Below are 111,725 nucleotides of genomic sequence, written 5' to 3' on the forward strand. Positions count from 1 at the left end.
TGCAGCATTCGAAGCTTGAGGATGCAGGCGTTCTTGCCCTCATTGCGGGCTTCCAGCTCCAGCGTGCCCATGTGCAGGTGGCCTGGTATTCCTGGCTGCTCTTTGCCATCCTCGCACTGTTTCTGTTCGTGACGCTGAAGGCTCCGCTCCGGGAGAAGTTCCGCCCCCTCGGACTCATTGTCCTCGGGCTTTCCTGCGGTGTGGCCATGTCGGCGGCGATCTACCTGCCGGCGTCAGCCTATGCGCCCTTCTCGGTTCGGGGTATGGCAGGCGGAGGAGGGGGGTCGGCCATGGAGTATGCAACCCTCTGGTCGATGCACCCCATCGAGCTGTTGACCTTCATCGTGCCGGGCATGTTCGGGTTCGGGGGTATCACCTACTGGGGCTTCATGCCCTTCACCGACTTCCCGAACTATGCGGGCATCATTGTCCTGCTTTTTGCATTCATCGGTGCATACGCCGGCCGGCGGGAGCCTTTTGTGCGATTTTTCATCATTGCTGCGCTCCTCTCCATGTTCCTCTCTTTCGGAAGTTTCTTTTCCCCGGTGTTCGACCTGTTCTATTATGCAGCACCGCTCTTCAGTCGGTTCAGGGTGCCGTCGATGGCTCTTCTGATGCTCTATCTTTCGATTGCGGGCCTAGCCGCAGCAGGTCTGGGTACGCTCTTAGGGTCCCGTACCGAAAGCCTCCACAGACCCCTGCGCTATGCTTCGCTCGCATTTGCCGCCATGCTCCTCATTGCACTCGCGGCCGGCGGCGCACTTGAGGGATGGCTCCGTTCGCTTTTTCCTGTGCCCGCTGTCTCGAACTTCGATTTAGCCCTGATGGTCAACCGGGTCCGCATTCAGGGGATCGAGAACGGCGCGCTTCTCCTCGGCGCCCTCTTTGGCACCGCGCTGCTTCTTCTCTGGCTCGGACTGAAGCGCTTCATTCCTTTCAGGGCCGCCGTGCTGCTTCTTGGAGCCCTTGCGCTCGGCGATCTCCTCTGGTGCAGCGTGCAGGTGGTGTATCCTTCGCCATCCTCTCTCCGTTCCGCATCCCTCGTGCCAGAGGATGCCGTCCGGCCGGCGTTCGCTCCCGACGAGGTCACGCTCTGGCTTGCACGCCAACCGGGTACCTTCCGCATCTATCCTGCCGGCAGCCTGTTCGGGGAAAACAAGTTTGCGGTGTTCGGCATAGAGTCGGTCGGGGGCTACCACCCGGCAAAGTTCAGTCGGTATGAGGAGCTGCTTGCACAAACAGGCAATCTTGCGAGCCCCGCAGTCCTCAGGATGCTCAATGTCCGCTATGTCCTCAGCCTGCAGCCAGTCCTTCATCCTCTGCTTGAGCCGGCAATGGAAGGGGAGCTGCGGCTTGCGTCCGGTCCGGCACGGGTTCATGTATACCGGCTTCAGGGTTCACTTCCGAGGGCATGGGCAGCATTGAAGGCTGAACGTGCGGACGGCCTGGATGCGGTCATCTCCGGACTGGAGTCTCCTGGCATCACTCCGGGTACGGTATTTGTAAGCCCTTCATCCCCGATCGCCGGACGCACGTTCGCACCTGCTTCGGTGAAGATCCTCGACCGCACTGCCGAGTCTTCCCTCATCGAGGTTTCGTCCGAAGGGGAGGCGCTTCTTGTCCAGAGCGAAATCAACTATCCGCTTCGCTGGAAGGCGGAGGTTGACGGAAAGCCGGCTGTGATCGAAGCCGTGAACGGGCTGCTCCGGGGTGTCGTCCTCCAGGGCGGCACCCGGAGGGTCAGGTTCCATTACGACCGTACCGGCTTCGAGACGGCCCGGAATGTGTCCTACGGGGCATTCGGGCTGGCATTTCTTATGGCGATTTCCGGCCTGCCCTCCCGGTTCGCGAGGCGGTCGTAATGGACGATGTGCTATATTGTATTTGAAGTTACTCTGTAACCGGTGCCTCAGGATTCCTGCCGCAAGTGTACCGCCAACGATGAAAGAGACGTGAAAAAGATCCTGTTCCTTGCTGTAAGCTACCCCCCGTACATGACTGATGGCTCCTCGCGTGCTTTCCGGATGGCGTCGCGCCTTCCCGGTTACGGCTGGCAGCCCGTGGTGGTTGCTCCCCCCCTGTTCGTAAAGACGGGTGGGGAAGATGCCCTGGCGGAGAGCATGAAGGAGCCGGGTCCCGTCCGTGTCTACCGATCGGGTGAGGCTGTTGCGCTCGGAGGTGTAGATGAATGCACCCTCGCGGCGTTTGCCCGTGGAGAGCGGATTGTGCAGGGCGGCCGTCTTTCGGGTATGCTTCCCTCAATCTTCAGGGATGCGCATCCCTGTGCGCTATGGGAAAAACAGGCTGCGGTTGTTGCCGCAGAGGTGATGAAGGAGAATCCCGACATCGAGGCCATCTATGCGCAGGGACCGCCCTCGGCACCCATCCGCCTGGGCCTTGAGCTTTCTCTCCGTCATGGCGTGCCGGTCATATTCGACCTCACTGCCCCCCTCGACGCGCCCCGTCCCTGGTCTCGGCTTGGTGACCTGCGTTCCGATGAGCTGTTTAAGCTTGAGCAGAAAGTGCTCTGCTCTGGCTACGGCGTCATTACCCCGACCAGGGCATTGAAAGAGCATTTCCTGCGGAAGCATTTCGGGAAGGTCTCGCATGACGACATCACCATAATCGCCGATTGCGGTCCTCTCGTCCCGGCTGCGGCTCCGCCATCCCTTTCCGCCCATTCGCGGCCGCTTTTCATCATTGAGCGTGCGGATGAAAAAGGGGCGAAGGCATTTATTCAGGCGCTCGCGGCCGTTATGAAGGAGTGTCCGGGAGGCGCAGCCTTCAGCGGAGCGACAATCGTTGATGCATCCGGCGATATGGTGCCGAAGATGCTCCGCAAGGCCGGCGTCGAGGGCGACCTGACGCTCAGCTGCACGGCCTCGGAAGAGGAGGAGCTCCAGCTCGTCCGCACGGCCTCTGCCGTTGGTGTAGTGAGTGGGAGCCACGAGTCTTTCGGGCTTTGGCTGCCGGATCGGCTCATTGACGCAGTCTTCATCGGAAAGCCGGTTTTCGCTGTTGCCCCGGAGGGCGTCGCAACCCGTTTTGCTGAAGACGCCGGAGGACTCCATGCCTCTCCGGGTAACCCTGCAGCCATCAGGGATATGCTCTGCAGCCTTTCGGGCGTTATTGGCGGCAGTCCTGCACCGACCCCTTCATCCGAGCTGTTCGCCCGCCACTCTGAAAGAGAGGTGCTCTCCGAGATGGTGAAGGCCATTGCCCTTTTGCTGCCGGTCTGAGCATAAAAAGGTCGAGGATTCCGAAGGTCCGCGCCTTTTTTCTGACCTCTCCCTGAATGCATCCCCCGCCCATTTTTCGATGAACTCCTCTCGGCGCCCTGCAGGACAACGACTCGAGCGGTTTTTAGCGGCTGATTGAGTAAATATTTTTCATCATGAAAAATGATCTTTTCAGTTTTGTTTTTTTTTGTAAATCGCTTACATTGGTGGTCCTTATGGATTTTTATGCCAGGCAACAGTATCATTAGCGGTTTTTAAATAGAAAGAGAGTCACAGTATGCCGACGATTCAGCAGCTTATCAGGCACGGAAGAAGTGTGAAAGTGTCAAAAACAGCCTCACCGGCGCTTGAGAAATGCCCGCAGAAGCGGGGTGTGTGCACCCGTGTGTACACGACGACGCCGAAAAAGCCTAACTCGGCGCTGCGCAAGGTTGCCCGTGTAAGGCTCTCGAATAAAATTGAAGTGACAGCCTATATCCCCGGCGAGGGCCATAACCTTCAGGAGCATTCCATTGTCCTGATTCGTGGTGGCAGGGTGAAGGATCTTCCCGGTGTCCGCTATCATATCGTTCGCGGTACGCTCGATACCTCGGGTGTTTCGGATAGGAAGCAGAGTCGTTCGAAGTACGGCGCCAAACAGCCGAAAGCTGTCGCAGCGAAGAAGTAAGGGATACAATCGAATCTAAATCCAGTTAGGAATCATGTCGAAAAAAGGTGGCTATAAAGGTGTGCAGGTCGATCACCGTTACAATGACGAGAGTGTCGCGCGCTTCATCAATGCAGTGATGCTTGATGGCAAGAAGGATGTTGCAACCAAGATCGTCTACGACGCGTTCGCAATCATCGGCGAGAAAATGGTCGACGAGAATCCGCTTGAAGTTTACCGTCGTGCGATGTCCAACATTGCTCCGGTAGTCGAGGTTCGCAGCAAGCGGGTCGGTGGCGCAACATACCAGATCCCGATGGAAGTCAAGCCTTCACGCAGGGGGGCTCTTGCGTTCCGCTGGCTGAAGCAGTATGCAACCAAGCGCGGCGGCCGTTCGATGGCCGAGAAGCTGGCTGCAGAGCTTATGGATGCAGCTTCCGAGCAGGGTGCATCGGTGAAGAAGCGCGATGAGGTCCACCGTATGGCCGACGCCAACAAGGCATTCGCACATTTCAGGTTCTGAGGACAGTTCTTACGACAGGTATCAATAGACTAAATTTTTGTTATGACCAGGCAGGTTGCATTAGACAAGGTTCGCAATATCGGCATCATGGCCCACATCGATGCCGGCAAGACCACGACTACCGAGCGGATCCTTTACTATACGGGGCGTCTGCACCGTATGGGCGAGGTGCATGATGGCGGCGCGACGATGGACTGGATGGATCAGGAGAAAGAGCGCGGCATCACGATCACCTCTGCGGCGACCACCTGTTTCTGGGCTCCCAAGTTCGGCAACTACGAGGGTGAGAAGCACCGCATCAATATTATCGATACCCCGGGCCACGTCGACTTCACGGTTGAGGTTGAGCGCTCGCTCCGCGTTCTTGATGGCGCAGTTGCGCTGTTCTGCGCGGTCGGCGGCGTCGAGCCCCAGTCCGAGACGGTCTGGCGTCAGGCCAACAAGTACGGTGTTCCGAGGGTTGCTTATGTCAATAAGATGGATCGCACCGGCGCCGACTTCTTTGATACCGTAAAATCCATCAAGGAGCGTCTCAGCGCCAACCCTGTACCGATCCAGATCCCGATTGGTGAAGGCGAGATCTTTGCCGGATTCGTCGATCTTATCCGTATGAAGGGCATCATCTACGACAAAGAAGACGGCAGCACCTATGAAGAGGTTGCAATCCCTCATGATCTCGAGAACGAAGCCCGCACCTGGCGCATCAACATGCTCGAAGCAGTGTCCGAGGTTGACGAAAGCCTGCTTGAAAAATATCTGAACGGCGAGGACATCACCGAGATGGAGATCCGCAAGGTGCTCCGCCAGGCGACCCTCAAAGTCTCCATCATTCCGGTCCTCTGCGGCTCGTCCTTCAAAAACAAGGGCGTGCAGTTCATGCTCGATGCCGTGGTCGACTACCTTGCCTCTCCGCTTGATGACGGTGAGGTCGAAGGGCACCACCCCCGTACCGAAGAGCCGGTTGTGCGTCATCCGAACGACGATGAGCCGTTTGCCGGCCTCGCCTTCAAGATCGCAACCGATCCGTTCGTCGGCAAGCTGACCTTCTTCCGTGTCTACTCCGGCACCCTGAAGGCGGGAAGCTATGTCCTGAATTCAATTACAGGAAAGAAGGAGCGCATCGGCCGTGTGCTGCAGATGCACTCCAACAAGCGCGAGGATATTGATTGCGTCTACGCAGGCGACATCGCTGCCGCTGTAGGACTGAAAGAGGTCCGCACCGGCGACACGCTCTGCGACGAAAACAATCCGGTTGTCCTTGAAAAGATGGTTTTCCCTGAGCCGGTTATCCAGATCGCCATTGAGCCGAAGACCAAGGCAGACTCCGACAAGCTTGGCATGTCGCTGGCAAAGCTCGCTGAGGAAGATCCTACCTTCCGCGTGAAGACCGATGATGAAACAGGCCAGACGCTGATTGCAGGAATGGGTGAACTCCACCTTGAGATCCTGGTTGACAGGTTGAAGCGCGAGTTCAAGGTCGAGGCCAACGTCGGACAGCCGCAGGTCGCATACCGCGAGACCATCCGCGCGAAAGTTGATTTTGAAGGTAAATTCGTCCGTCAGTCGGGCGGTAAAGGCCAGTTTGGTCTCGTCAATCTTACCGTAGAGCCTCTTGAGGAGGGTAAGGGTTATGAGTTCGTCGATGCCGTCAAGGGCGGCGTGATTCCCCGCGAGTACATCCCGGCAGTCAACGCCGGTATCCAGCAGGCGATGAAAGACGGCGTCGTTGCCGGTTACCCGATGCAGGATATCAAGGTTACCCTCTACGACGGTAAGTACCATGATGTCGACTCCTCGGAAATGGCGTTCAAGATTGCCGGTTCCATCGGTTTCAAGGGCGGCGCAAGAAAAGCTTCGCCGGTCCTGCTCGAGCCGATCATGAAGGTTGAGGTAGTTACACCTGAAGAGTACCTGGGCGACGTGATGGGTGACCTTTCAAGCCGCCGCGGACATATTGAGGGCATGGGTCAGAGGGCCGGTGCGCAGTTTGTTCATGCAAAGGTTCCGCTCTCTGCAATGTTCGGGTACTCGACCGACCTTCGTTCAATGACTCAGGGACGTGCCAACTACTCGATGGAGTTCGAGAGCTACCGTGAAGTCCCGAAGAACATCGCCGATGCGCTGCAGGACAAGAGGGTTACCAAGGACGATTATTAAGAGCAGGAAATAAGTTTCAACTACTACAATCAACAAATAGAATAAGACCGGAGATACGTTATGGCAAAAGAGTCCTACAAGAGGGATAAACCCCATGTCAATATCGGTACCATTGGCCACGTTGATCATGGAAAGACCACGCTGACCGCAGCAATCACCTCGGTTCTTTCGAAGAAAGGTTTTGCAGAGTCCCGTGCATTCGGCGACATCGACAAAGCTCCTGAAGAGCGCGAGCGCGGTATCACCATTTCCACCGCCCACGTCGAGTACCAGACCGAAAAGCGCCACTATGCGCACATCGACTGTCCCGGCCACGCTGACTATATCAAGAACATGATCACCGGTGCTGCCCAGATGGACGGCGCGATCCTCGTGGTTGCCGGTACTGACGGCCCGATGCCCCAGACCCGCGAGCACATCCTTCTTGCCCGTCAGGTGAACGTGCCTGCGCTTGTCGTGTTCCTCAACAAGGTCGACATCGCTGACCCCGAACTCCTCGAGCTCGTCGAGATGGAGCTTCGTGAGCTCCTCACCGAGTACGGCTTCCCCGGAGATGACATCCCGATCATCAAGGGTTCCGCCCTCAAGGCACTCGAAGGCGATCCGGAAGGCGAGAAAGCTATCCTTGAGCTTATGGACGCAGTCGATAACTACATCCCCGAGCCTGTCCGCGACGTAGACAAACCGTTCCTGATGCCTGTCGAAGATGTGTTCTCTATTTCCGGCCGTGGTACCGTCGGTACCGGCAGGATCGAGCGTGGCCGCATCAAAATCAACGAAGAGGTAGAGATCGTCGGTATCAAGGACACCCGCAAGTCGGTCGTTACCGGCATCGAGATGTTCCAGAAGCTTCTTGACGAAGGTCAGGCTGGTGACAATGCCGGTCTTCTGCTCCGCGGTGTGGACAAAACCGAACTCGAGCGCGGTATGGTTATTGCCAAGCCCGGCACCATCAAGCCGCACACCAAGTTCAAGGCTGAGGTCTACATCCTGAAAAAAGAGGAAGGCGGCCGTCACACCCCGTTCTTCACCAACTACCGCCCGCAGTTCTACTTCCGTACCACAGATGTTACCGGTGCGGTGACTCTTCCTGAGGGTGTTGAGATGGTTATGCCCGGCGACAACCTTTCTGTTGATGTCGAGCTCATCGCTCCTATCGCCATGGACGAAGGCCTCCGCTTCGCTATCCGCGAAGGCGGCCGTACGGTCGGCGCAGGTTCGGTAACCAAGATCAGCGAATAAGGCAGTTTGTATGGCGTCCCGGGGCGGGATGAAAAACCCCCGCCCCTTTTTATTGATAACACGAAACAGGGTTGACAAGTGGCTGTACAGCAAAAGATAAGGATCAAGCTCAAGTCCTACGACCATAGCCTGGTTGACAAATGGGCTTTAAGGATTATTGATGTGGTCAAACAGACTGATGCCATCATCTTTGGTCCCATACCGCTGCCGACGAAATCGCATGTGTATACCGTAAACCGGTCTCCCCATGTCGACAAAAAGTCCAGGGAGCAGTTCTCGTTCGCATCCCACAAGAGGCTGATCGAGATCATCAACCCGACTTCCAGAACCATTGATATGCTTATGAAGCTTGAGCTTCCGAGCGGTGTAGATGTAGAAATCAAGTCTTAAAGAATTAGAAAAGCTATTGATATGGGTGCGATTCTTGGAAAGAAAATCGGCATGACCCGTTTATATAATGATAAACGCGAAGCTGTGCCCTGCACAATCATCCAGGCAGGACCGTGCTTCGTGACGCAGGTCAAGAACGCGGAGAAGGATGGCTACGATGCGGTTCAGATTGGTATCGGAGAGAGGAAAGAGCATAAAGTGACCAAGCCGATGCTCGGCCATTACAAGAAGGCGGGGGTTACCCCCGGCTACATGATGGCAGAGTTTGATGCATCCATGTTCGATGTCGAGCTCGCTGCAGGAAGCCCCGTCAGTGTCGAGTCCTTCAAGGAAGGCGAGATCGTCAACGTTCTCGGCGTTTCGAAGGGCAAGGGATTCGCCGGTGTCGTGAAGCGCCACAACTTTGGCGGCGGCTCACGGACCCACGGCCAGTCCGATAGGCTCCGCGCACCGGGTTCGGTCGGCGGATCAAGCGATCCATCCCGCACCTTCAAGGGTACCAGGATGGGCGGCCGCATGGGCAGCGACAACGTCACCGTCAGGAACCTCCAGGTCGTGAAGATCATGGCTGAGTCGAACCTGATCATGGTGAAGGGTTCTGTCCCCGGACCGAAAAACTCCTATGTCAAGATTGTATCTATAAAAAAGTAAATGCTGAGAGCGCGAAGCTATGGAACTTAAAGTCTTAAATACTGCCGGTGCTGAAACCGGGGAAGTGGTTACGCTCCGTGACGATATATTCGGCGCTGAAGTATCCGAGCATGCGATCTGGCTCGACGTCAAGTCGATCCTCGCGAACAAAAGGCAGGGTACGCATAAGTCGAAGACCCGCGCAGAAGTACGGGGCGGCGGACGCAAGCCCTATCGCCAGAAGGGAACCGGCAACGCCCGTCAGGGATCGACCCGTTCTCCCCTGATGATCGGCGGCGGTACTATTTTCGGCCCTACCCCTCATGGCTATGACCAGAAGGTCAACCGCAAGGTCAAGCAGCTTGCACGCCGTTCAGCCTTCAGCGCCAAGGCGCAGGAAGGCAGGATCCTCATCGTCGAGGACTTCGCTCTCGCAGAGATCAAGACGAAGCCGGTTGCCGACATGCTGAGGAATCTGGGGCTTGATGCAAAGAAGATCCTTATGCTGACCCCGGACTACAACATGGTCATCGCACGTTCGGGCCGCAACATCGAGGCGCTCAACATCATGACTGCCGAGAAGGCTTCGACCTACGACATTCTCAACAGCCATACCGTGCTGTTCCAGAAGACCGCATTGAAGAAATTAGAAGAGACTTTAGGGTAACCGCTGTTTCCAGCAAAAAGGAGTGAAGAGAATGAAAAACCCGTTGTTGCGCCCCTGGCTGACCGAGAAAAGCACCGGGCTCACCGAGCAGAAAGGGCAGTATGTTTTCCAGGTCAAGCTGGATGCCGATAAGATTGATATCAGGATGGCGGTAGAGGAGAAGTTTGGCGTGGAGGTCAAGAGCGTCCGCACGGTGAACTGCCTTGGAAAGTCCCGTCGCCAGTACACCCGCAAAGGGCTCATCGCCGGCAAGAAGAACGACTGGAAAAAGGCGATCGTAACCCTTCGCGAGGGCCAGTCGATTGATTATTACTCCGGAGCGGCTCCGAAGGGCGAAGGATAGAATTTACTTTTAAAGGATAGATCATAATTCACAATGGCTATTAGGAAATTAGCGCCGGTCACGCCTGGGTCACGCTTCATGTCGTACCCGGCATTCGATGAAATCACCAAGAGCGAGCCGGAAAAGAGCCTGCTTGTCCCCCTCAAGAAATCGGGTGGACGCAACGCAGCTGGTCGTAAGACTTCACGCCATCGCGGCGGCGGACATAAGCGCCACTACAGGATCATCGATTTCAAGCGCAACAAGGACGGCATCCCCGCTACCGTTGCATCGATCGAATACGACCCGAACCGCTCATCACGAATTGCATTATTGCATTACAATGACGGAGAAAAGCGTTATATTCTCGCCCCGAAGGGTCTTGGTGTTGGTGATGTAATCGAGAGCGGAGAGAAGGTTGAAATCAGGGCAGGCAATACCATGCCCCTGAAGAACATCCCTCTCGGCACCGACATACACAATATTGAGATGCGTGCGGAAAAGGTGGACAGATCGTCCGTTCGGCTGGCGCTTTGCAGTGCTCGCCGCCCGTGAAGGCGACTATGTCACCCTGAAGCTGCCTTCCGGCGAAATCCGCAAGGTCCGTGTTGAATGTCGTGCTACCATCGGTGTAGTTGGCAATGCTGACCACGAGAATCTTGTTCTCGGCAAGGCAGGCAGAAGCCGCTGGCTCGGCATCCGTCCTCAGACCAGAGGTATGGCCATGAACCCGGTCGACCATCCGATGGGCGGCGGTGAAGGTAGGTCGAAGTCAGGCGGCGGACGCAAGCACCCGAAGTCCCCGTGGGGCCAGCTTGCCAAGGGTCTGAAGACCAGGAACAAGAAGAAAGCATCACAGAAACTGATCGTGCGCGGCAGGAATGCCAAATAAACGATAGAGGAAAAAACTTCAAGCAGAGAAACAATGCCAAGATCACTTAAGAAGGGCCCGTTCATCGATATTAAGCTGGAAAAGCGGATCCTTGACATGAACAGCAGAAGTGAAAAAAAGGTCCTGAAGACCTGGTCGAGGAGCACGATGATCTCCCCTGACTTCGTCGGCCACACGATTGCTGTCCATAACGGCAAAACCCATGTTCCTGTCTATGTCAGTGACAACATGGTCGGTCACAAGCTTGGAGAGTTTGCCCCGACAAGGACCTTTCGCGGCCATGCAGGTGGCAAGGCTGAAAAGGGCGGTTCGGCTCCGAAGAGAAAATAAACAGCATTAACGCGAAAGGGTAAAGACACCATCATGCAAGCTAAAGCAATTTTACGGCATACGCCGACATCGCCAAGGAAAATGCGTCTGGTTGCGGGCCTCGTCCGCGGCAAGGCCGTTGATCAGGCAAAGGCCATCCTGCTGAACTCAACGAAGGCGGCATCGCGCAACGCGCTCCAGACCCTGAAGTCTGCAGTGGCCAACTACGCGCAGCTCAACCCTGACGAACGCGTTGGCGATCAGGAGCTTTTCGTCAAGTCGGTGTTCGTCGATGAAGGCGCCACGCTGAAGAGAATGCTTCCCGCTCCGATGGGACGCGCATATAGGGTCCGCAAGCGGTCAAACCACTTGACCATCATTGTGGACAAGGTCAAGAATCCAGAAACTAAATAACTTAGAAGGAGAGAACATTGGGTCAGAAAGTCAATCCTACTGGATTCAGGCTCGGCATCATCAAGGACTGGACTTCGCGTTGGTATGATGACAGTCCTGTGATCTCAGGGAAGATCAAGGAGGACCATGTCATACGCAATTACGTGCAGACCCGTCTGAAGCGTGAGAAAGCCGGCATTGCCCGCATCATCATCGAGCGTACGACAAAGCATATCAAGATCAATATCTACGCTGCCCGCCCGGGCGCCGTCGTTGGACGCAAGGGTGAGGAGATCAACAACCTTTCACAGGAACTCGGTCGCATCACCGGCAAAGAGGTGAAGATCGATGTCGTGGAGGTTGTGAAGCCTGAAATCGAATCACAGCTGATCGGTGAAAGCATCGCCTACCAGCTTGAGAACCGCGTGTCGTTCCGTCGTGCCATGAAGATGGCGATCCAGCAGGCTATGCGCGCAGGCGCAGAAGGTGTCAGGATCCGTTGTGCAGGCCGTCTCGGCGGTGCTGAAATCGCCCGTGCAGAGCAGTATAAAGAGGGTAAGATTCCGCTCCACACGATCCGTGCCAACGTTGACTATGCAAGCGTCACCGCCCACACCATCGCCGGCACCATCGGCATCAAGGTCTGGGTCTATAAAGGCGAAGTCCTGAACCAGCGCATCGACGCCATTGAAGAGGAAGAGATGAAGAGGATCAAGGAGCGCCGCAGCGATTCAGGTCCGCGTTCACGCAATGATCGCAGCCAGAAGCGCCGTCGCCGTCCCAATGACAGGGGCTGAACGAACCAGTACAACACAATTAGAAAACAGATGGAGTTGCCGGTATGTTAATGCCAAAGAGAGTTAAATACAGAAAGACGCAGCGCGGCCGCATGAAAGGCAATGCCGGACGGGGAACATCCGTTGCTTTCGGTTCGTTTGGCCTGAAAGCCATTGAGCCGGCATGGATCACCAGCCGTCAGATTGAGGCAGCCCGTGTGGCAATGAACCGGTACATGAAGCGAGACGGAAAGATCTGGATCAGGATTTTCCCCGACAAGCCGGTTTCCAAGAAAGCAGCTGAAACCCGCATGGGTTCGGGTAAAGGTTCTCCCGAGTTCTGGGTGGCCGTCGTAAAGCCCGGCAGAATCATGTTCGAGGCAGACGGCGTGCCGATGGAGGTCGCCACCGAGGCGTTCCGCCTTGCCGCCAAGAAGCTTCCGATCAAGACCCGTTTCATCGTCCGTCCTGACTACGAAGCATAAAGAGAATCATCAAGCAAGAGCGTCAATACTATGAAAAAGCACGAAATAGCGGCAATGAACGAGAAAGAGCTTGTGGAGCGGATTGCCGAGCTTGAGGATCGACTCGCCGACATCAATTTCTACAAGGTCATCGAACAGCCGCAGAATCCTATGGTTTTCCGCAACTCCCGCAGGGAGATTGCCCGTATGAAAACCCGTCTTCATCAGCTGCAGGCGGCAGAGCCCCTGAAGGGCTGAGCAGGGCAACATAAAAATAACAGTTTACTTACATGGGAGAGAAGAACATGGCCAGCAGCTCAACAGAAGGGCAGGCAGCAGCAAGAGGCAGGAAAAAGAGCTGGACCGGAAAGGTCGTTAGCGACAGCATGGACAAGGCCATCATCGTTGCCGTAGAGCGCAGGGTGCAGCATCCTGTCTACAAGAAGTATTTCAAGAAGACCACCAGGCTCATGGCACACGACGAAAAGAATGAAGCCGGAATGGGCGATCTTGTCAAAGTCGTAGAGTGCCGCCCGCTGAGCAAGCGCAAGAGCTGCCGTCTGGTTGAAATCGTCGAGAAGGCGAAGTAAGAGACTCTTATCCATACACTTATTAAAGTTTGATACAGGATGATCCAGAAAGAAACCAATCTGGTTGTAGCAGATAACAGCGGGGCGAAAAAAGTACGCTGCATTCATGTGTTCGGCGGAACAGGAAGAAGGTACGCTTCCCTCGGTGACCAGGTCATCGTTTCGGTGAAGGCTGCCGTTCCGGGCGGGGTCGTCAAGAAAAAAGAGGTTTGCAAGGCCGTGGTTGTCCGCTGCGTCAAAGAGCAGCGCCGCAAGGACGGATCCTACATCCGCTTCGACGAGAATGCTGTTGTACTCCTCAACGCACAGGGCGAGCCGAGGGGAACCCGTATTTTCGGACCCGTAGCCAGAGAGCTCCGCGACCGGCGGTATATGAAAATCGTTTCACTTGCGCCCGAAGTACTCTAGAGCGCAGCAGGCGGGAGTAACTCAGTTGGTAGAGTCACAGCCTTCCAAGCTGTTGGTCGCGAGTTCGAGTCTCGTCTCCCGCTCATGATTCATGAATAATTACCATACTAGCATACAATGAAAACAGGTCTGAAAAGAGTCAAGCTGCACGTGAAGAAGAACGACATGGTCGTCGTCCTCAGCGGCAATGACAGGGGCAAAAGCGGAAAGGTACTGCGGGTTTATCCTGTCAAGAACCGTGTGATCATCGAGGGTGTGAACATCCGCAAGCGCCATATGCGCCCGACTCAGAGCAATCCCCAGGGATCGATCATCGAGCGTGAGTTTCCGATCCATGCATCCAATGTGAAGAAGAGCTGAGAATATCAACCAAAGACGGGATGACCAAGACCATCCCGGTAAAACAACATCCGTAAATGGCCCAGAAAACAGAGACGGCAATCCCTTCTAACTCGAAGGCACGCTTCGAAACCCTCTACAGGGAAAAAGTCACCAAAGCGCTCTCCGAGCGTTTCGGCTACAAGAATGTCATGAACATTCCGAGGCTCCAGAAAATCTCCATCAATATCGGCGTCGGTGAGGCCGCTTCCGAGCCGAAGCTTCTTGAGACTGCGATACAGGAACTTGCACAGATCACCGGCCAGAAGCCCCAGATCCGCAAATCGAAGAAGGCAATTTCAAACTTCAAACTGCGCGAGGGACAGGCCATCGGATGCCGCGTCACCCTCCGTCGCAAGGCCATGTACGAATTCTTTGACCGCTTTGTCAGCCTGGCCGTGCCGAGGATCCGCGACTTCCGTGGTCTCAGCGACACCAGCTTTGATGGCCGCGGCAACTACACCATCGGTGTCCGCGAGCAGATAATCTTCCCGGAAATCGACATAGACAAGATTCCGAAGATCTGCGGCATGGATATCAGCTTCGTCACTTCGGCGAAGACCGATGAGGAGGCTTATGTGCTGCTCGCCGAGCTTGGCATGCCGTTTAAAAAGAAGAATTAACCATACAACCAGGGAAGAGAGATGGCCAAGAAAAGCGTAATTGCACGAAACGAGAAGAGGAAGAGGCTGGTGGAACAGTATGCCGCCAAGCGTGAGGAACTGCTGAAAGCAGGCGACTATGAGGCCCTGCGCAAGCTTCCCCGCGACAGCTCAGCCACCAGGGTTCGCAACCGTTGCGTGCTGACCGGCCGTGGCCGCGGCGTCTACGAGAAGTTCGGGCTCTGCCGCCACATGTTCCGCAAGTTAGCGCTTGAGGGGAAAATCCCCGGTGTAAAGAAGGCCAGCTGGTAATACCGGCGGCTTACCATAAAAAAAGGTATTTGTCCATTTTCGAAAGTAACCAACTTTGTCATGCCTGTAACGGACTCCATTGCAGATTATATCACCCGTATCAGAAATGCGGGACGAGCAAAAAACAAAACGACCGATATCCCGTATTCCAAGCTCAGGGAGAACATCTCGCAATTGCTCCAGGATAAAGGGTACATTAAGAACTTCACGGTCATCACCACAGAGAAGTTTCCTTTCATCCGCATCGAGCTGAAGTACACCGCTTCAGGTGAGCCGTCCATCAAGGAGATCACCAGGGTAAGCCGTCCCGGACGGCGTACCTACGAGGGCAAGGATATCAAGAAATATCTCGGCGGTCTCGGTCTCTACATCCTCTCGTCATCGAAGGGTGTGATTACCGACAAAGAGGCCAGAGAGCAGGGCGTCGGTGGCGAGATCCTGTTCCGTATCTATTAATCCACAAGCCGGAAAGCAAGAGAATATCATGTCAAGAATAGGAAAAATGCCCATTGCCATCGGCAACGAGGCGAAGATCGAGGTCAAGGGCGGTATCATTACGGTCACTGGCCCCAAGGGCGTCCTCGACCAGCCGATGGTCGAAGAAGTGAGGATTGTTGAAGAGGATGGCAAGGTGCTGGTCCAGCGCATCAATGACAGCAAACGGGCCCGCGCTATGCATGGTCTTTACCGCATGCTTGTCAGCAACATGATTCAGGGTGTCACCACCGGGTTCACCAGGAAACTGGAGATCGCCGGCGTTGGTTTCCGTGCTGAGATGAAGAGCGACCTGCTCGCCCTCACGCTCGGTTACTCGCACATGATCTATTTCAAGGCTCCGGAAGGCATTAAGATGGAGACCCCCGATCAGGTTACGGTGCTCATCAGCGGCATCGACAAGGCTCTCGTCGGACAGGTTGCCGCCAAGATCCGCTCATTCCGCAAGCCCGAACCTTACCGTGGAAAGGGCATCAAGTACGAAGGCGAGATCATCCGCCGCAAGGAAGGCAAGGCAGCAGGCAAGTAAGTCCTGCCGGCTAAACAGCGAATTAACATATACAACGGTTCAAAAGCATGAGCAAGATCGACAAGGCCTCACGGAGGCAGAAAATCAAGGACAGAAGCAGGTTCTCGGTCGCAGGGACCCAGGAAAAGCCCAGACTTTGCGTTTACAGGAGCCTTTCCCAGATTTACGCCCAGCTTATCGACGACAGCGGAAAGAAGACCATCATGGCCGTCTCCAGCATGTCGAAAGAGAACAAGGAGCTGAAAGGCTCAAAGACGGAAGTCTGCCACAGGGTTGGAAAGCAGATTGCCGAAAAGGCTCTTGCCAATGGAATCACCAACGTAGTATTTGACAGGAACGGGTTCCGCTATCATGGCAGGATCAAGGCATTGGCCGATGGTGCGCGGGAAGCAGGACTGATCTTTTAAACATCTCAATGAGAACGATAAATGGCGAAAACAGCTAAAGGTATCAGGCCGGGCGAATTGAATCTGAAGGAGAAACTTGTCCACATCAACAGGACCGCAAAGGTCGTGAAGGGTGGAAAGCGGTTCGGCTTCAATGCGATTGTCGTTGTCGGCGATAAAGAAGGTCATGTCGGTTACGGCCTCGGCAAAGCTAACGAAGTACAGGACGCGATTGCAAAGGGCGTCGAAGACGGCAAGAAAAATGTCGTGAAGGTGCCGATCATCAAGGGAACCATTCCCCACCAGATCGTCGCAAAATACGGTTCGGCAAAAGTGCTTATGAAGCCGGCGACTCCGGGTACAGGGCTGATCGCAGGCGGCGCCGTCAGGGCAGTGCTGGAAATGGCCGGTGTCCGTGATGTGCTCACCAAGTCACTCGGATCCTCCAATCCCCACAACGTGGTGAAAGCAGCGATCCTTGGACTCAAGAGCATCTCTGATGCCAATGATGTTGCCGAGAGACGGTCCAAGAGCCTCAAAGAGGTATTTGAAAGCTAAAATCTGTGAATGCGATCATGAGCGATAAAAAATTGAAAATCACCCAGGTGCGCAGCATCATCGGTGGAACGAAAAAACAGAAAGCCACCATTCAGGCGCTTGGGCTCGGCAGGCCGCATTACACGGTCGAGCGGAAGGACAATCCCTGCACCAGGGGCCAGATTCGTGTCGTCCAGCACCTCGTGAAGGTCGAGGAAGTCTGAGATTTTTACTAATAGTAAGTCGGGAATTGAAATCATGGATTTAAGTTCACTTCGTCCTGCAAAAGGCGCGGTAAAAAATAAAAAGCGGGTCGGCCGCGGCCAGGGTTCCGGAAACGGCACCACTGCCGGCAAAGGCAACAAGGGCCAGCAGGCAAGAAGCGGCTACAAGAGGCCGATTAACGAGGGTGGTCAGATTCCTGTCTACCGCAGGCTTCCTAAGTTCGGCTTCACCCCTATCGACAGAAAGTCGGTCACAACGGTGAACCTTTCCCAGATCACCCGCTGGATCGAGCAGGGCCTTATTGAAAATGAGCTCGGCGTCATCGAACTCAAGGTGCTCTGCCACGCTTCCAATGCCGATTATTTCAAGGTTCTCGGCAACGGAGAGATCACTGCTGCAGTTAAAATAACTGCTCACGGGTTCAGCAAGTCGGCTGAGGCGAAAATCACTGCTGCCGGCGGCGAGGCTGTCACTGCCGTCCGTACCCTTGAGGAAGCGGCTCGCGTCAGGGATCTTGCGGTTGAAGAGGCCCTCCTGAAACCGAAAACCAAACTGGTCAAGAGAGTCAAGAAAAACCAAAAGCCCTGACAGCATTAAAGGACTCTTATGAAGCTCACTGAAAGCATAAGGAACATCAACAAAATCCCTGAACTCCGTCAGAGGATCCTTTATACGCTTCTCCTGCTGTTCATCTACAGGCTTGGTTCCCATATCACCATACCGGGTGTCGATGCGTCCGCCGTAGCGGGCGCATCGTCGTCCCATGCCAACGACCTTTTCGGCCTGTTCGATCTGTTCGTCGGCGGAGCTTTTGCCAGAGCATCGATTTTCTCGCTCGGCATCATGCCCTACATTTCCGCATCGATCATCATTCAGCTGCTCGGCGCAGTCACCCCTTATTTTCAGAAGCTCCAGCAGGAGGGCGAAGAGGGCCGCCAGAAGATCAACCAGATGACCCGGCTTGGAACCATCTTCATCGCTGCACTCCAGGCATGGGGCGTGAGCGTCAGTCTATCGAGCCCATCCTCGTTCGGCCATTCCGTAGTGCCTGATCCCGGATTTTTCTTTTCCCTCAGTGCCGTCATCATCCTGACCGCCTCCACTGTTTTCGTGATGTGGCTCGGCGAGCGCATTACCGAACAGGGCATCGGCAACGGCATCTCGCTCATCATCATGATCGGCATTCTGGCCGGGTTCCCTGCATCCCTCGTCAACGAGTACCGTTCACTCTCGCTCGGCAGCAAGAACTGGATCATCGAGATCATCATTCTCGCCATGATGGTGGCCATCGTAGCATTTGTCGTCCTTCTGACAGTCGGCACCCGCCGCGTCCCCGTCCAACATGCCAAGAGGGTGGTTGGCCGTAAAGTATATGGTGGAGGCACCCAGTACATCCCGATGCGCATCAATACCGCCGGCGTCATGCCGATCATTTTTGCACAGTCCATCATGTTCCTGCCAAGCACTTTCCTTTCGTTCTTCCCTGACAGTGAGGCCATGCAGTCGGTCGCTTCAATATTTGCCTATGACTCATGGTGGTATGCACTCATGTTCGGCACCATGATCGTTTTCTTTACCTATTTCTATACGGCCATCGCCTTCAACCCGAAGGAGGTCGCAGATACCATGCGCCGCCAGGGCGGCTTTATTCCGGGTGTCCGGCCCGGCAAGAGCACGGCGGACTTCATCGACAATATCCTGACACGCATCACCCTTCCCGGCGCTGTCTCGCTTGCACTCATCGCGGTGCTGCCGACGTTCCTTACGAAGTTTGCCAATGTTACCCCCGGATTTGCTCAGTTCTTCGGCGGAACAAGCCTGCTCATCATCGTCGGTGTCGGTCTGGATACCCTGCAGCAGGTAGAAAGCCATCTGCTCATGCGCCACTATGACGGATTCATGAAAGCCGGCAAGACCCGCGGCCGCCAGGCACGCTAAAGGATGACGCAGGAATGATCACCATAAAAAGCGAACGTGAAATCGAGTTGATGCGGGAGTCCGGCGCTATCGTCGCAAGGACGCTTGATATGCTTGAGACCGAGATTCGGGCTGGAATGACCACCAAGATGCTTGACGAAATGGCCGAGGAGTTCATCCGGAGCCAGGACGCTGTTCCAAGCTTTCTGCACTACGCGCCGAAAGGTGACCCGGACGCCACACCCTACCCGGCAACGCTCTGCGTTTCCATCAATGAAGAGGTGGTGCACGGCATTCCGAGCCCGAAACGTGTCATCAAAGAGGGTGATATTGTCTCAGTCGACTGCGGTGCCCTGAAGGGCGGATATCACGGCGATTCAGCACGCACATTCATTATTGGAGATGTTTCCGACGAGGTACGCCAGCTTGTTGATGAGACAAGGGAGTCGCTCATGTGCGGCATCCGGATGGCTGTTGCGGGCAATCGCCTGCACGACATTTCCTCCGCCGTTGAGCAGCATGCCCGCTCTTTCGGTTACAGCGTTATTGAAAATATGGTCGGTCACGGCATCGGCAGCGAACTGCATGAAGATCCCGCAGTTCCTAATTACGGCCGCCCGAACACCGGTGTCACGCTGCGCGAGGGGATGACGCTCGCCATCGAGCCCATGATCGCACTCGGGCGATCGCGCCGAGCGGTTTCCAGGCGGGGCGGATGGGTTGCAGTCACTGAAGACGGCAGGCCGTCGGCACATTTTGAACACACGATCGTAGTGCGGAAGGGAGCGGCAGAGATTCTGACCGGTTCATTTCTCCCGTAACAGCGCTACGGCAACACACTAGAGCACAAAGGAGCTATTACTGTGGCCAAGGAAGAAGCAATTGAGATTGAAGGCGTGATTCTTGAGGCGCTGCCTAATGCGCAGTTCAAGGTCAAGCTTGAAAACAGCCTTGAAGTGCTCGCGCACGTATCTGGCAAAATCCGGATGCATTACATCAGGATTCTGCCCGGAGACAAGGTAAAGGTGCAGATTTCGCCCTATGACATCAGCAAAGGGCGCATCACTTACAGGTACAAATAAATGCATTATTTGGACCTGGTGTTGTTGATTATTTGATCTTTATTCGTTACATTACATGCCTTTTCAGATTTTGCATTTTCGTTGATTTAATTCTTGCATGTGGGGTCTACTATGAAAGTATATTCGTCTATCAAAAAACGCTGTGAGCACTGCCGCATCATCAAGCGCAAAGGCAAAAGGTTTGTCATCTGCAAAGTGAATCCGAGCCACAAGCAGCGCCAGGGTTGATCTTCTGCGTACAATCAATAGAACTTTACAAGATAATATGAGGATAGCTGGGGTAAATCTGCCGTTAAACAAGCATGCGGTCATTGCACTGACTCATGTCTATGGCATTGGGAACACAACTGCAAAGACCATTCTGAAAAGAGCCGGCATTGCACCTGACAGAAAGATTTCGGACCTGAACGATGCCGAGGCGCATGCGATCAGGGAACTCGTTGCCGAAGAGTACAAGGTCGAGGGTCAGGCCCGTGGTGAGCAGCAGCTCGCCATCAAGCGCCTGATGGATATCGGCTGCTATCGTGGCCTCCGCCATCGCCGTTCACTGCCTGTCCGCGGACAGAACACGCAGACCAACGCCAGAACCAGAAAAGGTAAGCGCAAGACGGTTGCCGGCAAGAAGAAGGCGGCCAGGAAGTAACAGGATACAAGGAACTACAAACTTCGAGATTAAAGCGTTTATAACTCATGGCTACAGTCAGCAGGAAAAAGAAGAAGGTTAAGGTCACTCCAGAGGGCGTCGTGCACATCAAGGCGTCGTTCAACAATATCATGGTGACCATCACCGACGTGCAGGGCAATACCGTCTCCTGGTCGAGCGCCGGCAAGAACGGCTTCAGGGGATCGAAGAAAAACACTCCCTACGCCTCGCAGGTTACCTCCGAGGGTGCCGCCAAGGAAGCTTACGACCTCGGCATGCGCCATGTCGACGTCTTCATCAAGGGGCCCGGTGCCGGACGCGATGCTGCCATCCGTGCACTGCAGGGTGCAGGTCTCGAGGTTCGCTCGATCAAGGACATCACTCCGCTGCCGCACAACGGCTGCCGCCCCCCGAAGCGCAGAAGGGTCTGATATTTCACATTCATAGAATTTCAATGAAGCAATTGATATGGCACGATTCAGAGGTTCAATAACTAAAGTATCCCGCAGGCTTGGCGTCGCGCTTTCGCCGAAAGCCGAGAAATACCTTGAAAGACGCCCGTTCGCTCCCGGCCAGCATGGTCAGGGCCGCAGGGGAAAAATCTCCGAATATGCACTGCAGCTTCGTGAGAAGCAGAAGATGAAGTATCTCTACGGCATCCTCGAAAAGCAGTTCAGGAACTACTATAAGAAGGCAGTATCCCAGAGGGGCGTCACTGGTGACAACCTCGTCAAACTGATTGAGCGCCGTCTTGACAATGTCGTCTTCCGCGCAGGGTTTGCCCCTTCGCGTGCCGGTGCTCGCCAGCTGGTTTCGCACAGCCATCTTCTTGTCAACGGCAGGAAGGTAAACATTCCTTCTTTCCTTGTCTCTCCCGGCGACCTTATCGAGTTCCGCCAGAAGAGCAGAAATATGGATGCTGTGACCGATGCCCTGAACAGGGCTCCAGATGCAAGGATTCCTGCCTGGATCCAGGTCGACAAGGCGAACCAGAAAGCCGTCTTCCTCAGCGTCCCTGAGCGTGTTGATATTCAGGAACCCTATAACGAGCAGTTGGTCGTTGAGTTGTATTCGAAGTGACTTTAATGAATTCTAAGGTATAATGACTATGATATACCAGATGCAGATGCCTGCTAAAATAGAGGTTGACGAGGCTACCCATACTGACCAGTACGGCCGTTTCATTGCCCAGCCGCTCGAGCGCGGTTATGGAGTAACGCTCGGCAACATGATGAGACGTGTGCTTCTTGCCTCCCTTCCCGGGACTGCGATCACCGGAATCAAGGTGGATGGTGTATTCCATGAGTTTTCTTCGATAGAAGGGGTCCGCGAAGATGTTCCGGAAATCGTGCTCAACCTGAAGAAGGTCCGATTCAAGTCAACCTGCAAGAGAAGCTGCAAGACCACGCTCAGCATCGTCGGCCCGAAAGACTTCACCGCCGGTGACATCGTTGCGCAGGAAGGTGAGTTCGAGGTGCTGAACAAGGATCTTTACATCGCTACCGTGAACGAAGGATCCACGCTGAACATCGATGTCTACATCGGACGCGGACGCGGCTACACTCCTGCTGAAGAGAGCCGTCCTGACAGCATGCCGATCGGTTACATCGCAATTGATGCGATCTATACCCCGATCCGCAATGTGAAGTTCGCCGTTGAGAACACCCGTGTGGGACAGCGGACCGATTACGAGAAAATGGTGCTTGATGTCGAGACTGACGGCTCCATCACTCCCGATGACTCCATCAGCCTTGCTGGCCGGATCATCAATGAGCATGTGACCTTCTTCGCCAACTTCTCGCCGACCGAGGAGGAGTTCACCGAGGAGGAGTACAAGCAGCAGGATGACGAGTTCGAGACCATGCGCCGTCTCTTGAACACCAAGATCGAGGATCTCGATCTTTCTGTTCGTTCGCACAACTGCCTCCGCCTTGCAGAGATCGACACCATCGGTGACCTGGTTTCACGGAAGGAGGACGAGCTTCTCAACTACAAGAACTTCGGCAAGAAGTCGCTGACTGAACTGAAGGAACAGCTGGAGAAGTTCGAACTCAAGTTCGGCATGGACATCACCCGCTACCAGATGAAGGGATAATACAGTTAACCGTTTTTAAGAATTTTTGAGATCAGGAACCAGTCATGCGTAAAGTCAAGCCGGCAAGAAAACTCGGAAGAACCGCTGCCCACAGGAGAGCGACGCTCAGCAGCCTGTCGACTCAGCTGATCCTCCACAAGCGCATTGAGACCACGGAGGCGAAGGCCAAGGAGACCCGTAAAGTCGTAGAGAAGATCATCACCAAGGCCCTCAAGGGTACCGTGCACGCACAGCGTGAAATCTTCAAGGACATCCGCGACAAAGAGGCCATCAAGACCCTTTTCGGAGAGGTTGTGGCCAAGGTCGGAGACCGTCCGGGCGGTTATACCCGCATCATCAAGCTCTGCCCCCGTTTCGGCGATGCAGCGAAGATGGCGGTGATCGAGCTTGTTGACTTTGCTGAGGCGCCTGTCGCCGCACCGAAGGCCGCAAAGCAGGATCGTGCCAAGCGTGTAAAGGGATCAAAGAAGGTCACCGGTGACGTCGCACCTGCTGTAGCTCCTGTACCATCAGCTCCGGCTGAGACCCAGGAAGAGGCGAAGGCTCCCGAGTCCGCAGAGTAAGCTGAACGGCAGGGTTCTCCTGCAGCAGTATAGTATTGATGGTCATTGTTGCCCGGCAGATTACTGTCTGGCGGCAATGACTATCTGCTTTTCGGAGAAAAAGGGACTGATGTCGTCTATGGGATGCAGTTCCACGCTCGAAGGGAAGCCATCGGTTTCCGCTCCCTCCCTCAGTGCTTCGGCAATTTCCTTTTTCAGGTTTCCCCCTTTCAGGCATGCCAGCATGCCACCCTTTTTCAGGAGCGGACGCGCGTAGCGTGCAAGGTCTGCGAGCGGCGCTACCTGGCGGCTGAGCACGGTGTCGAATGCAAGCCCTTTGAGTTCCTCGACACGGGAGTGCAGGGCGGTGGCGTTCTTGAGTCCGAGCGCAGTGATCATGCCTTGGCATGCCGTTATCTTTTTACCTGTGGCATCGACCAGAAGAAAATCGGTTTTCGGGAAGGCAATGGCCAGAGGAATGCCTGGCAGTCCGCCGCCGGTTCCAAGGTCAAGCACCTTTTCGCCTTCGGTGAACGGGTGGTGCAGGCTGATGAGGAGCGAATGAAAAACGTGCTTGAGGATAACCGGGGCGTCCTCCTTCCTGCTGATGAGGTTGATTTTCATATTCCACTCTCCGAGCAGTTCTCCGTAGTACACAAGCTTGTCGATCTGCGCAGGGTCCAGCGCGATGCCCTGGGAGGCACACAGTGATTCAAGCATTTGCCTGGCCTCGGAATCGTGATCCATGATCGGGGTATTGATAGGTGAACGGAGTGCATGGGAAGCCTTTGGCTTCATGGTAAAGTAAGGGTTTGTGCTGATTTTTCAACCTGTTTCCGCCCTGCCCTGCTACTCTTTGACCATTCATGCCCGCTCTGACTCCGACATCCAGTATACATCGCGGTAGAAAATCCCGACACAGTAAAGGATAACGGATTTTGATTGCCGTAAGCGAGTAATGCAGTACCTTTCGGTAAAGGGTCGCTCCCCCCGGCCGCAACATGCAACCTTACAAGCACACGGCGGTTCATCATGGGGAAATCGATTGAAAGCGGAGTGTACTCACTCATCATGGCCGGGGGAACTGAACGGGAGCTGTGGCCGATGTCCCGATCAGGCATGCTAAAACCTTTTCTTGACCTGTTCGGTGACGGGCCCATGATACAGAACACCATTCGCCGTGCTGCCCGTATTGCCAGGATGGAGCATGTTCTGGTCGTTACCGATGGGCGGGGCCGTGACATGCTTCTGGCGTCGGGTGTCATCATCGATCCTGAAAACATCATTGTTGAGCCGTATGCGAGGGGTACGGCCACCTGTATCGCTCTTGGTGCTGCCCATGTAAGGAAGCGGGATCCTGACGGAGTGCTGGTCGTCATGCCATCCGATCATGTCATCCTTGATGAAGATGCGTTTCAGGGCATACTGCATGCGGCTATCGGCGAAGCAAGGAGGATGGAATCGCTTGTCACCATCGGTATCAGGCCGAAATCACCTGAGATCGTCTACGGCTACATTCAGGCTGGAGAGGTTCTGGAGCGGCCGGATGCAGGCGATGAAGGAAAGGGGGTCACGCTGTACCGCGTAAGGATATTTGCCGAAAAGCCGGATCTGGCGACCGCCATCCGATTTCTCGAGAGCCGTGATTTCTACTGGAACAGCGGCATTTTCGCCGCCGATGTCGAAACGCTCTTCGAAGCTTATCGCCGCTGTCTCCCCGACCTCTACCGCGACATGCTCAGCGTCCACGATGCCATCGGAACAAGAAAAGAAGAGCTGGTGGTCTCCGCACTGTACTCATGGAGTCATCCGGCATCCATTGATATGGCCATCATGGAAAAAACCGGGGATATTGTGCTTCTGACGGGGGAGTTTGGATGGCATGATCCCGGGAGTTGGGACGAAGTTGCGGCGCTCATCACAGAGCGGACGGTGTTTTCTGGAGAGGTCGGCGTGCCGGGTGTTGTCGCTGTCGGGGCGGAGAACAATTTCGTAATAAAGCCCGGAGGCAAGGTGGTTGCTGTTGTCGGGGCGAGTGAACTCATCATCATCGATACTCCCGACGCTCTTCTGGTATGCGGTCGCGAGGCATCGTACCGGGTCGGAGAGGCGGTGCACCTGCTGCGGCGGGAGGGGTTCGAGGAGCACCTTTAGGGTGCGGGCTTCTCAGTGACGGGTTTTCGACCAGGATGCCCCTTCGCGGGTGTCCTTGATTTCGATGCCGGCCGCAAGCAGGTGATCGCGGATAAGGTCGCTTGTTGCAAAATCCTTATTTTTTCTTGCTTCACTGCGCAGCTCCATGAGGACTCCCATCACCTCGTCAAGAGTTTCCGCACTCCGGCCTCCGTCGTGCATTCCCCCCTCAGCGTCCTCCGTCATGATTCCGAGAACGGTGACAGCTGCTGTGCTGAAGAGTTCCCTGGCTGCTTCGAGCGAGGAGGCATTGAGGCCGTCCGGCCGGTCAAGCGCCGTATTCAGTGCCTTTGAGAAATCGAACAGCGCGGCAATGGCCACCGGAGTGTTGAAATCATCGTCCATCGCTTCGCGGAAGCGCAGGCTGAATGGTGCGGCATCAAGCAATCCTGTGCCGGGAGTTGCCTCAATGAGGCGCTGGCGGGTTTCACGCAGCTTCTGGAGCCCGGCCGTTGAGCCTGCGACCGCCGTATCGGAATAGTCCAGCGGCGAACGGTAGTGCGATTGGAGAATGAAGAACCGGACTGCAAGCGGATCGACGGTTTTGAAGATTTCTTTCAGGTTGACGGCATTCTTCAGTGATTTGCCCATTTTCGTGCCGTTCACTGTCACCATGTTGTTGTGCATCCAGTACCGGACGTAGGGCTTTTCGTTCGCCGCCTCCGACTGGGCGATTTCGCATTCGTGGTGGGGAAAGCGGTTTTCCATGCCGCCGCCGTGGATGTCTATGGTGTCGCCGAGGTACTTCATCGACATCGCCGAGCACTCAAGGTGCCATCCGGGGTAGCCCATGCCCCAGGGGGAATCCCACTGCATGAGGTGTCCCTCCTCTGCCTTTTTCCAGAGTGCGAAGTCAGATGGGTTATGCTTTTCGCTGCGTACTCCGACCCTGGCTCCCGACTGCACTGCATCAAGGTCGGTGCGCCCGGACAGCTTGCCGTATCCCGGGAAACTCTCGACGGAGAAGTAGACATTTCCGTTGACCTCGTATGCATGGCCGCGTTTTACGAGCTTGTCGACGAGTGCAATCTGTTCGGGGATGTGGCCGGTTGCCAGAGGGGAGATGTTCGGGCGGAGCACTCCGAGCCGGTCCATGTCATCCAGGAAGCTTCTTGTATAGAACTGGGCGATCTCCATCGGATCGGTTTTCTCGAGCCTTGCCTGTCGGGCGATCTTGTCTTCTCCCTCGTCCGCATCATCCGACAGATGGCCGACATCGGTGATGTTCTGCACGTACTTCACCCGGTAGCCGCTCTCCCGCAGCCAACGTACGACTACGTCGAAGGAGACGTAGCTCTTGGCATGGCCGAGATGGGCGTGTCCGTAAACCGTGGGGCCGCAGACGTAGATGCCGACAACACCGGGATGCAGGGGTTCGAACAGCTGTTTCTCCCGTCCGAGAGAGTTGAATATGACGAGCGGCATATGGTGTTGTGGTTAAGTGGCTTGCGGGCTCCCTGAAGATGGCAGTGCTAGGGCAAAAACCTCGTGAAAGTTAAACATTTGGGTTTTTATCCCAAGGTTTTTAGCTTCTTTTTTAACTGGGACTTCCCGCCTGTTCCCTGCTTCCCACTTGCTGTATGAAGATTATCAACGCTGCATTCATTCGAAGCGTTTCTGCACTCCAGGACCTTCCTGATGAGCGTGTCCCTGAAATCGTGTTTGCCGGCCGCTCCAATGTCGGCAAATCCTCGCTTCTCAATTCTCTGACGGGGCGCAAGGGGCTTGCCAAAACCAGTTCCACGCCGGGAAAGACCCGGCTGCTCAACTACTTTCTTATCAACGATGACCTCTACTTCGTCGACATTCCCGGCTACGGTTATGCGGCGGTGAGCCATACCGAAAAAGACGCATGGGGCCGTCTGCTTGCAGGCTATGTGGGCGGGCGCCAGGCCATCGCGCTGGTGGTGCTTCTGCTCGATTCACGCCATCCCGCCATGGAGTCGGACCGTGAGATGATGGAGTTCCTTGCCTACCACGACCGTCCTTACGGCATCGTGCTCACCAAGGACGACAAGCTTACCCAGAAAGAACGGGCGAAAGCGAAACGGGTGACGGCAAGCTGCGCCCTCAATGCAGAATTCATTGTGAGTTATTCGTCAATATCCGGCAAGGGGAAAAAGGAGCTTCTGGCTCATTTCGACCACTATCTTTCAGGTGAAAGCTCTGGAGCGGGTTCTGACTCTGCTGTCACAGTAACATAAGCGTGCACTGGAATGAAGGCTTCAAAAAAAAGCAATAATTTTGGTACCTTGACAGGTTGTTGTTCCAGTGAGCCCCTACATCCCGTAAATACCCATCGTTGTGGAATCAAAACCATTCACCCTTCCTTCGCAGTCGGCAACCGTCCTCATCGGCACCCAGTTCGGTGACGAGGGCAAAGGCAAGCTTGTCGATTACCTCTCAGACCAGTATGACATCGTCGTCCGCTACCAGGGCGGCGCCAATGCGGGCCACACCATCTGTTTCGACGGCAAGAGCGTCGTCCTCCACCTTATTCCCTCCGGCATCTTCAATGAAAAGTGTGTCTGCGTCATCGGCAACGGCGTGGTGATCGATCCCGTGGCTCTGCTTGAGGAGATCGCCAAGGTCGAAGAGCTCGGTTACACCGTGAAGGGGCGGCTGTTCATCAGCCACAACGCACACCTCATCATGCCATACCACAAGCGGCTCGATGCGCTGCATGAGAGCGCACAGGGCGGCCAGAAGATCGGCACCACCGGCCGCGGCATCGGCCCGAGCTATGAAGACAAGTTCGCCCGCAAAGGCATCCGGGTTGTCGACCTGCTCAGCCCGGGACTCCTGCAGGAGAAGCTCCGCGAGAACCTGGCTGAAAAGAACAAATTGTTCCGCAACATCTATGAGGGCGATGAGATCGATGTAGAGTCAATGGTCCGCGAGTATGAGGAGTTCGACAAACTCATGGATCCTTACATCACAAATACCCAGCTCTATCTGAACCGCCAGCTCCGCCAGGGTAAGACGGTGCTCCTCGAAGGGGCTCAGGGCTGCCTGCTTGACGTAGACCACGGCACCTACCCCTATGTCACATCCTCCAGTCCGACCTCCGGTGGCGCATGCACCGGTTCGGGCATCGCCCCCAATCATATCGGCAAAGTCATCGGCGTCTGCAAGGCCTACATGACGAGAGTCGGCAACGGCGCTTTCCCGACCGAGCTGAATGACGCTACCGGCGAAATGCTCGGCCGTGTAGGCCATGAGTTTGGCGCCACGACCGGAAGGAAGCGGCGATGCGGCTGGATTGATCTGGTCGCCATGCGCTATTCGGTCGCCGTCAACGGCATCACCGAACTGGCCCTCACCAAGCTCGACGTACTTGACGGGTTCGAGGAGATCAAGGTCTGCAACTCCTATATGCTCAACGGCAAAGAGATCCGCGATTTCCCGACCGACCACCAGACCCTCTCAGCGGTGCAGCCGGTCTATACCACACTCAAAGGATGGATGGCATCGAACGCAGCCGCACGTACCTTTGAGGGCATGTGTCCGGAGGCCCGCGAATACGTGGCGTTCCTCGAGCGCGAACTCGAGGTGCCGGTGACCTTCATTTCCGTAGGCCCCGGTCGTGAAGAGACCGTATTCAGGTAAACCCAGATAACAGGATCGCGCAGCATGGCACTCATGGATATCGCCGTCATCCGGCTCGACCAGAAAGACGGCAGCCACAGCGCATTCGTAGCCGGTCTGCAGGAGCTGCTTGCTGACAGCGGCTGCAGCTACCGGCTGCATGATATGGGTACGACCGTGGAGGGTCCGGCGGCTATGCTGTTCCGTCTGGCCGAACAGCTCCACGAGTACTCCTTCACCCGAGGCGGCAAGCGGGTTTATACTGTCATGAGGATCGACGACCGGCGTGACCGTGCGGTCCGTCTCGGAGAGAAGACCGCCTCCGTCAAGGCGAAAATAGCCCCCCGCGCGGAGTAGGGGGATTGGCTAAAAAATTTTATCTTAAAGTTCATAAGTTCCGCCGCCAAGGGCGTTCCCGGCGGTCATAATCAGGAGGAAAATCCATGCTGCAGGTTCCCGGTGATGTCCAGATACTCAAGGAGGATAATGTAACGCACAGTTTCTGCGGACTGGCTTCGGTCGGCTGGATGTACCAGAAGATCAGGGACAGCTTCTTCCTCATCCTCGGCACCCACACCTGCGCGCACTTCCTTCAGAATGCCCTCGGCATGATGATCTTTGCAAAGCCGCGTTTCGGCATCGCGCTGATTGAAGAGGGTGACCTTTCCAAGAACGAGCCTACCCTTGACGAGGTCATCGCTGAAATCAAGGCCGATCACAATCCCTCGGTCATCTTCCTCCTCTCCTCATGCACCCCCGAGGTCATGAAGGTCGACTTCAAGGGTCTTGCCGACCATCTCAGCACTCAGCAAACCCCGGTGCTGTTCGTGCCCGCAAGCGGCCTTGTCTACAATTTCACCCAGGCCGAAGACTCGGTCCTCCACGCCCTAGTTCCATATTGCCCGGTGGCTCCGGCTGGCGAGAAGAGCGTTGTTTTCCTCGGTTCTGTCAACGACGCCACCGCCGACGACCTCCGTGCGGAAGCCGAAGAGCTTGGCATAAAGGTCGGGGGGTTCCTGCCTGAATCCCGTTTCGACCGGATGCCCGCCATCGGACCCGATACCATACTTGCTCCCATCCAGCCCTACCTCTCGCGTGTTGCCGTGAAGCTTGAGCGCGAGCGCGGTTCGCGGACCCTCCATTCCCTCTTTCCGTTCGGTCCGGACGGCACCCGGGTGTTCTGGGAGGATCTCGCCCGCGAGTTCGGCATAGAGGTTGACCTTCGCGATCGTGAAAAGGCCGCATGGGAAAAAATCAGCCGCCAGACGGCCATGCTGAAAGGCAAAAAAGTCTTTCTGACTGCCGATACCATGATGGAGCTGCCGCTCGGCCGCTTCCTCAGAAGCGCCGGTGCGGAAGTCGTGGAGTGCAGCAGTGCGTACATCAACAAGAAATTTCTTGCCAAGGAGCTCAAGGCGCTTGAGGGTGTACGCGTGGTCGAGCAGCCGAACTTCCACCGCCAGCTCGAGGATATCAAACGGCTCCGCCCCGATCTGGTCGTCACCTCGCTGATGACGGCAAATCCTTTCGTCGGGCACGGTTTCATTGTCAAGTGGAGCATGGAGTTCATGCTGATGCCCATCCACGGCTGGTCCGGGGTCATCACCCTCGCCAACCTCTTCGTTTCACCGCTCGACAGGCGCTCGAAGCTCCCGGCGTTCGACAAGGCAGTCTGGCTGGAAGGAGTCATGCCGGCCGCCGAATAAGTATCCTGCAGGAAATGCAATAACAAAAGTTACCGAGTATGCGCTTAGCTTTCTGGCTCTACGAGGGCACCGCCCTTCATGGTATCAGCCGTGTCACCAACAGCATGAAAGGGGTTCACACAGTCTACCATGCCCCGCAGGGCGACGACTATATTACGGCAACCTACACCATGCTCGAGAGAACCCCTGAATTCCCGGCACTCTCCATCAGCGTGGTCCGCGGCCGCGACCTTGCCCAGGGCGTTTCGCGCCTTCCGGCGACCCTGCAGCAGGTCGAAGAGCACTACCACCCGGAGCTATCCGTTATCGCCCCGAGCTGCAGCACCGCACTGCTTCAGGAGGACCTCCACCAGCTTGCCGCCCAGTCTGGCGTGCCGCAGGATAAGCTCATGGTCTATGCGGTCAACCCGTTCAGGGTGACCGAGAACGAGGCCGCTGACGGCCTGCTTACCGCACTGGTGAAGCGCTATGCCGCAGAAGGACCCAAGACGGCGGCACCGACCGTCAACCTGCTGGGATTCACCTCCCTCGGTTTCCACCTGAAGGCGAACCTCACCAGCATCCGCAGGTTGCTGACGACACTCGGCGTGAAGGTCAATGTGGTCGCCCCATGGGGGGCGGGCATCGCAGACCTGAAAAGGCTTCCCGAGGCATGGCTCACCATCGCTCCTTTCCGTGAAATCGGACAGACGGCTGCCGCATATCTTGAAGAGACGTTCGGCGTTCCGACCGAGTATGGCACTCCGCTCGGCGTCGAACCCACGCTCCGCTGGCTCCGTGCCGTTATTGAAAAACTCAACACCGTCGGCGCCAAAGAGGGGGCAACGCCCATTGCAATGCCCGAACTGCACGCATTCTCTCTGGACGGGATGAGCGCTCCTTCAGGCGTACCGTGGTTTGCCCGGACAGCCGACATGGAGAGCTTCAGCAACAAGAAGGCGTTCGTGTTCGGGGATGCCACCACTACGGTCGCCATGGTCAAGTTCCTGCGCGACGAACTCGGCATGCAGATCATCGGTGCGGGCACCTATCTCGAACGTCATGCGGACTGGGTCCGTAAGGAACTAGATGGCTATCTGCCAGGTGCGCTGATGGTCACCGAGCGGTTCCAGGACGTGGCACAGGTCATCGAAGACGAAATGCCCGACCTCGTCTGCGGCACCCAGATGGAGCGTCACAGCTGCCGCAAGCTGGATGTGCCATGCATGGTCGTCTGTCCCCCGACCCATATCGAAAACCATCTGCTCGGCTACTACCCGTTCCTCGGGTTTGACGGTGCCGATGTCATTGCAGACAGGGTGTATATTTCCTGCAAGCTCGGCCTTGAGAAGCATCTGATCGACTTTTTCGGCGATGCGGGCCTTGAGTATGAGGAGCCCTCAGCGTCTTCGGAAAACGGCAGCGCCCCCTTGTCGGCCGGCACGGCAACTCCCGCTGCGGCACCCGAAGAGGGTGGTATGGCATGGACCGACGAGGCCGAAACCATGTTGAAGAAGGTTCCCTTCTTCGTTCGCAAGAAAGTGCGGAAGAACACCGAGAACTTTGCAGAGGAAAACGGCGAGTCGAGGGTGAGCGTCGAAGTGTTCAGGCGGGCGAAGGAATCGCTTGGCGGATAGAACGGTATTTCATCAATCAATTCCCTGATTTCATTATGAGTCTAGTCCTGGCTGTATACGGCAAAGGTGGCATCGGAAAAAGCACCACCAGCGCCAACATCTCTGCAGCTCTCGCCCTCAAGGGCGCCAAGGTGCTGCAGATCGGATGCGACCCCAAGCACGACAGCACGTTCCCCATTACCGGGAAGCTGCAGAAAACCGTCATCGAGGCTCTTGAAGAGGTCGATTTCCATCATGAGGAACTGACTGCCGAGGATGTCATCGAAACCGGTTTTGCCGGCATCGACGGACTTGAGGCGGGCGGTCCCCCGGCCGGCAGCGGCTGCGGCGGCTACGTGGTCGGTGAATCCGTCACCCTGCTTCAGGAGCTCGGCCTCTACGACAAGTACGATGTCATTCTTTTCGATGTGCTCGGCGACGTTGTCTGCGGAGGCTTCAGCGCTCCGCTGAACTATGCCGATTACGCCATCATCATAGCTACCAACGATTTCGACAGCATTTTCGCCGCCAACCGCCTCTGCATGGCCATCCAGCAGAAGAGCGTCCGCTACAAGGTGAAGCTGGCCGGCATCGTGGCCAACCGTGTCGACTATGCCAAGGGCGGCGGCACCAACATGCTCGACCAGTTCGCAGAGAAAGTCGGCACCAGGCTGCTTGCCAAGGTTCCCTACCACGAACTCATCCGCAGGAGCCGCTTTGCCGGAAAGACCCTGTTTGCCATGGATGACAGCGAGGAGGGAAAGGAGGAGTGCCTGCAGCCTTACCTTCAGATCGCTGAGGACCTTCTGTCCGAGGCGCCTATGTCTTCGGTTCCAGTTCCGATCGGCGACCGCGAGATATTTGAAATCGTCGGCGGCTGGCAGTAAACGCATCGTTTTCAGTATAAGCACAAACCCCGCGCCTGCGGGGTTTGTGCTTTCGGTCCGCTTACGTTCCGTGCGCATGATGTTCCCTCCGCTCTGCTTCGGGACGTTGGTACTGCCGGAGCTCTATTCAGATGCTGCAGGTGTAGCGGCAGGTGATGCTTTCGCCTTCCTGGCGGACGTCGGCCCTGATTTTCACGGCAGGGTTGACGAGCTGCTCGAGCAGGTAGGTGAATGTCCCGAGGTAGAAGCTGCCGACCACCGGTACGGAGGGGTGGGTCACTACTACGGTGATGGTGGGCTTTTTGGCGTTGGTATAGCTGAAGTCTCCGCTGCCGGCAAACGTCCAGGCGTTCTTGCTGATGGCGAAGAGAAAGAGGTTGAACGCCGGCCTTGCGGGGAGCAGCTTCAGGAACTTCTGGAAAAGTCCCGGGATGCGGACCCGGAGGAGGTACTGCGCCGTCCGGCTGCCCGACTCCTCGAGGATCGCACCAGTTTTCTGGGACCCGATTTCCGTGTCAAGGGCGGTGACGAGAGCGTGGAATTTCGATTCCTCGACCATCTCCGAGGGGAGGTTTCCGATGAGGTGACTATGGCCGATTTTCTTCAGCAGCTCTTCGGCCTGTGCTTTGCCGAAGGAGGCTTCAAGTGCGGCAACAGTCTGTATGATGGAATTGGGTCCTATGCGGAAAGATGTGCTCATGGTGTAGGGTTTCGGTCCGTTTTTTCGTTTGTGAACGTGATGTCGATGTTTTCTGCCGTCCACTGGGCCCGGACCCTGACGCTGCCTTCATGGACTGCGGAGGGGTCTGCCGGAGTGAACGGGAAGAGCGTGCCGGGATACGGCTGCTGCATGCAGGCGCCGCCCTTTTTTGCCATGGACGGGATGAAAGCGCTGAGGGCGTAGCTGCCGGGGGGCAGCCCGGGAAATGCATATACATACCGCCCGGTTGCGTCCCTCGTGGCTTCAGTACGCCATGTCGCAGTTCCTCTGGCTTCGACGATGACCGGTCCGCCGGATGCCCTGCAGCTTCCTGTGATGCTTCCCATGTCATCGGGGGAGGCTGCCGTGAAGCGCGAGAATGTAGTTCTCTTGGCGCCTGGCCGGACTTCAATGCCGTTGACGAGCGCCGAATCGACCGATGCCCGGTAGGTCGCTCCCGGACGGAACCCTTCTCTCGGACGGAGGGTAAAGGTCTTTGCATCGATTTTCTTCAAAAGGCAGTCAAGTGTAACGGGGGAGTCATCACCCTCTATGGAAAGGCTTGCCGCGCTTCCGACGATGGTTTCCGGGACCGGCTCGGAGAAGCGCAGGACAACAGCTTCCGGGCTGCATGGAATGTCGGCGCCCTGATATCCGGGTCGGCTTTTGTCGGCAGGACTGAAGGTCACCCGGATGGGTAGCTTTTCGACGGTGTGTCTTGTCGGCCAGAAGCTGATAGCCTGTCCTTCTCTTCCGTGGATGCTGATGAGGGAAGGACCTCCGGTATCGAGCCTGCCGGTGAGGATGGTGATGCGCCGGCTTACGCTGCTGCCGGTGCTGCTGAACCAGTCAAGCACCGGGACGCTTTTGCCGGTACGCGGATTGTTGATGGTGACCGCTCCGGGGTTGAAGGTCGCCACGTCGACCGGACTGGTGAAGGTGAGTTCAAGCCTGTTCCTCTCAAGCGGACGGCATGCCGACATTCCGCTTGTTTCACTGTCGATGCCGCCCATCCTGATGATGTGGCGCGTGGTGTCGGGATGGACGACGGCGGCAGTCGTGATGCCGATTGCTTCGCGGTGCCGGTCCCAGCGCATGTCGCCGTTGCTGTCGTTCACCGCAAGCAGACTGTAGGCGCCTTTCTTGAGGTGCCGGAAGCTGAAGTTCCCCGAGCCGTCAGTCTGTGCAAGATAGTCGGGCTTGGCCTGGCGCATGTCCGGTGCCCTTTTTTCTCCATCCCTCAACCTGTACGCCAGGACGAATGCCGAGGCGGATGGCGTCATGTCTTCATTGAAGACCCTACCGCGTACGAGGGACGTATCGATCTGGGGGCCGGTTGAAAAGGGAAGCGTATAGCTCTCGAAGAGACGCTTGTTGAGGGTTACGATGTAGGTCTGGTTCGGTCTGAGCGGGCTGAAGATGTCGATCTCTCCCTCCATGCCGTTCACCGTGACATGGTAGTTGTCCACCTGCGGCGAGAAATGCAGCGAATAGAGCAGCTCCCTTGCGGTTGTCAGGTGGCTGAAAAGAAACCGGATCTTTCGGGGGGAGATGTTTACGGCACCGGAGTCGGGGTCGGAGAAGAAGACTTGCCTCGGCGTGGGGTCGGGTAGGCCTCCGGTCGGCGGTTTGTCTGATGCGCAACCTGCGGTTCCGACGGCCAGAAGGATCAGGAGGGCTTTAAGGATATGCGTGGTGCCCTTCATGTACGTGATGTTCGGTTGACGCCTCAGCCCGGCTAAATTGTATGTGACGATGAAAATTCGTAAATTAAAAACTAAAGCAGTTCTATGAAAGTTTTTGGTGAAAAAATATAGATCGATTGTCCCTTAGATGTCCAGACGAAACTATAAGGTTCTTTATGTCTCCGGCGAAGTATCCCCATTTGTAAGAACCAGCGCCCTGGCTGATTTCATGGCATCGTTCCCCCAGGCTCTCGAGGAGGAAGGTTTTGAGGCCCGCATCATGATGCCGAAGTATGGAACCATCAACGACCGCAAGTTCCGCTTGCATGATGTCCTGCGGCTGTCCGACATTGAGGTCCCGCTCAGGGAGAAGACCGACATGCTCAATGTCAAGGTGACCGCCCTGCCTTCCAGCAAGATACAGACCTATTTCCTATATAACGAGAAGTACTTCAAGCGCAACGGGCTCTTTACCGATGTTTATCTTGGAAACGACCTGAAAGGCAATACCGAAAAGGTAATCTTTTTCAACGTCGGTGTCCTTGAGACCCTCGTGCGTCTAGGCTGGAAGCCCGACATCATCCATTGCCACGACTGGTACGCATCTCTCATTCCCCTGTTGCTCAAGACGGTCTACCGCGACCATGAGTTTTTCAAGGGCATAAAGACCGTGTTGACCATACATAATGCCTACCGCCAGGGTGTTCTTCCATTCAAGGTATTCGAGAAACTCCTTCCCGAAGAGGTCTCCGGTGCGCTCCACAGGAGCGCAGAGAACGTCAACATGCTCTATACCGGCGTCGAGAATGCCGACATGCTCACGACCACATCGAAACTCCATGCCGATGAAATCCTTCATGACGAGATTCCGGGTTGCGGGCTCCAGCAGATTCTTGCCGGACAGAACGGAATCCTCCACGGCATCGTCAATGGCATCGATACTCGCCAGTGGAACCCCTCGACGGATAAACTGATCAAGAAGCGCTTCGCCACCGACCGCATGGATGGCAAGCTTGACAACCGTGCAGCCCTTTCCGAAGAGGTGCACATGCCGTTTGAAGACGGGAGGCCTGTTGTCGGAGTGATCATGCACTTTGACGACTTCCAGGGTGCGGTGCTCATTGAAAAAAGCCTGAAAAAGCTTGTCGCTCTCGATATCCACCTCCTGATCTGCGGTGCCGGGGACAAGAAATATGAAAAATCATTCAGGGATTTTGCCGACGCGCATCCGGACCGGGTGAGCCTCAGCACTGACTGCCCCGAAAGTTTTCTCCATCTTGCCATTGCCGGACTTGACATGCTCGTGATGGCAGGTAAAATCGAGTCGTGCGGGATGCTCCAGATGTTCGCCATGAGCTACGGCACCATTCCAGTCGCCTATGCCGGCGGCGGCATCGTCGAGACCATTGACGAGGTGAGTGAGGGCGGGGGCTCAGGGTTCATTTTCCGAGAGTACACACCCGATGCGCTTGTTTCGAAGCTGCATGAGGCCATCGGCTTATACCATGACAGCGAACGGTGGCAGGAACTTGTCATGCGGGCGATGACGCGTGATTTCGCATGGAAGGGTGCTGCAGAAGAGTATGCCGGGCTCTACCGCGAACTGTTGGGGAACTGAACGATGACAGAAACAATCAAGGTCCTGTTCCTCGATCGCGACGGCACCATCAATGAAGACACCGGCTCCTACGTTGCAACACGGCCTCAGCTGAAGCTGATTGCACGGGCTGGCGAAGCAGTGGCCCTGGCGAAGGCCGCCGGGTTCCGCATCGTCATCATTTCCAATCAGGCGGGTATCGCCCGCGGCATCGCCACCGTCGAGCAGGTGGAGGATGTCAATTTGTACCTCAACGAACTGCTGACAGAAGCCGGCGCATCCTTCGACCGCTGCTACTATTGCCCGTCGCACCCCCAGCACCCCCATCCGGAATACGACCGGTTCGCCGGCTGCCGCAAACCGGAGACCGGGATGGTCGAGCGTGCAATCGCTGATTTCAAGGCCGAAGGTCTCACTGTTGACCGCGATGCATCGTTTTTCATCGGCGACAAGCTGATTGACGTCGAGTGCGGTCTTCGCGCTTCGCTTCATCCCATACTTGTCCGTACCGGCCATAACGAGGAGGAGATCTGCCGCCGTCTGGGCGTGGTGCCTGAGTTCGTGGCCGACGACCTTTACGAGGCCGTTACCGCCCACATCCTCCGCTGAACCGCTCCGCCGCACTGCTGGCGGATTTCCACCCGATTGCCATGCTGAGCCTGTATGTGCACATCCCTTTCTGCAGGAAACGGTGCCCGTACTGCGACTTCTATCTCGTGTCTGGAACCGGCCTCCTCGAGTCGTTCTTTCTGGCGCTCGAAAAAGAGACGGCGGCGAAGGCCGATCTGTTTAAGGCTCAAAGCATCGGCGCCATCCATTTCGGGGGCGGCACTCCTTCGCTTGCGCCGGCGCGGCTTCTCGGCCGGTGGCTTGAGCAGGTTGCGGGTCTTGCTTCGTTCGAGGAGGGCATCGAGATCGCTCTTGAGGCCAACCCTGAAGATGCGGCCGCCCTTCCGGAACTCAGTCAGGCCGGTGTAACCCGCATCAGTCTCGGCGTGCAGTCCTTCTCAGCCTCAAAACTCCGGGCTCTCGGCCGTGCGCATTCGCCCGTTGAAGGCGCCGAGGCCGTCCGGGCGGCCTCGGCACTGTTCGGATCCCTCAGCGTGGACTTGATCTGCGGTGTGCCGGGCGAAGATCTCCCCGCATGGCAAAGCGATCTTTCGACCGCCATCTCTCTTTCTCCCCATCACGTTTCAGTCTATATGCTTTCAGTCGAGCCGAAAACCATCATGCACCGGGACGTGCAGGCAGGCAGTGTATCGGTGCCCGGGGACGCACTGCAGGCCGACTGCTACCGCCACGCCCAGAATGTGTTGCCCGCTGCGGGGTTCGTACAGTACGAGATCTCCAACTTTGCCCTGCCATCTCACCAGTCACGCTACAACCTCGCGAGCTGGGAGCGGCAGCCATATATCGGGTTCGGTCCCTCTGCGCACAGCTTCATCCGCAGCCCGTCGGGCGAGGTCCGAATGGCAAACACACCGAGCCTCTCGGACTACCTGCTTCGTCCAGGGTCGGCTGAAGGGTTCCGTGAGGAGCTCGGAGGGCGAGAACGCTTCATCGAGGAGGTCTTTCTTACGCTCCGCATAAACCGCGGGCTCGATGTTGGGTTTTTGCGAAAAGCGCATAAATTAGGGCATCGGCTTTCCGAGGCTGTAGCGCAGTTCAATGCAAAAGGGTGGATGCGTGAAGAGGGGGGAAAGCTGTACCTGACAGACGAGGGGTTCCTTTTCGCCGATCTCATGGCCGAAGAGTTCATTCCGTGACCGTTAACCAGCAAGGCATCCATGACACACCGGGCAGTCAACCGCTCCATTGCCGCACTTCTTTTTGTTCTGACGGGCGCCGTCTACCTCCTGACCATGGCCCCGACCCTTTCGTTCTGGGACTGCGGGGAGTTCATCGCCACCGCCAGAACCCTCGGTGTGCCGCATCCTCCCGGGGCGCCGCTCTTCCTGCTCACCGGCCGCCTGTTTTCGATGCTCCCCTTCTTCGGTGACGTCGGAGCCCGGGTCAACCTCATCAGCGTGCTCTCTTCGGCGGCGACGATATCGCTCACCTACCTCATCACCGTCCGTCTCATCATCCTCTACCGGGGTACTGCGCCAACGGACTGGGATGGAGCTGAAAAAACAGCCGCATACGGCGGTGCCGTCATCGGCGCACTCGCACTTGCCTTTTCAGACAGTTTCTGGTTCAATGCTGTCGAAACAGAGGTTTACGCAGCCTCTTCGCTCTTTACGGCCGTGGTGGTCTGGCTGATCCTCCGCTGGTACGAAGAGTACCCCCGGGAGGGTCATGAGCGATGGCTGCTCCTGGCAATGTATATGATCGGCCTCTCCATCGGCGTTCACCTGTTGAGTCTGCTCGCCCTGTTTGCCATTGCGCTGGCCTATTACTTCCGCCGTTTCGAAGTCACGCTGAAGTCGCTTGCCATCCTCGCACTTGCCTCATCCGGGCTGTTTTTCCTTATCTACACCCTGATCATCAAAGGGATCCCTGTGCTTCTCCAGATTGCATCGTGGGGTGGCCTGCTCGTTCTGCTCTCCGCTCTCGGCTGGGCTGCATGGCAGACCCAGAGGGCACGGATGGCGATGGCCAATACGCTTGTGATGTCGGTGCTTCTCATCATCATCGGCTACACCTCCTACGGCCTTATCTACGTCAGGGCGCAGGCAGGCCCGCCGATCAACGAAAACAACCCTTCGACCCCCGATGCGTTCTTCTCCTACCTGAACCGCGAGCAGTACGGCCAGATGCCGCTCTGGCCGAGGCGGTGGTCGCCCGAGCCCCTCCATCAGTATCATTACCAGCAGTACGGCAGCGAGCTTGACTATTTTCTTTCCTACCAGCTTGACCGGATGTATCTGCGCTACCTCGGCTGGCAGTTCATCGGCCGACAGGACCAGATGGAAGGAGCCGGGGTCGACTGGTCGGTGCTCTGGGGTCTGCCGTTCCTGCTCGGCCTCGGCGGTGCGTTCGCCCATTTCCGGCGGCAGTGGAAGATGGGGCTGGTTGTAACGGCGCTTTTCATCCTGACGGGGGCCGCGCTGGTGGTTTATCTCAACCAGACGGAACCGCAGCCGCGTGAGCGGGACTACAGCTATGTCGGCAGCTTTTTCGCCTTTGCGCTCTGGATCGGCATCGGCATCGAAAGCCTGTGGTACGGGACCGTATCGCTCCTGAAGAAGCCAGGTTCCTCCACGCGTCTTCTTGCTGCCCTTGTGACGGTCGGCTTGGCGGTCATGCTGGTCGATGCGCGCATGCTCATGGCCAACTACCACAGCCATGACCGGTCGGGGAATTATGTCCCGTGGGACTGGGGGTGGAATATTCTCGAAAGCTGCCCTCCGAACGCCATCCTCTTCACCAACGGTGATAACGACACCTTTCCCCTCTGGTACCTGCAGGAGGTTGAGGGGATCCGTACGGATGTCCGGGTGGTTAACCTGAGTCTTGCCAATACGGGATGGTATCTCCTGCAGTTGAAAAACACCTCCCCGAGGGGGGCCGAGCGTGTCTCGTTCGGCCTGACGGACGAGGAGCTCCGGAACATCACCTACGTCCCGATCGAGCCGGTCGCAGTATCGCTTCCTTCCAGAGATGCGGCCCGAGCCCTCAAAGCCGATGCCGAGCGCCACAGATACACGCTGCCTTCCGCGCCGCTTGACACCATGCGGTGGGAGCTGAAGCCGGGGCTGGTCTATGGAGGCCAGGGGTATCTCCGCCCGCAGGATCTTGCCGTGTACGACATCGTAACCCAGAACTTCGGGCGCCGTCCGCTCTGTTTCGCTCTGACGGTCGATCCCGACGGCATGATCGGCCTTGAGCGGTTCCTTCGCCTCGACGGCCTCGTCTACCGGGTCGTGCCTCTCCAAAGCCCCGACCCGATGAGTTTTGCCGATCCTGCGCTGCTTTACCGGAACCTGATGCAGACCTACCGGTACCGCAACCTCGGCAATCCTTCGGTCAATATCGAGGAAACCGCAAGGCGGCTGTCGGCCAACTATTCGCCGCTCTTCATCCGTCTGGCGCTTGAACTGGCTGGTTCAGAGGGCGCTGCGCTCCCGGTCCGGGATTCATCGGGTCATGAGTATTTTGTTCAGCGTCGGGTGCTTGCGCTGCGGGTCCTTGACCGGGCGACCTCCATGCTGCCGCCCGGGCGCTATCCGCTCAATCCCGAACTGGCAGGCTCTGTCGTCTCCCTGTATGTCCGGCTTGGTGAAAAAGATCGGGCATCGGCGTATATTTCGTATCTTGAAAAACTGGGCAGCCTGTCATCGCCCGGTTCCGACCCGCGCTTGTTTTTTACTCTTGCCCAGGCCTATCGGGCCCTTGGCAGGATTGACGAGGCGAACCGGGTGATCGACACCCTTTCGCATGTCTTGAACCGGCCCGGGCTTGCTAAAGAGTTTGAACAAATGAAGGAATAATCCCCAATGCAGAAGAGCATCCACCCCACAGCGGTCATCGCCGAGACTGCAGTTCTCGGTGACGGCGTCACGGTCGGCCCCTACACGGTCATTGAAGACGATGTCACAATCGGCGAGGGTACAACCATCGCCCCTCATGTCCAGATTGCTTCCGGAGCACGCATCGGTGCCGGTTGCCGGATCCATGCCGGAGCGGTGCTTGCCACGGAGCCGCAGGATCTCAAGTTCAACGGCGAAAAAACAGAGCTCTTCATCGGCGACCGGACGGTCATCAGGGAGTGCGTCACCATCAACCGCGGCACCATGGCCAGCGGCAAAACCGTGGTCGGTTCCGACAACCTGATCATGTCCTATGTGCACTTCGGCCACGACTGCGTGATCGGCAACCATGTGGTGGTTGCCAATTCGGTGCAGTTCGGCGGGCACTGCGAAGTGGGGGACTATGCCGTTGTCGGCGGGCTTGCCGGCATTCACCAGTTTGTGCGCATCGGGCGCTATGCGATGGTCGGCGGGATTTCGCGCGCTGCCCTTGACGTGCCGCCCTTCGTCATGGCCGGCGGCCACGCCTCATTCCGCTATGAGGGGCTGAACGCCATAGGACTGAAACGCAGGGGGTTCACGCCGGAAAAAATCACCCGCATCAGGGATATCTACCGGGTGCTGTTCCAGTCCGGGCTCCTGCTCTCCAACGGACTTGAAAAAGTGCGTCAGGAGTTTCCCGAAGAGCCTGAAGTCATGGAAATCCTCGATTTCTTCAGTTCCGGCACCCACGGCAGGAAGTTCATCAGGCCTTTTAACAGTTAACAGCAGGAATCGCGGCATATGTCCCAATGGGCCATCGGCATAGATCTCGGGGGCACAGCCGTCAAGGCCGCAGTTGCCGGCCGGACCGCCGGCATCATCACTGAAACCACCGTCCCCACAGAAGCCCTGCAGGGTTCCAGCGGTGTGCTCGACCTTATTGCTGCGACAGCAGCAGACCTCTACCGGAGTGCATCGGTCACGCTCGATCCTGCCGAATTCAGGGGCATCGGCCTCGGTGCCCCGGGTGCAGTGGACTGCCTCCGGGGCACCCTCAGCCATCCGCCCAACCTTCCCGGCTGGGAGGTCATCGAACTGAGGCGTGAACTGCAGCAGCGCCTCCACAGTGGCCCCGGTATCGACTGTGAGGTGTTCCTCGACAACGACGCAAACGCCGCCGCATACGGCGAAGCAGTCTACGGAGCGGGTCGGGCATTTCCAGACTTTCTCATGGTGACGCTTGGCACCGGAGTCGGCGGCGGCATCGTTCTCAACCATAAGCTCTACCGCGGGCCGAATGGAACGGCTGGAGAGGTCGGGTTCATGATTGTCGATTACAATGGCTCCTCACTCCATGCCGGCATCCGCGGTACGCTTGAAGGACTCATCGGCAAGGACCGTCTGGTGGAGATGGCGCGGCGGATGATCGCCGAGCACCCCTCTCCGTCTTCAGTCGGAGCTCTCTGCGGCAATGACTGGGCTTCGCTTTCGCCGCGTCATCTCGAAACTGCAGCGCTTGAAGGGGACCTTGCGGCGAAGGACGTATGGACCCGGGTCGGTTCCATACTCGGCACAGGGCTTGCAAGCGTCACTGCGCTTATGGATATCAGGAAGTTTGTCGTCGGAGGCGGGATTTCGGCGGCCGGAGATCTCCTCCTGAAACCAGCCCTCGCGGCACTGCAGCGATCTACCCTGCCTTCCATGCACGATGGACTTTCAGTCGTCAGGGCCGAGCTCGGCAACCGGGCCGGCATGCATGGAGCGGCTGCTCTCTGCTTCAGCGGTGAATGATGGGCGGCGCCTTCGGCAACGAAATGCTCCATCTGCTTTTTCCCGATGTCTGCGTGGTATGCTCGGCCCTGCTTGGTGAGGGTGAGGAGATGTGCTGCAACACCTGCCGCCAGGAGTTCTCCCCCTTTGCCTCTCCTCTGGAGAGCGAAACGATGCTTCGGGCCTCTATTGCCGGGCGGTTCGGTTCCGGGTTCGTGTTTCGCCAGGGATGGTGCCGCTACCTGTTTCACAAGGGGAGTCCGCTCCAGGAGGCACTGCATATGATGAAGTACGGGGGCGTGCATGCGCTCGGCGGTGTGTTCGGTCGGGAACTCGGGGAGTGGATGCTGGTCGGCAGCGGCGGTGAGGTGGTGGTTGACTGCATCGTGCCGGTTCCTCTCCACCGGATGAAGAAAACGGAAAGAACATATAATCAGGCTGAAAAAATCGCTGAAGGCATCGGCGCCGTTATGGCAACGCCTGTCATGGGAAAGCTGCTTGTCCGTACGCGCCATACTGTATCCCAGACCGGTCTTGCCGCTGTTGACCGGCGAAAAAACCTGGCAGGGGCGTTCCGGGCGTCGGGGGTTACCGGCGGGGCCCGTGTGCTGCTTGTCGACGACGTGGTGACCACCGGCTCCACCATGGCAGCAGCTGCCGAAGCCCTCATCGAGGCGGGCGCCGGATCGGTATCCCTTGCAGCTGTCGCCCTGGCGGCAAAAGAGTGAAAGAAATCGTTATGGAGTTGTTTTACGTTCCAGAAGGCAGCGTCGCTGCATCAGTCCGGTCGCTTATGATCGAGGGCGACGAGTTCCACCACCTCAGCCGGGTGCTCCGCAAAAAAGAGGGAGAGCACATCAGGGTTACCGACGGAAGCGGACTTTCTCTTGAAGTTCTCATCACCTCAGTCGGGAAGCGTTCGCTGGAGGGTGAGATACTCGCTCGCTCGGTCGTCGAGCGACCTGCAACCGGGGTGACGGTGGCGATTTCACTCCTCAAGGCGCCCGCGCGGTTCGACTTTTTCCTTGAGAAGGCCACCGAGCTCGGCGTATCGGGCGTCATTCCGATGATGACGCAGCGTACGGTCAGTCAGCCTCCCAGGGAGAGGTTCAAAGGGCGAATGGAGCGGTGGCGCAACATCATGCTCTCCGCCGCACGCCAGTCGGGGCGGTTCCATCTTCCCGTGCTCCATGAGCCCCTCTCGTTCAGGGAGGCTCTCGGGCTCAAGGGATACGACCTCCGGCTGATTCCCTATGAGGGTTCAGGAGTGGTTCCCGAGCTGGACTTTCCGGGGAAAAAGGTACTTTTCCTGATAGGCGGAGAGGGTGGCTTCACGCCGGGCGAAGTCGAGGCCGCAAGTGAGACGGGCTTCAGGGAGATGTCCTTCGGCCGCTCGATACTCCGGGCGGAAAGTGCAGGGATCTTCGCTGTGGCTCTTGTCCGCACGCGGTTGCTTGCAGGACCACCCAGCGAATGGCTCTAACTCGGGGCGGCGACCGCCTCCAACTGAACGATCGACAATGAACAGCATCAAAGCCAACCGGATCATCCTGCTCCTCATAGTCCTCTTTATTTCGGCGCTCTTTTTCGCAATGATCCGCTATTTCCTGATGGCCATTTTCCTCGCGGCCATTTTTTCAGCGCTGTCGATGCCTGTGCACAACCGCTTCCTGCAGTGGACAGGCGGACGCAAAGGGCTGAGCGCAGGGCTGACCATGCTCGCGCTCATTCTCATCGGTTTTCTCCCGCTTGCCCTCTTGCTCGGGGTGGTCGCACTGCAGGCGGTACACATCAGCAGCCAGGCCGTCCCATGGCTGAAGCAGATCCTTGAACCCGCATTCCTCGCTGACCAGCTCCGCACCCTGCCATACTACCCGGAACTCGTGGCATACCGGGAGGATATTCTGCAGCGGGTCGGGGAGATCGTCTCGAACACGGGATCGCTGCTTTTCAAGAAGCTGTTTTCGTTCACATATTCCGCCGTGAACGAGCTCTTCCTGTTCATGATCTTTCTCTATACGATGTTCTTTTTCCTGCGTGACGGTAAACCTCTACTGGAACGGGTCCTCTACTACCTGCCCATGTCCGACGCCGATCAGCAGCGCCTGCTCGACAAGTTTCTGTCGGTGACACGGGCAACCATTAAGGGCACGATGATCGTCGGAGTTGTGCAGGGCGGGCTTGCCGGCATGGCGCTGCATTTAGGCGGCATAGAGAGTGCGCTCTTCTGGGGGACCATCATGACCGTCCTTTCCGTCGTACCGGTCCTCGGCCCGCCCATTATATGGGTGCCGGCTGTCATATCGCTTGCTGCCTCGGGGCGGTTCCCGCAGGCCATCGGGGTGGCTCTGTTCTGCGCCATTGTCGTCGGCCAGATAGACAACATCCTCCGCCCTATCCTCGTTGGGCGCGATACCCGCCTGCATGAACTGTTCATATTTTTTGGTACGCTCGGCGGCATAGGACTTTTCGGCCTGTTCGGCTTTATCATCGGGCCCATCATTGCGGCGCTCTTCATGACGGTGTGGGAGATGTACGGGGAGGCATTCAGCGATTCGCTCCGCGACATCAAGACGCGCAGTGCAGTGTAAGCTATACTGCACTGCGCCCCGGTAAAAACGAAAATGGCCGCCTCAGTTGTCAGTCAGCTGAGACGGCCTTTTTCTCTGTACGGGCTTGAAGCAGGGGGCTCAGTTGGAGCGGACCACCTCTTCTGCTGCGAAAAAGAATCCTGCTTCGACGGCGGCGTTTTCAGCCGAGTCCGAACCATGGACGATGTTTTCGCCTTTGCTGTCTGCGTAGAGTTTGCGGACGGTGCCTTCGGCGGCCTCGGCCGGGTCGGTGGCGCCGATCAGGGTACGGAAGTCTGCAACGGCATTGGCTTTTTCAAGGATCATCGGAACGCAGGGGCCCGAAGACATGAAGTCGACCAGCTCGCCGTAGAAGGGGCGCTCGCGGTGCACGGCATAGAACTCTCCCGCGGTTTCTTTCGTGAGCCTGGTTTTCTTCATGGCCACGACGCGGAATCCTGCGCGTTCGATCTGGTTGATGACGGCACCGATCAGCTGCTTTTTCACGCAGTCGGGCTTGAGGATGGTGAGGGTTCTTTCCATTGGAGTTGGTCGGTTTGCGTTATGATGTACGAAAAAGAAAATGCCTGCGAAGATACAAAAAAGTCAGGGAATCCGCCACCCCGGAGGCTCAGGCTTCGTCGATTTTCAGCAGCAGATCTTTCATCGGCTGGTAGGTGATGGGCAGGAAGTCGCTGTAGGCAAGCTGTACCGTTCCCTCTTCGTCGATGAGCACATAGGCGCGCTGCGACATGCCGAGAAAGCCGATGGCGCCGTAAGCCGTCGCCACCTCTTTTTCGCTGTCGCTGAGGAGGGTGAAGGGGAGCTGGTGCCGGCCGGCAAAGCTTTTATGGGATTCGGAGCTGTCGGCGCTCAGGCCGAGCACTTCGATGCCGCGCCGGGTGAACTCCGAGACATTGTTGCGGTAGTCGCAGAGCTGCGCGGTGCAGACCGGGGTGTCATCGCCGGGGTAAAACACAAGCAGCACTTTCTTTCCCCTGAAGCTTGATAGGGAGACCATCCTGCCCTCGCTGTCGGGGAGCGTGAAGTCTGGAGCGGGCGTTCCTGTTGCAATCATTGGATTCCTGTTTGTCCTGGTTTTCTGTTGATCTTTTCAGCTGTTTCAGTATCGAATTCTACAAGAATGCGCCCGACGCGCTGTCCGTTCATTTTAATGACCCGGAACTGGATGTTGTGCCAGCGGAGCGTGTCGGACACGGCGGGGACTTCACCGAGGCGGGTCATCATGAATCCGCCCATGGTCTCATAAGGAGCCTCCTTTTCCTCGGAAAAGTCATCAGCCTCAAGGCTGAAGGCTGCGAGGAACTCGTCGACAGGAAGGAGGCCATCGATGATCCATGTCCGGTTGCTCCGGCGCAGGATCCGTTTTTCGTCGCGCTCCAAGTCGTCGGCCGGGACGTCGCCGACGATGCTTTCAAGCACATCGGTCAGGGTGATGGTGCCCTCAACCGATCCGTGTTCGTCGATGACGAGCGCCATATGCACCCTGTTTTTGCGGAACAGCTCAAGTACATGGAAGGCCGGGACCGATTCCGGGACGAAGAGCGGGGGTTTCATGGATGCCCGGATTGCATCCTTCATGCCTCCCCGGCCGCTGAGCTCGAAGCTCACCAGATCGACCGACCGTACAACTCCCATGAGGTGGTCGAGGCTGCCTTCGCCCACAGGGAAGCGTGACCGGCCGCTCGCCATGATGGTTGCCGTCAGTTCGCTGTCGCTTTTTTCAAGGTCGAGCCAGTCGGTTTCCGATCGGGGCGTCATCATGGCGCTGGCCCGTTTGTCGCTCAGCCGGAATATCCTGGAAACCATGTCATACTCGACGGATTCGAAGATGCCTTTTTTTGCGCCCTGCCGGATGAGGAGCATCACGTCTTCATCACTGACCAGGGGTTTCTCGCTGCTCTCTATGCCTATGGCTTTCAGTACGAGGTTGGTCGTGCCGTTGATGAGGGTGATGGCTGGTGCGCTGAAGCGGCAGAGCATATCGATGGCTCCGGCGATCTTGAGCGCTATTCTTTCGGGATGCTGCAGTGCGATTTTCTTTGGCGCAAGCTCTCCGATGACGAGGGTGAAAAATGTGACTCCTATCACCACCGTAGCTACGGCAAGTTCTCCGGCATACGCTGCGAGCGATGGAACGCCGGCAATCATGGCAGCAACCGGGCCAGCGAATGCCAGTCCGCTGAATGCGCCGGCAAATGTGCTGATGAGGGTGATGCCGACCTGGATGGCAGAGAGGAAGCGGCCGGGGTTTTCAAGAAGGCGAAGGGCCGTTCCGGCGGAGAGATTTCCTGCTTCGCGAAGCTCATGGAGACGGGTGGCGTTCGAAGAGATGATGGCGAATTCAGCCATGGAGAAAAACCCGTTCGCGGCAATCAGGCAGGCAAGGATCAGGGCTTCCAGTAATTCGGGCGGCATGGGTTCGGATCTGGTTCATCTGTGCCGGGGGCGCGGCGCTTGCAATGGAGCATATGTTCTTTGTGTCACGATCACTAAAATAACAGTTGACGGGGATTTATTTTATGCGTAAGATTTATGCGAAAAATATATATACCAACCATATACACATCTCAACAGGGAGCTGGAGGCTCCAATCCATGGGCATCCGTAGGAAAGGGTGGCTGTTTCTCCCTATTTTCTTCTTCATTCTCGCCTCCTGCGGTTCCGGCATCGAGGATGCCGGCCTGCCGTCAGAGCTTTACCGCCAGGCTCGTGAACATAGTCACAGGGGAGAGTACCAGCAGGCTCTGGGTTGCTACGCGCGGGGACTGGAGGGAGAGAATCTCTCCGAGCCCTCTTTTGAGGCGGTGCGGGCGCTCAATGAAAAGCGCTCGCTTGAGGGCCTGACCGGTTCGTATGCCGCTGCGTTCGCCACGACTGACCTGCTTGCCGGCCTTCCGAAAGGCTCCCTCACCGATTCCCTCCGGACTTCCATGGCCGTCGACCGTTCCCGCTGGCTTGGTGAGCTCGGCCAGCTCAAAGAGGCGGCCGATGCCCTTGACACCCTCAAGAGTCTTTTGCCGGAGGTGAGGCTGCAGCAGGCATCGTATGCGCTTCGCGGAGGGTTCATTGACCGGGCTGAGGGCATCTACGGCAGTCTTGTTTCGAGCCAAGGTGATCCCATCATACAAATGCATGCATGGTCGGGCCTGCTGCAGTGCGGAGCACGCCGGCCGGGAGTTGTGGAAAATGACCTGTTGGATATGGCCCGGAAGATTGTTGCGCTCTCGGGGCGGGTCATGTCGACGAAAGATCGTACGGTCGAGCGTGTGCAGGCGCTCCGCCATGCAGCTTCGAGCCTGCAGCTCACCCAAAAACACCGCCGTGACGCCAGCTTCCTCCTATTCCGGGCGCTCTCGATTGCAGGAGAATCCGGACGGCCATTTCTTGTGGAGGTCCTGCGGCTTGAGTCGAATGCCGCCATTGTTCGCAAATCAGACCCGTTCAGGGAGTCGGCATCATACTTTGAAATGAAGAACATGCCTTATGCCGAGGCCATGGCAAAGTTCATGCTTTCAGGAAGCGAGGGGGTCGACCCGGAAGAGCGGACGACAGCGCTGCAGGGGGGCTTTGTGGCCGCCCGCGATGCGGCCCCTCCCTGGCCGCGCCCCTGGATGCGCCAGCTTGAAAGAGATGCGCTGTTTCAGCTAAACGGGCAACTTCTTGCGAACTCCAGGATTTTTGAACTCTTTGATGCCTCGCAGCAGTCGTCCATGCTGAGACTTTCCCGTGCTCTCCTGCGGAGGGCAGACCTGTTCCGCCCTAAAGGGGCTGAGCCCGACACCATGATGGCCGAGGTCCGCACGCTTCTCCAGAATATGGGCGGACTCCGTCAGCGCAAAGTGGATATGCTCGTCAACGCAGGCGGCGAAGAACGCCGGAGGGCCGCCGACCGGTCGCTCAACATGCAATATGGCCGTTTGCTTGAACTGCTTTCCAGCCTGCGTATATCTCATCCTGTGGCAGCTGAAGTACTTTCGTTCAATCCTGTGACGCTGCGCACCGTCCAGCATGCCCTCAAAGATGACGAGGTGGTGTTGGCACCGGTTCTTTCTGACAGCCTCGCGGCCCTGTTGGTCATCGGTCGGCGGAACGTGCAGATCGCCTCATCCCGCCTTCCGTTCGACAGTGAGCATCCTGCCGCATCACTTGACCTGAATCTCCGCCGTGAACTTGGCGCATCTTCTTCACCCGAGGCCATGCGTGGCGGGGAGTGGGAGTGGTTTGCACGCAGCATGGAGCAGCCGGCCAGAGAAGCCGTGAAAAATTATCGGCGGGTCATTGTGGTTTCCGATGCATTGCTGCCGCTGCACCTCTTCGATGGTGTTGGCAATCCTTCCTCCGGCCGGCAGGTTTCATTCCTGCATTCCTACAGGGAACTGGTGATTCTTCGCGCAAACGAAGCACTTCCTCCTGCTGCTTCCGAGATCTGTTTCTATGATGCCGACGATCAGGACGGCCCTGCGGCTCACAAGATGTTTTTCCCTCGCGACAGGGTGTTCATTATCTGGAAACCCTATGGGGAAGAGGCTCTTGAGGAGATGAAGAGGGAGATTGGGACGTCCATGCAGGAGACTGTTTCGGGCGCAGCTGCGCTGCAGGCGCTTCGTCGGGACAACCCCCGGAAATGGGCGGCAGTTTCCGCATACGGCGTGCAATAACATCAGTCGCGCCAGAGGATTCCGATTGCGGTTTTGATGTTTTTCTGATGCATTCCTGTCCCTGTGTTTTTTATTGATAAGTTTTCTTTGTGTTTTTGTAAATTCTGTGTAGTGCCTTTGCTTTACCCTCATATCAACGGCAACCCCTGAGCAGCGGTTATGGAGGATCCCCTTATGCAGGAACCCTTATCCGGCAGTTCCATACTGTCCCGTGTTGCTAACGATCTGAAGGCCGCCCGTATGCAGCGGGGCCTCTCGTTGGACGAGACCAGCAGGATACTCTCGATTCAGAAATCGCATCTCGAGAAACTTGAGGCGGGCGATTTCACATTTTTCCCCGGCGCCTACGTTCTGGCTTATATAAAGGAGTATCTCCATGAGATGGGTCTTGGAGATGAAGACCTTCTTGACTCATGCAGAAAAGAGCTTTCGGTCTCCACAGGCCTCAAACGGCATGCCGTTCCGGAAGGTGCTGCCCGAGAGGCCGCTCGGGCTTTCGGAACCTCGAAGCTGCAGCTTGTCTTTGATTTCGTTTTCAGCAGGAGAAAATCGATGGCCCTCGTTGCCGGTGCCCTTCTGCTCGCTGCAGTGTTCGCTATCGTTTTCCGGTTCCTGCCCTCCCGCGAAGCTCGCCTTTCAACTGTACCTGCGGCCCCTGCGGAGTTGCTTCCCGACTCCTCATCGGTTCCATCTGCCGCCGAATCCGTCGAGCCCGCATTGCCGGCAGTGGCGGCCTCTTTGCCTGCACCTGTTGCGCATGCCGCAGTGCCTGCTCACGCCAAGCTCCCCACCCCGCCTCCTCCAGTCCCTGTCGACGCCGCCGCCGAATCCCGCTCAGAAGAGCTGGCCATTCCCCCGGCACCTGCCCAGTAGCCGACAGTCGTTCCCCATGCCCTGCCGCTGCCGTGCAGGCCGGTGCTTATAATTGAGATAAAAAAAGTCTCATTTATCGGAATTAATTGTTATCCTTCTGTATTATGGGCTGTAATGAGTCTTGTTTCAGTGGGAGCTGTTCACAATTGTCAAGTCCCGCAGGGTGGTTTCATAAGCCCGTGTGGCGCGCTTCTACCCTTCAGCGGTGAAGGACGCGTTGTGATTCCATCAGTTAATTCCCTATTATCCATTTTTCCGGGGCGGAACTCCATGTCCGCTTAAGGCCATAGATGTACTGCAGATGAAGATATATGATGACATTACCGCTACCGTAGGGGAAACGCCCCTCGTCAGGCTCGGCAGAATGTCGGAAGGCTGCCGGGCCACGGTCCTCGTCAAGCTCGAGTCGTTCAATCCGATGTCCAGCGTCAAGGACCGCATTGCACTTGCCATGATCGAAGATGCCGAGCAATCGGGCCGGCTTCGCTCCGGGACCACCATTGTCGAGCCGACAAGCGGCAACACCGGCATCGGTCTCGCATTTGCCTGCGCGGCAAAAGGGTATCGGCTCATCATCGTCATGCCCGACACCATGAGCGTCGAGCGGCGCCGGCTGATGGAGATCTTTGGTGCAGAACTGGTGCTGACACCTGGAACCGGCGGGATGAAGCAGGCTATTATGGAGGCGGAGCGGCTGGCGGGGGAGATTCCCGGGAGCCTGATGCTCCAGCAGTTCCAGAATCCGGCCAACCCTGCAATGCACCGCAGGACGACCGGAGAGGAGATCTGGCGCGACACTGACGGCTCCGTGGACGTCTTTGTCGCAGGAGTCGGTACGGGAGGAACCATAACGGGTGTGGGCCAGTTCCTCAAAGAGCACAAGCCGGCCGTCAGGATCATTGCTGTCGAACCTTCCGACTCTGCGGTGCTGTCCGGCGGAGAGCCCGGTCCGCACAAGATCCAGGGCCTCGGGGCGGGTTTCGTTCCTGCGGTGCTTCAACGAGAGGTGATCGACGAGGTTATTACTGTCGGCAGCCAGGAGGCAGGGGCAGCGGCCCGCGAGCTCGCACGGCGGGAAGGTATACTTGCAGGCATCTCTTCGGGTGCGGCGCTTGTTGCAGCCCTGAGGGTTGCAAAACGTCCCGAAATGGACGGGAAGACGCTGGTCGTGCTGCTTCCCGACAGCGGAGAACGGTATCTTTCAACCTGGCTTTTCGACGAGACGGGCGATGGGGTCCGGGCCTAAGGCCAAAGCGGGCCCCTGACCACAGACATTGACAGTCCAACTAGAATTGACGCAGTTCACATGAAGGTTTATTTTGACAACAACGCCACGACTCCCCTGCACCCTGAGGTGAAGAAGGAGATGACGGCTGCCATGGAAATGTACGGCAACCCTTCCAGCATGCACGCTTACGGCCGTGAGGCCAAAGCAAACGTGGAGGATGCACGGCAGCGGGTCGCCAGCTTCATCAATGCCGATGACCGGGAGATCGTCTTTGTCGGCAGCGGTTCGGAAGCCAACAACACGGTGCTCTCACTCTTTGTCTGCGCTTCAGCGCAGTGTATTCCCGGCACCACCGCCCGGGGGACCATCATCACCACCAAGATTGAGCACCCCTGCGTGCTTGAAACCTCGGAGTGCCTTATGCACCGCGGGGTCAATGTCAAGTTCCTCGACGTCGACCGGTACGGCCGGGTCGACCTCGACCAGCTGAAAGATATGCTCAACGATGACATCGGACTGGTGTCGGTGATGATGGCCAACAACGAAATCGGCACCATGCAGGACATTGCGGCCATTACAAACATGGTGCACGAGTGCGGAGCGTTCATGCATACCGATGCGGTCCAGGCGGTCGGCAAGGTTCCTGTGGACGTTCGCGCCCTCGGTGTGGATTTCCTGACCATGTCGGCGCACAAGATCTACGGACCGAAAGGTGTGGGCGCCCTCTACGTGAAGCAGGGCACCCCTTACTGTCCCCTCATCAGGGGCGGTCATCAGGAGCGCGGACGGCGCGCGGGCACGGAAAACACACTCGGCATCCTCGGGCTCGGCAAGGCCGTCGAGATGCGCGCGCTTGAAATGCACGATGAGCACGACCGGCTTCTCGGGCTGAAGGAGTTGCTGCGGAAGGGCATCGAGGACAAGATCGACGACATCCATTTCAACGGCCATCCGACGGAGTCGCTCGCCGGTACCCTCAACGTATCCTTCCCCGGGGCGGAAGGGGAGTCCATCCTGCTCTACCTCGACCTTGAAGGTATTGCCGTATCCACCGGCTCGGCATGTGCTTCCGGATCCCTCGATCCTTCCCATGTGCTGCTTGCAACGGGTGTGGATGCGGAACGGGCGCACGGTTCGATCCGCATAAGTCTCGGCAGGGAGAGCACGACGCAGCACGTCCAGCATATGCTGAACGTGCTGCCGGGGGTCATTGAGAGAATAAGAAACATGTCAACGGCATACATAAAAGGAGGAACACATGCTGCAAGCAGGTGAGTGGGCATACAGCGAGAAACTGAAAGAGCATTTCATGAACCCGAAGAACATCCTGCAGGGTGAGGAAACCGACCAGTTCGACGGCGTCGGCATGGAGGGCAACCTGCAGTGCGGCGACCAGATGATGGTCGTGATCAAGGTCGATCGGGAAAAAGAGATCATCACCGACTGCCAGTGGAAAACATACGGTTGCGCCAGCGCCATAGCCAGCACCTCCATCCTCTCCGAAATGGTCAAGGGCATGACCCTCACCGAGGCATTCAATGTTTCTCCGAAGGATGTGGCCAAGGAACTCGGCGGCCTGCCGGAAAACAAGATCCACTGCTCGGTGCTCGGCGACAAGGCCCTGCGTGCCGCAATCAACAACTACTATGTCCGCAACGGCATGGAAGACAGGGTGCTGGAGGAGAAGGCAAAGATCGTATGCCAGTGCATGAACATCACCGACCACGATATCGAAGAGGCTGTACTTGAGGGTGCGCGCACCTATTTCGAGCTGCAGGAACGCACGAAACTCGGAACCGTCTGCGGCCAGTGCAAAGATGAGGCGGAAAGCCTGCTTGAAAAGTTCAAGCACCTTCATTTCGGGGCATAGGGGAAGTGTCGATGCCGGAAGGGCGCAGGTTTTACATACAGACGTTCGGATGCCAGATGAACGAGGCGGACTCCGGCATCATTGCCAGGGTCCTTCTTGATGCGGGGTTCCGCCGGGCCGACACAGAACAGGATGCCGACGTCGTCCTCCTGAACACCTGTGCCGTCCGTGAGAATGCAGTCGAAAAGATCGCTCACCTGCTCGAACACCTGAAAGGAGCCAAAAAGCGCAGAAAGACCCTTCAGGTCGGGGTTCTTGGCTGCGTTCCCCAGCATCAGCGGGAGGAGATGTTCTCCCGCTTTCCCGCCATTGACTTCATTGCCGGCCCCGACTCATACCGCCGGCTTCCATCCCTGATCGACGATGCAGCTTCGGCCGTCCGGTCCGCCATGCTCGACTTTGATCCCTCCGAGACCTACGTGGGGATCCGGCAGGTCCGCGAGGGCCGGATCAGCGCATTCATCCCCGTCATGCGCGGCTGCAACAACATGTGCGCGTTCTGCGTGGTTCCCTTCACGCGCGGCCGTGAGCGCAGCCAGCCGCTTGCCATGGTCACAGGCGAGGCCCGTGAGCTTGCTGAGGCGGGTTATCGGGAAATCACCCTGCTCGGCCAGAACGTCAACTCCTACAGTGACCCTGCATCAGGAGCCACTTTCTCCGCTCTGCTCGATGCCGTTGCTCTTGCGGCTCCCGACGTACGGATCCGTTTTACTACCTCGCATCCCAAAGACATCTCCGTAGGGCTTATCGACACCATCGCCCGCCGGCCGAACATATGCCGGCACGTGCACCTCCCGGTCCAGTCTGGCTCCGACAGCGTGCTCCGGCGGATGAACCGGGGTCACGGCATCAGCGAGTATCTGGAGAAGATCCGCATCATCCGCGATGCCCTGCCGGGCGTGACCCTTTCAACGGACATCATCGCAGGGTTCTGTGGGGAGAGGGAGGAGGACCATCGGGCCACTCTCGATCTCCTCCGCACGGTGCGCTTCGATGCCGCATTCATGTTTCATTATTCAACCAGAGAGGGAACTCTGGCCGCCCGTACACTCCCGGACGACGTGGCGGAAACGGACAAGAAACGGCGGCTTCAGGAAATCATCGACCTGCAGCAGGAGATTTCCGCGGAGAACAACCGACGTCAGGTAGGCACGGTTGCCGAAGTCCTTGCCGAATCGGAAAGCCGCCGCTCGCCCGGCCGTCTGCTCGGCCGTACCGATGGCAACCGGGCGGTGGTCTTCGACCGTGGGGAGTGCATGCCTGGCGATCTCGTTCGTGTGCGCCTTACCTCGTCCACCTCAGCAACCCTCAGCGGAAGTCGGGAAGGCCTTATTCGGGCTTTTTTATCTTGAGCCGGATTCGTAAATTGAATTTTGATTGCCTCCCAACTAAACCGCCAGTTCAACAGGCCCAGGAGTGAAGTAACGCATGCCATCTACCCCAGGTACCGGTTTCATCAACAAAATCAAGGCGCACCTTGAACTGCTCGACCCCGTCACCTGGATCAGCGTTTTTCCCGGACTCGCCTGCGGTGCTATGGCTTCCGGAGCCATGCAGGCGACGCCGCATGATTATCTGGTGCTGTTCGCCGTGTTTCTCATGTACGGGCCGCTTGGCACCGGGTTCAGCCAGTCGGTGAACGATTATTTCGATCTGGAGCTCGACAGGGTCAACGAACCCACCCGTCCCATTCCTTCAGGCCGCCTGACAAAACAAGAGGCGCTTCTCAACTGCATCATCGTCGTCCTGCTCGCTATGGGGCTCGGCATCTGGCTCGGCATTGACACCGGCGGAATGCGCGGCATGGTCATCACAACCATGATTTTTTCTGCGCTCTTCGTTGCCTACATCTACTCTGCTCCGCCATTCAAGCTGAAAAAGAACATTTTTGCCTCCGCCCCCGGCGTCGGCTTCTCCTATGGGTTCGTCACGTTCCTTTCCGGCAATGCGCTTTTCAGCGATATCCGTCCGGAGGTAGTGTGGCTTGCAGCCCTGAACTTCTTCATGGCCATAGCGCTCATCATCATGAACGACTTCAAGTCTGTCGAGGGTGATCGGGAAGGCGGCATGAAATCCTTGACCGTCATGATCGGTGCGAAGAACACCTTCATTGTCGCATTCGCCATCATCGACATGGTATTTGCCGTGCTGGTCTGGCTTGCCTGGAGCTGGGGCTTCATGGTGCCGATGGCCCTTGTGGTTCTGGGCCTCGTGCTCAATATCGTGATCCAGATCCAGCTGCTCGCCGATCCGAAGGGCGGCGTGTCGTTCCTCAAGGGGACGGTGGAGGACGGATTCGGCAATGCGATCGGCAAGAGCGATGTGCAGGAGCACAACACCTTTCTGCGTTTTCAGGTGGCCAACAACGTCCTTTTTCTCGTCAACAACCTTGTGCTTGCCGCCATGATCGGCATCAGGTACATGCCGTCCTAGGTCTTTTTATGCGGGCCGTCCGGTCCGCTGAAACCTAACCCCTCACAGCCATGGATACACTTCAGCATAATGCGCTCGTCGCACTGTTGACTTTTGTTTATGTCTTCAGTGTTCCGCCGCTCATGGACTTTTTCGTCTCCCGTCACGGCCTGCCCCGCGACATCAGCCGAAAGATCACCCACATCTCTGCAGGCTCCGTCATCATTTTCCTGCCGCTTTTCCAGGACGGTGACTGGACACAGTACCTCAATGTGTCCATCTTTGTCGTCTGGGCCATCCTGCTCGTGCAGAAAGGGCTGTTTGCGGCCGAGGACGACCAGGCAGTGAAAACCATGACCCGCACGGGCGACCGCCGGGAACTGCTCCGCGGCACCCTCTATTTCGTGGTCGTCGCCACACTCTGCGGCACCCTTTACTACAAACAGTTCGAAGGTGTGCTCGCCATGGCGGTGCTTGGATGGGGCGACGGCCTTGCACCCATCATCGGCACGCGATTCGGTAGACTCAAATATCATGTACTGAGCCCCAAGAGTGTCGAGGGAAGCCTTGCCTTTTTTGCTGGCAGCGTGGCAGCCGGTCTCTTCTTCGTCAACCTCATCGTACCCGAGGCCTATGATCCTGCAAAGATCGTGCTCATCTCCTTTATTGCCACGGTGGTCGAGGGGGTATGCCCGAGGGAAGTCGACAACATCGCAATTCCCGTTGCCGTCATCGCCGCTGCGAGCTTCCTGTAGGGCCGGCAATGGAGAATGAGTCAATGCGGGTGCTGTATTTCATCAGCGACATCCATCTCGGACTGCAGGAGGAGCCGGAAGAACGCCGCAAGCTCGAAGCGCTCTCCAGACTTTTTGCTGAAATCCGCAGGACGGGGGGGGCGCTCTACATGCTCGGCGACGTTTTCGACTACTGGATGGAGTACCGGCATGTCGTGCCAAAGGGATTTACCGGTTTTTTTTGTTTATTGTCAGGGCTTGTTCAGGCGGGCGTCGAAGTCACCTATCTTGCGGGGAACCATGATTTCCACCTCGGTACGTTTTTTGACCGTGAGCTCGGGGTGAAGACACGCTACGGCACCTACCAGTTCGATGCCGATGGACGGCACTTCACCGTCGCTCACGGGGACGGTCTAGGAGAGGGGGACCTCGGCTACCGGCTCTTTGCGAAGTTTATCCGAAACCCCTTCAATCTCGGCCTCCTGACCGGATTCCATCCGGATCTAGCGACCGGGCTCATGAAGCGGCTTTCACGGCTCTCGAGGAAACACAAGCCTGGAGACAGGGCCATGGAGACGGACCGGCTTCTGGACTATGCCCACGCGCTCGTCAAAGAACGGAGTATGGATTATTTCCTCTGCGGCCACAACCATGCGGGGGGCGTATACGAGCTCGAGGGCGGTGCCCGCTATGTCAACCTCGGATCGTGGATCGACGGCCGTTTTCCCTATGCGGTCTATATGGACCGCCTCATGCAGCTTAAGGAACTCTAAATTCTAAAACCCAGATCATGACCAATTCGAACAAGGTGTTGAAACTCGGTCTGCCGAAGGGCAGCCTGCAGGACTCGACCCTCGATCTCTTCGCGCACGCCGGATTCCATTTTTCCGTCCAGAGCCGCTCCTATTTCCCCTCGATCGATGACGACGAACTGGAGGCCATCCTCATCCGTGCCCAGGAAATGGCCCACTATGTGCAGCTGGGCGCCTTCGATGTCGGGCTTACCGGGAAGGACTGGATCATCGAGACCGATGCCGATGTGGTAGAGGTTGCCGATCTGGTCTATTCGAAGGCTTCCATGCGCCCCGTCCGCTGGGTGCTGGCCGTTCCGGAGAGCTCGCCGGTGAAGACCGTGAAGGATCTCGAGGGCAAGCACATTGCCACCGAGGTGGTGAACATCACGAAAAAATACCTGGCCGCCAACGGCGTGAACGCTTCGGTCGAATTCAGCTGGGGCGCTACGGAAGTAAAGCCGCCGGATCTTGCCGATGCAATTGTCGAAGTCACCGAAACGGGGTCATCGCTGAGGGCAAACAAACTGCGGATCGTTGAAACCATCCTTGAGTCGAACACCAAGCTCATCGCCAACCGCCAGTCCTGGGAAGATCCCTGGAAGCGGGAGAAGATCGAGAGCATGGCGCTCCTGCTCCAGGGTGCCATCAATGCGCAGGGCAAGGTGGGCTTGAAGATGAACGCACCGAAAAGTGCACTTGAGAAGATCACTTCGATCATCCCCGCCCTCCGTCAGCCGACCGTCTCGCACCTTGCCAACGACCAGTGGGTCGCCCTTGAGGTGATCGTCACGGAGAAGATCGTCCGCAAGCTCATTCCCGAGCTGAAGCGGGCCGGTGCCGAGGGCATCTTCGAGTACGATATCAATAAACTGATCGACTGACCCTGTCCGGATGGAGCCCTCCCCCGTGGGGGGGAGTACCTGGCATTCCCGATGCAACTGCCGGCCGCCCTTCGGGGCGGCCTTTTTTCTGATTCCGCATGCTTCTCTTCTATCAGATACTGGTTCTTCTCGCTCTCATCATCTTTCTCGCCATCCAGCTGGCGAACCTCCTGGAGCTCCGCCCGCTTCCCCCTGGTGGTCCGGGAGGGGGGAAGGTGTCGGTGCTGGTGCCCGCACGCAATGAAGAGCGCTCGATAGCGCGCTGTGTCCAATCGCTACTCATGCAGGATTATCCGGATTTTGAGGTCATTGTCCTTGACGACGCCTCCACCGATGCCACCCTCTCCATCCTTCAGGCGCTCGAGGCGGAATCGTGCGGCCGGCTTCGGGTGCTGAGGGGTGCGGTGCTTCCCGAAGGCTGGCACGGCAAGAGCTGGGCCTGCCGGCAGCTGGCGGAGAAAGCCTCAGGTGAGATGCTCCTTTTCACCGATGCCGATACCTTCCACCGCCCTCAGGCGCTCCGGCGTGCCGTCACGGCTCTGCAGGAAGGCCGCGGGGACATGCTCTCCATTACACCGCGCCAGGAACTCGGTTCGTTCTTTGAACACCTTGTCGTTCCTCTCGTCTATGTCATTCTGATGAGCTACCTGCCGCTGCGTCTGGTGCGGACCTTGCGGAACCCGGCGTTCTGTTTTGCCAATGGCCAGTTCATTCTCTTTCGACGGGAGTTCTACTGGAAGGTCAACGGCCACGAGGCTGTCCGTGATGCGCTGGTCGAGGACGTATGGCTCTGCATGGCGGTGAAAAAGGCTGGAGGCCGCGTGCTTTCGTTCAACGGTACTGATGCCCTGAGCTGCAGGATGTACAGGAACTTCAGGGAGGTCTGGGAGGGGTTCTCCAAAAACGTGTTTGCCGGGCTCGGCAGCAGCATCCCGGGCCTTGCGGCCTTCGTGCTGTTTACCGCCGCGTTCCATCTGGCTCCATGGGGGTTTCTCCTCTACGCCCTCTTCGTCGGCGCGTCGGGTCCAGCTTTGGTGCTGCTGCCCCTCCTGCAGCTGGCTGTAGCTCTCAGCGGAAGGGTGCTCGTCGCTCGCCGCTTCGACCAGCCGACGGCGCTCACGCTTCTCGACCCCCTTGCCCGTGGACTGCTTCTGGCCATAGCCCTGAACTCTTTGCGCGAGGCCCGGTGGGGGGGCGGTGCGCTCTGGAAGGGAAGGCGGTACCGATTTTCATAAGCGGTGGGACTGGCGTAAGGCGATAAATTTTTTTAAATTGGTCAACAACGGCTTTTCGACAATCAATTCAACAAGGATCTGCCTCATGGGATTTCTATCAAAAATATTCGGAAAGAAGGAAGAAGTGCTTGAGCTCCCGAAGGTCCGGGAAGACGCCAATCTCCAGAAGACCCTTGAGGGACACCTCGACAGGGTGCTCGGCGTGAAGTTCAGCGCCGATGGCAAAACGCTCCTCAGCGGCGGCTTCGACGAGCTGGTGATGCTTTGGGACGTGGAGACCGCCAAGCCGATCTTTACCATGAAAGGCCATGAGACCTGGGTTGAGTGCATCGATTACAGCCGCGATGGCCGTCATCTTGCGAGCGGCAGCACCGACAGCACCGTCAGGATCTGGGACGCTTCAAACGGCCAGTGCCTGCATGTCTGCAAAGGCCACGACACGGCGGTGCGCATGGTCGCATTCAGCCCCGACGGCAAAACGCTCGCCAGCTGCTCGCGCGACACCACCATCCGCCTCTGGGACGTTGAGAGCGGTGCATGCAGGAGCGTGCTCAACGGGCACAAGTCCTACATCGAATGCCTCGCTTACAGCCATGACGGCCAGAAATTGGTGAGCTGTGGCGAAGAGCCGGTCATCAAGCTCTGGGACGCAGCCTCCGGAAAGAACATTGCCAACTATGAGACCGGCGATACCCTTTCCCACACCGTTCTCTTCAGTCCCGACGACCGCACGATTGCGCTTGCCGGCCGCAATTCCAAAATCCGGATCCTTGATGCATCGGACGGTTCGCTGATCCGCGTGCTTGAAGGCCATCATGACGCAGTCCGGGGCCTTGCCTACAGCCCTGACGGCCACTATCTGGCCAGCGTGTCGAACGATGAGTCCCTGAGGCTATGGAATACCGCCGACGGCAGGCACCTGCATACCTATCGCGGACATGTGCTGGAGGTTCAGTCGGTCGATATTTCTCCCGACGGCAAGACCATAGCCACGGGAAGCGATGATCGGAAAATCAAGCTGTGGGCACTCACTGATACGCTTTGAGCGCCAGTATTTCGTGTATTTTCCTGTCCGGAACCCCCCTTTTTAGTGCGTAAATACGCCAATCTGGGACGCAAACTGCAAAAGGTTCTTTTTGAATCAAGGCGGAGTGCGTACATTAACATTATGGGCGCTGCATGAACGCGCCCGTGGAAAACGCCGGATTTCCCGGCAAAAAACAGCAAGAGGACATATGGACAATCAGGTTGAAGGCACGGTAAAGTGGTTTAACGAGGAAAAAGGGTACGGCTTTATCCAGCAGGGCGAGGGCAAGGACGTGTTCGTGCATTACAGCGCCATCAACGGCTCCGGCCGTAAGACGCTTGTCGAAGGACAGAAGGTCTCGATGGAGGTCACCCAGGGCGAAAAAGGGCTCCAGGCGGCCAACGTCACCCCTCTTTGATACTGCCATTGCGGCAGCAGCAACCCTCAGAGAAAAAATAGATCCCGGACCGGACGTGGCGCAAGCCGCCGCCCCGGTGTCGGTATGCGCTCCCGGCAGCAGCGGATGGGCGTTCGGCACTGCCGTTTCAGCGGTGGACAACCGGCAGTAATGCCACTCTTTCGGGCGACAGAGATGGACATCATTCTTCTCGATATCGGCAATGTGCTGGTCACGGTCGACTTCATGTCGTTCTGCCATGGAGTAGCCGTAACCGGCCCGACGGTACCCGCAGAGATTTTCCGGAAGTTTTGTTCGGGCCCGATCAAAAACCGTTACGACAAGGGTCTCATCGGCTCCGGGGCATTCCTTGCGGAACTCGCAGCAGACCCCCTCGTGCGCCCGATGCCCGAAGCGGAGCTTATTGAGCGATGGCAGGGGATATTCTCACCCTTTCCCGGCGCTGATGACGGTGTTGCGGCCCTTGAGACCCAGGGGCGTATCTGGATCATGAGCGATACCGATCCGCTGCATTTTGCCTCTCTCCACCATGCATTTCCACTGCTGCACGGCCGTGAACGCTACTACCTTTCCTTTCGGCACGGGTTTCTGAAATCTTCCCCTTCGGCTTTCATCCATGTGCTTGGGGATTCCGGGGTGGACGCAGGGCGCTGCATCCTTATCGATGACCGGGAGGATAACTGCCGGGCAGCCGGGGAGGCCGGGATCAGGAGCGTGCTCTTTACGTCCTGGCCTCAGGCGCTTGCTGCGTTGCCGAGCGATGACGGGGGGGCGCCATGAGCGGCGTAAGGGTCTCACCCGACGAGGTCGAGCTTCGCTTTATGCGCTCCGGTGGCGCCGGAGGCCAGAACGTCAACAAGGTCGAGACGGCGGTCCATCTTTCGTTCGACATTGCAGCCTCATCACTGCCTGAAGCGGTGAAAGAGCGGCTGCTCCTGAGGAGGGACCGGAGAATATCGCGGGACGGGGTTCTTGTTATCAAGGCCCAGCGGTTCCGTTCACAGGAGAAGAACCGTGAGGATGCGCTCCTGCGTCTGCAGGCGGTGGTTGATGGTGCATCGGAAGAACCGGCAAGAAGAAAGGTGACGCGGCGGACGAAAAGTTCAACCGTGCGGCGGCTTGAGGAGAAGGGACGCCATTCGGAAAAGAAGGCACTGCGCGGGAAGGTCGACAAAGAGTAACTGCGCTTACATGACCGGTTCGCCGGAGCTCTTCGCGGAACCGGCGATGAAGATGGTGCGGTCGTCAAGCTTGGCTCTCAGCATGTTTACTTCCGCCAGGAAGTTCATCATGTCGACCTTTGCGATAGTTCTGGAAGAGGTGCTCCTGAGTGCTGTAAGCGGATTGATTGGCTTGCCCCTGTGGATGATGCGGAAGTCGAGATGCGCTCCGGTAGAGTTGCCGGTAGAGCCGACGTAGCCGATTATGTCACCCTGTTTGACCCTCTTGCCGTAGCGGGTGCCGACGGCATAGCGGCTCAGGTGGAGGTACTGCGAGTGGTCTCCTCCGGAATGCGCAATGGTGACCATGTTGCCGGCTCCGCCCTTTGGCCCCTTGAATATCACCCTGCCGGCCGCAGTAGCGCGCACCGGAGTGCCGGTTTGAGCCACGAGGTCGACGCCGCCGTGAAAGTGGCGGGTGCGGAAGATCGGGTGGGTCCTGTATCCGAAGCGGCTCGAAACGCGGCTGTAGCCGCATGGCGCTGCAAAGCGTGCAATGCGTTCGACCGAGTGGCCCCGCTCATCGTAGTACCCGTTTTCGCCTTTATTGTTGGTGTAGCTGTAGGCGCTGTACGTGGTGCCCTTGAGGTTGATTTCTACGGCCAGAATCCTGCCGCTGCTTATGAAGTCGTCCTCAAGCCATTTCTCTTCGAAGAGGACCCTGTAGGTGCTGCCGGGAGGGATGTCACGGCGTAAGTCCACCCGGGATGAGAGCAGTTTCTTCATGCCGGGCAGAAGGCCCGAACGGCCCAGGCCGGTGAGCGATGCGGAGAGGCTTTTCTCAACGACGCCTTCGAGTGCCACAGTCCGGGTGCTGTACTCCTTCAACTCCTTCTCAATATGAAACGGGTCGGTTTGGGCTGCGCGGCTGACATGGATGACGGTTGCACGGTCCTGGAAGTACGAGAACCGGAGCAGCCGGCCGGCACTGTCCTTTTCGGTTTCATACGTTTTGCCGGGCCGCAGGGAGCGGGGTCTGAATATGCCTTTGAGTCCCTGGCTGATGGTGTGGATTTCCGCCGGGGTGACCCCCTCGGACTGCAGGATGGTGTAGATGGACTGACCGGATCTGATGGTGTTTATCGAGACACAGGTCTCTGGTTCCCGGGATGTCTCGTCGATCTGCACCGTTTGGCTTTCGCCGGTGACACCGAGTTCATCGACGTAGCTGCCGAAGCCGGGAAGGAGGGTGAGGACGAAAAAGACTATGACGAGTGTTCCGGCAAGGAACGGCAGCCAGAATGCAGGGGTTGTATTTTGCTTGAGGTGCGCCAGCTTGGCTGAAACGTTTCGTACTAACTCGTTGAGGAGGTGCATGGGCTCTCATTGGGTCACTCGACGCACCAGACGCCGAAAATTTCTGGGGACCTGACAATTTAGTATTTTCTTTCCACTCTTGGAACCCCTTGACCCGGATTAATCCGGCAAACCCTATCGGGAGCGATAAGGATGTCCTCAACCGCCGATGGCCCGGAGCTCATTCCGGGGATATATCACTACTGTGACCGCTGGTGCCGGCGCTGTCCATTTACCGACCGATGCCTCCAGTTCCGCCTCGAGTCTGAAAAGAGGAAAACACATCTTTCGCTTGAGCGGCTGGACGTCTTCGGTCTGCCGTTCTGGCACGAACTTGCCAGAGGCCTGGAGCAGGCAACCCGCCTGATCCATGATGCTACCGCCAGTACGGCTAAGGGTGCTCCGGGAGGAACCCCTTTCACGGAGGAGGAACCTGTCCCTGCCCCGAGCCGCCGGAGCGCGAGGGCACACCCCCTGGCGCATGCATCGCTCACCTACCTCGGCATGGTCGATGACTGGTTCCGTGATGCGGATGCTGAAGAGCGGCATATTTCCCCTGCGGAAGATGCCGTACAGGTCATCAGGCACTACCAGTACCTGATTTACCCCAAGATCGTCCGCGCCATTGACGGCCGGATGCACGCTCTCTCGCCCGACGATCCTGCCGCAAAGCGGGACTCGGAAGGGTCGGCCAAGATTACTCTGCTTGCGATCGACCGTTCACTTGCCGCGTGGAGCATCCTGTACGGTGCCCATCCGGGGGCGGAGGACGGCACCATTGAAATCCTCCTGCATCTGGACCGCATCCGCCGTTCCCTTGCGGTTATATTTCCCGACGCCCGCGACTTTATGCGACCGGGCTTTGATACTGAAGTGCTTACGTAGAGTCAATGAGAGTCAACCCTAACAGAACATCCCATGCTGAACACCAATGCAGACCGCCTGGTCGAATTCCTCCTCCAGTGCAATCCCGGACAGCCTCGCACCCGGGGGAACTGGGAGGTAGACCATGAAGGGATCCCTTTCATCCTTCCTTCTATCGGCGGCATCACCCTGAACATCCAGGCCGGGGACCCCGCCTTCGGATGGCAGGGCGACCACATTGAGCCGGGTGTAAGCTGCACGGCCGATACCTCAAAGCCCTTCGAGCATCCCAACGTTGGGCTGCAGATTTACTCCTGCGCCGGTAATACGGCTACGGTCATGACTGGAGATGCGAAGGGATCGGAGGGACGCGTGCTCGGCCACCACGGTGGTTCCGAGCATGTCATCGTCGATTTTCCACGGGATGTGAAGGAGCAGCTGCTCTACACTGACACCATCATCATCAGGGGGCGCGGCCAGGGACTCAAGCTTACCGACTATCCGGAGATAGCGCTCTTCAACCTCGACCCCGGTCTGCTCCAGAAGATGGAGATCCGCGAGGCCGGGGAGGGTATCCTGGAGGTGCCGGTAACGACCATCGTGCCGGCGGTCTGCATGGGATCGGGCATCGGCTCCGCGCATGTCGCCAAAGGTGATTACGATATCATGACAAGCGACCCCGAAACCGTTGCCGAGTATGGGCTCGACCGTATCCGTCTTGGCGATTTCGTCGCCCTCATGGACCACGACAACCGCTACGGGCGCGCCTACCGGCGGGGCGCGGTCAGCATCGGCATCGTGGTGCACAGCGACTGCCGGGAAGCGGGTCACGGCCCCGGCGTCACCACCCTCCTGACCTCCGCTTCGCCCCTCCTGCGGCCGGTGCTGGACCCTGAAGCCAACATCGCCGACCGACTCGGCATCGGTACGATGCTGAAGGGAAGTGTGAAGCAGGCGAAGCAGAAAAAAAGGAAGTGAGCGGGATGTTGGGCTGAATTTTTTTTGCTTCCGAATGGTTGTGATAGATCCCCCTTGTGCAGTTGTAAATCAACTTTCTTAAATCACAAAGGAGACAGTGTCATGGCCATGAAACTGTATGGAAGGGATCCGTTGAAGATGTTCGAAGACGTGTTCAGCGAGAAGGTATCGCCGTTTTTTTCCTCCATCGTCACCCCGGCCTTCAAGGTCGACATCAGCGAAGACGACAACGCCATCTTCATAGAGGCCGACATGCCGGGTATGAAGAAAGAGGATGTGCATGTGTCGATGGAAGATGACGTTCTCTGCATCAATGCCGAGCGCGAGCAGAAGGAGGAGGAGAAGAAAAAGGGATTCCATCGCATCGAGCGTTCCTGGGGAAGCCTGTCGAGGAGCTTCACTCTTGGCGACAATGTGGACGAAAAAGCCATTGAAGCGCACTATGACAACGGTGTGCTGAAGATCAAGGTGCCGAAGAAAGAGCCGGAACCGCAACGGGGTGTTGAGATTCCTGTAAAGTGAGCACCCTTTTGTCCTGAAATGCAGAAAGCCCTCCGTATGGAGGGCTTTCTGCTTGTACTAGGTACGTCGCGCTCTTCTCTAGCAGTTGCGGATGGTGGTGTCCTGACGGTCCTTGATGGTCGTCTCGTCGAACTCGTCCCAGTCGTGCTCGTCGTGCTCACGCTGGTATCCGGCTTCCTTGAGGCCGAAGCTCATGTCGGCGACCATTTCGGGGCGGAGTTCCTTAAGGTTCTTCACCTCGGCCTCGGTCAGGATCCTTGACTTGTCGAAGCCGAGATCGATCTCGAGCTTGCGGTTCTTGGTCTTGACGCGGTCGATGTCGTAGAAGCGCTTGGTGATGGTTGTCTGGGCGAAGGCCTTCAGGCAGCCGAGCATGTACTTGCGCACATACGGATCCTTGATCCAGGGGTAGCCGAAGAAGGTCTTGCGTGCGTAGAAGCGTGCGTAGGATTTCAGCACGCCTTTGAGCACATCCTCACGCTCCATGTTGTCGGGCTTGATGATGGGCGATACGAAGTTGTACTTCGAGTAGTCGCGCACCTCGACCCTGTCGCCGAGCTCTTTGAAGAGATCGGAGAACGGCCATGGGGTGTAGATGGTCCAGTTGGCCATGTCGGGATCCCAGTCCTTGCAGAGCTGGTAGGTTTCCTCGATGGTTTCCGGAGTTTCATGCTCAAGGCCCATGACGAACTGCGCTTCTGCCACGATGCCGTTCTTCTGGAGCAGCTTGATGGCCAGCTTGTTCTCTTCGATGGTGGTTTCCTTGCGGAACCGGTTCAGGTTCATCTGGCTTGCTGCCTCGGTGCCGAGAGACACGTGCACGAGACCGGCCTTCCGGAAGAACGGGAGAAGATCAGCGTCACGCATGATGTCGGTCACGCGGGTGTTGATGCCCCAGGTTACGTTGAGCTTGCGGTCAATGAGTTCCTGGCAGAGAGAAACGAACTTCTGCTTGTTGATGGTCGGCTCCTCGTCAGCGAGGATGAAGAACCCGACATTGTATTTCTTGACCAGCACTTCGATCTCATCGACGAAATGCTTCGGGCTGCGTGCGCGGTACCTGCGCCAGAACTGCCACTGTGAGCAGAACGTGCAGGTAAAGGGACATCCGCGTGCGAAGTTCGGTACTGCAAGACGGCAGTTGAGCGGGGTGTAGATGTACTTGTCCCAGTCGTAGAGGCTCCAGTCGGGAGTAAGGGAATCGAGGTCTTCGATGACCGGGTGCGCCGGAGTGGCGAACACCTTGCCATCGTCGTCGATGTATGCGATGCCGGTGATCTCTGCGCGGGTTTCACGGTCGTTGCCGGCGGCAATCGCCTTGATGAGGTTGACGGCGATCTCTTCGCCCTCACCGCGGACGACGTAGTCGGTTTCAGGTGCCTCGGAGAGGACCTGAGGGTACATGAAGGTGGAGTGGATGCCACCCATGATGGTGCGGATGTTCTTGTCGACCTTCTTGGCGATCTTCATGATGTCCTGCGCCTTGAAGATGGACGGGGTAATGTTGGTTGCCATCACCACATCCGGCTTGTTGGCCCGGATGATTTCTTCAATCTGCTCATCGGGCAGGTCATCGGCCATGGCATCGACGAAACGGATCTGGTCGAATCCAGCCTGTTTCAGCGCACCTCCGATATAAGCCACCCAGCTGGGAGTCCAGTTGCCGGCGATTTCAGCTCCGCCGGAGTGATAATTTGGCTGAACCATCAGTATTTTCATCGGTATCCACCCTCCAGATATGTGTGTTTTACGAAATCGGTATTGCTCTCTGCAGTCCGCCGAATGACTTTCGGCCAATAAAAATCCCTGAATAGATAATTTACAATTTATTCTGTAAATCCCACACGCTTTTGTCCGTGCGGCTTTTGGAGCCGTCGGGCCTCAGCGTCGGGCGGTTTCCATCAGCATGGTATGGTAAAATCCGAAGCTGATTTTCTCCTTCCTTTTGATCTCCATGCCGGCCCCCTGCATCGCCTGCTGCATCTGTTCGTCGCGGATCATCTGGATGGTTGTGCGGCGTTCTTTCTTTGGGAAGTAGCCGCCGAGCCAGTGCTGGAATGCAAGGATGTTGTTGTAGGGTGCGTAGGTGAAGATGACCGGTCCCTTTGTGAGCTTGGATAGGTTGGCGAACGCCTGGATGAACCCTTCGCTCGGGTAGTGGATGAGGACGTCGAAGCAGACGACGGCGTCGTAGCTGCCGCTGACCGACTCGATGCTCTCCACCTGGAACTCCATATTGCCGGCTACGCCTGCCGCCGTGGCATCGGCTTTGGTCTTTTCAACCATCTGGGAGGCGATGTCGGCCGATGTGACCCGGTAGCCCGCCTGTGCCAGCCGTATGCTGAAGAGTCCTGTTCCGCACCCGGCATCGAGAATGTGCGCCCCTTTCGGGAGACCCAGCTGCTCTATCCACCCGAACGCCCTGTCCATCATCACTGCGTGCCCCTGGCGGACGGTGTTGCGGACGGTTGAGAGTTTGTCGCTGCCGTAGATTGATGCCCAGCGCTGGTAGCCCTGGCCGTTGAAGTAGGAGCGAAGCATGTTCTTGTGTTCTTCAGCATTGAAAGAGGTGCTGCTCATGATATGGGTGTTACGGGTTGAATGGTTGCAATGTTTCTGTTCGTTCGTTACGCCTTCTCTTCCTCGACGCCTTCAATGCGCGATTCCAGATCGGCATACAGGTTTCTGAGGGTTTCCAGTGTTCCTTCATCGGCCTGCCAGAACCCCCGTGAATTGGCTTCCAGGAGCCGGCCTGCCATTGCCATGGTTGCATGCGGGTTGAGATCTTTCAGCCGTGCAGCCATTTCGGGATCCTGCAGGTAGGTCTCGCTGACCCTGCTGTAGGTCCAGTTCTCCACTGCCGAGGCCGTCGCGCTCCAGCCGTAGGTGTTGGAAAGGTGGGCTTCTATTTCCCGGACCCCTTCATACCCCTGGCTGAGCATGGCCTCATACCACTTCGGGTTGAGCAGCTTGGTACGCGCTTCCAGCGACACCATTTTCTCCAGGGAGGTTATCCGCTGCCGGCCACCCGTTCCGCTGCTGTCGCCGACCATGATGGCGGGTCTGGCACTTGTGAGGCGCTCGACCGTTTTCGACACACCGCCAAGATACTCATAATAATGGTCAATATCCGAAATGCCGATTTCGGCGCTGTCGATATTCTGGTAGGCAAGGTTCACATGCTTCAGGGCTGAACGCAGCGCGTCCGGGCTTTCAGTCCACTCGCCCCGGGGAGTCAGCGCGAACCCTTTTCTCGATGTGAACGCCTCGGCCAGTTCATCGTCCCCTTCCCATGAACTGCTTTCAACAAGGTGGTTTACATTGGCGCCGTAGCTGCCCGGTGCGTTCGAGTAGAGGCGGTTCGAGGCCTCTTCGAAACTGCATCCCCGCTCCTCGATCTCCTGCAGCACGTGTTTGCGGATGAAGTTCATCTCCAAAGGTTCGTCCGCCGCGGCGGCGAGGCGTGCCGCGCGGTCGAGCAGGCGGACCTGCACCGAGAGGAGGTCCCTGAAGATGCCGCTGACGGTCATTACCGTGTCGATGCGCGGCCTGCCCAGTTCCTCGAGCCCGATGAGCTCCACGTCGCTGATTTTGCCGAGTTCATCGGTTTTTGTTCGTGCCCCTAAGAGCGTGAGCGCCTGTGCAACGCCCTCGCCTCCGCTCTTGAGGTTGTCGGTGCCCCAGAGCACGAGCGCTATGGACTGCGGGTATGCCCCGTGTTCCAGGCGGTACTGCCGAAGCAGTTCTTCGGCCGACTGGCGGCCTGCCCTGGCGGCCTGCATGGATGGCATGGCGTAGGGGTCGAGGCTGTGGATGTTGCGGCCGGTGGGCACCACCCCCGGGTCGCGGACGAGGTCGTTTCCCGGAGAGGGAAGGACGTAGCGCCCGTCGAGAGCCCGGAGCAGGGACTCCAGCTCGGTGTTGATTGCAAGGTTCAGGATGATATCCTGCAGGAAACTCCAGAGGCCCTGCAGCTCGCCGGATTTGAGGCCGGCTTTTTCAAGCAGGTAGGCATCGGCTTCAGCAGCACGTACCGCCATGCTGCCCTCCAGAAGGTCCCGGACCGGGATGTTGCGTTCCCGGCCGGTCTCTCGGGTAATCCGGCCGGTGAAGCGCCGCACGGCCTCGCGGCTGATGGCGTGGAGTTCCTGCCACTCCTGCTGTGCCTTGCTTTCGGTATTTTTTTGTTCCTCGAGTGCTTGGTAGTCCAGATGGAGCTTTCCTGCGATGATTTCGGGAAGCGACTTGCCCTCCAGCGACGCCTGCGGGTGCGAGGCGATGAGGGCCAGCTGGTCGGCAAGGCTGTCGGGAGATGGAGCCTCGCCCATGACATGCAGGCCGAGCGGGATCATGCGCTCTTCAATCAGATAGAGTTCGCTTGCAAGGCGTGTAATGTATGCTTCGTCCTCCACCCCCTCGTCTCCTGCTTCAATGTCGGCCAGTCGGGCGAGTTCGCGGATTTCCATTGCAAGCTCGCCTGATGGGGCGGCGCGCCATGCGGCAACGAGGTCCCCGAGCTTGCGGAGCTCCCGATAGAGACCGGCCTGTTCGAGTGGCGGAGCCAGATAGCTCACAAGGGTGGCCATGCCGCGGCGTCGGGCGATGGCGCCTTCGCTCGGGTTGTTGACCGAATAGCAGTAGAAGTTCGGCAGAGCGCCGATCAGCCGTTTCGGCCAGCAGGACGCACTGAGCCCTACCTGTTTGCCTGGCATGAACTCCAGTGCTCCGTGTGTACCGAAGTGGACCACCGCGTCGGCCTGGAACTGGTGTTCGAGCCAGGTGTAGAAGGCAGCGAATGCATGGTTCGGTGCGGCGTCTTTTGCCATGAGGAGGCGCATCGGGTCTCGTTCATAGCCGAAGCTCGGCTGCTGGCCGATGAAGATGTTTCCGAGCTGGCAGCCGAGGATATGGAACTGCCTGCGGTCGTTGAGGATCTCGCCCGGCGCATCGCCCCAGAACGCTTCGATCTCTTCATATGCAGGAAACAGGCGCCGGTAGTCCTCTACCGGGAGGTGGGCACCGACATTGCCGTCTGTGCCGTAGATGAGACGGTTGCCTTCCAGCAGGCGGTCCCTGAGTGCCTCAACGGATGGTGGGACGTCAACGCTGTACCCTTCTGCCTGCATTTTCAGCAGCAGGCGATGAAGGCTCTCAAAGACATTGAGAAAGGCTGCCGTGCCTGCGTTGCCGAGGTTCGGCGGGAAGTTGAAGAGAACGATTGCAACCTTTTTTTCTGCGTTCGTTGCCGCCTTGAGCCGGAGGAAGCGCTCTATACGCCCGGTGATGAGCCGGATTTCGGGCTTGAGGGGCAGGCTGCGGTCGCTCGAGGCCCCGGTGCCGGCATAGACCTGCGGCTCGATGGTCCCGTCAAGTTCGGTAACGGAAACGCTGAGTGCTGTCTGGAGGGGTGTGAGCCCGAGACTGCCTTCCTTCCACTGCTCCACGGGCTGGAAGGAGAGCGGTATGAGGTTCAGGCAGGGCACGTCAAGCTGGCGGAGCATGTCGACGGCATCCTGGGCGCGGTTCTCGGCCGGACCCCCGACAAGTGAAAACCCTGTTGCGTTTATAAGGAGTGCCGGACGGATGGCGCCCGGAATCTCGGGATGGAAGAACCGGCTGAGGGCGGGGCGGAAGTCGAGCCCGCCGGTGTATGCGAGGCATGTTTTGATGCCCTTTTCTTCAAAGGAGCGGAGCAGGTACTCGATATGGTCCATGTTCCGGCTGAGCACGGTCGAGCGCATCGTGAGGATGGCCACCGGCCCTTTCACGAGTTCCGGGCGGTGCTTCTTCTGCCACTCGAGGAACTCGTGCGCACTCTGGAACTCTTCTTTCGAGTCGGGATGGAAGAGCGCCGTATCGGGGTAGAAGAGCGGATCTGCCTGCGGCAGCTTCCCTTTCCATCCTTCGGCGTAGCGGTCTATGAGGAGCGAAAGGAACCCTTCCATGTTCTCTCTCGATCCGTTCAGCCAGAACTGGTGCGCGGAAATGAAGGTGTGGATGTCGCGCGCTTTTCCGGGCAGATGCTTCAGGAGCCGGCTGGCGTTGCGCACAAGCGCAAGCTGGCGCTGGCTTTCGCCGCCGCTGTGTTTCGGCTTGAGCTTGTCTGTCCACTGCTTGAAAAATCCCGGAGGTCCCTGCTGTTCCTTTTTCGGTTTCCGGAGGGAAAAGCGGCCGAGACGCGTTTGGTTCACGAGCGCGGGGTTGCTCGTAATCATGCAGACCGGGCAGGAGAGCGGTTCGAGCAGCATTTCAAGCGGACGCACAATCTCTTCGCTGAAGAGCATGGAGCCGAACACGAAGTCAGCCCGGGGGAGTGCACCGCGGAGCTCTTCCCAGAGCTGGGGGCTGTTGTGGAGGCCGAGGCTGAACACCGATACCTCAAGGTCGGTCTTGAAGCGGCGGTTCAACTCGCCGGCCGCTGCCCTCAGCGTACCGGTGTTGGTGGCTTCCATAGTCAGAAATACGAAATGCATAGATACTGCCGGTAAATAAACATGATGGCCGCATGCGGGCCGCATTCATTTATGGTCTCGGAATGGTGTGCCTGTCTCCATTGCAGCGGGTGATGATGCCCTGTGGAGTGAGGCGCGGGAGGGTATCAGATCAAAAGGACAGGGTTTTCCTGCAGGAGGTTCGCCGGGAGAGCTATTGCTCTTCGAAACGCGGGGATACGGGTAAGGGCTGGTTGGGCCTGAGGGATAATGGTGGTCCCGGTCGTTACAGCTGAGGTTCGGGTGCCGGGTTCTGTTTGTTCAGCATGTGTCGGGATCTCGCTGGAAGACAGCGCTTCCTGAAGAGAGAGCTCCAGGCATTCCGGCTGCAGTATTGCCGCACGGGAGAGCAGGGTTGCTTCAAACGCAGCGGCGGTGGCGGCATGCTGCTGGCGGACCTTTTCTTTCGAGCGGGATCCGAAGGTGCTGGTTTTGAAGAGAAGGCCGAATCCGAGCACAGAGATCCCGAAGAAGAGGAGGATCTCGAAAAAGCGCCATGCGCTCCTGAAAATGTTCGGTCTGCGTGTCGGCATCGATGGATGGTATTAAGAGCCAATATACCATGCCTGCCGCTAAAAACGAAACCGGGCCCCTTTCTGGGGCCCGGCAGTTCGCTTATACCTCGATGCCTTCCAGGCGGTCTTCAAGGTCGGAGTATATCTCCTGGAGCTTGTCGATCATGTCCGGATCAGCGTTCCACATGCCGCGTCCGCTTGCTTCGAGCATGCGGCCGACGATGTTCTTGAAGGCCTTGGGGTTCGCCTTCATGAGCCGGTCGCGCATGTTCGGGTCGAAGGCGTAGGTCTCTGCGGCTTCTTTGTAGACCCAGTCGTCGACACCCTTGGTGACGGCGTCCCAGCCGAGCATGTAGGTGAAGCGGTTGCTGATTTCGGCGGCTCCGCTGTGGCCCTGCTCGAGCATCGTCTCGAACCATTTCGGGTTGAGGAGCTTCGTGCGGAACTCCACCTTCAGCGCCTTGTCTGCGTCGTCGATCTTAACGTCCGCCGTAAAGGTCTCCACATAGTTGAGCTTCACGTTGTCGCCCTTCGGGTTGCGGCGGCGTGCGGAGAGCTGCAGCGCTCCGGAGGAGGAGAAGTAGCGGTCTATGTCGGAAATGCCGAACTCCGCGGAGTCGACCTGCTGCACCACCCGGTCGACGGTGCCGAGCAGTCCTTTCAGGATGTCGGTCTGCTGGTCGCCATAGCGGTTTCCGCCGTATGCGAATCCGGTGCGTTTGACGAACATGTCGTCGAGGTCCTGCTCCGTTTCCCATGCCGAGTCTTCCACCAGCTCTTCGACCTGTGAACCATATGAGCCGGGAGCCTGGGTGAAGAGGCGTGAAGTTGCGGCTTCGAAGTCGGCGCCGTTCTGCATGGCGATGTCGACATGTTTCTTGATGTGGTTCATCTCATGGGTCTCATCAGCCTTGGCGGCATCCTTCACCAGCTTGTCGAGATGGTCGACGAGCACGCCGAAGGTGTCGCGGAAGATGGAGCTGATCTGGATGAGCACGTCGATGCGCGGCCTCTTGAGCTTTTCGAGCGGAATGAGCGCGTAGTGGCTGATCTTGCCCTGTGCATCGTATGCCGGTTCGGCTCCCATCAGGTGGATGATCACCGCGACGGCTTCACCCTTGCTCTTGATGGTGTCGAGGCCCCAGAGAACCTGGGCGATGCTTTCGGGGTACTCGCCGTTGTTCTCTTCCACATGGCGCTGCAGGATGCTGTCGGCAATCTGCTTGCCACGTTTGAAAGCCAGTTCGGAAGGAATGCGCCACGGGTCGATGGCGTGGATGTTGCGTCCGGTAGGCAGAATGCCTGCGCCGTCGCGTACAAGGTCGCCGCCGGGGCCCGAGGGGAGGTACCCGCCGGAGAGCGCATGCACGAAGCTACGCATCTCTCCGCTGTTGTCCTCAAGGGCGGTTTTCATCGCAAGACCCTCTTTCAGCGATTCGTTGATGGCTTCAGCCATCTCTTTTGAAACCTGCGCTCCTCCGGTCAGGGTGCTGAACACCGATGCCGGATTGCCGCGTTCGAAAATGGTTCCGGAAATGAAGTCGCGGGTATGTCCGTCCACCCGTTCGCGTACCTGCATGGCGGCTGACTCGCCTTTCCTTGCCCGGGTGGCGAGGGTTGCGTAGTCGCCGTAGGTTCCGTTTTCGCCGATGGCCTGCAGGATGATGGAGGGCAGTGACTTCTCGTTGCCGCGCACCTTCAGGTACTCGGTGATGGTGGTCACCTGGGTCTCAAGCTGGGGGGTTGCGCCGAACACGTGCAGCGAATTGGAGATCAGTCGACCCTCAAGCTCCATCATGTAGGTGTAGAGGCGGCTGATGTACTCCTGGAACGCTTCCCCCTCAACCCTCGGGCAGTCGTCGGTCAGGTTGAGCTGGCGGGCCTTGTCGATGATGGCCTCTTCGGTCTCCACGTCGACGATTTTCTCGAGGCCGCGCTCCCTGTAGTCGTTCAGCATCTCCTTGAACGCGGGCAGCTCCTTGTAGAGGCCGGCGCGGGCAAGCGGGGGGATGTTGTGCGAAATCATGGTCGCATACCCGCGGCGCTTGGCGATGTTGGCTTCGCTGGGGTTGTTTATCGGGTAGATGTAGAAATGCGGAACCTCGCCGAGCAGCGCATCGGGCCAGCAGTCACCGGTGACGCCGAGCTGCAGGCCGGGCATCCATTCAACGGTGCCGTGCATGCCGACATGAATCATTGCGTTGGCCCCGAACTCACGGCTGATCCAGCGGTAGAATGCGATGTACTGGTGGTGCGGGGTGTTCTCCTTGTCGAAGAGCAGGCGCATCGGGTCGCCCTGTATGCCGAGGCGCGGCTGCACACCGATGAACACGTTGCCGAACTGGATGCCGCCGATGAACAGCCGGTCCGGTCCGACGGGGACGATGTCACCCGGGAACCCGTTCCAGCGGCCTTCGATACGCTCGCGCTCGCGGTCGGTGGTGATGCGGTTGAAGATTTCGCGGTCGATCGAGAAGCAGTCCTGCTCGTGGGCCTGGATTTCGTAGTCGGTGGCGCGATCAAGCATGGCGAGCATGGCTTCCGGTGATTCCGGGAGTTCGCCGACATTGTATCCCTCGTCTTTCAGTTTCAGGAGCATGGCGTAGACGCTCTTCGGTACGTCGAGCAGTGCCGCGCTTGCTTTCTTGCCCATGCCGGGCGGGTAGTCGTAGACCACGAACGCGACTTTCTTCTCGCTGTTCGGCATGTGACGGAGGTCAGAGAACTTCTTTGCAATGAGGGAGAGGCGGTCGAGGCGGTCCTGCACCGTGTGCAGGCGGCCGTCCTTGATGGCGCCGAGCACGACGGGACAGACCGCGCCGTCCATTTCGGGAAGCGAGTAGGTCATGGCCGACTGCAGCGGTACCACGCCCTCTTTCTTCCATGAATTCACATCCTGGATGAAGAGCGGCTGGGCCACAACGTAGGGTGCGTCGATTTTCTGGAGGATCTCGTCACGCGCAGCGGCTGAGGCTCCCGGGGTGGTCGCACCGGCAGGGCCGCCGACGAACCCGAATCCCATCATATTGACGAGCATGTCGACATTGCCATGCGTAAACCACTCTCTTGCAGCCACATGTCCTTCCACACCCATCACGAACACCGGCAGGGGATTGAGGCCCCGTGACTCGATGGCGCGGATGGTGTTGTCGATATATTCCTTCTCCTGCAACAGGTGCTTGCGGAAGAAGAGCATGGCGATGTTGCGCCTTTTGGCTGATGCCTTGTCGTGTTTGTGCAGCCACTTCTCATAGTGGTGCAGATCTTTCATGTATTCCGGGGCGTCGGGATGGTAGAAGCCCATGGTGGGGACCTCCTGCACCTTCTCGGCCTTCACGCCCACTTCGAAGTATTCTGCCATGATGTAGTTGAACATCCCGGCGAGGTTCTCCGCAGTCGGATGCATCCAGTAGGTATAGACCTGCATCCAGTTCTTGAAATCCTTTGCTTTCTTCGGAATCAAGGGCAGCATGGTCCGCATGATCTTCAGCAGCTTCATGTAGCCATAGAGCGCGTCTTCGTCGCGGCCCTTAACCAGCATCTTGGCAACCTTCTTCACGATGTCCGGCATGCCTCCGCCGTCTCCTGATACCACGTACGTACCCACCTTCGTCATCTGCATCACTTCAGGCATCGACTCATAGGCAAACACGGTCTTGACCTTCGAGGCTTTCAGCTGCTCTTCGAGCCAGTCGGCCTGTCCCTTGAACTGGATGAGGGTGGTGAAAACGCAGTCCGCATTGCGGATTGCTTCGGCGGCTTCGGGGTTCTGGTGTTCGAGATCCTGATCGGTCCATTGGGTCAGTTCAGCATGGGCGGAAATCATATCACTGACCTCGCGCCAGACCCTCTGGTTGCATTGCTCCATCCCGACGACTGCTGCGATTCTGATTTTATCGTGCATAAAAGTAACTGAAGATGTGCTGTGAATGTGGTTGTACAGGACTCGGAAATGTAACAAAATCCTGCGACGATTGCTAACAGTTAAAAAGCCAGCCCCTCCGTAGCGGAAGGGCTGGCTTGATGAAGATAGAAGAACACGGGAATCCCGGAGGATCGTTCCCGATAGAGATCAGTAGCTGAAGTCTACTCCCAGCACATAGCTGCGGCCGGGTGCGCGGAAATACATTACCTCCTCATACTGTGTGTTGTTGATGTTGTTGCACACGAGCGAGGTAGAGAAGTTGTCGTTCACCTTGTACTTCGCACCGACGCCGAGCACCACGAAGTCGCCGGGGTAGTTTGTGCCGGCAACGTTGTTGTACATGTTGATGTTTTTGTACTTGCTGACGTAGCGTCCATTGACGTTCAGAGCCAGATCCTTCGTGGCTTTCCATGTCGTGCTGGCTGACGCCGTGTGCTCTGGTCTGTAAGCGAGCCAATCAGGGTCAGGGTTGTTCGTGACGCTGCTGGATGCGGTTGCCGGATCGTACGACTCGTTCTTTGCATTCATGTATGTGTATGCAAGGTTGACATTCACTTCATCTACCGGCTTGATGTTCAGGTTCGTTTCGATACCCCAGATGCGCGCTTTGCTGATGTTCTGGTATTGATATGTAGACGGAGCTGTAATAACCGTGGATTCGATCAGGTCGTTGTAGTTGTTGATGAATCCGGCGATGTCAAGCGCAACCCGTTCGCCGAACTGTTTGAAAACGCCAGCTTCCCATGCTGTCATGGTCTCCTTGTCGAGGGCGGGGTTCGGCGTCAATGTCGCAAATCCACCGTCACGAACGAACCGCTCATAGAGCGAGGGTGCCCTGAAGCTCCTGCCCCATGAGGCGCGGAAGCTCATGTCGTCCATCGCCTTGTAGTTCAATGCCACGCGAGGGCTTACAGCGTCAACCGATTTGTTCTGGATGGGGGTGGTTCCAGCCATGTCATCGCTGATGCCGTTCCAGTCGTAGCGGACTGATGCGAGGGACGTCAGGCGGTCGGTGATTTTCCACTCATCCTGTAGGAAACTTGCGAAATTGCTTTCCTGGATGTCGTTCAGAACACCTGCGACCGGAGTGGTGGCCGTGACCTGCGTCGACATCACATTGGTGAAGTTGCCGTCCACACCGAAGAGGAGGCGGTGGGCGTCACTGACTTTCCAGTCGAGTTTCGTGCCTGCACCGACCCGGTCGGAGTAGGTCTCATTGAAAGATCCGGGCTGCTGGTAGGTTGCGGGAATTGGACCAGCCGCCGCTGTTACAAGTTCGGCAGTGGCCGTCGGATTATACTCATAACGGGTTCCATTGTGCGTGTAATACAGGCGTGTGTCCAGAGAGACGTCGTCACTGAACATCTTGACATAGTTCAAACCGACAAGAGCGTTTTTTCTCAATGTAGTGTCGTCGCCATAAGCCGTTGGATTGTTAATGTCATAAGCTAGTTCGGGGGATGTGCTTGTTACTGTTCCGCCAGCACCGGCAACATAGGGCCACGTTCTTCCATATCCGCCCACCGTTGCATTGTAGAACGCACTGAGCTGTAGGTACTGCGTGGCGTCGATATCGTACCTTGCCTTGATCTTCAGGTCGTTCAGGTAGCTGTCGGTGTTTTCCCTGTAGCCGTTGTCGTCGCTATGGCTGTAGAGCACGCTGTAGCGCCATTTGTCGTCCTTGTTGCCGTAACCGACATAGCTGTTCCAGAAGACCGGGGTATAGCTCTCACGATAGGCACTCTGGTCATCGGACGGAGGTGCATCATAGAATCCGATGCTTGAGCCGGCCAGGATTTCCTCTTTTTCAGGGAGATGACCGTATACATTGACCACGCCGCCCATTGCGCCCGAGCCGTAGAGCGTTGCCGCTGCTCCTTTGAGTAGCTCGACCTTGTCGGCAGCATTCATATTGACTGACTGCCATACAATTTCGCCGGATTCAGGTGCGTTGATCGGGAACCCATCATACAAGGCCTGCACCCTTGTGCCGATGCCACCACCTTGGTAAACGTTGGATCCACGGATCTGAAGCGATGATGAAGTTGTGCCACCTGCGCGGGATACCACGACACCAGGTACTCCCTCTACTACCGCGTCAAGCGTCGGGTTCGGCTCTTCCTTGATCTGCTCGCTGGTGACAACGTTGGCCGTCACCGGAACACTGAGCCGATCCTGCCCGTACATGGCTGCGCCGACCACGACCTCAGAGGCCATGATGGTTGTATGGCCGAGAGAAATGTTGGCTGTTGCTGTTGCATCTGCGGCGACCGTCACGACCTGCGATGCAGGAGCGTAGCCTACGATGGAGACGGAGAGTTTCTGGGTTGCTACGGGGACGTTCCGGAGGGTGAAGTTCCCATCCATGTCGGTCGCGGTGCTGATGGTGGTGCCGCCGATGGTGACGGTTGCGCCGTAGACGCCCTCTCCGTCAGCCCTGTCGGTGACTTGGCCCTTCACTGTTCCGGTATCCGCGCCGTAGGAGGTCAGCGGAACCATAAACGCCAGCATGCACCATGCTGTCGCTACGATACGGGCTAAGGAACGCACCCGTGTCTTGGTTGATTTCATGGCTGTGTGTGTTGTGTGTGTTAGGAAAACCCCTGAACATCATCACAAAAGCCTATCAATCGTCAGTCGTACCTGTTCGGCATCGCATCATATGGGTAATTGTGAAAGTTACGGAAACTTTATCATTAAATGCAAGTTACGGCGTAACGGCGGGTGGTTCGGGGGGTAAAAAAAGAACCCCCGATATTATCAGGGGCTCAAGCGGTATCATGTGGACTTCCGGCTGTTTAAAACTTTAAATCACGCCGAGCTCTTTGCCGATGGTGCAGAACTCGGTGATGACCTTGTCGAGGTGCTCCTTCTCATGGGTGGCCATGAAGCTTGTGCGGAGCGCTTCGTGACCGGGCATGACGCCGGGGCGGATGAATGCGTTCACATACACGCCTGCTTCAAAGAGCCTCTTCCAGAAGTAGAGGGTCTTCATCTGGTCGCTGATGAGTACGGTGACGATGGCGGTGCGCGAGGGCATGAGCTTGAAGCCCGCCTTCAGGAGTCCCTGACGGACATAGTCGGTGTTCGAGACGAGGCGCTCCATCAGTTCCGGCTGCTCGCGGATGATCTTGAGGGTGGTGAGTACTGCCGCAACGCTTGCCGGGGTCGGCGAGGCGCTGAAGATGAGGGAAGATGCGTTGTGCTTGATGTAGTCGATCACCTTGTCGTCGCCGACAACGTATCCGCCGAGCGAACCGAAGGTTTTCGAGAAGGTGCCCATGATGAGGTCGACGTCATCCACGAGATCGAACTCGGACGGGGTGCCCCTGCCGCCTTGGCCGATCACGCCGACAGCGTGGGCGTCGTCGATGACGATACGCGCGTTGTATTTCTTTGCGAGCTCAACGAGGCGCGGAAGGTCAACGATTTCACCAGAAACGGAGAACACACCGTCGGAGACGATCATGCGTCCTGCGTTGTCCGGGATCTTCTGGAGGACCCGTTCGAGGTCGTCCATGTTGTTATGGTTGTAACGGACGAGGTTGGCCCCTCCGCCCTGTGCCATGATGGAGGCCGCCACGAGGCTTGCATGGTTGTCGCGGTCGGAGACTATGTATTCACCTCGCTGCACGAGGGTTGGAATGATGCCCTGGCCGGTCTGGTAGCCGGTGCTGAAGAGCAGGCAGCGTTCCTTTTCGAAAAAGTCCGCCAGCTGTTCCTCAAGTTCGATGTGGAGGGTGACGGTGCCGGTCATGTAGCGCGATCCGCTGCAGCTGGTTCCGTATTTCTCGATGGCGGCAATGGAGGAAGCCTTGACTCTGGGGTCGGAGGTCAGGCCGAGGTAGTTGTTGGAGCCGGCCATCACCAGCTTGCGGCCGCCGAATGATACGACCGGGCCTTCGTTTTCGTCTATGGGGTGGAAGAACGGATAAACGCCCTGGGCCTTCACTTCATCGGCAAGGGTGAAGTCAAAGCATTTCTTGAAAAGATCTTTGGGTTTCTCCACAGTGATGTAAATTTGCTTCAGCTGTTACGGGCAAAGCTGGAATTTCTCGTTTTTGCGGCCGTCGCTTTTTGTGTTTCTTTCGGTGACCGGGTTTCAGTATGGGGGTAAGATGCCCAGAAACCGAAATGTATTAAAATTTTTATTTTTTCTGATACCGTGGAGCCCTGTTTTTTTACGGACCACGAACCCTCCACAAGCTTATGGCTGAAACAATACTGGTAACGGGCTCTACAGGATTCATCGGGCGAAGGATGCTCGTTCATCCCTCCCTTTGCGGCGAAAGGGTGCGGGTGCTGCTCCGTGCTGAAAGTCCCGTGCGCGATATGCCGGATGGTGTCGAAGCCATCCGGGCAGACTTTCTGGACCCTCAGGCGCTTCATCGCGCCCTCAGCGGTGTGGACCGGATCATTCATCTCGCCGGGGTGACCAAGGCTCCGGATGAGCCAGCTTTTGACGAGGGCAACGTGCTTCCCGTCAGGAACCTCCTGCTTGCTGTACGACAGCACAACCCCGGGCTTCGGCGTTTCGTTCTGGTTTCGTCGCTTGCCGCCGCCGGGCCTGCAAGAGAAGGTATTGATGGTGTCCGGGAAGAGGACGCTCCGCACCCCGTCAGCGCATACGGACGCAGCAAACTCCGTGGCGAAGAGGCGGCGCTGGAGTTCGCGGGCGACGTCCCTCTGACCATCCTCCGGCCTCCGGCCGTCTACGGCCCCGGTGACCGTGACGTGCTGCAGGTGTTCCAGATGCTCCGGAACGGGGTGCTGGTTACCGCCGGCAATGCACGCCGGCAGCGCTTCAGCATGATCCATGTGGATGACCTGGTCCGCGGCATCATGATGGCAGCCCGCGCTGAGTCCCCGAGCGGCCGTATTTACAATATAACCTCTTCCGTGCCCTGGTCCTGGGACGGGGTCGTGGCCGCCGCCCGCCCCGCGCTGGGACTCCGGAATGTGCTGCGCATTTCGCTGCCGGCACCGGCCGTCATGCTGCTTGGCACCCTTGCCGGCAAAGCGGCCTCGGTTATCGGCAGGACTTCCATCCTCAATCGCGACAAGGCGGTCGAACTCCTGCAGGACTACTGGGTATCCTCACCCCGCCGGGCGGCGGAGGAGCTTGGCTTTACGTCTGAAATCACTCCCGAGGAAGGGGTTGCCGGTACCATCGCATGGGCCCGGCGGGATGGCCTCTTGTGACGTCTTTCGGGTACTTATACTTCGTTTTTGGCGTATATCCATTTTTTCCCTATATTTTCACATTATAGGAAGCCGCACCACTATGTACCTTCAAACGCGTATTGTGCTTCAGACTGACCCTGCCGACTGACGAAGTTTCCGGGGGTTGTCAATCTGTTGTAGCATGCGTATAGGAGTTCCGGCGCTCTCCAGTACCCACCTTCCACTACCACGGGCTGCAATGTCCGGTTAAGATCGCCTGACCATACATCCTTGCCACGCAGCCTTTTCAGGCCCGCGTGCCCTCCCTGCACCTCCCATGCATCGGGGAACCCTTGCCCGTTTCACCCATCAGGCGTTGCTACGCAATGAACTACTTCATCTACTTTCCGGTGCCTACCGGCTTAGGGGGGCGTTTGTCCAATTGAACCCCTTATGGGCATCGCCATTCTGTAACGGGAGTGTGTATGAAAAGGCGTATCCTGAGGCTGATTCTTTTCCTTGCCATGAGCATTTTTGATGATGTGTATGCCAAGGAGTTCGTTGTGAGCGAATCTTCCGACAACGTGCCGGGATCGCTCCGTGCTGCAATCGATGGCATCAATGCTTCCTCCGACGTGGACAATGTGATTACATTTGCCACCCCCACGGTGACGGTAAGCAGCGCGTTGCCGACGCTGGTGAACCCGGTGATGTTTGTTGTCCCTGCCAGCGGGGTCAGTGTTGTCGGTTCTGGGCTTATAAACGGAACGGCACTTTTCGCCGCCTCAGAAAGCTCCTTGGGCGGGTTGGTGAACGGTATGGTTGTGAGTGCTTCGGGAGGGTCAAAGATTGCGGCAATAAAGAACGCAACGGGTGCCGTGCATATTTCTGGAGATATGGCGGCAGCCCTCACGACAACCACCACCAGTTCATGGTACTCATACGGGATTCATGCCGGTGACGGGTCGATTACCGTTGACGGAAATCTTTCCGGATCTATTACTGCAACTGCCAAAACCAATTATGCGTATGGGCTCCGCGCCGTCGGTGCTGCAACTATCGGGGGCGACTTGAGCGGAACCATTGCTGTTACTGCAGGCACCGGATACAGAGCGTACGGGATCTCCTCCGATAATGCGACAACAATCGGCGGCAGTCTGTCGGGCGCCATTACTGCTGTGGCCGGCAGCTACAGCGCATACGGGATTAAGGCGTCCGCGCTGTATGTCGGTACCGATATAAGCGGTGCAGTCACTTCAACTGCTGGGACCTATGATGCCTGCGGTTTAACCCTTGGTGGAAGCCTGACTGTCGGCGGCGATATTTCCGGCACCATTTCGGCGAGTGCTCTGGATGGAGATAAGGCTTACGCCATAAAGACTAAATCAGCCATTTCCATTGGCGGAGAAGTGTCGGGCACGCTTACGGCGACCGCTTCAGGAAGTGATGCCGCCGGGCTTTACTGTTTTGACAGTTCCATCCATGGCGCCACCTCCTCCGACCCCGCACGCATCTCAGGCTCAATCAACGCTGTATCGTCGGGAGCTTCTGCCGCCGTCATGGCCTGGACGGAGATGAACCTCTACGTGACAGGTACGCTCTATGCCGAGGGGGCGTCGGCATACGCCATCCGTTCGGGCATGTTCAACGGTACGGGTGGTTTTACCGACAACACCACAGAACGGGTCGACACGGTTGTGCTCGCAAGCGGTGCGGTGCTGACCGGCGGCGTCTATCTTGGTGACGGCGACGACACGCTGATGCTCAGCGGCACTGCCGATATCCAAAGTGTGCCGTCGCTTGACGGTGGGACGGGGGATGACCGGCTGGTGTTCAGCGGATGGAGCGGGTCGTTCTCAGACGCCATGCAGGGATGGGAGCACCTTGATGTAGGATCGGGCTCATCGCTCGGCATGGATGCGTTAGGGTCGTTTTCCGGTGAAGTTTCGGTGCTTGAGGGCGCTGTCCTTCGCCCGGGCGCTGCAGGGGGCCGTGACCGTATTGCGGGGAGCCTTCTGAACCTTGGGCTTATTGAGCTCCGCGACGGTAATGCCCATGGAGTCCTCACGGTGGATGGCAGCTATACAGGAGGGGGTGTGGTCGGCATGGACGTGGGTGCCGGCAGTGCGGACCTGCTCTCGGTGTCTGGTGCCGTTTCCGGTACCACCACGCTGCTGCTTTCCATCGCCCCTTCGGTGACGGAGCTTGCCGCTGCCGAGCCCTCACTGCTCATTCATACCGACACTGCCGCTGCTGCCGATGCATTTGTGGTGCAGGATGCTACCGATTACGGCCCCTATGTTGCCGGGGTGATGGTGGTGGCGGAAGCTACGGGATCGGCCGACTGGTACTACGGGGTGAGCGGGCTTCATGATGATGCGCTGACGGCGCAGGCGCTCATGCCGGTTATTGCGGGTCCGCTTGAGGATTTTGTGCCGCGCTTTTCGGACCGGAAGGCCTACGGAGGCTCATCGGGCGTTATGCCGGGGTTCGGCGGGGGGTGGACCCGGGCAGGTGAGTCGTGGAGCCGGACAGTGCTTTCCGGCGATGCCGGAACGCTCACTGACGGCACCAGCCGGTTCGTGCAGCTCGGCTGGGACCTCTGGTACGCCCTCGGCGCGAAGTCTTACCGGGGAGCGGGGGTGTTCGGGGGCACCGGCACGCAGTCTGCCAGCGTGGTTTCGACCGGGGGCCGCCCTGCCGGCGGTGTTGAGGGGACCAATTACTCCGGCGGGATCTATGCGTTTCTGGTACGGCCGCGCTCGTACCGCCTGGAAGTGGCTGCGGTGTTCGGGTACCATGAACTTTCACTGAACTATGAGATGAGCTCTCCCGAACATCTCGCCACCGGGAGCCGTATGGTGTCGGCGGAGGGGGAGCTGCAGCTGGGGCTCGGGGAAGGTCTCGCGCTCTCACCCCGGCTGCAGGCGGTCTGGCGCCATGTGGACGGGTTCGGTCTTGCGCCGCTCTCGACAGGGCCGCTTATGGTCGAGGATGAGGATGGGCTTATCGGTCTGGCGGGTCTTGGACTCACCCTCAATACGGACTGCCCGGGCTGGTACCTTGTAGCTGAAGCAACGGTGCGGGTCGATGGCTCCCCGACGAATGCCGTCCGGTACCCGTTACCCGCAGTCACGCTCTCGACTGAAGCGGAAGCGGTGCTCTGGGGCGGCAGTCTCACCGTCGGGAACCGTGCCGGCGGCATGCTGGACCCGGTATACTGGCTGAAGGCGGGTGCGCTCGGTTCGGCGGGCTCCATGGAGAGCTACCGGCTCTCTCTTGAAGCGGGGGTGAAGGTGCCGTTCTGAACCCCCGGGGTATCTGTCAGGGAGTTTTCAGCCGAGGAGCTGCTGCATCAGGCGGAGCAGGAGGTACTTTTCGTCAGGGTAAGGGGAAAGACCCTTGAGGGCGGCATCGGTGTCTTTCAGGGCCGTGATCGCCCGTTCTGCCTGGATGGAGGAAAAGGCTCCGGCGTATGAGAGGTAGCTTCTGACGAAATACTCCTGCCTGCCGTACATGCCCAGCACTTTTGCAATCTCGCCCTGCGGCATGGCTCGCACTTCAGGCTGGGCTATTTTCCACAGCCGCATGAAGAAGGTGGTAAGGTAGCGGACGATGTTGCCGAGCCCTTCCTTCTGTCCTTCGCGCTCCATGATCATCAGCGATATGCCGCTCGAGAGGCGGAGGTTCCTTCCTGCTACCGCTTTTTCCAGTTCAAAGACATTATAGGTTTTCGAGATGCCGACGCACTCGTAGACGTCTGCGGCCGTGATGCGTCGCTCGCCCTGGCGTGAGGATGCGTAGGTGGTCAGCTTTTCGATTTCCTGGCAGATCTCCCTCGAAGATGGCTGTATGTAAGCAGTGAATGCCTTCAGCGCTTCCGGGTCGAACTCCCATCCCGCCTCATGGGCGCGTGCGGCCGCGAACAGGTCGGGGGTTTTCAGGAGGGGGAAGTCGTGCCGGAACGATTTCAGGAGGCTGTAGGGCGGTTTGTCCACATCCTTTTTGTCCAGCTGTTCGGCGTCGAAGACGAGGATGGTGAACTCCGCCGGGTTTTTCATGTAGCCGGCAAACTTCATCTCATGCTGTTTCTGCTGGTCCTTGCCTACCGGCTTCTTGATCTTGTCGAACTGGCGGACGACGATGAGCTGGCGCGGGGTGAACATCGGGTACTCGGAGGCACGGGCGACGAGTTCGCCGGGAGTTATGTCGGGTCCGTAGAGGATGTGTGTGTTGGCCGCCGCCTCCGCTTCGTCAGGAAACGCCGTGCTCCGGATGAGCGCCGTGAACTCCTCCTTCAGGAAGCTTTCGGGTCCGTGAAAAAAATAGACCGGCGAAAGGCTGCCGGCAAGGATGTTCTTCTTCAGTGTTTCCATCTGCTGCGTGATGCCTCCGCCGGAGGCCGCTGTCGGCTGCCGGCGGGGCGGTCGGGGGTTGGTTTCGGGTTCAGAACGGCAGGTCGTCCTTGTCGTTTTCGATCATCGGAGCCGATGGTGCCGTCTGGGGAGGAGGAGCGTCCTGCGGGCCCTGCTGCCGTGCAGGCTGCTGGGGCGGGCTGTAGCTCTGCTGTCCGCCATCGCCGTATCCGCTGCCGCCCTCACGCATGCCGCCGAGCATCTGCATGTCGGTGACGACGATGTCGGTCGCGTATTTTTTCTCGCCGGTTTTCTGGTCGTCCCAGCTTCTCGTCTGGATGCGTCCCTCAACATAGACCTGACGGCCTTTCTTGAGGTACTGGCCGCAGATTTCGGCAAGCCGCCCCCATGCCACGATGCGGTGCCATTCGGTCCGTTCCTGCATGGCGCCGCTGCTGTCCTTGAAGCTTTCAGAGGTTGCCAGGGTGAAGTTGGCCACGGTCTGGCCCGAGGGAATGGTGCGGAGCTCGGGGTCGTTGCCGAGGTTGCCGATGAGCATTACTTTATTCAGTCCTCTTGCCATAATGATTGTTCCCCGTGTTTTGGGTTGGATTGAATGGTTTGGTGTTCCCGGAGCCCCCGGGTGCTGTCTGGAGTCGGGGGGCTTTTTATTATATAGTGCAGTATACGAGTCTCATTCCGGATAACATAGCCATACGGCGCATTTACTGCAGAATGCAAAGTGCGGTTGCCCCTCAGACCATGCGCCCGCCGTCGATGACCGGACCCTCCCGGCAGAGAAGGATGGTTTTTGTCCCGCCGTCGGGTGCGCTGACCTCCACGCTGCAACCGTAGCAGATCCCGAACCCGCATCCCATGACCGACTCGAGCGAGACTTCAGAAGCAATGCCTGCTTCCCTGGAGAATCGGGCCACCGCCCGCAGCATCGGGGTGGGTCCGCATGCGAATATCCTCGGGGTGCCTTCCGCCGTGAGTGAGGGAACGAGGGACTCCAGAAGCGCAAGCACCGTGCCGTGGAACCCTTCCGATCCATCGTCGGTGGCGAACCGGCATCCGGTGAGGCCTTCCGGGAGGAGATCGTCTTTAGTGCGCCCTCCGATGAGGTTCACGACTTTTTTCCCCATGGCGGCAAGGCGTTTTTCCAGAAAGCGCATCGGGGCGGTGCCGATCCCGCCCGACACGAGGACGGCGGTATCGTAGCCTTCTGCTCCGGTGCTGAAGCTGTTGCCGAGCGGGCCGAGCACCGACAACTCTGTGCCGGCAGCACATCGGCAGAATATTTCAGTACCCTTGCCGATCTCCTTGACCATCAGCTTGACTTGGCCGTCTCCGGCGTCGTGGATCGAGAACGGGCGGCGGAGGAGCGGCTGGGTGGTATCGTTCACCCGGACGTTGACGAAGTTCCCGGGCTCCGCGGTGAGGGAGATTTGGGGGCAGTCGAGGGTGATGAGGGTGACGTCGCGGCTGATACGCCGCGATGCGGCAACGGTCGCCCTGATGTCGGTGATTGAGCTCTCTCGGGGCATGGCGGGGTTCGGTTTCAGTTGGCGGACGGCCTGTCGTCCGCAGTCGGTGCTTGTCATCTTAGAAGGGTAATTAATGCAGGGGCGTCAACATTTGCAAGCCCCGCCAGCGGGGAAGTATCTTCTCCATATCTTTTGCAGAGTCCTTTGAGAGTTATATCTTTCAATCTTTGATTTTCATCCATCAATACCAATGTCCGGTTCATGCGAATTCTAACATTTACGGGTAAGGGCGGTGTCGGAAAGACCAGCGTATCGGCGGCAACAGCAGTCAGGCTGGCAGAACTGGGATACCGTACCCTCGTGCTCTCAACGGATCCGGCACACAGTCTTTCAGATTCATTCAATCTGCCGCTCGGCGCAGAGCCGACCAAAATAAAAGAGAATCTGCATGCGATTGAGGTGAATCCGTATGTCGATCTTAAGCAGAACTGGCAGTCCGTCCAGAAGTACTATACAAGAATATTCATGGCCCAGGGCGTTTCGGGCGTCATGGCCGACGAGATGACCATCCTTCCCGGCATGGAAGAGATCTTCTCGCTCCTGCGCATCAAACGTTACAAGTCCTCCGGTCTATACGATGTCCTCGTGCTCGATACCGCCCCGACCGGCGAGACCCTCCGCCTGCTCTCCCTGCCCGATACCCTCTCCTGGGGCATGAAGGCCGTCAAGAACGTCAACAAGTACATTGTCCGCCCCCTGAGCAAGCCGCTCTCGAAGATGTCGGACCGCATTGCATACTACATACCGCCGGAAGATGCCATCGAGTCGGTCGACCAGGTGTTCGACGAACTTGAGGATATCCGCGAAATCCTGACCGACAATGTGAAGTCGACAGTACGCCTTGTCATGAATGCCGAGAAGATGTCGATCAAGGAGACCATGCGCGCCCTGACCTACCTGAACCTCTACGGGTTCAAGGTTGATATGGTGCTGGTCAACCGCCTGCTCGATACCAATGAGGACAGCGGATACCTTGAGAACTGGAAAGCCATCCAGCAGAAATACCTCGGCGAGATCGAAGAAGGATTCTCCCCCCTGCCGGTGACCAAGCTCCGTATGTACGAACAGGAGATCGTCGGCCTGAAAGCCCTCGAGCAGTTCGCACATGACATGTACGGCGACACCGATCCCAGCGACCTCATGTACGACGAACCGCCGATCAAGTTCGTGCGCAACGGCGACATTTACGAAGTGCAGCTGAAGCTCATGTTCGCCAATCCCGGCGACATCGACGTCTGGGTCACCGGCGACGAGCTCTACGTGCAGATCGGCAGCCAGCGCAAAATCATCACCCTGCCCATCAGCCTCACCGGCCTTGAGCCCGGTGACGCGGTGTTCCGGGACAAGTGGCTGCACATCCCGTTCGACCTCAACCATCAGGGCCGACACCAGACGGACAAGCAGTACAGCAACAAGGCCTGATGGCCTGAGCGGTTTGCTTTGAGGGAGTTTTTTCCTTAGTTTTTAAGAGTACAGACCATAAACCACAATCGCGGGAAGACCCGCTTAACAGGAGGAAGATATGTCAGAGTCCTACCAGAAACTCCGCAAGGATTTCAAGGAACTTGAGTTCACCGACCGCCTCACCTTTCTTGCCGAAAGTGCACTGCTTACCGGTCAGAGCGCCGTCGTCGGCGGCCTGGAGCTCGCAGGCACCGTGGTCGAGACGGTTTCGGGCACCGTTGGTTCCCTGCTTGATGCAACCGGAGTCGGCAGCCTCCTCGGCCGTACCGGCGGAGTAGTCGGCGAGACCATCGACCGCGTCGCCATCACCGTGAAGGACGTATCCCGTTCGGCCGGTGACCTTTACAGCGATGCTGTGAAGAACGTCGAGAACGTGACCGACAACGCAGCCAAGGCCATCGGCGATGCAGGTGTCAGCGCTTCCGAAGCTGTCAAGAACATCACCGGCTCGTTCCAGAAGCAGACAGGCAAGAAATAAGAGCTCAGCGCGCTGCTGAAAATCTTTTTGTATTTTTTAGCCGATTGCTTTAAATTGAATTAAAGTTTTCATATTCTAGTAAGTAGGTGTATTTCCAATAATAAAATTCCATAAGGAGGAATTATGAGTGGTGGAGGAGTATTTACTGATATCCTTGCCGCAGCCGGCCGCATTTTTGAGGTCATGGTTGAGGGGCATTGGGAAACTGTCGGCATGCTGTTCGATTCGCTTGGTAAAGGTACCATGAGGATCAACCGCAACGCTTATGGCAGCATGGGCGGCGGTACAAGCCTCCGCGGTTCTTCACCTGAGGTTTCGGGTTATGCCGTGCCTTCCAAGGCTGTCGAGTCGAAGTTCGCAAAGTAAGCACACACGATGTGTTTCTTTCGAGGGCAGTGTCGGCCATAGGCTGTACACTGCCTTTTTTTTGTCCGCTCCAACCCTTTTCCGCAGCCCGTCAAGTCACCCCGCTTACCCTTCCGGTTTCATTCATTTATGCACCCGTTTTTCCATTGCATCTCGGGTGAAGGTGCTGTTGCGTAAATTCCATTAGTTTTTCTATTTTAAAGGTTTCAATGCAGACTTGTCGATAACCGTGTAACGTGATCGGACCCGGGTAAATGGCCAACATCTCATTATATGTGTCCGGACAGACGGAACTTGCCGATGTCACGGAATTCTTTCAGAAGCAGCTTCTCGGCGAGGGGGAACAGCCCATCGCCTTCTTTGACGGGGTTTTCTATGAATCCCATCAGGAACGGGTCGGCAACATAGCCTTCCAGGACTACCTTATATACTCCGACCGTGCGGTATATCTCTGGGCGCGTGGCGCATCGAAGGACTATCTTGACCGCTTCGAGCTCAGCGCAGTCACAGTGAACAGCCGCAACAAGGACAGCGCTTTCGCCACCCTCAACCTCAAGATCCGCAGGGAGGAGAAGGAACCGGTCTATGTGATATTCGACATGGTCGAAATCCAGGAGGCTGAGCTTATCATCCGTATGCATACGGTCATGGAGTCGGTCATCGAGGAACATCTCGGCACCGGGTTCCGCAAGCCCGTTCCCGACGCCATCGCCCACCGCCTGCTTGACGCAGGCCGAAGCATCTGCATTCCCCGCCAGTTCACCATCGCCCTTGATGCGCCCTCTCCCTCCCAGCAGGACAGTTCAATCGGCTACGGCCAGGATCTTCTTGAGCAGTACAAGGCCTCGATCGGCTATCCTCCGGGCGAGGCACTTCCGGGACAGCAGCCGGGACAGGGCTCGCCACGCGGACAGCAGGGCAGAGGTGCCAATCAGCCGTCGGGTCCCTTTGGCGGACTCGAGAACATGCTGCCGACTGATCCTGCTTCGCTGAAACGGATTGCCGGGTCCATCAAGGACCTTGTCGGCGAGGCTCCCTTCAAGCTCCGTGACCAGGTGATGAAAGATCTGCAGCACGTGCCGGGTGATGTAGCCACCGTGCTGACGGCGGTCAATGAACTGGTGGCAAACATTGCGGGCAACCCCCAGGCAGAGCGTTTCGTCATGACGGCCATCAAGACAGCGGTACGCAACGACGGCGTGCTTGGTTCCATCGGCAAGATGATCAAGGTATCGGGGATCGGGGGTGGATCGAGAAAACAGCAGCCGCAGCGTCAAGAGGGCGGAGCTCCCGGCGGCGGGCGATTCGAGGACGATGAGGACAACACGATCCGCCGCAAAAAAATCTCCATCAGGGATGAGGAGCCCCGGACGGGCAGAAGTGATTTCGATTTCAAGGACGATGCGTTCGAGGTGCCCCCCATGAACGACGCTCCTCCTCTCGGCAGGAAGAAAATCAAGATTCAGGCTGACGAGGGCGATGTGCCGGCGCTTGTCAAGGACATGATGGATATGGACCGGCCTGCCGACGAATGTCCCGAAGAGAGCGGTGTCGGAGAGGTCCGGAGGAAAAAGATAAAGATCATGGAGGCTGAGGGAGAAAACGCTCCAGAGACTGCATCGGAAGATGCGGCGCAGGAGGCAGTTTTCCCTCCTGTAAGAAAAAAGATATCGGTGAGGGTTGCGGGGAGTGAGGAGGAGCCGATCCTCCCTGAAGACGTTCTTCTCGACGCGCTTGGCGAACCTGCTCCGGAGAAAAAAGATGCCGGATGCTACGGCACCATAGAATCCGACCCCCTCATAACGGCGCCGGAGGCGCAGCCGAAAGAGGAGTCCTAGGGCGGCAGGCCGGGTCCGGCATCGCTTCTATGGTGAGGCGTTCCGGCACACGGCGGGCGAGGCCGTTGGTACAGTGTAGTTTCAATAAAGGTCAACTCTCCTCAATAGTTTTTGTTAAGCACCATGAGAATTATTCTTTATCTGGGTAAGGGCGGGGTCGGAAAGACCACGGTCTCGGCATCAACGGCCACGGCGATTGCCCGCCGCGGAGGCAGGGTACTGATCATGAGCACCGATGTGGCCCACAGCCTTGCCGATGCGTTCGGCGTCGAGCTGAGCCAGACCCCCATTGAGGTCGAAAAGAACCTCTTTGCCATGGAGGTCAACGTGCTGGCCGAGATCCGCGAAAACTGGAACGAACTGTACTCCTACTTCTCCTCCATCCTCATGCACGACGGTGCCGACGAAGTCGTTGCCGAGGAGCTTGCCATCGTCCCCGGCATGGAAGAGATGATCAGCCTCCGCTATATCTGGAAGGCCGCCAAATCCGGAAACTATGATGCGGTCGTTGTCGATGCCGCTCCGACGGGCGAAACCATGCGTCTGCTCGGCATGCCCGAGTCCTACGGCTGGTACTCGGATAAAATCGGCGGCTGGCACTCCAAGGCGATCGGATTCGCTGCACCGCTCCTCTCGAAATTCATGCCGAAGAAGAACATCTTCAAGCTCATGCCGGAGGTGAACGAGCACATGAAAGAGCTGCACGGCATGCTTCAGGACAAGAGCATCACCACATTCCGTGTTGTCCTCAACCCGGAGAACATGGTCATCAAGGAGGCGCTGCGCGTGCAGACCTATCTGAACCTGTTCGGTTACAAGCTTGATGCCGCCATCGTCAACAAGATCCTTCCCGCGAAATCAGGCGACAAGTACCTCCAGAGCCTCATCGACATCCAGCAGAAGTACCTCCGCGTGATCGAGAACTGCTTCTTCCCGCTTCCGATCTTCCGTGCCGGGCAGGCAACGGCAGAGGTCATCAACCCGGACCGCCTGTACGAGCTCAGCCAGGAGATGTTCGGTGACAAGAACCCTGCCGACGTGCTCTACACCAACGACAGGACCCAGACCCTCGAGAAGGTCGACGGCAAGTACGTCCTGAGTCTATACCTTCCGAACGTCGAAGTGCAGAAGCTCAACGTGAACATCAAGGGTGACGAGCTCCTGGTGGACATCAACAACTTCCGCAAGAGCATCATGCTCCCGAACGTGCTCATCGGCCGCAAGACGGAAGGTGCTGATTTCGAGGCGGGAAACCTCAACATCACCTTCGCGAACTGAAGCGCCTGATGCCCTGCCGGAGCAGGCCTTAGTGAACCGGTGTTATAGATGCAGATGGGCCGCCTTGCTTAAGGCGGCCCATTTTCTTTCTACGCGGTTGAGGGGGTAGGGTCACATCCCAGTGGAATCAGTGCAGACGGAGTCGTTCCCTAAGGCGCACGGGTACCGACCGGTCGCCGCACGTCCGGAGCATCTGAAGGATGGTTTTTCTGAGGACGGGGTGCAGAGGGTTTGCGATGTCGAGCAGCGGGATGAGCACGAATTTTCTGCGGTGCAGTTCCGGGTGGGGAATCCGGAGCGTATCAGTCTCGATTATGCAGTCTGCATAGAGGAGGATATCGAGGTCTATGACCCTCGGGCTCCATCTCCGGTATCGTTCGGGCCGGCCGAGTTCCTGCTCTATAGCCTTTGTTGCGCTCCGAAGGTTTTCAGGCGTGAGGCCGGTTTCTATCTGTACCACGCCGTTGTAGAATCGTTCCTGTTCCTCTTCCCCGACCGGCTCTGTCATGTAGACGGGCGAGGCTCGGAGCACCTTCGTTTCCGGGAGCGCGCCGAGCCGACATACGGCTTCCTGCAGGTGACTGAGGCGGTCCCCGATGTTCGATCCCGTTCCGATGTATGCTGTGTGGAGCTTCATCTTCTTCAGTCGCGCTGCATGGTGCAGTCGGCTTCTGCATAGTCGCAGATTCCGTCGACCGGAGGATTGCGCTTGCGGACCTTTATGCCTACTTCGCTGACCGCGGGGAAATCACCAAGCAGGTCCCGGGCAATCTCCCAGGCGACAGCCTCGATGAGGAAGTATTTCTTTCCGGTAAGAGCCATGCGGATCCGGCTGTACACCGCCCCGTAGTCCACTGTTTTCGTGATGTCGTCGTTCATGGCCGCCCCGGTGAAGTCGAAGGTAAGCTCGGCATCGACCTCGTATTTGGCTCCGATCCGGTGCTCTTCACGGAGCACGCCGTGGTGGGCGTAGAAGACCATGTTCGAAAGCCTGACCGAGGAGCGGGAGATGTGTGTCATCTTGCGGCGGAAAAAGTTGGCGGCGTGTGTGTTTCAAACTAACAATGTTGCTCAGAATCGGCTGAATTCAAAATCGAAAAAGATAAAACCGGGGGCGGACCTTTTTTAGGATGGAGCATGGAAAGGAAAAAGTGTAACTTTACGGGTTCAGTAGATTTTATTAATGGTTGCAAGTAGCGATGAAGATGAAGAATCAGGATTGTCACGATTTTTATGAGGGGTGCCGCTCACGGGCGGTGATGCTTGCGCTTGAGGAGGACCGCTATACGGGGGACGTCACCACCATGGCGACCATCGACCCCCAGCAGCAGGGAAGCGCTGTTGTGAGGGCAAAGGAAGACGGCGTCATCGCTGGTGTCGATGTCGCCGCACAGGTGTTTGCGGCATGCAACCCGTCGCTTAAGCTTGAGGTGCATCGTAACGATGGTGAGCGGGTTGTACAGGGTGAAAGGGTGTTTGACGTACATGGCCTTCTGGCACCGATACTGCTCGGTGAGCGGACGGCACTGAATTTCATGCAGCGCATGTCGGGGATTGCAACCAAGACGAGAGCGTTCGTGGACCTGGTGTCCCATACGGAGGCCAGGATCCTCGACACCCGGAAAACCGCTCCGGGGCTTCGTTATTTCGACAAAGAGGCGGTGCGCATCGGCGGCGGGCGGAACCACCGCTTCGGGCTGTTCGATCTTATCCTCATCAAGGACAACCATATCGATGCCGCCGGCGGTGTCGGCCCGGCACTCAACCGGGCAAGGATGTACCGGGAAAAGCATGGTCTCGACGTGAAGATCGAAGCCGAAGTCCGCTCACTCGACGAACTGAGCGCGGCCCTTGCCTGCCGGCCGGACATCATCCTGCTCGACAACTTCACCATAGACCTCATGCACGAGGCGGTGGAGTATGTGCGCTCGATGCCCTCGGGCGTGCTTCTGGAGGCATCCGGCAACATGAGTCTCTACAATGTGAAGGCGGTTGCTGAAACCGGAGTCGATTTCATTTCTGTCGGCGAGCTGACCCACAGTGTGCGTGCGCTCGACCTTTCCATGACCATCACTCTCGGCTGAAGATACCGTGGAGATAGGTGTGGACATCGTGGATCTTGTCCGGATCGAAAAAGCCTACGACCGGTACGGACGGAAGTTCCTTGAGCGGATCATGACGGGGGAGGAGATCGAACTCTGCCTGAAAAAGCCCTCTCCCCTCGCCAGCATCGCCGGCCGGTTTGCGGCGAAGGAGGCTGTCGTCAAGGCACTCGGAACCGGCATTACGGCTGCGGTGCACTGGAAGAGCTTCGAGGTCCTGAATGATCCGGCCGGCAAGCCGTTCGTTCGCTCCTCCCAGCCCGGCCTGCTGCCGGAGGGATGTTCCATCAAGATCTCCATCGCCCACGACAGGCATTCCGCAGTGGCGACAGCGCTTCTTTGCCGGGGCCCTGAGTCCTGAGGGGGTTCCCCGGCGAGGGGGGATCGGCAGGGTGCGGGCGGGCGGTAATGCGCTGCAGGGAAGCAAAAAAAAAGGCAGGATGCCCGGGGGTCCGGGTCCTGCCTTTTTCACGTTCCTCCGTTCGGCCAGCGCGTCAGCCCCTGTGGTCGGGAACCGGAGTCGCCTCGTCGGTGATGCTCACTTTAGCTTTGATGATTTCGTAGATCTTTTCTTTCGTGATGGTGTCGGTGACATAGTCGCGGAAGTCTGCTGACATGTAGGTCTTCATGAGCTCTTCGGCGTTCATTGCGGTATTCTTTGCTGCCTCTTTCTCGGCGTACTCCCTGATGGCAGCTTCGTCGATTTCGAGGTTGTTCATCTCAGCGATCTTCTGGCTGATGACGAGCCAGCGGGCGTGGCGCTCGGCGTTTGGCTGCATGGCAGTCTGGAACTGGTCGGTGTCGAAGGCTTTCGGGAAGCTGCCGCCCATCTGGCGCTTGGCGTTTTCCACGAGCATGTTCGAGAACGACGCAACCATTGTTTTCGGGGTTGCAACCGGGTTCTCGTCAATCAGTTTTGCCGAGATGGACTCGAGCAGGTCCTCTTCTGATTTCATGGAGAAATGCTCATCGAGCTGGATCTTGACATCAGCTTTGAAGTCCGCAACGTTCTCGAAGCGCTGGCCGGTGATCTCTTTGACGAGTTCATCGGTAAGCTCAGGCAGCTCCATGCGCTTGACTTCGCTGATGGTGACCCGGAAGTTGACGGGAGCATCTCCCTCGTTCTGCCCTGGGGTTTCAACTACCACGGTTTCTCCGGCTTTTTTTCCTGCGATGGCTTTGCCGAAGGGGTTGTCTTCCGGCAGGTATTCCAGATTGAAGTGGTGGTTTTCGGTCTTGCCTTCGCCCTCTTCACCCTCTTCAGTGAGTTTCACCACATCGCCGATGACGGTGTCAGTAGCAGTGGCAGCTTCGTCGACGCTGACCATGGTGCCGTGGCCCTTGAGGATGAGGTTGATTTCCTTTTCGACGGCGGCATCGTCAATGGTGTAGACGGAGCGGGTGAATGAGTAGCTGCTGAAATCTTTCAGGTCGAACTCGGGGTGCACTTCATAGCCGAGGCGCACCGTGAGCTGCTCGGGCGTGAAGGTGAAGTCTATCATGCCTGCGCGGCTGGCGGTCTTGATCTTGTCTGATTCGACGATGTCCCCGAAATGCTTCGAGGCAAGTTTTTCTGCGATGGAGGCTTCGATGGCAGGGCCGGCGAGTTTCCTTATCAGGCCTGCAGGAGCGTGGCCTTTGCGGAACCCCTTGAGCTGTACGGTCTTTTTGGCCTCTTCAAGTTCCTGTTCGTAATCGTTGGCGAATTCGTCCGAGGTGAAGATGATCTCCAGTTCCTGTTCGGTTTCGCTGATGTTCTTGATATTCTTTTGCAAGGCTCTCTGTGGTTTGGTGATAATGGTCAAAAATCAAAGTCCAAAAGATACAAATTATAACCGGTATTTAAAACAGCGAAGCCCTCAGCGGGAGGGCCGGTAGACGAGTGTGGAGAGCGGAGGCTCGAGGATGAGGTCCCGGGCGGCTTCTCTGATGTCCAGTGGGGTGAGCGCTTCGATTTTGGCAGTTTTTTCTTCCGGGGGGACATACCGCCCGAAGTAGGAGATGTCGGTGGCGACCTGCGACATCCTGCGGGTCATCTTTTCCATTCCCATGATGTGAGATCCGAGTAGCTTTGCTTTTGCCGTTTCGACTTCACCGGGATCGGGATGCAGGAGGGCAGGGCCGTGGAGCAACTCTTCGATGAGCTTGAGGGCGGTGTCGATTTTCAGTGCGTCGGTGCCGGTATAGATGTTCAGGGTGGTGAGGTCGTCATAAAACGAGACGGCTGAATAGGCGCTGTAGGCCAGCCCGCGTTTTTCACGCAGCTCAAGGTTGAGCAGCGAACTCATCCCGCTGCCGAGCATGGAGTTGAGCGCCATTGTGGCATAGAACAGGCGGTCGTTGCGCCCTGCGGCCGTTCCCTGCACGATCTGCGACTGCGAGATCCGTTTTTTCAGTGTTTTGTTGAACGGCCGGTAATCCTCCGGACGGAACATCATGCGCGTTGCGCACCCGGAAGACATATCCGCTCTATTGAGAAACCGTTCCGCGAGCCCGGTGATCTCGGCGTGGCGGACATTGCCTGTGGCGCTGAGGATCATCTTCGAGGGGCGGTAGTGTTCCCGGATGAACGCCGTGAGGTGGCTGGCCGATATTCCCTCTACGCTCTCCATGGTTCCGAGTATCGGCCGTCCCAGCGGGTGGCGGGGGAAGGATCGGAGGTCAAACTCCTCGAACACCATCTCTTCCGGCGCGTCCTCCACGCTGCTGATCTCCTCCAGTACCACCTCTTTTTCCTTCTCGATCTCTTCGGGAGGGAACACCGGGTCCGATACGAGATCGGCGAGCAGTTCGAACGAAGCCTCCAGGTGCCGGCTGAGGCAGCGGAGGTAGATGCAGGTATGTTCCTTGGTGGTCCAGGCGTCAAGGTAGCCGCCGTGCTTTTCGATGTCCCGTGCGATGTCCAGATAGGAGCGGCGTCCGGTGCCCTTGAAGATGGCATGTTCGATGAAATGCGCGAGCCCCGCGGCGTCTTCGGGGTCGTCGCGCGAGCCGGCTTCAATGAGGATGCCGAGCGTCACACTCTCAACCGACGCCACGCGGTCCGTCACGACCCTCAGGCCGTTGGGGAGCCGTTCCTCAATAACCGCTTCATTGGTATGTGTCGCTCTCTGCTGCCGCATCATCCGAAAAATTTCTGGTCCTCTTCATTGGAATTGAGAGCAATGTAGTTTTTATTCTTATGTTTAAAAACAGAGGCGCTCACTGGCGGAGCGTGCGCCCTTCCGGAGGGGCCGAACTACCTTATAGCCGATTCATGTCCACTGCATCCATTGCCATTACCGGCGCGACCGGTTACATAGGTTCGCAGCTGCTGCTTTCGCTCATGAGGGGTGCCGGCGGCGGTGAGGGGGTGCGGATCGTTGCCCGTGAGGGCTCGGACTGCTCCTTTTCGGGCACCCTTCCCGTGGAGGTCGTGCGGGCGGACATCCTGAACCAGCCTGCGCTTGATCTGGCATTCCGGGGCATCGACACCGTGTTCCACTCTGCGGGGCTGATTTCCTATACGAAGCGCCACACTGGCGAGCTCTACGACGTCAATGTCCTCGGCACCCGAAACGTGGTGAACGCATGCCTCAACGCCGGGGTCCGGCGTCTGGTCGTCACCAGCTCGATGGCCGCGGCCGGCGCCACCGAGGATGGTTCGCCGGTCGGTGAATCGGCTTCTTTCCAGGACTGGCAGCGCCGGAACGGGTACATGGAGTCGAAGCATCTTGCCGAACTCGAGGTCTTGCGCGGAGCCGCCGAGGGGCTTGAGGCCGTCATGGTGAGCCCGGGGGTTGTCATCGGCCGGGACCCCTCGAATCCTGCGTCGAAGAGCTCATCGAACGATGTCCTGCGCCTCATCTATCAGGGACGCATCCCGGTGCATCCGACGGGCGGTACCGGTTTTGTCGATGTTTCTGACGTCGTCGACGCCCTCATTGCCGGATGGCGCCTCGGCCGCAGCGGTGAACGTTATCTGGTGGTGGGCCACAATATGACTTTCAAGGAGCTTTACCTGCGCATCGCTGAGCTTCCCGGCAGCCGCACGCGCCCCACCATCGCCCTACCGGGTCCCATCGGCTCCTTGGCAGGCATCGGCGGCGAACTCTATTCCTGGATCTCAGGCCGCCCGTCGTTCATCAGCATTGAGAGCATCCGCCTTGCCGGGCGGAGGGCTTCATACAGCAACATGAAATCAACGGAGGAACTTCAGGTCAGCTACCGGCCGCTTGAAGAGACTCTCTTAAGCGCAGTAACCTGAAGGGCCGGTTTTTTTCGTTCACCATACCCCTAAATGCACCATGGCTACACCCAGACCCGCAGAGACCGCCCCAGGCGTTGATCCGGCAAAACTCAAACAGCTGAACCTCGCTGTCGAAGCCCTTGAAAAGCAGTTCGGCAAAGGTGCCATCATGCGCCTCGGGGACGATTCGGCAGTGATGCAGGTCCAGTCGATTTCAACCGGATCGATGACCCTCGATTTCGCTCTTGGCGTCGGAGGCCTTCCGCGCGGCAGGGTGACGGAGATATACGGCCCCGAATCGTCCGGCAAAACCACCCTTGCGCTTCATGTCATCGCCGAAGCCCAGAAGGCCGGCGGCATCGCCGCTCTTGTTGATGCTGAGCACGCTTTCGACCCCAGCTATGCCCGCAAGCTCGGGGTTGACATCAATGCCATGCTGATCAGCCAGCCGGAGTCCGGCGAGCAGGCGCTCTCCATTGTTGAAACACTCGTGCGCAGCGGCGCGGTCGACGTGGTCGTTGTCGATTCCGTTGCAGCCCTTGTGCCTCAGGCGGAGCTTGAGGGAGAGATGGGAGACAGCGTGGTCGGTCTGCAGGCCCGGCTCATGAGCCAGGCGCTGCGCAAACTTACCGGCGCCATCTCCAAGTCGAGCAGCGTCTGCATCTTCATCAACCAGCTGCGCGACAAGATTGGCGTCATGTACGGAAGCCCGGAAACAACCACCGGCGGCAAGGCGCTCAAGTTTTATTCCTCTATCCGGCTCGATATCCGCAAGATTGCCCAGCTGAAAGACGGCGACGAAATCATCGGCAACCGCACGAAGGTTAAAGTGGTCAAGAACAAGGTTGCGCCTCCTTTCAGGATTGCCGAGTTCGATATCCTTTACGGGGAGGGCATCTCCCTCATGGGCGAGTTGATCGATCTTGCCGTGGAGTTCGGTGTGGTCAAGAAGGCTGGTTCATGGTTCAGCTACGGCCCGGACAAACTCGGTCAGGGACGCGAAGCCGTGAAGAAGGCGCTGCGCGAAGACCCCGAGCTTTTCAAGAAGGTGCACAGCCAGGTGAAGGATGTCATGACCGGCAACCCGGAGGCCCTGCAGCCCTGACGGCATGAAAATCGGAAAGCTCGACATCGACCGCCCCGTCATCCTCGCCCCCATGGAGGATGTGACCGACCGCGCGTTCCGGCAGCTCTGCAAGCGCCACGGGGCGGACATCGTCTATACGGAGTTTGTCAGTGCCGAGGCGCTCAGGCGGGGCATTGAAAAGACCGTCCGGAAACTGAAGGCGGATCCGGTTGAGCGGCCCCTGGCTGTGCAGATTTTCGGCAGCACGGTGGAGTCGATGGTGGAGGCTGCGGTGATTGCCGAAGAGTTCCAGCCGGATTACCTTGACATCAATTTCGGATGCCCGACGAAGAAGGTTGCCGGGAAGGGCGCCGGGGCTGCGCTGCTGAAAGAGCCGGAAAAGATGGCTGCCATTGCCGAGGCCGTGGTGAAAGCCGTCCGGCTGCCGGTGACGGCCAAGACCCGGATCGGCTGGGACCACGAATCGATCAACATTCTCGATGTGCTCCGGCGCCTCGAGGACGCCGGCATTCAGGCCCTCGCCCTGCACGGACGGACCCGGAGCGACATGTACAAAGGCAAAGCTGACTGGGGGTGGATTGCGGAGGCCAAACGGCATGCCCGCATTCCCCTTATCGCCAACGGTGACGTCTGGAGTCCCGAAGACGCACTGAGGATGTTCCTGGAAACCGGCGCCGACGGGGTGATGATCGGGCGGGGCTCGATCGGCAACCCGTTCATCTTTTCCGGGACGAAGCATCTCCTGAAAACCGGCACCCCGCCGCCTCCACCCGACTTCAGACTGCGCATCAAGGCAGCCATCGAGCACCTGCAGCTCTCGGTGGAGTTCAAGGGTGAGAAATACGGGACGCTTGAAATGCGACGTCATTATGCCACCTACCTGAAAGGCCTGCCGAAAGTATCGGTGGTGCGCAACAAACTGGTGCGCGAGGAGGATTGGCGGGCAGTGGAGAGTATCCTGCTCGAGTACCGCGAAGAGTGTGAGGGCTATGCCCGGGAGGGGCGGATCCGCGAGCATGCGGAGTACCTCAACGACCATTCAGATAAACTTGTATTGAACTATAAAGCATCGAACACAACCATATGAGCAGTTCCGAGAAAAAGTGCCGGGTAGCCATACTCGGCGCGACCGGCCTTGTTGGCCGCACCATGCTGCAGGTCCTTGAAGAGCGGAATTTTCCCGCAACCGACATCATTCCGCTCGCTTCGGCAAGGAGCGCCGGTCAGAAGGTGACGTTCCGTGGAAAGGAGTACGTGATTTGCGTGCCTTCCGCCGAAGCGTTCAGCGGGATCGACATCGCGCTCTTTTCAGCAGGCGCTTCCGCCAGCCGCCAGTGGGCTCCTGTGGCGGCAGCCGAAGGCGCGGTCGTCATCGACAACTCTTCCGCATTCAGGATGGACGAGGGCATCCCGCTCGTCGTTCCCGAGGTGAACCCCGGAGACATTTTCGCTGCAGACGGCAGTGCGGCCAAGATCATTGCCAACCCCAACTGCTCGACCATCCAGATGGTCGTTGTGCTCAAACCGCTCATGGACCGTTACGGGCTCAGCCGGGTGATTGTCTCGACCTACCAGTCGGTGACCGGAAAGGGCAAGGCGGGGCGCGATGCCCTGGAGAGCGAGCTTGCCGGAGAGCGCCAGGAGCAGTTCACCCATTTCCACCAGATCGCCTTCAACGCCGTGCCGCAGATCGACGTTTTCACCGACAACGGCTACACGAAGGAGGAGATGAAGATGGTCAACGAGACCCGGAAAATCATGGGTGATTCCTCTCTCAGCGTCTCCCCGACCACGGTCCGTATTCCGGTGTACGGCGGACACGGCGAATCGCTCAACATCGAGCTGAAAAGCGACTTCGACATTGAAGAGGTGAAGGAACTGCTCGGCCGGTCCCCCGGTATCGTCCTGCAGGACGATCCGTCGGCACGCGTCTACCCCATGCCGCTGACGTCGTATGAAAAGGATGAGGTGTTTGTGGGAAGGATCCGGCCCGACTACTGGCATCCGAAGACCCTCAACCTCTGGATCGTCGCCGACAACCTTCGCAAGGGCGCGGCTACCAACGCCGTACAGATCGCCGAGGTGGTAGCGGCCGGAAGGCCGTAGTCATGCAAGCACAAGGATCGCTGACATGATGGCGTTCAGTGCTGAGGGTGATTGAAGGGTTTTCTGCGCCATTCCGCTGATTGAGACCGTCCGTGGCAGCGCCTGGGGCTGCAGCGGGCATGCGCTTTCCCGGCTGATGAGCTCCACCATTGCCCGGTCCGCCAGAGCGCCCCGGGTCTGCACCGGGGTGCCGGGCGGAAGAGCGGCTTCTGCGATCTCCTTCAGTGCGAAATATGCGGTTTCATCCCGGTTGAGCACACGGCGGTGGCTGAAATGGCTAATTGCACCGCAGGATGCCACCACAAGGAGCACGTGTGAGCCGGACAGTTCAAGAAGGACCGTCTGCCCTTCCGACATCTTCGATATCCCCACTGCCGTTTTCAGCGGCGTGCTGTCGCCGGAAATGGCGTGCCGGCTGCTGAACGCCCCGGCAATGCCTTTTGCCGGGGCCTCCGGCCAGAACATGAGCAGCTTTTTACCCTGCAGCCCGCCTGCACTCTCTTCCAGAAAGGGCAGGACGTCGCAGCCGTAGTGACCGGGTTCGTCGAGAAAGTAAGATGCTTCAAGGCGGCTGTACCCCCTGCACTCTTCATCGGTTGCGTCCAGGGGGAAATAAGCCGGAAGTGGATGGTAGGTATCGTGAGCGATGCAGAGAGAAAGCGGCTCGCCGGACCATTTGGCGGCATGTTCCGAGAGCTTTTTCAGCGCCCGCTGTCCTTTCGGGGTGGCGAGGAGGGCGTAGCCGGCAGGAACGGTCCTGCATTCTGTGAGGATGAACCCATCCCCTCCGCTCGTTTTGAGCCTGACGATGCTGCTTTCGGCTGCATCGACTGCGCAGGCTACGATGCTTCTCGTCATTGGTCGATGCTCAGGTGCTTTTTGAGGACTTCAAGTTTTTTCTTTCCTACTCCCTTTACCTCGAGGAGCGCATCGTAGGACTCGATGTGCCCATGGTGCGCCGTCCTGAAGTCGATGAGCCGCCCCGCCATGACCGGTCCGACACCCGGGATCTGCTGCAGTTCAGTGCTGGTGGCGCTTGTGAATGAAACGGTTCCGGTGAAGGGCTCCTTCTTCGCCCGGCGGGGCGTTGATTCAAAGCCTCCGGTGCTTTTTTCCAGGGCGATGCTTTTTCTGACGGCCTCATCCACACGGCCTTCATCAAGCCTGGCTGCCTTGATCAGGCTGTCGGCCTCCCTGTCGCTGAAGACAGCTGCCTCGGCTTGCCGGACGGCATCCGATTCCAGCTCCACTGCATGCATGGTACGGAGTATGGCGCCGAACACCAGAAAAGCCAGAAGGGTCGAGACTGCGACAACTTCCGCTCTCGTCAGGCTCAGCTTTTCTGAAAGTCGTTCGAACGGGTTCATACCAGAGGGGGTCTCTTTTATGTTCAAGATAAGAAATAGATGGTACTATCCTGTTGTATCGGCATCGTTCACCTGCTGAAGCAGGCGTTTCCGTATACAGCGCATGATGAAGCGGCCCCGTTGTATGCTGTCGCGGGCCCGTGGTGCCGTCCTGCAGTACGGAACGGCTGTGCATGGAATGAGGGGCTGCCGGGCGTCTTTATACAACGGTCCGCAGGACGCGCGCTGAAACGGAGGTGAGGAGTTCATAGCTGATGGTGCCGGCCCGCGAGGCAAGTTCCTCTGCCCTCATCCCGTCCCAGCCGAAGAGGACGGCACGGTCGCCGACCCTGACATCGCTTTCGGTACCGAGGTCGACCATGATCTGGTCCATGGTGATGGTGCCGACCTGCGGGTAGGTGATGGCGTTGATGCTGACGGTGGCTTTCCCTGAAAGCGACCGGTGGTAGCCGTCGGCGTATCCAGCCGCTATGGTGGCGATTATCCGTGGTCCCGCTGCCTTCCATGTACGGTTGTAGCTGATGGTGGTGCCGGCCGTGACGGTTTTCAGGAAGACGACCCGGGCTTCTACCTGCATGACCGGCTTTACATCCAGCCGCAGATGGGCATCGTTTGAGGGGTGGCAGCCGTAGAGGAGGATGCCGGGGCGGACCATGTCGAAGGTGGCGTCCGGTTCAGAGAGGATGGCGCCGCTGTTGGCTGCGTGTTTCAGGACCCTGCGGCCGGAGGCATGTTCGTACTCTCCGGTGAAAGCCCTGAACGCTTCGAGCTGTTTTCGGGTGAATGCCCTGTCAAACGAACTGTCGGCGAAGTGGGTGTAGATTCCCCTGAGCTCGATATGCGGGCAGCGGGGGAGTTCCTGCAGGACCTGTTTGGCTTCAGCGGGAGAAAGCCCGAGCCGTCCCATGCCGGTGTCGACCTTCAGATGGACGCCGATGGTGGCGCCGGCTCCCGATGCCACAGCCTCTGCCGCCCTGAGGGTTGCGGGGTCGCAGACGGTCATCTCTATGCCGTGCTCCAGGTAGGAGGGTATCTGGGACGGCAGGGGGGAGGAGAATGAGAGGATGGCGGCAGGCCTCTTTAGAGAGCCGCAGGTCCTGAGTTCAATGGCTTCATGGATGTTGGCCACCCCGAAATGTCCTATGCCTTCAGCCAGAAGAGCGCGGGCCGTCTCACGGGCGCCGTGCCCGTATGCGTTCGCCTTCACGACGGCCATCAGCGGCACGCCGGCCTTCTTTCTGATGAGCCGGGCATTCTCTTGCAGGTGCTGAAGCCTGATGAGGGCTTCAGCCATGGGTTCGGGTGCATTGGGGCACATAGGCGGTGCGTGGCACTTCGGTTTACTGGATTTCTTGCAAAGTATTAAAAATTATGCGGATTTTCAGCAGCGCCGGAGCGGGGTAGATGGCGCCTGCTGACTGAAAAAGGAATAATTTGAGTACCTTTGAGCATGCAAAGAGTTGCTTTGCCCTGAATCGAGACGGTTCGTTCAGTGGTTTTGTATATTTTCATCTGACTATCGGGAAGGGGCCTCTTTCCCTCCTGCAACCACTATTCTCGACAGCATGCCGATGCCGAACAACGATATCCTCGGACTCAAGACAGAGACCCCGATGGTGCTCCTGCGCCAGATGCCGCGCCAGATGCAGGCGAAGGTCATGGCGAAGCTCGAGTACATGAACCCCGCATGTTCCCACTACTACCGGGTTGCGGCGGCAGTGGTGCGCGATGCCGAGGAAAAGAATCTCATCCACCCCGGCATGACGCTCGTCGACTGGACCTATGGCAACAGCGGCATTGCACTTGCCATGGCTGGTGCGAGCCGCGGCTACAAGCTGCTGCTGGTCGCTCCCGACAAGATCTCTCGCGAAAAACAGGATGTACTGCGGGCCATCGGCGCCGAGCTGGTCATCACCCCTTCGGATGCCCTGCCGGGTGAGGCGCGAAGCTGCATGAACGTGGCCGAAAGCCTTGTCGGGAACCTCTCTAACGCCTTTTTCGCCGGCATGTACGACCACCCCCTCAACTTCGAGGTGCACCGGGACTCCACCGGCCCTGAGATCTTCAGCCAGACGGACGGGGCCATCACCCACGTATTTGTTCCGCTCAGCTCCGCAGCCATGGCATCGGGGGTCGGTGCGTTCCTCAAGTCAAAGAACCCCGCGATCCGCCTGATCGGTGTCGAGCCCGTGGGATCGGTATTTGCCGGACTTCTCAAGAGCGGCGTGCCGGGCCCGGCCGCTTTTTCTGAACTTGAGGAAATCGGTGCAGCAACGCCGCCCAGGTTCTGGGATCCTTCACTTATCGACGAGGTCGTGCAGGTATCGGACGAAGACGCCATGAACTGCGGGCGGGCACTGCTCCGGACCGAGGCCGTGTTTGCCGGCAGCGCCTCCGGCGCCGTCATGATGGCAGCTCTCAATGCGGCCTCCGGCCTTGGACCCGACGCCACGGTTGTGGCAGTGCTCAGCGATTTCGGCGGTTACAGCCTCAGCAAGATGTACCGCGACGAGTGGATGCGCCAGCACGGTTTCTATCGTCGGGAAAAATCCTCCCTCGAGCAGATTACGGCCGAAGACATCCTCCGCCTCAAGGCACAGCGTGACCTGATTGTTGCCTATCCCGAGAACACTCTTGCCGAGGTGTTCGAGATGATGAAGCAGAACGATGTGTCGCAGCTGCCGATCGTATCCTACAACGCTCCCATCGGCAGCATCAGCGAGAACCGCATCCTCTCCATCCTCATTGAGAACGACGATGCGATGAATTCGAAGGTCGTGGGGTTCATGGAACCGCCCTTCCCGGTGTGCCAGCCGGACGCCGCAATTTCGGAGCTGTCGGAAAAACTCCAGCAGAATGCCTCCGGCGTGCTTATCAGCATGCTTGATGGGAAATTGCAACTCCTTACTAAATCAGACCTTATCGATGCCTTGACCCACAAATAAGGCTGCTGGAAATTATCGGGTTGTTTTTTTGGCAGTATTTACTTAACTAGGCAGTCCTGCAAAGTCCGGTTTCAGCCCGGCCCTGTCCGGCTCCGGATGCCATGCCGGTGACAGTTCCAACGATGGCCGATACTCCCTGCGGTTCACCAGGAGAGCGCAATAACCGAGCAATATGTTTATGCAATGAAGGTTGAGTCCAGAAAAAGACAGTTCATATTGGACGGGAAGATCAAGCCCTGTTATTGTGACGGGTGCGGTCAGGTGACCGAGAAAGCCTTTGTCGGGGAGTGGATGCCGAGCGACAAGCCGAGGGAGGATGATCCCCTGCTTCCGCCGCCGGTAAAGAAGGAGCGGGGCGGGAAGAAGAAGATTGCCGAAACGCCGGTTCCTTCTGCTGAGAATCAGTACTGGATCCGCTGCATGCAGTGCAACCAGGTGCATCTTCTGCAGGAGTGGCAGATACAGATCGATCGTGAACTGAGCCCTGACGAGCTCAGAGCGGATGAGTGCCAGATTTATTCGCCGCACGGCATATATGCCACGGGCGACGCGCTTTACCACCAGTCGCTTGACGAGGTGGGTGTGGTGCGGGAAAAACAGGCTACCGGAAGCGGTGCCTATGTGATTATTGTTGAATTCTGTAAGAGCGGAAGGAAGCAGCTCCTTGAAAACGTGCAGCTGACCCCTGCCAAGGAAAAGAGCTCCGACAGCATTACGGATTTAATCAAAACGAAATTACGACGGTAAATCCGTCTCGTCCAAGGGGGTGAATTTCATTGGTCAGTGTGCAGATGAACGATAATGAATCTATCGACAAGATGCTGAAGCGCTTCAAGAAGAAGTACGAACGCGCAGGTGTTTTGAAGGAGTTTCGCCAGAACGCATACTTTGTCAAACCTTCGGTTGACGGTCGTTTGAAACGGTCTCGCAGCAAGCGCAGAGCGCAGCGTGCGAACGAAGAACGCAACTCTTAATCGAGGCTTGTTGAAGTCAGCAATGCTCGCAGCAGCTCCTTTCGGGGGGCTGCTTTTTTTTCGCCACCTACTTACCCTTTTGACTCATGAGTGTTTTCAAGGGCGAGGTCACCTCGCTTCCTCCCGACAAGTCGATTTCACACCGAGCGGCCCTGATCGCTTCTCTTTCAGACGGTGAGACTGAAATCATGAACTTTTCGGCCGGATTCGACAACCAGTCGACCCTCGGCGTGCTGCAGGCATGCGGCATACCGGTACGGCAGGAAGAGGTACCGGGGCCCTGGGGCACGGCCATCCTCCGGGTGGTGATTAAGTCGAAAGGGCTGTGGAGTCTGACGCCCCCGTCGGCACCGCTCCAGTGCAACAACTCGGGAAGCACCATGCGGATGTTCTCGGGCATTCTGGCCGGGCAGCCGTTCCAAAGTGAGCTGGTCGGTGACGCTTCCCTCCTGAAGCGCCCCATGCGCCGGATTGCAGACCCCCTCATCCAGATGGGTGCCGGTGTGTCGCTCTCGCCTATCGGCACGGCGCCGGTTGTCATTACGGGGAGCAAAGATCTCCATGCGATAGACTACCGCCTTCCGGTCGCTTCCGCCCAGGTGAAGTCGCTCGTGGCGTTCGCCGGCCTGCATGCAGAGGGGGAGACCCGCATATACGAACCGCTCTCTTCGCGCAACCATACCGAACTGATGCTCGGCCTGGAACCAAGGGTGGAAAACGAAGAGCGGGTCATCGTGGTGCCCGGCCGCCGGCAGAGAGAGGCCCGGCCGTTCCAGATTCCGGCCGATCCTTCGGCCGCATGCTTCATCGTCTCCCTCGGCCTGCTAGCAAGAGGGTCTGAAATCATGATCCGCGACGTCTGCCTGAACCCGACACGGGCGGCATTTCTCGACATCCTCATCCGTGCGGGTGCGGCCGTCACTATCGAAAACCGCAGGACGGTCGGCGGTGAATCGATTGGAGACATTCTGGTCGAAGGGACCCGGGATATGGAGCCGCTTGTCATCAGCGACCCACAGGAAGTAGCCATTGCGATAGATGAACTGCCGATGCTCGGTGTGCTGTCTGCTTTTGCAACGGAGCGCTTCGAACTGATGAACGCAGGCGAGCTTCGGACGAAAGAGAGCGACCGTATCGAGGCGCTCGCCCTGAACCTGGAACGGCTCGGGTTCGTATGCCATCAGGAGCCCGGGGGGCTCAGCGTGACAGGGCGGAAGGGTCGGCCGTCAGGGCCTGTCGTCGTAGAGTGCTTTGACGACCACCGCATAGCCATGAGCTTTGCCGTGGCCTCAAAAGCCTGCGGTGAGGATATCGAGCTGTCTGACCGGGAAGTGGCCGGGGTCTCGTTCCCGAACTTTTTCTCCCTGCTCGACGCTCTGGAGGTTTAGGGCGTCACTGCCACGGGCCTCAGCGGGTGAGGCCGGTGAGGTGGCCGAAGAGGGCTTTGTTGAATGCTTCCGGCTGCTCGAGGTTCGAGATGTGTCCCGCTTCGGCTATGATCTCAAGCGTCGCGCCGGGTATGGCCAGGGCCATGGCCCGGGCGGTTTCGGGCGGTGTGAGGGTGTCGTGTTCTCCGCAGATGACCATCGTCGGGCAGCTGATGCTGCTCTGCATCGCCGTGCTGTCGCTGCGCTGCATGATGGCCCGCATGGCGGAGATGATGGCGCCCGGTGGCTGTGCCTTGATCATGGCGGCTGCCTCCTGCTGCAGCCGCTTCGGCGCCTCTTTCGTGAAATAGTTCGGCACCATCCGTTTCACCGCTTCCTCCGCTCCCCGCTCTGCGACCCCGGCAATGAAGTCTGCGCGTGCCGCGGCCGCTCCCGGGGCATCTGCCTCGGGACGGGTGTCGGCGAGGACAAGGGATCGGACCCGCTCAGGGTGCCGCTTCTCTAGTGCGAAGGCCTGGTATCCTCCCATTGAGAGACCAAGAACGGTGGCATCGCTTATTTTGAGACTGTCCATAAGCCGGACAAGTTCGTCTGCGTAATCATCAAAGGTCCATCCGGTCCGTTCCGGGGAGCCCTCTATGCCCCATGCATTCGGAGCCACTGCGCGGTATCCTTTCTCATCAAGGGCGCGAAGCTGCGGGTGCCACATCGCGCCGGAAAGCGGAAAAGCGTGCAGAAGGAGCACGCTTTTCCGGTCAGTGCCGTCATGTTCCGTATTGACGCCGGTCCAGCTGAGCATATCTCAGTTCTCCCCGACTTTCGGCTGTCCCTTGATCTCACGGATGATGCTGTTGGCCTCATCGAGGATCTTTCGGGCTTCCTGGCGTGCGGTGTCGATGATCTCCTGTGAGCGTTTCTTGGCTTCATTGCCGTACAGT

General features: G+C 57.8%; 113 protein-coding genes, 1 tRNA gene and 1 pseudogene (2 of these 115 cut by a window edge). 88 read left to right on the forward strand and 27 right to left on the reverse strand.

The annotated features are described in order from the left end of the window. The 37 genes and pseudogenes from PLUT_RS00915 to rplQ form a co-directional block, all read left to right on the forward strand. Positions 1–1,862, forward strand: the 3' portion of a protein-coding gene (locus tag PLUT_RS00915) for a hypothetical protein (RefSeq protein WP_041463972.1). Its footprint begins 496 nt before the window's first position; the window shows 1,862 of its 2,358 coding nt (coding positions 497–2,358); its start codon lies beyond the left edge, outside the window; it ends in the stop codon at positions 1,860–1,862. A gap of 90 nt (positions 1,863–1,952) precedes the next feature. Further along, positions 1,953–3,239, forward strand: a complete 1,287-nt coding sequence (locus PLUT_RS00920) for a hypothetical protein (protein WP_157858110.1) — start codon at positions 1,953–1,955, stop codon at positions 3,237–3,239. Positions 3,240–3,516: 277 nt separating this feature from the next. After that, on the forward strand, positions 3,517–3,906 hold the full coding sequence (gene rpsL, locus PLUT_RS00925; protein ID WP_011356941.1) for a 30S ribosomal protein S12: 390 nt from the start codon (positions 3,517–3,519) through the stop codon (positions 3,904–3,906). Positions 3,907–3,940: 34 nt separating this feature from the next. Next, positions 3,941–4,408 (forward strand): 30S ribosomal protein S7, encoded by a 468-nt coding sequence (gene rpsG / locus PLUT_RS00930; protein ID WP_011356942.1) that lies wholly within the window; start codon positions 3,941–3,943, stop codon positions 4,406–4,408. 42 nt (positions 4,409–4,450) lie between these two features. Continuing rightward, positions 4,451–6,565 carry an elongation factor G gene (gene fusA, locus PLUT_RS00935; protein WP_011356943.1) on the forward strand — a complete coding sequence of 705 codons (2,115 nt, stop codon included), beginning with the start codon at positions 4,451–4,453 and terminating at the stop codon, positions 6,563–6,565. Between the two features lie 60 nt (positions 6,566–6,625). Further along, positions 6,626–7,807: an elongation factor Tu gene (tuf, locus tag PLUT_RS00940; protein WP_011356944.1), complete on the forward strand. Its 1,182-nt coding sequence runs from the start codon at positions 6,626–6,628 to the stop codon at positions 7,805–7,807. 78 nt (positions 7,808–7,885) lie between these two features. Beyond that, a complete protein-coding gene (gene rpsJ, locus PLUT_RS00945; protein WP_011356945.1) occupies positions 7,886–8,197 on the forward strand; it encodes a 30S ribosomal protein S10 in 312 nt (103 codons plus the stop codon). A 21-nt stretch (positions 8,198–8,218) separates the two neighbouring features. After that, entirely contained in the window at positions 8,219–8,848 is a 630-nt protein-coding gene (gene rplC / locus PLUT_RS00950) for a 50S ribosomal protein L3 (protein WP_011356946.1), read from the forward strand. A 19-nt stretch (positions 8,849–8,867) separates the two neighbouring features. Beyond that, on the forward strand, positions 8,868–9,494 hold the full coding sequence (gene rplD / locus PLUT_RS00955; protein WP_011356947.1) for a 50S ribosomal protein L4: 627 nt from the start codon (positions 8,868–8,870) through the stop codon (positions 9,492–9,494). Between the two features lie 31 nt (positions 9,495–9,525). Then, positions 9,526–9,837 carry a 50S ribosomal protein L23 gene (gene rplW, locus PLUT_RS00960; RefSeq protein WP_011356948.1) on the forward strand — a complete coding sequence of 104 codons (312 nt, stop codon included), beginning with the start codon at positions 9,526–9,528 and terminating at the stop codon, positions 9,835–9,837. A gap of 33 nt (positions 9,838–9,870) precedes the next feature. Then, a pseudogene (gene rplB / locus PLUT_RS00965) lies at positions 9,871–10,708 on the forward strand (50S ribosomal protein L2). Positions 10,709–10,741: 33 nt separating this feature from the next. Beyond that, positions 10,742–11,038, forward strand: a complete 297-nt coding sequence (gene rpsS, locus PLUT_RS00970; protein WP_011356949.1) for a 30S ribosomal protein S19 — start codon at positions 10,742–10,744, stop codon at positions 11,036–11,038. Between the two features lie 33 nt (positions 11,039–11,071). Further along, positions 11,072–11,431 carry a 50S ribosomal protein L22 gene (gene rplV, locus PLUT_RS00975; RefSeq protein ID WP_011356950.1) on the forward strand — a complete coding sequence of 120 codons (360 nt, stop codon included), beginning with the start codon at positions 11,072–11,074 and terminating at the stop codon, positions 11,429–11,431. 17 nt (positions 11,432–11,448) lie between these two features. After that, positions 11,449–12,207, forward strand: coding sequence for a 30S ribosomal protein S3 (gene rpsC / locus PLUT_RS00980; RefSeq protein ID WP_011356951.1), 759 nt, complete (start codon positions 11,449–11,451; stop codon positions 12,205–12,207). A gap of 44 nt (positions 12,208–12,251) precedes the next feature. After that, positions 12,252–12,671 (forward strand): 50S ribosomal protein L16, encoded by a 420-nt coding sequence (rplP, locus tag PLUT_RS00985; protein ID WP_011356952.1) that lies wholly within the window; start codon positions 12,252–12,254, stop codon positions 12,669–12,671. Between the two features lie 30 nt (positions 12,672–12,701). Further along, on the forward strand, positions 12,702–12,908 hold the full coding sequence (rpmC, locus tag PLUT_RS00990; RefSeq protein ID WP_011356953.1) for a 50S ribosomal protein L29: 207 nt from the start codon (positions 12,702–12,704) through the stop codon (positions 12,906–12,908). A gap of 47 nt (positions 12,909–12,955) precedes the next feature. Further along, positions 12,956–13,240 carry a 30S ribosomal protein S17 gene (rpsQ, locus tag PLUT_RS00995; protein WP_011356954.1) on the forward strand — a complete coding sequence of 95 codons (285 nt, stop codon included), beginning with the start codon at positions 12,956–12,958 and terminating at the stop codon, positions 13,238–13,240. A gap of 39 nt (positions 13,241–13,279) precedes the next feature. Then, positions 13,280–13,648: a 50S ribosomal protein L14 gene (gene rplN / locus PLUT_RS01000; RefSeq protein ID WP_011356955.1), complete on the forward strand. Its 369-nt coding sequence runs from the start codon at positions 13,280–13,282 to the stop codon at positions 13,646–13,648. A 10-nt stretch (positions 13,649–13,658) separates the two neighbouring features. Beyond that, positions 13,659–13,731: transfer RNA gene (locus PLUT_RS01005), tRNA-Gly, on the forward strand. A gap of 34 nt (positions 13,732–13,765) precedes the next feature. Continuing rightward, on the forward strand, positions 13,766–14,008 hold the full coding sequence (gene rplX, locus PLUT_RS01010) for a 50S ribosomal protein L24 (protein WP_011356956.1): 243 nt from the start codon (positions 13,766–13,768) through the stop codon (positions 14,006–14,008). A gap of 56 nt (positions 14,009–14,064) precedes the next feature. Then, positions 14,065–14,649 (forward strand): 50S ribosomal protein L5, encoded by a 585-nt coding sequence (gene rplE / locus PLUT_RS01015; RefSeq protein WP_011356957.1) that lies wholly within the window; start codon positions 14,065–14,067, stop codon positions 14,647–14,649. A 21-nt stretch (positions 14,650–14,670) separates the two neighbouring features. Beyond that, positions 14,671–14,940 (forward strand): 30S ribosomal protein S14, encoded by a 270-nt coding sequence (gene rpsN / locus PLUT_RS01020; protein WP_011356958.1) that lies wholly within the window; start codon positions 14,671–14,673, stop codon positions 14,938–14,940. Positions 14,941–15,000: 60 nt separating this feature from the next. Next, positions 15,001–15,396 (forward strand): 30S ribosomal protein S8, encoded by a 396-nt coding sequence (gene rpsH, locus PLUT_RS01025; RefSeq protein WP_011356959.1) that lies wholly within the window; start codon positions 15,001–15,003, stop codon positions 15,394–15,396. Between the two features lie 28 nt (positions 15,397–15,424). Next, positions 15,425–15,964 (forward strand): 50S ribosomal protein L6, encoded by a 540-nt coding sequence (rplF, locus tag PLUT_RS01030; protein ID WP_011356960.1) that lies wholly within the window; start codon positions 15,425–15,427, stop codon positions 15,962–15,964. A gap of 47 nt (positions 15,965–16,011) precedes the next feature. After that, a complete protein-coding gene (gene rplR, locus PLUT_RS01035; protein WP_011356961.1) occupies positions 16,012–16,371 on the forward strand; it encodes a 50S ribosomal protein L18 in 360 nt (119 codons plus the stop codon). A 21-nt stretch (positions 16,372–16,392) separates the two neighbouring features. Next, a complete protein-coding gene (rpsE, locus tag PLUT_RS01040; protein ID WP_011356962.1) occupies positions 16,393–16,908 on the forward strand; it encodes a 30S ribosomal protein S5 in 516 nt (171 codons plus the stop codon). 17 nt (positions 16,909–16,925) lie between these two features. Then, positions 16,926–17,111 carry a 50S ribosomal protein L30 gene (rpmD, locus tag PLUT_RS01045; RefSeq protein ID WP_011356963.1) on the forward strand — a complete coding sequence of 62 codons (186 nt, stop codon included), beginning with the start codon at positions 16,926–16,928 and terminating at the stop codon, positions 17,109–17,111. A 34-nt stretch (positions 17,112–17,145) separates the two neighbouring features. Then, on the forward strand, positions 17,146–17,700 hold the full coding sequence (rplO, locus tag PLUT_RS01050; protein WP_011356964.1) for a 50S ribosomal protein L15: 555 nt from the start codon (positions 17,146–17,148) through the stop codon (positions 17,698–17,700). An 18-nt stretch (positions 17,701–17,718) separates the two neighbouring features. Further along, positions 17,719–19,050, forward strand: coding sequence for a preprotein translocase subunit SecY (gene secY / locus PLUT_RS01055; protein WP_011356965.1), 1,332 nt, complete (start codon positions 17,719–17,721; stop codon positions 19,048–19,050). Between the two features lie 14 nt (positions 19,051–19,064). Further along, the gene (gene map, locus PLUT_RS01060) at positions 19,065–19,850 is read left to right on the forward strand and encodes a type I methionyl aminopeptidase (RefSeq protein WP_011356966.1); all 786 of its coding nucleotides are present in this window, start codon (positions 19,065–19,067) and stop codon (positions 19,848–19,850) included. 42 nt (positions 19,851–19,892) lie between these two features. After that, entirely contained in the window at positions 19,893–20,111 is a 219-nt protein-coding gene (gene infA / locus PLUT_RS01065) for a translation initiation factor IF-1 (RefSeq protein ID WP_006366573.1), read from the forward strand. Positions 20,112–20,222: 111 nt separating this feature from the next. Continuing rightward, positions 20,223–20,339, forward strand: coding sequence for a 50S ribosomal protein L36 (gene rpmJ, locus PLUT_RS01070; protein WP_011889520.1), 117 nt, complete (start codon positions 20,223–20,225; stop codon positions 20,337–20,339). A gap of 37 nt (positions 20,340–20,376) precedes the next feature. Then, a complete protein-coding gene (gene rpsM, locus PLUT_RS01075; protein ID WP_011356967.1) occupies positions 20,377–20,754 on the forward strand; it encodes a 30S ribosomal protein S13 in 378 nt (125 codons plus the stop codon). 47 nt (positions 20,755–20,801) lie between these two features. Next, positions 20,802–21,185, forward strand: a complete 384-nt coding sequence (gene rpsK / locus PLUT_RS01080; protein ID WP_011356968.1) for a 30S ribosomal protein S11 — start codon at positions 20,802–20,804, stop codon at positions 21,183–21,185. 37 nt (positions 21,186–21,222) lie between these two features. Beyond that, positions 21,223–21,834 carry a 30S ribosomal protein S4 gene (gene rpsD / locus PLUT_RS01085; RefSeq protein ID WP_011356969.1) on the forward strand — a complete coding sequence of 204 codons (612 nt, stop codon included), beginning with the start codon at positions 21,223–21,225 and terminating at the stop codon, positions 21,832–21,834. A gap of 28 nt (positions 21,835–21,862) precedes the next feature. Then, positions 21,863–22,849 carry a DNA-directed RNA polymerase subunit alpha gene (locus tag PLUT_RS01090; protein ID WP_011356970.1) on the forward strand — a complete coding sequence of 329 codons (987 nt, stop codon included), beginning with the start codon at positions 21,863–21,865 and terminating at the stop codon, positions 22,847–22,849. Between the two features lie 44 nt (positions 22,850–22,893). Continuing rightward, complete coding sequence (gene rplQ / locus PLUT_RS01095) at positions 22,894–23,412, forward strand: 50S ribosomal protein L17 (protein WP_011356971.1); 519 nt, start codon at positions 22,894–22,896, stop codon at positions 23,410–23,412. Positions 23,413–23,472: 60 nt separating this feature from the next. On the opposite strand, the gene rsmG is transcribed toward rplQ, so the two are convergent. Next, positions 23,473–24,138: a 16S rRNA (guanine(527)-N(7))-methyltransferase RsmG gene (gene rsmG / locus PLUT_RS01100; RefSeq protein ID WP_041463973.1), complete on the reverse strand. Its 666-nt coding sequence runs from the start codon at positions 24,136–24,138 to the stop codon at positions 23,473–23,475. 324 nt (positions 24,139–24,462) lie between these two features. On the opposite strand from rsmG, the gene PLUT_RS01105 reads away from it, so the two are divergent. Then, the gene (locus PLUT_RS01105) at positions 24,463–25,545 is read left to right on the forward strand and encodes a mannose-1-phosphate guanylyltransferase (RefSeq protein ID WP_275245738.1); all 1,083 of its coding nucleotides are present in this window, start codon (positions 24,463–24,465) and stop codon (positions 25,543–25,545) included. A gap of 12 nt (positions 25,546–25,557) precedes the next feature. On the opposite strand, the gene cysS is transcribed toward PLUT_RS01105, so the two are convergent. Continuing rightward, positions 25,558–27,009, reverse strand: a complete 1,452-nt coding sequence (gene cysS, locus PLUT_RS01110) for a cysteine--tRNA ligase (RefSeq protein ID WP_011356974.1) — start codon at positions 27,007–27,009, stop codon at positions 25,558–25,560. A gap of 155 nt (positions 27,010–27,164) precedes the next feature. Here cysS and yihA point away from each other — a divergent pair, with 155 nt between their 5' ends. The 6 genes from yihA (at position 27,165) to bchL (ending at position 33,360) form a co-directional block, all read left to right on the forward strand. Next, positions 27,165–27,788, forward strand: coding sequence for a ribosome biogenesis GTP-binding protein YihA/YsxC (gene yihA, locus PLUT_RS01115; RefSeq protein ID WP_011356975.1), 624 nt, complete (start codon positions 27,165–27,167; stop codon positions 27,786–27,788). Positions 27,789–27,888: 100 nt separating this feature from the next. Continuing rightward, entirely contained in the window at positions 27,889–29,193 is a 1,305-nt protein-coding gene (locus PLUT_RS01120; protein WP_011356976.1) for an adenylosuccinate synthase, read from the forward strand. Between the two features lie 24 nt (positions 29,194–29,217). Then, entirely contained in the window at positions 29,218–29,529 is a 312-nt protein-coding gene (locus tag PLUT_RS01125) for an MTH1187 family thiamine-binding protein (RefSeq protein WP_011356977.1), read from the forward strand. Between the two features lie 86 nt (positions 29,530–29,615). Beyond that, a complete protein-coding gene (bchN, locus tag PLUT_RS01130) occupies positions 29,616–30,878 on the forward strand; it encodes a ferredoxin:protochlorophyllide reductase (ATP-dependent) subunit N (RefSeq protein ID WP_011356978.1) in 1,263 nt (420 codons plus the stop codon). Between the two features lie 38 nt (positions 30,879–30,916). Further along, positions 30,917–32,494, forward strand: coding sequence for a ferredoxin:protochlorophyllide reductase (ATP-dependent) subunit B (locus PLUT_RS01135; RefSeq protein WP_011356979.1), 1,578 nt, complete (start codon positions 30,917–30,919; stop codon positions 32,492–32,494). Positions 32,495–32,529: 35 nt separating this feature from the next. Then, positions 32,530–33,360, forward strand: coding sequence for a ferredoxin:protochlorophyllide reductase (ATP-dependent) iron-sulfur ATP-binding protein (gene bchL, locus PLUT_RS01140; protein ID WP_011356980.1), 831 nt, complete (start codon positions 32,530–32,532; stop codon positions 33,358–33,360). Between the two features lie 127 nt (positions 33,361–33,487). On the opposite strand, the gene bchJ is transcribed toward bchL, so the two are convergent. Together bchJ and PLUT_RS01150 are read right to left on the reverse strand one after the other, a co-directional pair. Beyond that, positions 33,488–34,060, reverse strand: a complete 573-nt coding sequence (gene bchJ, locus PLUT_RS01145; protein ID WP_011356981.1) for a bacteriochlorophyll 4-vinyl reductase — start codon at positions 34,058–34,060, stop codon at positions 33,488–33,490. Beyond that, the gene (locus tag PLUT_RS01150) at positions 34,057–35,766 is read right to left on the reverse strand and encodes an Ig-like domain-containing protein (protein WP_011356982.1); all 1,710 of its coding nucleotides are present in this window, start codon (positions 35,764–35,766) and stop codon (positions 34,057–34,059) included. The genes bchJ and PLUT_RS01150 overlap by 4 nt, the downstream gene beginning before the upstream one ends. A gap of 127 nt (positions 35,767–35,893) precedes the next feature. Between PLUT_RS01150 and PLUT_RS01155 the strand changes: the two genes are divergently transcribed. Genes PLUT_RS01155 through PLUT_RS01195 form a run of 9 tightly spaced genes read left to right on the forward strand, consistent with a single transcriptional unit; the run spans position 35,894 to position 46,157 of the window. Next, the gene (locus PLUT_RS01155; protein ID WP_011356983.1) at positions 35,894–37,363 is read left to right on the forward strand and encodes a starch synthase; all 1,470 of its coding nucleotides are present in this window, start codon (positions 35,894–35,896) and stop codon (positions 37,361–37,363) included. Between the two features lie 3 nt (positions 37,364–37,366). Next, on the forward strand, positions 37,367–37,951 hold the full coding sequence (locus tag PLUT_RS01160; RefSeq protein WP_011356984.1) for a D-glycero-alpha-D-manno-heptose-1,7-bisphosphate 7-phosphatase: 585 nt from the start codon (positions 37,367–37,369) through the stop codon (positions 37,949–37,951). 41 nt (positions 37,952–37,992) lie between these two features. Then, complete coding sequence (gene hemW / locus PLUT_RS01165; RefSeq protein ID WP_011356985.1) at positions 37,993–39,108, forward strand: radical SAM family heme chaperone HemW; 1,116 nt, start codon at positions 37,993–37,995, stop codon at positions 39,106–39,108. 21 nt (positions 39,109–39,129) lie between these two features. Next, entirely contained in the window at positions 39,130–41,775 is a 2,646-nt protein-coding gene (locus PLUT_RS01170; RefSeq protein ID WP_011356986.1) for a glycosyltransferase family 117 protein, read from the forward strand. Positions 41,776–41,781: 6 nt separating this feature from the next. Further along, positions 41,782–42,579, forward strand: coding sequence for an acyl-ACP--UDP-N-acetylglucosamine O-acyltransferase (gene lpxA / locus PLUT_RS01175; RefSeq protein WP_011356987.1), 798 nt, complete (start codon positions 41,782–41,784; stop codon positions 42,577–42,579). A gap of 18 nt (positions 42,580–42,597) precedes the next feature. Beyond that, a complete protein-coding gene (locus tag PLUT_RS01180) occupies positions 42,598–43,587 on the forward strand; it encodes an ROK family protein (RefSeq protein ID WP_011356988.1) in 990 nt (329 codons plus the stop codon). Continuing rightward, positions 43,584–44,294, forward strand: coding sequence for a ComF family protein (locus PLUT_RS01185; RefSeq protein ID WP_011356989.1), 711 nt, complete (start codon positions 43,584–43,586; stop codon positions 44,292–44,294). The genes PLUT_RS01180 and PLUT_RS01185 overlap by 4 nt, the downstream gene beginning before the upstream one ends. Before the next feature lie 11 nt (positions 44,295–44,305). After that, entirely contained in the window at positions 44,306–45,049 is a 744-nt protein-coding gene (locus PLUT_RS01190) for a 16S rRNA (uracil(1498)-N(3))-methyltransferase (protein WP_011356990.1), read from the forward strand. A 37-nt stretch (positions 45,050–45,086) separates the two neighbouring features. Then, positions 45,087–46,157 (forward strand): AI-2E family transporter, encoded by a 1,071-nt coding sequence (locus PLUT_RS01195; RefSeq protein WP_011356991.1) that lies wholly within the window; start codon positions 45,087–45,089, stop codon positions 46,155–46,157. 99 nt (positions 46,158–46,256) lie between these two features. Here PLUT_RS01195 and PLUT_RS01200 read toward each other — a convergent pair whose 3' ends face one another. The 3 genes from PLUT_RS01200 to PLUT_RS01210 all read right to left on the reverse strand — a co-directional run bounded on the left by PLUT_RS01200 (position 46,257) and on the right by PLUT_RS01210 (position 48,575). Further along, positions 46,257–46,679: a nucleoside-diphosphate kinase gene (locus tag PLUT_RS01200; RefSeq protein ID WP_011356992.1), complete on the reverse strand. Its 423-nt coding sequence runs from the start codon at positions 46,677–46,679 to the stop codon at positions 46,257–46,259. Positions 46,680–46,767: 88 nt separating this feature from the next. Beyond that, entirely contained in the window at positions 46,768–47,214 is a 447-nt protein-coding gene (locus PLUT_RS01205) for a peroxiredoxin (protein ID WP_011356993.1), read from the reverse strand. Next, the gene (locus tag PLUT_RS01210; protein ID WP_011356994.1) at positions 47,211–48,575 is read right to left on the reverse strand and encodes a hemolysin family protein; all 1,365 of its coding nucleotides are present in this window, start codon (positions 48,573–48,575) and stop codon (positions 47,211–47,213) included. Before PLUT_RS01210 ends, PLUT_RS01205 begins: the two co-directional genes overlap by 4 nt. Before the next feature lie 179 nt (positions 48,576–48,754). On the opposite strand from PLUT_RS01210, the gene PLUT_RS01215 reads away from it, so the two are divergent. From PLUT_RS01215 to arfB, 15 genes are all read left to right on the forward strand, one after another. Then, positions 48,755–50,818 carry a hypothetical protein gene (locus PLUT_RS01215; RefSeq protein ID WP_041463715.1) on the forward strand — a complete coding sequence of 688 codons (2,064 nt, stop codon included), beginning with the start codon at positions 48,755–48,757 and terminating at the stop codon, positions 50,816–50,818. 159 nt (positions 50,819–50,977) lie between these two features. Then, positions 50,978–51,691: a helix-turn-helix domain-containing protein gene (locus PLUT_RS01220; protein ID WP_041463716.1), complete on the forward strand. Its 714-nt coding sequence runs from the start codon at positions 50,978–50,980 to the stop codon at positions 51,689–51,691. Positions 51,692–51,992: 301 nt separating this feature from the next. Then, positions 51,993–52,937 carry a cysteine synthase A gene (gene cysK, locus PLUT_RS01225; protein ID WP_011356997.1) on the forward strand — a complete coding sequence of 315 codons (945 nt, stop codon included), beginning with the start codon at positions 51,993–51,995 and terminating at the stop codon, positions 52,935–52,937. Between the two features lie 60 nt (positions 52,938–52,997). Continuing rightward, a complete protein-coding gene (locus tag PLUT_RS01230) occupies positions 52,998–54,194 on the forward strand; it encodes a cysteine desulfurase family protein (RefSeq protein ID WP_011356998.1) in 1,197 nt (398 codons plus the stop codon). Beyond that, on the forward strand, positions 54,178–54,789 hold the full coding sequence (locus PLUT_RS01235; protein WP_011356999.1) for an iron-sulfur cluster assembly scaffold protein: 612 nt from the start codon (positions 54,178–54,180) through the stop codon (positions 54,787–54,789). The genes PLUT_RS01230 and PLUT_RS01235 overlap by 17 nt, the downstream gene beginning before the upstream one ends. Before the next feature lie 11 nt (positions 54,790–54,800). After that, positions 54,801–56,141 carry a tRNA (N6-isopentenyl adenosine(37)-C2)-methylthiotransferase MiaB gene (gene miaB / locus PLUT_RS01240; RefSeq protein WP_011357000.1) on the forward strand — a complete coding sequence of 447 codons (1,341 nt, stop codon included), beginning with the start codon at positions 54,801–54,803 and terminating at the stop codon, positions 56,139–56,141. Between the two features lie 76 nt (positions 56,142–56,217). Then, positions 56,218–57,222, forward strand: a complete 1,005-nt coding sequence (gene bchG, locus PLUT_RS01245) for a (bacterio)chlorophyll synthase (protein ID WP_011357001.1) — start codon at positions 56,218–56,220, stop codon at positions 57,220–57,222. Between the two features lie 50 nt (positions 57,223–57,272). Further along, entirely contained in the window at positions 57,273–57,956 is a 684-nt protein-coding gene (locus PLUT_RS01250) for a diacylglycerol/polyprenol kinase family protein (RefSeq protein ID WP_011357002.1), read from the forward strand. 23 nt (positions 57,957–57,979) lie between these two features. Beyond that, positions 57,980–58,708: a UDP-2,3-diacylglucosamine diphosphatase gene (locus PLUT_RS01255; RefSeq protein ID WP_011357003.1), complete on the forward strand. Its 729-nt coding sequence runs from the start codon at positions 57,980–57,982 to the stop codon at positions 58,706–58,708. Positions 58,709–58,725: 17 nt separating this feature from the next. After that, positions 58,726–59,610, forward strand: a complete 885-nt coding sequence (gene hisG, locus PLUT_RS01260) for an ATP phosphoribosyltransferase (RefSeq protein ID WP_011357004.1) — start codon at positions 58,726–58,728, stop codon at positions 59,608–59,610. A 98-nt stretch (positions 59,611–59,708) separates the two neighbouring features. Further along, positions 59,709–60,845, forward strand: coding sequence for a glycosyltransferase (locus PLUT_RS01265; protein WP_011357005.1), 1,137 nt, complete (start codon positions 59,709–59,711; stop codon positions 60,843–60,845). Positions 60,846–60,930: 85 nt separating this feature from the next. Continuing rightward, complete coding sequence (locus PLUT_RS01270; protein ID WP_041463717.1) at positions 60,931–61,890, forward strand: WD40 repeat domain-containing protein; 960 nt, start codon at positions 60,931–60,933, stop codon at positions 61,888–61,890. A 190-nt stretch (positions 61,891–62,080) separates the two neighbouring features. Next, complete coding sequence (locus PLUT_RS01275) at positions 62,081–62,290, forward strand: cold-shock protein (RefSeq protein WP_011357007.1); 210 nt, start codon at positions 62,081–62,083, stop codon at positions 62,288–62,290. 174 nt (positions 62,291–62,464) lie between these two features. Further along, a complete protein-coding gene (locus PLUT_RS01280) occupies positions 62,465–63,070 on the forward strand; it encodes an HAD-IA family hydrolase (RefSeq protein WP_041463718.1) in 606 nt (201 codons plus the stop codon). Beyond that, a complete protein-coding gene (gene arfB, locus PLUT_RS01285) occupies positions 63,067–63,471 on the forward strand; it encodes an alternative ribosome rescue aminoacyl-tRNA hydrolase ArfB (RefSeq protein WP_011357009.1) in 405 nt (134 codons plus the stop codon). Before PLUT_RS01280 ends, arfB begins: the two co-directional genes overlap by 4 nt. Before the next feature lie 6 nt (positions 63,472–63,477). Here arfB and PLUT_RS01290 read toward each other — a convergent pair whose 3' ends face one another. Next, positions 63,478–64,827 (reverse strand): M23 family metallopeptidase, encoded by a 1,350-nt coding sequence (locus PLUT_RS01290; RefSeq protein WP_011357010.1) that lies wholly within the window; start codon positions 64,825–64,827, stop codon positions 63,478–63,480. Between the two features lie 132 nt (positions 64,828–64,959). On the opposite strand from PLUT_RS01290, the gene PLUT_RS01295 reads away from it, so the two are divergent. The 3 genes from PLUT_RS01295 to PLUT_RS01305 all read left to right on the forward strand — a co-directional run bounded on the left by PLUT_RS01295 (position 64,960) and on the right by PLUT_RS01305 (position 67,170). Continuing rightward, positions 64,960–65,691 (forward strand): hypothetical protein, encoded by a 732-nt coding sequence (locus PLUT_RS01295; RefSeq protein ID WP_011357011.1) that lies wholly within the window; start codon positions 64,960–64,962, stop codon positions 65,689–65,691. A 33-nt stretch (positions 65,692–65,724) separates the two neighbouring features. Continuing rightward, positions 65,725–66,648, forward strand: coding sequence for a DUF4438 domain-containing protein (locus tag PLUT_RS01300; RefSeq protein WP_011357012.1), 924 nt, complete (start codon positions 65,725–65,727; stop codon positions 66,646–66,648). Positions 66,649–66,750: 102 nt separating this feature from the next. Then, positions 66,751–67,170 carry an Hsp20/alpha crystallin family protein gene (locus tag PLUT_RS01305; RefSeq protein ID WP_011357013.1) on the forward strand — a complete coding sequence of 140 codons (420 nt, stop codon included), beginning with the start codon at positions 66,751–66,753 and terminating at the stop codon, positions 67,168–67,170. A gap of 78 nt (positions 67,171–67,248) precedes the next feature. Here PLUT_RS01305 and bchE read toward each other — a convergent pair whose 3' ends face one another. From bchE to PLUT_RS01340, 7 genes are all read right to left on the reverse strand, one after another. Beyond that, positions 67,249–68,889, reverse strand: a complete 1,641-nt coding sequence (gene bchE, locus PLUT_RS01310) for a magnesium-protoporphyrin IX monomethyl ester anaerobic oxidative cyclase (RefSeq protein ID WP_011357014.1) — start codon at positions 68,887–68,889, stop codon at positions 67,249–67,251. A 162-nt stretch (positions 68,890–69,051) separates the two neighbouring features. Further along, positions 69,052–69,750, reverse strand: a complete 699-nt coding sequence (gene bchM, locus PLUT_RS01315; RefSeq protein WP_011357015.1) for a magnesium protoporphyrin IX methyltransferase — start codon at positions 69,748–69,750, stop codon at positions 69,052–69,054. A 47-nt stretch (positions 69,751–69,797) separates the two neighbouring features. Then, a complete protein-coding gene (locus tag PLUT_RS01320) occupies positions 69,798–73,643 on the reverse strand; it encodes a magnesium chelatase subunit H (RefSeq protein ID WP_041463720.1) in 3,846 nt (1,281 codons plus the stop codon). Between the two features lie 125 nt (positions 73,644–73,768). Next, the gene (locus PLUT_RS01325; protein WP_011357017.1) at positions 73,769–74,194 is read right to left on the reverse strand and encodes a hypothetical protein; all 426 of its coding nucleotides are present in this window, start codon (positions 74,192–74,194) and stop codon (positions 73,769–73,771) included. An 82-nt stretch (positions 74,195–74,276) separates the two neighbouring features. After that, on the reverse strand, positions 74,277–78,080 hold the full coding sequence (gene bchH / locus PLUT_RS01330) for a magnesium chelatase subunit H (RefSeq protein ID WP_011357018.1): 3,804 nt from the start codon (positions 78,078–78,080) through the stop codon (positions 74,277–74,279). A 168-nt stretch (positions 78,081–78,248) separates the two neighbouring features. Further along, positions 78,249–80,672, reverse strand: coding sequence for a TonB-dependent receptor (locus tag PLUT_RS01335; RefSeq protein WP_011357019.1), 2,424 nt, complete (start codon positions 80,670–80,672; stop codon positions 78,249–78,251). Positions 80,673–80,907: 235 nt separating this feature from the next. Further along, on the reverse strand, positions 80,908–82,110 hold the full coding sequence (locus PLUT_RS01340; protein ID WP_011357020.1) for an aminotransferase class I/II-fold pyridoxal phosphate-dependent enzyme: 1,203 nt from the start codon (positions 82,108–82,110) through the stop codon (positions 80,908–80,910). A 200-nt stretch (positions 82,111–82,310) separates the two neighbouring features. Here PLUT_RS01340 and PLUT_RS01345 point away from each other — a divergent pair, with 200 nt between their 5' ends. Then, entirely contained in the window at positions 82,311–83,303 is a 993-nt protein-coding gene (locus tag PLUT_RS01345; RefSeq protein ID WP_011357021.1) for an NAD-dependent epimerase/dehydratase family protein, read from the forward strand. A 446-nt stretch (positions 83,304–83,749) separates the two neighbouring features. After that, positions 83,750–86,572 (forward strand): autotransporter outer membrane beta-barrel domain-containing protein, encoded by a 2,823-nt coding sequence (locus PLUT_RS01350; protein WP_011357022.1) that lies wholly within the window; start codon positions 83,750–83,752, stop codon positions 86,570–86,572. Between the two features lie 27 nt (positions 86,573–86,599). On the opposite strand, the gene holA is transcribed toward PLUT_RS01350, so the two are convergent. From holA to PLUT_RS01365, 3 genes are all read right to left on the reverse strand, one after another. Further along, the gene (holA, locus tag PLUT_RS01355; protein ID WP_011357023.1) at positions 86,600–87,640 is read right to left on the reverse strand and encodes a DNA polymerase III subunit delta; all 1,041 of its coding nucleotides are present in this window, start codon (positions 87,638–87,640) and stop codon (positions 86,600–86,602) included. A 70-nt stretch (positions 87,641–87,710) separates the two neighbouring features. Beyond that, positions 87,711–88,202, reverse strand: coding sequence for a single-stranded DNA-binding protein (locus tag PLUT_RS01360; RefSeq protein ID WP_011357024.1), 492 nt, complete (start codon positions 88,200–88,202; stop codon positions 87,711–87,713). 172 nt (positions 88,203–88,374) lie between these two features. Continuing rightward, positions 88,375–89,223, reverse strand: coding sequence for a dihydroorotate dehydrogenase electron transfer subunit (locus PLUT_RS01365; protein WP_011357025.1), 849 nt, complete (start codon positions 89,221–89,223; stop codon positions 88,375–88,377). 144 nt (positions 89,224–89,367) lie between these two features. Between PLUT_RS01365 and PLUT_RS01370 the strand changes: the two genes are divergently transcribed. The 5 genes from PLUT_RS01370 to PLUT_RS01390 all read left to right on the forward strand — a co-directional run bounded on the left by PLUT_RS01370 (position 89,368) and on the right by PLUT_RS01390 (position 94,590). After that, the gene (locus PLUT_RS01370; protein ID WP_011357026.1) at positions 89,368–90,588 is read left to right on the forward strand and encodes a TRC40/GET3/ArsA family transport-energizing ATPase; all 1,221 of its coding nucleotides are present in this window, start codon (positions 89,368–89,370) and stop codon (positions 90,586–90,588) included. 100 nt (positions 90,589–90,688) lie between these two features. After that, entirely contained in the window at positions 90,689–91,108 is a 420-nt protein-coding gene (locus PLUT_RS01375; RefSeq protein ID WP_011357027.1) for a chlorosome protein C, read from the forward strand. 123 nt (positions 91,109–91,231) lie between these two features. Continuing rightward, entirely contained in the window at positions 91,232–91,474 is a 243-nt protein-coding gene (locus tag PLUT_RS01380) for a bacteriochlorophyll c-binding family protein (protein WP_011357028.1), read from the forward strand. Between the two features lie 254 nt (positions 91,475–91,728). After that, entirely contained in the window at positions 91,729–93,312 is a 1,584-nt protein-coding gene (locus PLUT_RS01385) for a hypothetical protein (RefSeq protein WP_011357029.1), read from the forward strand. Positions 93,313–93,435: 123 nt separating this feature from the next. Beyond that, the gene (locus tag PLUT_RS01390; protein ID WP_011357030.1) at positions 93,436–94,590 is read left to right on the forward strand and encodes an ArsA family ATPase; all 1,155 of its coding nucleotides are present in this window, start codon (positions 93,436–93,438) and stop codon (positions 94,588–94,590) included. 127 nt (positions 94,591–94,717) lie between these two features. Here PLUT_RS01390 and folK read toward each other — a convergent pair whose 3' ends face one another. Together folK and folB are read right to left on the reverse strand one after the other, a co-directional pair. Continuing rightward, a complete protein-coding gene (gene folK / locus PLUT_RS01395) occupies positions 94,718–95,227 on the reverse strand; it encodes a 2-amino-4-hydroxy-6-hydroxymethyldihydropteridine diphosphokinase (RefSeq protein ID WP_011357031.1) in 510 nt (169 codons plus the stop codon). A 5-nt stretch (positions 95,228–95,232) separates the two neighbouring features. Next, positions 95,233–95,610, reverse strand: a complete 378-nt coding sequence (gene folB / locus PLUT_RS01400) for a dihydroneopterin aldolase (protein WP_011357032.1) — start codon at positions 95,608–95,610, stop codon at positions 95,233–95,235. Positions 95,611–95,789: 179 nt separating this feature from the next. Here folB and nadC point away from each other — a divergent pair, with 179 nt between their 5' ends. Both nadC and PLUT_RS01410 read left to right on the forward strand, forming a co-directional pair. Continuing rightward, positions 95,790–96,674 carry a carboxylating nicotinate-nucleotide diphosphorylase gene (nadC, locus tag PLUT_RS01405; RefSeq protein ID WP_011357033.1) on the forward strand — a complete coding sequence of 295 codons (885 nt, stop codon included), beginning with the start codon at positions 95,790–95,792 and terminating at the stop codon, positions 96,672–96,674. A gap of 7 nt (positions 96,675–96,681) precedes the next feature. Further along, positions 96,682–97,053 carry a holo-[acyl-carrier-protein] synthase gene (locus PLUT_RS01410; protein ID WP_041463721.1) on the forward strand — a complete coding sequence of 124 codons (372 nt, stop codon included), beginning with the start codon at positions 96,682–96,684 and terminating at the stop codon, positions 97,051–97,053. 133 nt (positions 97,054–97,186) lie between these two features. On the opposite strand, the gene tig is transcribed toward PLUT_RS01410, so the two are convergent. Together tig and PLUT_RS01420 are read right to left on the reverse strand one after the other, a co-directional pair. Beyond that, the gene (tig, locus tag PLUT_RS01415) at positions 97,187–98,467 is read right to left on the reverse strand and encodes a trigger factor (protein WP_041463722.1); all 1,281 of its coding nucleotides are present in this window, start codon (positions 98,465–98,467) and stop codon (positions 97,187–97,189) included. 84 nt (positions 98,468–98,551) lie between these two features. Beyond that, positions 98,552–99,817, reverse strand: a complete 1,266-nt coding sequence (locus tag PLUT_RS01420; protein ID WP_011357036.1) for a M16 family metallopeptidase — start codon at positions 99,815–99,817, stop codon at positions 98,552–98,554. Positions 99,818–99,948: 131 nt separating this feature from the next. Between PLUT_RS01420 and PLUT_RS01425 the strand changes: the two genes are divergently transcribed. From PLUT_RS01425 to PLUT_RS01440, 4 genes are read left to right on the forward strand one after another with little or no spacing between them, the layout of a single operon-like run. Next, complete coding sequence (locus PLUT_RS01425; protein ID WP_041463723.1) at positions 99,949–100,938, forward strand: NAD-dependent epimerase/dehydratase family protein; 990 nt, start codon at positions 99,949–99,951, stop codon at positions 100,936–100,938. A 40-nt stretch (positions 100,939–100,978) separates the two neighbouring features. Continuing rightward, positions 100,979–102,025 carry a recombinase RecA gene (gene recA, locus PLUT_RS01430; RefSeq protein WP_011357038.1) on the forward strand — a complete coding sequence of 349 codons (1,047 nt, stop codon included), beginning with the start codon at positions 100,979–100,981 and terminating at the stop codon, positions 102,023–102,025. A 4-nt stretch (positions 102,026–102,029) separates the two neighbouring features. Then, the gene (gene dusB / locus PLUT_RS01435) at positions 102,030–103,094 is read left to right on the forward strand and encodes a tRNA dihydrouridine synthase DusB (RefSeq protein WP_011357039.1); all 1,065 of its coding nucleotides are present in this window, start codon (positions 102,030–102,032) and stop codon (positions 103,092–103,094) included. Further along, positions 103,091–104,113 carry an aspartate-semialdehyde dehydrogenase gene (locus tag PLUT_RS01440; protein ID WP_011357040.1) on the forward strand — a complete coding sequence of 341 codons (1,023 nt, stop codon included), beginning with the start codon at positions 103,091–103,093 and terminating at the stop codon, positions 104,111–104,113. Before dusB ends, PLUT_RS01440 begins: the two co-directional genes overlap by 4 nt. On the opposite strand, the gene PLUT_RS01445 is transcribed toward PLUT_RS01440, so the two are convergent. The 3 genes from PLUT_RS01445 to alr form a co-directional block, all read right to left on the reverse strand. Then, complete coding sequence (locus PLUT_RS01445) at positions 104,114–104,971, reverse strand: hypothetical protein (RefSeq protein ID WP_011357041.1); 858 nt, start codon at positions 104,969–104,971, stop codon at positions 104,114–104,116. Continuing rightward, complete coding sequence (locus PLUT_RS01450) at positions 104,968–105,480, reverse strand: ComEA family DNA-binding protein (protein WP_011357042.1); 513 nt, start codon at positions 105,478–105,480, stop codon at positions 104,968–104,970. The genes PLUT_RS01445 and PLUT_RS01450 overlap by 4 nt, the downstream gene beginning before the upstream one ends. Positions 105,481–105,679: 199 nt before the next feature. Then, a complete protein-coding gene (alr, locus tag PLUT_RS01455) occupies positions 105,680–106,774 on the reverse strand; it encodes an alanine racemase (protein WP_157858111.1) in 1,095 nt (364 codons plus the stop codon). Positions 106,775–107,051: 277 nt separating this feature from the next. Between alr and PLUT_RS01460 the strand changes: the two genes are divergently transcribed. The 4 genes from PLUT_RS01460 (at position 107,052) to aroA (ending at position 110,787) form a co-directional block, all read left to right on the forward strand. Beyond that, on the forward strand, positions 107,052–108,425 hold the full coding sequence (locus tag PLUT_RS01460) for a pyridoxal-phosphate dependent enzyme (protein ID WP_041463977.1): 1,374 nt from the start codon (positions 107,052–107,054) through the stop codon (positions 108,423–108,425). Positions 108,426–108,608: 183 nt separating this feature from the next. Beyond that, positions 108,609–109,172 (forward strand): hypothetical protein, encoded by a 564-nt coding sequence (locus PLUT_RS01465; protein ID WP_011357045.1) that lies wholly within the window; start codon positions 108,609–108,611, stop codon positions 109,170–109,172. Between the two features lie 29 nt (positions 109,173–109,201). Beyond that, positions 109,202–109,399, forward strand: a complete 198-nt coding sequence (rpsU, locus tag PLUT_RS01470; RefSeq protein WP_011357046.1) for a 30S ribosomal protein S21 — start codon at positions 109,202–109,204, stop codon at positions 109,397–109,399. Positions 109,400–109,485: 86 nt separating this feature from the next. Next, complete coding sequence (gene aroA, locus PLUT_RS01475) at positions 109,486–110,787, forward strand: 3-phosphoshikimate 1-carboxyvinyltransferase (RefSeq protein WP_011357047.1); 1,302 nt, start codon at positions 109,486–109,488, stop codon at positions 110,785–110,787. A 19-nt stretch (positions 110,788–110,806) separates the two neighbouring features. Here aroA and PLUT_RS01480 read toward each other — a convergent pair whose 3' ends face one another. Together PLUT_RS01480 and PLUT_RS01485 are read right to left on the reverse strand one after the other, a co-directional pair. Next, positions 110,807–111,586: an alpha/beta fold hydrolase gene (locus PLUT_RS01480; protein WP_011357048.1), complete on the reverse strand. Its 780-nt coding sequence runs from the start codon at positions 111,584–111,586 to the stop codon at positions 110,807–110,809. Between the two features lie 3 nt (positions 111,587–111,589). Beyond that, positions 111,590–111,725, reverse strand: the 3' end of a protein-coding gene (locus PLUT_RS01485; RefSeq protein ID WP_011357049.1) for a YtxH domain-containing protein. The gene runs 191 nt beyond the window's last position; the window shows 136 of its 327 coding nt (coding positions 192–327); its start codon lies off the right edge, out of view; the stop codon is at positions 111,590–111,592.

The organism is Pelodictyon luteolum DSM 273 (assembly GCF_000012485.1).
GTDB lineage: Bacteria > Bacteroidota > Chlorobiia > Chlorobiales > Chlorobiaceae > Chlorobium > Chlorobium luteolum.

Bases quoted from the DNA above. Each gene is read 5' to 3' on its own strand.
- bchE (WP_011357014.1), bottom strand. From the start codon at position 68,889: ATGAAAATACTGATGGTTCAGCCAAATTATCACTCCGGCGGAGCTGAA.
- rpsD (WP_011356969.1), top strand. From the start codon at position 21,223: ATGGCACGATTCAGAGGTTCAATAACTAAAGTATCCCGCAGGCTTGGC.
- PLUT_RS01300 (WP_011357012.1), top strand. From the start codon at position 65,725: ATGCTGAACACCAATGCAGACCGCCTGGTCGAATTCCTCCTCCAGTGC.
- PLUT_RS01185 (WP_011356989.1), top strand. From the start codon at position 43,584: ATGATGGGCGGCGCCTTCGGCAACGAAATGCTCCATCTGCTTTTTCCC.
- PLUT_RS01325 (WP_011357017.1), bottom strand. From the start codon at position 74,194: ATGCCGACACGCAGACCGAACATTTTCAGGAGCGCATGGCGCTTTTTC.
- PLUT_RS01450 (WP_011357042.1), bottom strand. From the start codon at position 105,480: ATGAACCCGTTCGAACGACTTTCAGAAAAGCTGAGCCTGACGAGAGCG.
- rpsS (WP_011356949.1), top strand. From the start codon at position 10,742: ATGCCAAGATCACTTAAGAAGGGCCCGTTCATCGATATTAAGCTGGAA.
- rpmC (WP_011356953.1), top strand. From the start codon at position 12,702: ATGAAAAAGCACGAAATAGCGGCAATGAACGAGAAAGAGCTTGTGGAG.
- PLUT_RS01290 (WP_011357010.1), bottom strand. From the start codon at position 64,827: ATGCACCTCCTCAACGAGTTAGTACGAAACGTTTCAGCCAAGCTGGCG.
- PLUT_RS01280 (WP_041463718.1), top strand. From the start codon at position 62,465: ATGGACATCATTCTTCTCGATATCGGCAATGTGCTGGTCACGGTCGAC.
- PLUT_RS01200 (WP_011356992.1), bottom strand. From the start codon at position 46,679: ATGGAAAGAACCCTCACCATCCTCAAGCCCGACTGCGTGAAAAAGCAG.
- PLUT_RS01150 (WP_011356982.1), bottom strand. From the start codon at position 35,766: ATGAAGGGCACCACGCATATCCTTAAAGCCCTCCTGATCCTTCTGGCC.
- rplR (WP_011356961.1), top strand. From the start codon at position 16,012: ATGAGCAAGATCGACAAGGCCTCACGGAGGCAGAAAATCAAGGACAGA.
- rpsG (WP_011356942.1), top strand. From the start codon at position 3,941: ATGTCGAAAAAAGGTGGCTATAAAGGTGTGCAGGTCGATCACCGTTAC.
- rpsL (WP_011356941.1), top strand. From the start codon at position 3,517: ATGCCGACGATTCAGCAGCTTATCAGGCACGGAAGAAGTGTGAAAGTG.
- bchL (WP_011356980.1), top strand. From the start codon at position 32,530: ATGAGTCTAGTCCTGGCTGTATACGGCAAAGGTGGCATCGGAAAAAGC.
- rplE (WP_011356957.1), top strand. From the start codon at position 14,065: ATGGCCCAGAAAACAGAGACGGCAATCCCTTCTAACTCGAAGGCACGC.
- PLUT_RS01195 (WP_011356991.1), top strand. From the start codon at position 45,087: ATGAACAGCATCAAAGCCAACCGGATCATCCTGCTCCTCATAGTCCTC.
- map (WP_011356966.1), top strand. From the start codon at position 19,065: ATGATCACCATAAAAAGCGAACGTGAAATCGAGTTGATGCGGGAGTCC.
- folK (WP_011357031.1), bottom strand. From the start codon at position 95,227: ATGAAGCTCCACACAGCATACATCGGAACGGGATCGAACATCGGGGAC.
- secY (WP_011356965.1), top strand. From the start codon at position 17,719: ATGAAGCTCACTGAAAGCATAAGGAACATCAACAAAATCCCTGAACTC.
- PLUT_RS01105 (WP_275245738.1), top strand. From the start codon at position 24,463: ATGGCCGGGGGAACTGAACGGGAGCTGTGGCCGATGTCCCGATCAGGC.
- rplV (WP_011356950.1), top strand. From the start codon at position 11,072: ATGCAAGCTAAAGCAATTTTACGGCATACGCCGACATCGCCAAGGAAA.
- rpsM (WP_011356967.1), top strand. From the start codon at position 20,377: ATGAGGATAGCTGGGGTAAATCTGCCGTTAAACAAGCATGCGGTCATT.
- rplC (WP_011356946.1), top strand. From the start codon at position 8,219: ATGGGTGCGATTCTTGGAAAGAAAATCGGCATGACCCGTTTATATAAT.
- tuf (WP_011356944.1), top strand. From the start codon at position 6,626: ATGGCAAAAGAGTCCTACAAGAGGGATAAACCCCATGTCAATATCGGT.
- cysK (WP_011356997.1), top strand. From the start codon at position 51,993: ATGAAGATATATGATGACATTACCGCTACCGTAGGGGAAACGCCCCTC.
- PLUT_RS01420 (WP_011357036.1), bottom strand. From the start codon at position 99,817: ATGATGCGGCAGCAGAGAGCGACACATACCAATGAAGCGGTTATTGAG.
- hisG (WP_011357004.1), top strand. From the start codon at position 58,726: ATGACCAATTCGAACAAGGTGTTGAAACTCGGTCTGCCGAAGGGCAGC.
- rpsK (WP_011356968.1), top strand. From the start codon at position 20,802: ATGGCTACAGTCAGCAGGAAAAAGAAGAAGGTTAAGGTCACTCCAGAG.
- PLUT_RS01385 (WP_011357029.1), top strand. From the start codon at position 91,729: ATGGCCAACATCTCATTATATGTGTCCGGACAGACGGAACTTGCCGAT.
- rplQ (WP_011356971.1), top strand. From the start codon at position 22,894: ATGCGTAAAGTCAAGCCGGCAAGAAAACTCGGAAGAACCGCTGCCCAC.
- bchN (WP_011356978.1), top strand. From the start codon at position 29,616: ATGCTGCAGGTTCCCGGTGATGTCCAGATACTCAAGGAGGATAATGTA.
- rpmD (WP_011356963.1), top strand. From the start codon at position 16,926: ATGAGCGATAAAAAATTGAAAATCACCCAGGTGCGCAGCATCATCGGT.
- PLUT_RS01250 (WP_011357002.1), top strand. From the start codon at position 57,273: ATGGATACACTTCAGCATAATGCGCTCGTCGCACTGTTGACTTTTGTT.
- bchH (WP_011357018.1), bottom strand. From the start codon at position 78,080: ATGCACGATAAAATCAGAATCGCAGCAGTCGTCGGGATGGAGCAATGC.
- PLUT_RS01170 (WP_011356986.1), top strand. From the start codon at position 39,130: ATGACACACCGGGCAGTCAACCGCTCCATTGCCGCACTTCTTTTTGTT.
- PLUT_RS01205 (WP_011356993.1), bottom strand. From the start codon at position 47,214: ATGATTGCAACAGGAACGCCCGCTCCAGACTTCACGCTCCCCGACAGC.
- fusA (WP_011356943.1), top strand. From the start codon at position 4,451: ATGACCAGGCAGGTTGCATTAGACAAGGTTCGCAATATCGGCATCATG.
- PLUT_RS01360 (WP_011357024.1), bottom strand. From the start codon at position 88,202: ATGGCAAGAGGACTGAATAAAGTAATGCTCATCGGCAACCTCGGCAAC.
- PLUT_RS01425 (WP_041463723.1), top strand. From the start codon at position 99,949: ATGTCCACTGCATCCATTGCCATTACCGGCGCGACCGGTTACATAGGT.
- PLUT_RS01465 (WP_011357045.1), top strand. From the start codon at position 108,609: ATGAAGGTTGAGTCCAGAAAAAGACAGTTCATATTGGACGGGAAGATC.
- rplW (WP_011356948.1), top strand. From the start codon at position 9,526: ATGAAAAACCCGTTGTTGCGCCCCTGGCTGACCGAGAAAAGCACCGGG.
- PLUT_RS01305 (WP_011357013.1), top strand. From the start codon at position 66,751: ATGGCCATGAAACTGTATGGAAGGGATCCGTTGAAGATGTTCGAAGAC.
- rplD (WP_011356947.1), top strand. From the start codon at position 8,868: ATGGAACTTAAAGTCTTAAATACTGCCGGTGCTGAAACCGGGGAAGTG.
- PLUT_RS01350 (WP_011357022.1), top strand. From the start codon at position 83,750: ATGAAAAGGCGTATCCTGAGGCTGATTCTTTTCCTTGCCATGAGCATT.
- rplX (WP_011356956.1), top strand. From the start codon at position 13,766: ATGAAAACAGGTCTGAAAAGAGTCAAGCTGCACGTGAAGAAGAACGAC.
- PLUT_RS01255 (WP_011357003.1), top strand. From the start codon at position 57,980: ATGCGGGTGCTGTATTTCATCAGCGACATCCATCTCGGACTGCAGGAG.
- miaB (WP_011357000.1), top strand. From the start codon at position 54,801: ATGCCGGAAGGGCGCAGGTTTTACATACAGACGTTCGGATGCCAGATG.
- rplP (WP_011356952.1), top strand. From the start codon at position 12,252: ATGTTAATGCCAAAGAGAGTTAAATACAGAAAGACGCAGCGCGGCCGC.
- dusB (WP_011357039.1), top strand. From the start codon at position 102,030: ATGAAAATCGGAAAGCTCGACATCGACCGCCCCGTCATCCTCGCCCCC.
- rpsN (WP_011356958.1), top strand. From the start codon at position 14,671: ATGGCCAAGAAAAGCGTAATTGCACGAAACGAGAAGAGGAAGAGGCTG.
- hemW (WP_011356985.1), top strand. From the start codon at position 37,993: ATGCTGAGCCTGTATGTGCACATCCCTTTCTGCAGGAAACGGTGCCCG.
- rplF (WP_011356960.1), top strand. From the start codon at position 15,425: ATGTCAAGAATAGGAAAAATGCCCATTGCCATCGGCAACGAGGCGAAG.
- PLUT_RS01215 (WP_041463715.1), top strand. From the start codon at position 48,755: ATGGGCATCCGTAGGAAAGGGTGGCTGTTTCTCCCTATTTTCTTCTTC.
- PLUT_RS01230 (WP_011356998.1), top strand. From the start codon at position 52,998: ATGAAGGTTTATTTTGACAACAACGCCACGACTCCCCTGCACCCTGAG.
- PLUT_RS01335 (WP_011357019.1), bottom strand. From the start codon at position 80,672: ATGAAATCAACCAAGACACGGGTGCGTTCCTTAGCCCGTATCGTAGCG.
- holA (WP_011357023.1), bottom strand. From the start codon at position 87,640: ATGGAAACACTGAAGAAGAACATCCTTGCCGGCAGCCTTTCGCCGGTC.
- bchJ (WP_011356981.1), bottom strand. From the start codon at position 34,060: ATGAGCACATCTTTCCGCATAGGACCCAATTCCATCATACAGACTGTT.
- PLUT_RS01275 (WP_011357007.1), top strand. From the start codon at position 62,081: ATGGACAATCAGGTTGAAGGCACGGTAAAGTGGTTTAACGAGGAAAAA.
- PLUT_RS01440 (WP_011357040.1), top strand. From the start codon at position 103,091: ATGAGCAGTTCCGAGAAAAAGTGCCGGGTAGCCATACTCGGCGCGACC.
- aroA (WP_011357047.1), top strand. From the start codon at position 109,486: ATGAGTGTTTTCAAGGGCGAGGTCACCTCGCTTCCTCCCGACAAGTCG.
- PLUT_RS01480 (WP_011357048.1), bottom strand. From the start codon at position 111,586: ATGCTCAGCTGGACCGGCGTCAATACGGAACATGACGGCACTGACCGG.
- cysS (WP_011356974.1), bottom strand. From the start codon at position 27,009: ATGCCGCTCGTCATATTCAACTCTCTCGGACGGGAGAAACAGCTGTTC.
- PLUT_RS01445 (WP_011357041.1), bottom strand. From the start codon at position 104,971: ATGACGAGAAGCATCGTAGCCTGCGCAGTCGATGCAGCCGAAAGCAGC.
- PLUT_RS01390 (WP_011357030.1), top strand. From the start codon at position 93,436: ATGAGAATTATTCTTTATCTGGGTAAGGGCGGGGTCGGAAAGACCACG.
- PLUT_RS01235 (WP_011356999.1), top strand. From the start codon at position 54,178: ATGCTGCAAGCAGGTGAGTGGGCATACAGCGAGAAACTGAAAGAGCAT.
- PLUT_RS01135 (WP_011356979.1), top strand. From the start codon at position 30,917: ATGCGCTTAGCTTTCTGGCTCTACGAGGGCACCGCCCTTCATGGTATC.
- PLUT_RS01295 (WP_011357011.1), top strand. From the start codon at position 64,960: ATGTCCTCAACCGCCGATGGCCCGGAGCTCATTCCGGGGATATATCAC.
- yihA (WP_011356975.1), top strand. From the start codon at position 27,165: ATGAAGATTATCAACGCTGCATTCATTCGAAGCGTTTCTGCACTCCAG.
- bchM (WP_011357015.1), bottom strand. From the start codon at position 69,750: ATGAGCAGCACCTCTTTCAATGCTGAAGAACACAAGAACATGCTTCGC.
- rpsE (WP_011356962.1), top strand. From the start codon at position 16,393: ATGGCGAAAACAGCTAAAGGTATCAGGCCGGGCGAATTGAATCTGAAG.
- PLUT_RS01365 (WP_011357025.1), bottom strand. From the start codon at position 89,223: ATGACAAGCACCGACTGCGGACGACAGGCCGTCCGCCAACTGAAACCG.
- PLUT_RS01380 (WP_011357028.1), top strand. From the start codon at position 91,232: ATGAGTGGTGGAGGAGTATTTACTGATATCCTTGCCGCAGCCGGCCGC.
- PLUT_RS01345 (WP_011357021.1), top strand. From the start codon at position 82,311: ATGGCTGAAACAATACTGGTAACGGGCTCTACAGGATTCATCGGGCGA.
- rsmG (WP_041463973.1), bottom strand. From the start codon at position 24,138: ATGGATCACGATTCCGAGGCCAGGCAAATGCTTGAATCACTGTGTGCC.
- rplN (WP_011356955.1), top strand. From the start codon at position 13,280: ATGATCCAGAAAGAAACCAATCTGGTTGTAGCAGATAACAGCGGGGCG.
- PLUT_RS01125 (WP_011356977.1), top strand. From the start codon at position 29,218: ATGGCACTCATGGATATCGCCGTCATCCGGCTCGACCAGAAAGACGGC.
- PLUT_RS01220 (WP_041463716.1), top strand. From the start codon at position 50,978: ATGGAGGATCCCCTTATGCAGGAACCCTTATCCGGCAGTTCCATACTG.
- PLUT_RS01270 (WP_041463717.1), top strand. From the start codon at position 60,931: ATGGGATTTCTATCAAAAATATTCGGAAAGAAGGAAGAAGTGCTTGAG.
- PLUT_RS01180 (WP_011356988.1), top strand. From the start codon at position 42,598: ATGTCCCAATGGGCCATCGGCATAGATCTCGGGGGCACAGCCGTCAAG.
- PLUT_RS01210 (WP_011356994.1), bottom strand. From the start codon at position 48,575: ATGCCGCCCGAATTACTGGAAGCCCTGATCCTTGCCTGCCTGATTGCC.
- PLUT_RS01190 (WP_011356990.1), top strand. From the start codon at position 44,306: ATGGAGTTGTTTTACGTTCCAGAAGGCAGCGTCGCTGCATCAGTCCGG.
- nadC (WP_011357033.1), top strand. From the start codon at position 95,790: ATGAAGATGAAGAATCAGGATTGTCACGATTTTTATGAGGGGTGCCGC.
- folB (WP_011357032.1), bottom strand. From the start codon at position 95,610: ATGACACACATCTCCCGCTCCTCGGTCAGGCTTTCGAACATGGTCTTC.
- PLUT_RS01160 (WP_011356984.1), top strand. From the start codon at position 37,367: ATGACAGAAACAATCAAGGTCCTGTTCCTCGATCGCGACGGCACCATC.
- rpsH (WP_011356959.1), top strand. From the start codon at position 15,001: ATGCCTGTAACGGACTCCATTGCAGATTATATCACCCGTATCAGAAAT.
- PLUT_RS01460 (WP_041463977.1), top strand. From the start codon at position 107,052: ATGCCGAACAACGATATCCTCGGACTCAAGACAGAGACCCCGATGGTG.
- rpsQ (WP_011356954.1), top strand. From the start codon at position 12,956: ATGGCCAGCAGCTCAACAGAAGGGCAGGCAGCAGCAAGAGGCAGGAAA.
- arfB (WP_011357009.1), top strand. From the start codon at position 63,067: ATGAGCGGCGTAAGGGTCTCACCCGACGAGGTCGAGCTTCGCTTTATG.
- rpmJ (WP_011889520.1), top strand. From the start codon at position 20,223: ATGAAAGTATATTCGTCTATCAAAAAACGCTGTGAGCACTGCCGCATC.
- PLUT_RS01375 (WP_011357027.1), top strand. From the start codon at position 90,689: ATGTCAGAGTCCTACCAGAAACTCCGCAAGGATTTCAAGGAACTTGAG.
- rplO (WP_011356964.1), top strand. From the start codon at position 17,146: ATGGATTTAAGTTCACTTCGTCCTGCAAAAGGCGCGGTAAAAAATAAA.
- PLUT_RS01320 (WP_041463720.1), bottom strand. From the start codon at position 73,643: ATGCATTTCGTATTTCTGACTATGGAAGCCACCAACACCGGTACGCTG.
- bchG (WP_011357001.1), top strand. From the start codon at position 56,218: ATGCCATCTACCCCAGGTACCGGTTTCATCAACAAAATCAAGGCGCAC.
- lpxA (WP_011356987.1), top strand. From the start codon at position 41,782: ATGCAGAAGAGCATCCACCCCACAGCGGTCATCGCCGAGACTGCAGTT.
- PLUT_RS01090 (WP_011356970.1), top strand. From the start codon at position 21,863: ATGATATACCAGATGCAGATGCCTGCTAAAATAGAGGTTGACGAGGCT.
- PLUT_RS01370 (WP_011357026.1), top strand. From the start codon at position 89,368: ATGCGAATTCTAACATTTACGGGTAAGGGCGGTGTCGGAAAGACCAGC.
- PLUT_RS01265 (WP_011357005.1), top strand. From the start codon at position 59,709: ATGCTTCTCTTCTATCAGATACTGGTTCTTCTCGCTCTCATCATCTTT.
- alr (WP_157858111.1), bottom strand. From the start codon at position 106,774: ATGGCTGAAGCCCTCATCAGGCTTCAGCACCTGCAAGAGAATGCCCGG.
- recA (WP_011357038.1), top strand. From the start codon at position 100,979: ATGGCTACACCCAGACCCGCAGAGACCGCCCCAGGCGTTGATCCGGCA.
- PLUT_RS01155 (WP_011356983.1), top strand. From the start codon at position 35,894: ATGTCCAGACGAAACTATAAGGTTCTTTATGTCTCCGGCGAAGTATCC.